Origin of the sequence: Microbacterium phyllosphaerae (assembly GCF_017876435.1) — a bacterium.
Classification (GTDB): Bacteria; Actinomycetota; Actinomycetes; order Actinomycetales; family Microbacteriaceae; genus Microbacterium; species Microbacterium phyllosphaerae.
This window is the reverse complement of the sequence record NZ_JAGIOA010000001.1, coordinates 3630516-3728650: the sequence shown is the minus strand read 5'-3', so window position 1 is coordinate 3728650 and position 98135 is coordinate 3630516. Positions and strand designations below refer to the sequence as shown.

96 protein-coding genes (1 of these 96 only partly in view) are annotated in these 98135 nt (G+C 69.0%); 57 read left to right on the top strand and 39 right to left on the bottom strand.

Annotated elements, in window-relative coordinates:
• Window positions 1-177 precede the first annotated feature (177 nt).
• Window positions 178-954 (bottom strand): IclR family transcriptional regulator, encoded by a 777-nt coding sequence (locus JOF42_RS17770; protein ID WP_307803643.1) that lies wholly within the window; start codon window positions 952-954, stop codon window positions 178-180.
• Window positions 955-1006: 52 nt separating this feature from the next.
• On the opposite strand from JOF42_RS17770, the gene hutH reads away from it, so the two are divergent.
• Genes hutH through JOF42_RS17750 form a run of 4 tightly spaced genes read left to right on the top strand, consistent with a single transcriptional unit; the run spans window position 1007 to window position 6323 of the window.
• Window positions 1007-2548 carry a histidine ammonia-lyase gene (gene hutH / locus JOF42_RS17765; RefSeq protein WP_210099017.1) on the top strand — a complete coding sequence of 514 codons (1542 nt, stop codon included), beginning with the start codon at window positions 1007-1009 and terminating at the stop codon, window positions 2546-2548.
• Window positions 2541-4220, top strand: coding sequence for a urocanate hydratase (hutU, locus tag JOF42_RS17760; protein ID WP_210099016.1), 1680 nt, complete (start codon window positions 2541-2543; stop codon window positions 4218-4220). The genes hutH and hutU overlap by 8 nt, the downstream gene beginning before the upstream one ends.
• Entirely contained in the window at window positions 4217-5437 is a 1221-nt protein-coding gene (gene hutI, locus JOF42_RS17755; RefSeq protein WP_307803642.1) for an imidazolonepropionase, read from the top strand. Before hutU ends, hutI begins: the two co-directional genes overlap by 4 nt.
• Window positions 5418-6323, top strand: coding sequence for an arginase family protein (locus JOF42_RS17750; protein WP_210099015.1), 906 nt, complete (start codon window positions 5418-5420; stop codon window positions 6321-6323). Before hutI ends, JOF42_RS17750 begins: the two co-directional genes overlap by 20 nt.
• A 9-nt stretch (window positions 6324-6332) precedes the next feature.
• On the opposite strand, the gene JOF42_RS17745 is transcribed toward JOF42_RS17750, so the two are convergent.
• Both JOF42_RS17745 and JOF42_RS17740 read right to left on the bottom strand, forming a co-directional pair.
• Window positions 6333-6758: an HAAS signaling domain-containing protein gene (locus JOF42_RS17745; RefSeq protein WP_210099014.1), complete on the bottom strand. Its 426-nt coding sequence runs from the start codon at window positions 6756-6758 to the stop codon at window positions 6333-6335.
• The gene (locus JOF42_RS17740) at window positions 6755-7099 is read right to left on the bottom strand and encodes a PadR family transcriptional regulator (RefSeq protein ID WP_210099013.1); all 345 of its coding nucleotides are present in this window, start codon (window positions 7097-7099) and stop codon (window positions 6755-6757) included. The genes JOF42_RS17745 and JOF42_RS17740 overlap by 4 nt, the downstream gene beginning before the upstream one ends.
• Before the next feature lie 95 nt (window positions 7100-7194).
• Here JOF42_RS17740 and JOF42_RS17735 point away from each other — a divergent pair, with 95 nt between their 5' ends.
• A complete protein-coding gene (locus JOF42_RS17735) occupies window positions 7195-7584 on the top strand; it encodes a hypothetical protein (RefSeq protein ID WP_210099012.1) in 390 nt (129 codons plus the stop codon).
• 21 nt (window positions 7585-7605) lie between these two features.
• Here the strand turns inward: JOF42_RS17735 and JOF42_RS17730 are convergent, their stop codons facing one another.
• Both JOF42_RS17730 and JOF42_RS17725 read right to left on the bottom strand, forming a co-directional pair.
• On the bottom strand, window positions 7606-8130 hold the full coding sequence (locus JOF42_RS17730; RefSeq protein ID WP_307803641.1) for a DEAD/DEAH box helicase family protein: 525 nt from the start codon (window positions 8128-8130) through the stop codon (window positions 7606-7608).
• Between the two features lie 15 nt (window positions 8131-8145).
• On the bottom strand, window positions 8146-9423 hold the full coding sequence (locus tag JOF42_RS17725) for a DUF445 domain-containing protein (RefSeq protein ID WP_210099010.1): 1278 nt from the start codon (window positions 9421-9423) through the stop codon (window positions 8146-8148).
• A 127-nt stretch (window positions 9424-9550) separates the two neighbouring features.
• Here JOF42_RS17725 and JOF42_RS17720 point away from each other — a divergent pair, with 127 nt between their 5' ends.
• From JOF42_RS17720 to JOF42_RS17710, 3 genes are read left to right on the top strand one after another with little or no spacing between them, the layout of a single operon-like run.
• The gene (locus JOF42_RS17720) at window positions 9551-9826 is read left to right on the top strand and encodes a type II toxin-antitoxin system prevent-host-death family antitoxin (RefSeq protein ID WP_052492856.1); all 276 of its coding nucleotides are present in this window, start codon (window positions 9551-9553) and stop codon (window positions 9824-9826) included.
• Window positions 9827-9829: 3 nt separating this feature from the next.
• On the top strand, window positions 9830-10240 hold the full coding sequence (locus JOF42_RS17715) for a type II toxin-antitoxin system VapC family toxin (RefSeq protein WP_210099009.1): 411 nt from the start codon (window positions 9830-9832) through the stop codon (window positions 10238-10240).
• 29 nt (window positions 10241-10269) lie between these two features.
• On the top strand, window positions 10270-10542 hold the full coding sequence (locus JOF42_RS17710; protein ID WP_056517673.1) for a metal-sensitive transcriptional regulator: 273 nt from the start codon (window positions 10270-10272) through the stop codon (window positions 10540-10542).
• A gap of 27 nt (window positions 10543-10569) precedes the next feature.
• Here the strand turns inward: JOF42_RS17710 and JOF42_RS17705 are convergent, their stop codons facing one another.
• Complete coding sequence (locus JOF42_RS17705; protein WP_210099008.1) at window positions 10570-12117, bottom strand: amino acid permease; 1548 nt, start codon at window positions 12115-12117, stop codon at window positions 10570-10572.
• Window positions 12118-12273: 156 nt separating this feature from the next.
• Here JOF42_RS17705 and JOF42_RS17700 point away from each other — a divergent pair, with 156 nt between their 5' ends.
• Genes JOF42_RS17700 through JOF42_RS17680 form a run of 5 tightly spaced genes read left to right on the top strand, consistent with a single transcriptional unit; the run spans window position 12274 to window position 17294 of the window.
• Window positions 12274-13629, top strand: a complete 1356-nt coding sequence (locus JOF42_RS17700; RefSeq protein ID WP_210099007.1) for a glutamine synthetase family protein — start codon at window positions 12274-12276, stop codon at window positions 13627-13629.
• Window positions 13610-14362: a gamma-glutamyl-gamma-aminobutyrate hydrolase family protein gene (locus JOF42_RS17695; RefSeq protein WP_210099006.1), complete on the top strand. Its 753-nt coding sequence runs from the start codon at window positions 13610-13612 to the stop codon at window positions 14360-14362. The genes JOF42_RS17700 and JOF42_RS17695 overlap by 20 nt, the downstream gene beginning before the upstream one ends.
• On the top strand, window positions 14359-15720 hold the full coding sequence (locus JOF42_RS17690; protein ID WP_210099005.1) for an aldehyde dehydrogenase family protein: 1362 nt from the start codon (window positions 14359-14361) through the stop codon (window positions 15718-15720). The genes JOF42_RS17695 and JOF42_RS17690 overlap by 4 nt, the downstream gene beginning before the upstream one ends.
• A gap of 31 nt (window positions 15721-15751) precedes the next feature.
• The gene (locus tag JOF42_RS17685; protein WP_050722693.1) at window positions 15752-16531 is read left to right on the top strand and encodes a 3-oxoacyl-ACP reductase; all 780 of its coding nucleotides are present in this window, start codon (window positions 15752-15754) and stop codon (window positions 16529-16531) included.
• Between the two features lie 34 nt (window positions 16532-16565).
• Entirely contained in the window at window positions 16566-17294 is a 729-nt protein-coding gene (locus JOF42_RS17680) for a FadR/GntR family transcriptional regulator (protein WP_210099004.1), read from the top strand.
• A gap of 21 nt (window positions 17295-17315) precedes the next feature.
• On the opposite strand, the gene JOF42_RS17675 is transcribed toward JOF42_RS17680, so the two are convergent.
• Together JOF42_RS17675 and JOF42_RS17670 are read right to left on the bottom strand one after the other, a co-directional pair.
• A complete protein-coding gene (locus tag JOF42_RS17675; RefSeq protein ID WP_210099003.1) occupies window positions 17316-18704 on the bottom strand; it encodes an aspartate aminotransferase family protein in 1389 nt (462 codons plus the stop codon).
• A 34-nt stretch (window positions 18705-18738) separates the two neighbouring features.
• On the bottom strand, window positions 18739-20223 hold the full coding sequence (locus JOF42_RS17670) for a CoA-acylating methylmalonate-semialdehyde dehydrogenase (RefSeq protein ID WP_210099002.1): 1485 nt from the start codon (window positions 20221-20223) through the stop codon (window positions 18739-18741).
• Between the two features lie 97 nt (window positions 20224-20320).
• On the opposite strand from JOF42_RS17670, the gene JOF42_RS17665 reads away from it, so the two are divergent.
• Window positions 20321-21859, top strand: a complete 1539-nt coding sequence (locus JOF42_RS17665; protein WP_210099001.1) for a PucR family transcriptional regulator — start codon at window positions 20321-20323, stop codon at window positions 21857-21859.
• An 18-nt stretch (window positions 21860-21877) separates the two neighbouring features.
• Here JOF42_RS17665 and JOF42_RS17660 read toward each other — a convergent pair whose 3' ends face one another.
• The 6 genes from JOF42_RS17660 to JOF42_RS17635 form a co-directional block, all read right to left on the bottom strand.
• Complete coding sequence (locus JOF42_RS17660) at window positions 21878-23272, bottom strand: aspartate aminotransferase family protein (RefSeq protein WP_210099000.1); 1395 nt, start codon at window positions 23270-23272, stop codon at window positions 21878-21880.
• Window positions 23269-23736 carry an Lrp/AsnC family transcriptional regulator gene (locus JOF42_RS17655; protein ID WP_210098999.1) on the bottom strand — a complete coding sequence of 156 codons (468 nt, stop codon included), beginning with the start codon at window positions 23734-23736 and terminating at the stop codon, window positions 23269-23271. Before JOF42_RS17655 ends, JOF42_RS17660 begins: the two co-directional genes overlap by 4 nt.
• A gap of 88 nt (window positions 23737-23824) precedes the next feature.
• The gene (locus JOF42_RS17650; protein WP_210098998.1) at window positions 23825-24985 is read right to left on the bottom strand and encodes an acyl-CoA dehydrogenase family protein; all 1161 of its coding nucleotides are present in this window, start codon (window positions 24983-24985) and stop codon (window positions 23825-23827) included.
• Complete coding sequence (locus JOF42_RS17645) at window positions 24982-25740, bottom strand: alpha/beta fold hydrolase (RefSeq protein WP_210098997.1); 759 nt, start codon at window positions 25738-25740, stop codon at window positions 24982-24984. The genes JOF42_RS17650 and JOF42_RS17645 overlap by 4 nt, the downstream gene beginning before the upstream one ends.
• 54 nt (window positions 25741-25794) lie before the next feature.
• Complete coding sequence (locus JOF42_RS17640; RefSeq protein ID WP_210098996.1) at window positions 25795-26709, bottom strand: sugar kinase; 915 nt, start codon at window positions 26707-26709, stop codon at window positions 25795-25797.
• Window positions 26706-27914, bottom strand: a complete 1209-nt coding sequence (locus JOF42_RS17635) for an MFS transporter (protein ID WP_210098995.1) — start codon at window positions 27912-27914, stop codon at window positions 26706-26708. Before JOF42_RS17635 ends, JOF42_RS17640 begins: the two co-directional genes overlap by 4 nt.
• Window positions 27915-28303: 389 nt before the next feature.
• On the opposite strand from JOF42_RS17635, the gene nrdH reads away from it, so the two are divergent.
• From nrdH to nrdF, 4 genes are read left to right on the top strand one after another with little or no spacing between them, the layout of a single operon-like run.
• Window positions 28304-28537, top strand: a complete 234-nt coding sequence (nrdH, locus tag JOF42_RS17630) for a glutaredoxin-like protein NrdH (RefSeq protein ID WP_210098994.1) — start codon at window positions 28304-28306, stop codon at window positions 28535-28537.
• A 6-nt stretch (window positions 28538-28543) separates the two neighbouring features.
• Window positions 28544-29005 (top strand): class Ib ribonucleoside-diphosphate reductase assembly flavoprotein NrdI, encoded by a 462-nt coding sequence (gene nrdI / locus JOF42_RS17625; protein ID WP_210098993.1) that lies wholly within the window; start codon window positions 28544-28546, stop codon window positions 29003-29005.
• 20 nt (window positions 29006-29025) lie between these two features.
• Window positions 29026-31146 (top strand): class 1b ribonucleoside-diphosphate reductase subunit alpha, encoded by a 2121-nt coding sequence (nrdE, locus tag JOF42_RS17620; protein ID WP_056517749.1) that lies wholly within the window; start codon window positions 29026-29028, stop codon window positions 31144-31146.
• A gap of 31 nt (window positions 31147-31177) precedes the next feature.
• Window positions 31178-32158, top strand: coding sequence for a class 1b ribonucleoside-diphosphate reductase subunit beta (gene nrdF, locus JOF42_RS17615; RefSeq protein ID WP_045253201.1), 981 nt, complete (start codon window positions 31178-31180; stop codon window positions 32156-32158).
• 75 nt (window positions 32159-32233) lie between these two features.
• On the opposite strand, the gene JOF42_RS17610 is transcribed toward nrdF, so the two are convergent.
• Window positions 32234-33160, bottom strand: a complete 927-nt coding sequence (locus JOF42_RS17610; protein ID WP_210098992.1) for a LysR family transcriptional regulator — start codon at window positions 33158-33160, stop codon at window positions 32234-32236.
• Window positions 33161-33273: 113 nt separating this feature from the next.
• Here JOF42_RS17610 and JOF42_RS17605 point away from each other — a divergent pair, with 113 nt between their 5' ends.
• The 7 genes from JOF42_RS17605 to JOF42_RS17575 are packed head-to-tail and all read left to right on the top strand — an operon-like array spanning window position 33274 to window position 39119.
• The gene (locus JOF42_RS17605) at window positions 33274-33990 is read left to right on the top strand and encodes an SDR family NAD(P)-dependent oxidoreductase (protein ID WP_210098991.1); all 717 of its coding nucleotides are present in this window, start codon (window positions 33274-33276) and stop codon (window positions 33988-33990) included.
• A complete protein-coding gene (locus JOF42_RS17600) occupies window positions 33987-34715 on the top strand; it encodes an SDR family NAD(P)-dependent oxidoreductase (RefSeq protein ID WP_210098990.1) in 729 nt (242 codons plus the stop codon). The genes JOF42_RS17605 and JOF42_RS17600 overlap by 4 nt, the downstream gene beginning before the upstream one ends.
• A gap of 55 nt (window positions 34716-34770) precedes the next feature.
• Window positions 34771-35643 (top strand): substrate-binding periplasmic protein, encoded by an 873-nt coding sequence (locus JOF42_RS17595; protein WP_210098989.1) that lies wholly within the window; start codon window positions 34771-34773, stop codon window positions 35641-35643.
• Between the two features lie 51 nt (window positions 35644-35694).
• The gene (locus tag JOF42_RS17590) at window positions 35695-36480 is read left to right on the top strand and encodes an amino acid ABC transporter ATP-binding protein (protein ID WP_210098988.1); all 786 of its coding nucleotides are present in this window, start codon (window positions 35695-35697) and stop codon (window positions 36478-36480) included.
• Between the two features lies 1 nt (window position 36481).
• Window positions 36482-37123: an amino acid ABC transporter permease gene (locus JOF42_RS17585; protein WP_210098987.1), complete on the top strand. Its 642-nt coding sequence runs from the start codon at window positions 36482-36484 to the stop codon at window positions 37121-37123.
• Window positions 37123-37767, top strand: coding sequence for an amino acid ABC transporter permease (locus JOF42_RS17580; protein WP_210098986.1), 645 nt, complete (start codon window positions 37123-37125; stop codon window positions 37765-37767). Before JOF42_RS17585 ends, JOF42_RS17580 begins: the two co-directional genes overlap by 1 nt.
• Before the next feature lie 50 nt (window positions 37768-37817).
• Entirely contained in the window at window positions 37818-39119 is a 1302-nt protein-coding gene (locus JOF42_RS17575; protein ID WP_210098985.1) for a flavin-containing monooxygenase, read from the top strand.
• Between the two features lie 89 nt (window positions 39120-39208).
• Here JOF42_RS17575 and JOF42_RS17570 read toward each other — a convergent pair whose 3' ends face one another.
• From JOF42_RS17570 to JOF42_RS17560, 3 genes are all read right to left on the bottom strand, one after another.
• Complete coding sequence (locus JOF42_RS17570) at window positions 39209-39637, bottom strand: hypothetical protein (protein ID WP_210098984.1); 429 nt, start codon at window positions 39635-39637, stop codon at window positions 39209-39211.
• 131 nt (window positions 39638-39768) lie between these two features.
• Complete coding sequence (locus tag JOF42_RS17565) at window positions 39769-41115, bottom strand: MFS transporter (protein WP_210099267.1); 1347 nt, start codon at window positions 41113-41115, stop codon at window positions 39769-39771.
• A gap of 5 nt (window positions 41116-41120) precedes the next feature.
• A complete protein-coding gene (locus tag JOF42_RS17560) occupies window positions 41121-41561 on the bottom strand; it encodes a MarR family winged helix-turn-helix transcriptional regulator (protein ID WP_210098983.1) in 441 nt (146 codons plus the stop codon).
• Between the two features lie 82 nt (window positions 41562-41643).
• On the opposite strand from JOF42_RS17560, the gene JOF42_RS17555 reads away from it, so the two are divergent.
• The 8 genes from JOF42_RS17555 (at window position 41644) to JOF42_RS17520 (ending at window position 48385) form a co-directional block, all read left to right on the top strand.
• Window positions 41644-42381, top strand: a complete 738-nt coding sequence (locus JOF42_RS17555; protein ID WP_210098982.1) for a copper homeostasis protein CutC — start codon at window positions 41644-41646, stop codon at window positions 42379-42381.
• A gap of 80 nt (window positions 42382-42461) precedes the next feature.
• The gene (locus tag JOF42_RS17550; protein WP_210098981.1) at window positions 42462-43316 is read left to right on the top strand and encodes an alpha/beta fold hydrolase; all 855 of its coding nucleotides are present in this window, start codon (window positions 42462-42464) and stop codon (window positions 43314-43316) included.
• 131 nt (window positions 43317-43447) lie between these two features.
• Window positions 43448-44188, top strand: a complete 741-nt coding sequence (locus tag JOF42_RS18255; protein ID WP_259163029.1) for a DUF1684 domain-containing protein — start codon at window positions 43448-43450, stop codon at window positions 44186-44188.
• Window positions 44189-44237: 49 nt separating this feature from the next.
• Window positions 44238-45287, top strand: a complete 1050-nt coding sequence (gene lplAB, locus JOF42_RS17540) for a lipoate-protein ligase LplAB (protein WP_210098980.1) — start codon at window positions 44238-44240, stop codon at window positions 45285-45287.
• On the top strand, window positions 45284-46270 hold the full coding sequence (locus tag JOF42_RS17535) for a DNA-methyltransferase (protein ID WP_210098979.1): 987 nt from the start codon (window positions 45284-45286) through the stop codon (window positions 46268-46270). The genes lplAB and JOF42_RS17535 overlap by 4 nt, the downstream gene beginning before the upstream one ends.
• Window positions 46271-46326: 56 nt before the next feature.
• Window positions 46327-46572 (top strand): CopG family transcriptional regulator, encoded by a 246-nt coding sequence (locus JOF42_RS17530; protein ID WP_210098978.1) that lies wholly within the window; start codon window positions 46327-46329, stop codon window positions 46570-46572.
• Complete coding sequence (locus JOF42_RS17525) at window positions 46569-46913, top strand: type II toxin-antitoxin system PemK/MazF family toxin (RefSeq protein WP_307803640.1); 345 nt, start codon at window positions 46569-46571, stop codon at window positions 46911-46913. Before JOF42_RS17530 ends, JOF42_RS17525 begins: the two co-directional genes overlap by 4 nt.
• 5 nt (window positions 46914-46918) lie before the next feature.
• The gene (locus tag JOF42_RS17520) at window positions 46919-48385 is read left to right on the top strand and encodes a carboxylesterase/lipase family protein (RefSeq protein WP_210098977.1); all 1467 of its coding nucleotides are present in this window, start codon (window positions 46919-46921) and stop codon (window positions 48383-48385) included.
• 161 nt (window positions 48386-48546) lie between these two features.
• Here JOF42_RS17520 and JOF42_RS17515 read toward each other — a convergent pair whose 3' ends face one another.
• On the bottom strand, window positions 48547-49128 hold the full coding sequence (locus JOF42_RS17515) for a hypothetical protein (protein WP_210098976.1): 582 nt from the start codon (window positions 49126-49128) through the stop codon (window positions 48547-48549).
• Window positions 49129-49297: 169 nt separating this feature from the next.
• Between JOF42_RS17515 and JOF42_RS17510 the strand changes: the two genes are divergently transcribed.
• From JOF42_RS17510 to JOF42_RS17500, 3 genes are all read left to right on the top strand, one after another.
• A complete protein-coding gene (locus JOF42_RS17510; RefSeq protein ID WP_210098975.1) occupies window positions 49298-49963 on the top strand; it encodes a hypothetical protein in 666 nt (221 codons plus the stop codon).
• A gap of 110 nt (window positions 49964-50073) precedes the next feature.
• Window positions 50074-50856 (top strand): CPBP family intramembrane glutamic endopeptidase, encoded by a 783-nt coding sequence (locus JOF42_RS17505; RefSeq protein WP_245340844.1) that lies wholly within the window; start codon window positions 50074-50076, stop codon window positions 50854-50856.
• A gap of 20 nt (window positions 50857-50876) precedes the next feature.
• A complete protein-coding gene (locus JOF42_RS17500) occupies window positions 50877-51107 on the top strand; it encodes a histidine ammonia-lyase (protein WP_210098974.1) in 231 nt (76 codons plus the stop codon).
• Between the two features lie 83 nt (window positions 51108-51190).
• On the opposite strand, the gene JOF42_RS17495 is transcribed toward JOF42_RS17500, so the two are convergent.
• From JOF42_RS17495 to JOF42_RS17485, 3 genes are read right to left on the bottom strand one after another with little or no spacing between them, the layout of a single operon-like run.
• The gene (locus JOF42_RS17495) at window positions 51191-51538 is read right to left on the bottom strand and encodes a cupin domain-containing protein (RefSeq protein ID WP_210098973.1); all 348 of its coding nucleotides are present in this window, start codon (window positions 51536-51538) and stop codon (window positions 51191-51193) included.
• Window positions 51535-52941 carry an NAD(P)/FAD-dependent oxidoreductase gene (locus JOF42_RS17490; RefSeq protein WP_210098972.1) on the bottom strand — a complete coding sequence of 469 codons (1407 nt, stop codon included), beginning with the start codon at window positions 52939-52941 and terminating at the stop codon, window positions 51535-51537. Before JOF42_RS17490 ends, JOF42_RS17495 begins: the two co-directional genes overlap by 4 nt.
• A 27-nt stretch (window positions 52942-52968) precedes the next feature.
• Entirely contained in the window at window positions 52969-53436 is a 468-nt protein-coding gene (locus JOF42_RS17485; protein ID WP_056415446.1) for an Lrp/AsnC family transcriptional regulator, read from the bottom strand.
• A gap of 100 nt (window positions 53437-53536) precedes the next feature.
• Here JOF42_RS17485 and JOF42_RS17480 point away from each other — a divergent pair, with 100 nt between their 5' ends.
• Window positions 53537-54970 (top strand): gamma-aminobutyraldehyde dehydrogenase, encoded by a 1434-nt coding sequence (locus JOF42_RS17480; RefSeq protein WP_210098971.1) that lies wholly within the window; start codon window positions 53537-53539, stop codon window positions 54968-54970.
• Window positions 54971-54983: 13 nt separating this feature from the next.
• On the opposite strand, the gene JOF42_RS17475 is transcribed toward JOF42_RS17480, so the two are convergent.
• The gene (locus JOF42_RS17475; protein ID WP_210098970.1) at window positions 54984-55511 is read right to left on the bottom strand and encodes a GNAT family N-acetyltransferase; all 528 of its coding nucleotides are present in this window, start codon (window positions 55509-55511) and stop codon (window positions 54984-54986) included.
• A gap of 115 nt (window positions 55512-55626) precedes the next feature.
• On the opposite strand from JOF42_RS17475, the gene JOF42_RS17470 reads away from it, so the two are divergent.
• The 3 genes from JOF42_RS17470 to JOF42_RS17460 are packed head-to-tail and all read left to right on the top strand — an operon-like array spanning window position 55627 to window position 59014.
• A complete protein-coding gene (locus JOF42_RS17470) occupies window positions 55627-56769 on the top strand; it encodes an ROK family transcriptional regulator (protein WP_210098969.1) in 1143 nt (380 codons plus the stop codon).
• Window positions 56766-57674 carry a polysaccharide deacetylase family protein gene (locus tag JOF42_RS17465; protein ID WP_210098968.1) on the top strand — a complete coding sequence of 303 codons (909 nt, stop codon included), beginning with the start codon at window positions 56766-56768 and terminating at the stop codon, window positions 57672-57674. Before JOF42_RS17470 ends, JOF42_RS17465 begins: the two co-directional genes overlap by 4 nt.
• On the top strand, window positions 57671-59014 hold the full coding sequence (locus JOF42_RS17460) for an MFS transporter (RefSeq protein WP_210098967.1): 1344 nt from the start codon (window positions 57671-57673) through the stop codon (window positions 59012-59014). The genes JOF42_RS17465 and JOF42_RS17460 overlap by 4 nt, the downstream gene beginning before the upstream one ends.
• On the opposite strand, the gene galE is transcribed toward JOF42_RS17460, so the two are convergent.
• The 3 genes from galE to galT form a co-directional block, all read right to left on the bottom strand.
• Window positions 58999-59976 carry a UDP-glucose 4-epimerase GalE gene (gene galE / locus JOF42_RS17455; RefSeq protein WP_210098966.1) on the bottom strand — a complete coding sequence of 326 codons (978 nt, stop codon included), beginning with the start codon at window positions 59974-59976 and terminating at the stop codon, window positions 58999-59001. The genes JOF42_RS17460 and galE overlap by 16 nt on opposite strands.
• A gap of 168 nt (window positions 59977-60144) precedes the next feature.
• A complete protein-coding gene (galK, locus tag JOF42_RS17450) occupies window positions 60145-61341 on the bottom strand; it encodes a galactokinase (RefSeq protein ID WP_210098965.1) in 1197 nt (398 codons plus the stop codon).
• A complete protein-coding gene (gene galT, locus JOF42_RS17445) occupies window positions 61338-62549 on the bottom strand; it encodes a galactose-1-phosphate uridylyltransferase (protein WP_307803639.1) in 1212 nt (403 codons plus the stop codon). The genes galK and galT overlap by 4 nt, the downstream gene beginning before the upstream one ends.
• A 140-nt stretch (window positions 62550-62689) precedes the next feature.
• Between galT and JOF42_RS17440 the strand changes: the two genes are divergently transcribed.
• Window positions 62690-63640 carry a LacI family DNA-binding transcriptional regulator gene (locus JOF42_RS17440; protein ID WP_210099263.1) on the top strand — a complete coding sequence of 317 codons (951 nt, stop codon included), beginning with the start codon at window positions 62690-62692 and terminating at the stop codon, window positions 63638-63640.
• 243 nt (window positions 63641-63883) lie between these two features.
• Here JOF42_RS17440 and JOF42_RS17435 read toward each other — a convergent pair whose 3' ends face one another.
• Window positions 63884-64972, bottom strand: coding sequence for a substrate-binding domain-containing protein (locus JOF42_RS17435; protein WP_210098963.1), 1089 nt, complete (start codon window positions 64970-64972; stop codon window positions 63884-63886).
• The gene (locus JOF42_RS18250) at window positions 64969-66771 is read right to left on the bottom strand and encodes a heparinase II/III domain-containing protein (RefSeq protein WP_210099273.1); all 1803 of its coding nucleotides are present in this window, start codon (window positions 66769-66771) and stop codon (window positions 64969-64971) included. The genes JOF42_RS17435 and JOF42_RS18250 overlap by 4 nt, the downstream gene beginning before the upstream one ends.
• A 145-nt stretch (window positions 66772-66916) precedes the next feature.
• Here JOF42_RS18250 and JOF42_RS17425 point away from each other — a divergent pair, with 145 nt between their 5' ends.
• From JOF42_RS17425 to JOF42_RS17365, 13 genes are all read left to right on the top strand, one after another.
• Window positions 66917-68866, top strand: a complete 1950-nt coding sequence (locus JOF42_RS17425) for a DUF2264 domain-containing protein (protein ID WP_307803638.1) — start codon at window positions 66917-66919, stop codon at window positions 68864-68866.
• 67 nt (window positions 68867-68933) lie between these two features.
• Window positions 68934-70211, top strand: a complete 1278-nt coding sequence (locus JOF42_RS17420; RefSeq protein WP_210098962.1) for an extracellular solute-binding protein — start codon at window positions 68934-68936, stop codon at window positions 70209-70211.
• Window positions 70212-70278: 67 nt separating this feature from the next.
• Window positions 70279-71217, top strand: coding sequence for a carbohydrate ABC transporter permease (locus JOF42_RS17415; protein ID WP_210098961.1), 939 nt, complete (start codon window positions 70279-70281; stop codon window positions 71215-71217).
• Window positions 71217-72119: a carbohydrate ABC transporter permease gene (locus tag JOF42_RS17410; RefSeq protein WP_245340843.1), complete on the top strand. Its 903-nt coding sequence runs from the start codon at window positions 71217-71219 to the stop codon at window positions 72117-72119. Before JOF42_RS17415 ends, JOF42_RS17410 begins: the two co-directional genes overlap by 1 nt.
• Before the next feature lie 3 nt (window positions 72120-72122).
• Window positions 72123-72809 (top strand): DUF624 domain-containing protein, encoded by a 687-nt coding sequence (locus tag JOF42_RS17405; RefSeq protein WP_210098959.1) that lies wholly within the window; start codon window positions 72123-72125, stop codon window positions 72807-72809.
• Window positions 72806-73780: a hydroxyacid dehydrogenase gene (locus JOF42_RS17400; RefSeq protein ID WP_307803637.1), complete on the top strand. Its 975-nt coding sequence runs from the start codon at window positions 72806-72808 to the stop codon at window positions 73778-73780. The genes JOF42_RS17405 and JOF42_RS17400 overlap by 4 nt, the downstream gene beginning before the upstream one ends.
• Complete coding sequence (locus JOF42_RS17395; RefSeq protein ID WP_210098958.1) at window positions 73777-75474, top strand: acyltransferase; 1698 nt, start codon at window positions 73777-73779, stop codon at window positions 75472-75474. Before JOF42_RS17400 ends, JOF42_RS17395 begins: the two co-directional genes overlap by 4 nt.
• Window positions 75475-75814: 340 nt before the next feature.
• Window positions 75815-76978, top strand: coding sequence for a Gfo/Idh/MocA family protein (locus tag JOF42_RS17390; RefSeq protein ID WP_210098957.1), 1164 nt, complete (start codon window positions 75815-75817; stop codon window positions 76976-76978).
• 2 nt (window positions 76979-76980) lie between these two features.
• A complete protein-coding gene (locus JOF42_RS17385) occupies window positions 76981-78153 on the top strand; it encodes a dihydrodipicolinate synthase family protein (protein ID WP_210098956.1) in 1173 nt (390 codons plus the stop codon).
• A complete protein-coding gene (locus JOF42_RS17380; RefSeq protein ID WP_210098955.1) occupies window positions 78150-79013 on the top strand; it encodes a sugar phosphate isomerase/epimerase family protein in 864 nt (287 codons plus the stop codon). The genes JOF42_RS17385 and JOF42_RS17380 overlap by 4 nt, the downstream gene beginning before the upstream one ends.
• A 131-nt stretch (window positions 79014-79144) precedes the next feature.
• Window positions 79145-79903, top strand: a complete 759-nt coding sequence (locus tag JOF42_RS17375; protein WP_210098954.1) for a sugar phosphate isomerase/epimerase family protein — start codon at window positions 79145-79147, stop codon at window positions 79901-79903.
• 84 nt (window positions 79904-79987) lie between these two features.
• Window positions 79988-81052: a LacI family DNA-binding transcriptional regulator gene (locus JOF42_RS17370; protein ID WP_210098953.1), complete on the top strand. Its 1065-nt coding sequence runs from the start codon at window positions 79988-79990 to the stop codon at window positions 81050-81052.
• Entirely contained in the window at window positions 81049-82149 is a 1101-nt protein-coding gene (locus JOF42_RS17365; RefSeq protein ID WP_210098952.1) for a glycerate kinase, read from the top strand. The genes JOF42_RS17370 and JOF42_RS17365 overlap by 4 nt, the downstream gene beginning before the upstream one ends.
• 718 nt (window positions 82150-82867) lie before the next feature.
• Here the strand turns inward: JOF42_RS17365 and pgm are convergent.
• A complete protein-coding gene (pgm, locus tag JOF42_RS17360; RefSeq protein ID WP_210098951.1) occupies window positions 82868-84511 on the bottom strand; it encodes a phosphoglucomutase (alpha-D-glucose-1,6-bisphosphate-dependent) in 1644 nt (547 codons plus the stop codon).
• A gap of 62 nt (window positions 84512-84573) precedes the next feature.
• Between pgm and pheA the strand changes: the two genes are divergently transcribed.
• Window positions 84574-85524 carry a prephenate dehydratase gene (gene pheA, locus JOF42_RS17355; protein WP_210098950.1) on the top strand — a complete coding sequence of 317 codons (951 nt, stop codon included), beginning with the start codon at window positions 84574-84576 and terminating at the stop codon, window positions 85522-85524.
• A 91-nt stretch (window positions 85525-85615) separates the two neighbouring features.
• Here the strand turns inward: pheA and JOF42_RS17350 are convergent, their stop codons facing one another.
• The 10 genes from JOF42_RS17350 to JOF42_RS17305 form a co-directional block, all read right to left on the bottom strand.
• On the bottom strand, window positions 85616-87706 hold the full coding sequence (locus JOF42_RS17350) for a molybdopterin oxidoreductase family protein (protein ID WP_210098949.1): 2091 nt from the start codon (window positions 87704-87706) through the stop codon (window positions 85616-85618).
• The gene (locus JOF42_RS17345; RefSeq protein WP_210098948.1) at window positions 87703-89244 is read right to left on the bottom strand and encodes an FAD-dependent oxidoreductase; all 1542 of its coding nucleotides are present in this window, start codon (window positions 89242-89244) and stop codon (window positions 87703-87705) included. Before JOF42_RS17345 ends, JOF42_RS17350 begins: the two co-directional genes overlap by 4 nt.
• A 2-nt stretch (window positions 89245-89246) precedes the next feature.
• A complete protein-coding gene (locus JOF42_RS17340) occupies window positions 89247-90638 on the bottom strand; it encodes an MFS transporter (RefSeq protein WP_210098947.1) in 1392 nt (463 codons plus the stop codon).
• Between the two features lie 125 nt (window positions 90639-90763).
• Window positions 90764-91048, bottom strand: coding sequence for a DUF6457 domain-containing protein (locus JOF42_RS17335; RefSeq protein WP_210098946.1), 285 nt, complete (start codon window positions 91046-91048; stop codon window positions 90764-90766).
• Complete coding sequence (gene mobA / locus JOF42_RS17330; RefSeq protein WP_210098945.1) at window positions 91045-91692, bottom strand: molybdenum cofactor guanylyltransferase; 648 nt, start codon at window positions 91690-91692, stop codon at window positions 91045-91047. Before mobA ends, JOF42_RS17335 begins: the two co-directional genes overlap by 4 nt.
• Entirely contained in the window at window positions 91689-92954 is a 1266-nt protein-coding gene (locus tag JOF42_RS17325; protein ID WP_245340842.1) for a molybdopterin molybdotransferase MoeA, read from the bottom strand. Before JOF42_RS17325 ends, mobA begins: the two co-directional genes overlap by 4 nt.
• Window positions 92955-93020: 66 nt before the next feature.
• Window positions 93021-93230, bottom strand: coding sequence for a methyltransferase (locus JOF42_RS17320; protein ID WP_210098944.1), 210 nt, complete (start codon window positions 93228-93230; stop codon window positions 93021-93023).
• Between the two features lie 546 nt (window positions 93231-93776).
• Window positions 93777-94697: a hypothetical protein gene (locus JOF42_RS17315; protein WP_210098943.1), complete on the bottom strand. Its 921-nt coding sequence runs from the start codon at window positions 94695-94697 to the stop codon at window positions 93777-93779.
• 338 nt (window positions 94698-95035) lie between these two features.
• Complete coding sequence (locus JOF42_RS17310; protein WP_210098942.1) at window positions 95036-96070, bottom strand: LLM class flavin-dependent oxidoreductase; 1035 nt, start codon at window positions 96068-96070, stop codon at window positions 95036-95038.
• A 73-nt stretch (window positions 96071-96143) separates the two neighbouring features.
• Entirely contained in the window at window positions 96144-96629 is a 486-nt protein-coding gene (locus JOF42_RS17305) for a MarR family winged helix-turn-helix transcriptional regulator (RefSeq protein WP_210098941.1), read from the bottom strand.
• A gap of 78 nt (window positions 96630-96707) precedes the next feature.
• Here JOF42_RS17305 and JOF42_RS17300 point away from each other — a divergent pair, with 78 nt between their 5' ends.
• On the top strand, window positions 96708-97886 hold the full coding sequence (locus tag JOF42_RS17300) for an FAD-dependent oxidoreductase (RefSeq protein ID WP_210098940.1): 1179 nt from the start codon (window positions 96708-96710) through the stop codon (window positions 97884-97886).
• Between the two features lie 55 nt (window positions 97887-97941).
• Window positions 97942-98135 carry the beginning of a cation:proton antiporter gene (locus JOF42_RS17295; RefSeq protein ID WP_210098939.1) on the top strand. It continues 1537 nt past the right edge of the window, so the window shows 194 of its 1731 coding nt (coding positions 1-194); the start codon lies at window positions 97942-97944; its stop codon lies beyond the right edge, outside the window.

Below are 98135 nucleotides of genomic sequence, written 5' to 3'. Positions count from 1 at the left end.
CGGACTTCTTTTAAACAGAAAAGCCACCCAATGTTGGGTGGCTTTTCTGCGTTAACGTGCATTCGTACACGTCGACGACAGTAGCGATGACGTCGCACGTTCGTGATCGAATCGAGTACCCGGGCGCCGCGCACCCGGGCACGATCACGTTTCAGCGCGTGAGCTCATCGCCGGGTTTCAGCGCTTGAGCCGGGACTCGAGCACCGCGGCCGTCTCGATGACAGCATCAGCGAGCGTGCGCTCGTCGAGTTCGCCACCCGCCCAGGTCACCGCGACGGCGGCGACCGGCCACCCCGCGTGATCGCGAACGACCGCGCCGACACTGCGCAGGCCGTCTGCGACCTCGCTGTCTTCCGTCGCATAGCCGCGCCCTCTCACCGTGCGCAGCAGCTCACGCAGGTCACTCGGCTTTCGCGGACCGAGGCCGGTGCGGTCGGGGAACGCGGAGGCGCTCGGATACAGTGCACGCACCTGTTCACGAGGGAGCGCTGCGAGCATCGCTCGTCCGGATGCCGTGAGGTGGGCGGGGAGGCGCACTCCGACGTCCGTGACGAGGGCCTGTCTGCGTGGGGCGCGCTCCTCGACGATGTACAACACGTCACCACCGCTCATCACGGCGAGGTGCGTGCTCTCGCCGAGGCGGTCCGAGAGCGCAGCGACGAGGGGACGCCCGATCCGTGCGAGCGGTTGCTGTCGCGCGTATCCGCCGGCGAGCTCGAAGGCCGACGTACCCAGCCCCCAGCGCCGATCCTCCTTCATGTGCAGCACGAAACCGTGCGCCGCGAGGGTGGTGAGTAGGTGGTACACGGTCGACCGGGGCAGTTCGAGCTCGCGAGCGATCGCCGAGGCGGCGACGGGCGCGGGGCGTCCGGCCAGATAGCTCAGGATCCGCAGGGTGTTCTGGGCAGCGGGTACCTGGGCGCCGGTCTCCGCATTGTCTGGGATCACAGACACAGGATCCCACGTTCGTCTGTCGCGCGCGACCTGTCGGGTGTGGAATCGAGACATGAGCGAAAAGCCCTCCGTCCTCGTCGGCGATGCACCCCTGAGCCACGCCGATGTCGTCGCGGTCGCCCGACACGGTGCCCCGGTGACCATCAGCCCCGCAGCGCTGGTGCGGGTCGCCGAGACCCGGCAGGTCATCGACGGACTCGCGGCCGACCCCCACCCGCACTACGGGGTGTCCACCGGCTTCGGCGCACTCGCCACGACCTTCATCGCGCCGGATCGCCGCCTGCAGCTGCAGGCGAGCCTCATCCGTTCCCACGCCGCCGGCACCGGCGCCGAGGTCGAGCGCGAGGTCGTCCGCGGTCTGCAGCTGCTTCGGCTGCAGACGCTCACGTCGGGTCGTACAGGCGTGCGGCCCGTCGTGGTCGAGACGTATGCGGGTCTGCTCAATGCGGGGATCACCCCGGTCGTGCGCGAGTACGGCTCGCTCGGATGCTCCGGCGACCTGGCCCCGCTCGCCCACATCGCGCTCGCGACGATGGGAGAGGGCGACGTCCGCAACGCCGAGGGCGCGCTCGTCCCGGCATCCGATGCTCTGGCCGCCGCCGGCATCGAGCCGCTCACCCTCGTCGAGAAGGAGGGGCTCGCCCTCATCAACGGCACCGACGGGATGCTCGGGATGCTGGTGCTGGCGCTGCACGATCTCGAGGCGCTGCTGCTCACCGCCGACATGGCCGCGGCGATGTCGGTCGAGTCGCAGCTGGGCACGGATGCCGTGTTCGCCGCCGACCTCATGGCGCTCCGCCCCCAGGCGGGTCAGGCCACGTCCGCGGCGAACCTGCGGTCCTTCCTCGGAGATTCTCCGATCGTGCACAGCCACAAGGGGCCCGAGGACGGCCGCGTGCAGGACGCGTATTCGCTGCGCTGCTCGCCGCAGGTGCACGGAACCGCGCGCGACACCATGGGGTACGCGTCGATGATCGCCGACCGGGAACTCGCGAGTGTCATCGACAACCCCGTGATCACCGTCGACGGTCGCATCGAATCGAACGGCAACTTCCATGGAGCGCCGGTCGCGGCAGTGCTGGACTTCCTCGCGATCTCGGTCGCCGATGTGGCCTCGATCTCGGAGCGTCGTACCGATCGTGCCCTCGACCCCGCGCGCAGCCACGGCCTGCCGCCCTTCCTCGCTGACGAGGTGGGCGTCGATTCGGGCCTGATGATCGCGCAGTACGCCGCCGCCGGCATCGTGTCGGAGCTCAAGCGCCTCGCCGTTCCGGCATCCGTCGACTCGATCCCGTCGTCGGCGATGCAGGAGGACCACGTCTCGATGGGATGGGCGGCCGCTCGCAAGCTGCGCCGCGCGATCGACGGCCTGGGCCGCGTGTTGGCGATCGAGATCCTCACCGGTGCGCGCGCCCTCGACCTGCGAGCGCCGCTGCAGGCGGGACCCGCGACCGGCGCGGTCCGCGATCTCGTCCGCACCGTCGCGGCGGGGCCCGGACCCGACCGCTTCCTCTCACCCGACATGGAGGCCGTGACTGCGCTCGTGCAGTCCGGCGCCGTCGCCCGCATCGCAAAGGAGCACGCGAATGACTGACACCACGACGCCCAACACCGCCACGGCGGGGCCGCGCACCGTTCGGGCCGCCCGCGGCAACCAGCGCACCGCCAAGAGCTGGGGCGCAGAAGCGGCCAAGCGGATGCTCATGAACAATCTCGATCCCGAGGTCGCCGAGCACCCCGAAGACCTCGTCGTGTACGGCGGCACCGGAAAGGCGGCGCGCAGCTGGGAGGCGTACGACGCGATCGTCCGCACTCTCGACGAGCTCGAGCCGGACGAGACGCTGCTCGTGCAGTCGGGCAAGCCGGTCGGCGTCTTCCGCACGCACGAGTGGGCACCCCGTGTGCTGATCGCCAATTCGAACCTCGTCGGCGACTGGGCGACCTGGCCCGAGTTCCGCAAGCTCGAAGAGCTCGGCCTGATCATGTACGGCCAGATGACCGCCGGATCGTGGATCTACATCGGAACCCAGGGCATCCTGCAGGGCACCTACGAGACGTTCTCGGCCGTCGCCCGTTCGCTGGGCCGGGAGTCGCTCAAGGGGACGCTGACCCTCACCGGCGGTGCGGGCGGCATGGGCGGCGCGCAGCCGCTCGCCGTCACCCTCAACGACGGCGTCGTGCTGATCGTCGATGTCGACGAGTCGCGCCTCGCTCGCCGGGTCGAACACGGATATCTCGACGAGTACACGACCGACCTCGACGCGGCCGTCGCCCGGGTCGTCGCCGCGAAACAGGCCGGCGAAGCGCTCTCGGTCGGCGTGGTCGGCAATGCGGCCGAGGTCTTCCCCGAGCTGCTGCGCCGTGGTGTGCCGATCGACATCGTCACGGATCAGACCAGCGCCCACGACCCGCTCGCCTATCTGCCGGTGGGAATCTCGGTCGCCGACTGGAAGGCCGAGGCCGAACGGGATGCCGAGGCCTTCACCCACCGCTCGCGCGAGTCGATGGCGCAGCACGTCGCGGCGATGGTCGCATTCCAGGATGCGGGGGCAGCGGTGTTCGACTACGGCAACTCGATCCGCGCCGAGGCTCAGCTCGGTGGCTTCGACCGCGCCTTCGAGTTCCCGGGCTTCGTGCCGGCATACATCCGTCCGCAGTTCGAAGAGGGCCGCGGACCCTTCCGTTGGGCGGCGCTCTCGGGCGACCCCGAGGACATCTACAAGACCGATCGCGCGATCGCCGAGCTCTTCCCCGACGACAAGGCGCTGCACCGCTGGCTCGAGAAGGCCGGAGAGAAGGTGCACTTCGAGGGACTGCCCGCGCGCATCTGCTGGCTCGGCTACAAGGAGCGCCACCTGGCGGGGCTCAAGTTCAACGAGATGGTGGCGTCGGGTGAGCTGTCGGCACCGATCGTGATCGGTCGAGACCACCTCGACTCGGGCTCGGTCGCCTCGCCGTACCGCGAGACAGAGTCCATGAAGGACGGCTCGGATGCGATCGCCGACTGGCCTCTGCTGAACGCACTGCTCAACACGGCATCCGGCGCGTCGTGGGTGTCGTTGCACCACGGCGGCGGTGTCGGCATCGGACGCTCGATCCACGCCGGCCAGGTCAGCGTCGCGGACGGTTCTGCGCTCGCCGCCGAGAAGCTCGAACGCGTGCTGACCAACGATCCCGGCACCGGAGTCATGCGACACGTCGACGCCGGCTACGAGCACGCGCGCGACATCGCCCGCGAGCGCGGCCTGAAGGTGCCGATGCTGTGACCACCATGCTGATCACGAACATCGGCGAGCTCACGACCAACGTCGGCTCACCGGACGGAGACCGCTTCGGCACGCTGCACGATGCGGCCGTGCTGGTCGACGGCGGACGGATCGCCTGGGTCGGCTCGGCGGATGCCGCACCCGGGGCCGACGAGATCGTCCACGCCGGCGGGCGGGCGGTCATCCCCGGGTTCGTCGACAGCCACAGCCACCTCGTCTTCGGCGGAGATCGTGCGGCCGAGTTCGAGGCGCGGATGGCGGGGCAGAAGTACGCCGCGGGTGGCATCCGCTCGACCGTCGCCGCGACGCGAGCGGCGAGCGACGACGAGCTGCGCGCGCGCCTGCGCGGTTTCCTCGACGAGATGCTCGCGCAGGGCACCACGACGGTCGAGATCAAGAGCGGATACGGGCTGAGCGTGGCGGATGAAGAGCGCCTCGTGCGCCTCGCCGCCGAGGTCACGCCGGAGGTCACGTTCCTCGGGGCGCACGTCGTGCCGGCCGAGTACGCCGACCGAGCCGACGACTACGTCGATCTGGTGACGGGCCCGATGCTCGACGCCTGTGCTCCGCATTCGAAATGGGTCGACGTGTTCTGCGAGACCGGTGCGTTCTCGGTCGAGCAGTCGCGGAGGGTGCTCGAGGCCGGCGTCGCGAAGGGCCTCACACCCCGACTGCACGCGAGCCAGCTCGGCCCGGGCGATGGGGTGCGCCTCGCCGTCGAGCTCGGTGCGGCCTCGATCGATCACGGCACCTATCTGACCGACGACGACATCGCAGCGATCGCCGCCTCCGACACCGTGCTGACCCTGCTGCCCGGCGTCGAGTTCTCGACCCGGCAGCCGTATCCCGACGCGCGCCGACTGATCGATGCGGGCGTCACCGTGGCCCTCGCCTGCGACACGAACCCTGGTTCGAGCTTCACGTCGTCCATGCCGTTCTGCATCGCGATCGCAGTACGCGACATGGGTATGACCCCCGCCGAGGCCGTGTGGGCGGCGACCGCCGGGGGAGCGCGGGCGTTGCGCCGCGACGACGTCGGCGTGATCACGGTGGGAGCACGCGCGGACCTCGTGCTGCTGACCGCGCCCACGCGCATCCATCTCGCGTATCGACCCGGAGTGCCGCTGGTCGATCAGGTGTGGAAGGACGGGGTCGCGGTCTTCGCGGCAGCGTCGAAGGCACGAGGAGCGGAGAACCATGGCCCTGTCGCACGATGACCTCTGGCCGCGCGCCGGATCCTGGCCCTCGTTCGCTGCGGAGGATGACGCGGATGCCGTGCTGCTCGGCGTTCCGACCTGGCGCACCTCGCTCTCGCCGACCGGCGCGCATGCGACCCCCGCGGCGATCCGGGAGGCGTTGACCCGGTACAGCGCCACGCTCATGGGTCCGCCTGTCGTCGATCTCGGCGAGGCGCTGCGCGTTCTCGACGCCGGGGATGTGGCCGAGCCCGACGGCGAGGCCGGCATCGCGGCGAGCGTCGCGCGCGTGCATGAGCTCGCCGCATCCGCTCGTCTCGTGATCGCCCTCGGGGGCGACAACGCGCTGACCTACCCGGTCGCGCGGGGAGCCGGGGCCACCGGACTGATCACGATCGATGCGCACTTCGACCTGCGCGACGGGATCTCGAACGGGTCGCCCGTGCGGCGACTGATCGAGGACGCACCCGAGAAGGAACGCATCGATCCGACGAAGATCGTGCAGATCGGCATCGCGGACTTCGCGAACTCCGCCGCCTACGCGGCGCGCGCCGCCGAGTGGGGCATTCGCGTGATCACCCTCGACGAGGTCCGGCGCCGCGGGATCGACGAGGTCGTCGCGGAGGCAACGCGCATCGCCGGCGCCGGTGCGGCCGCCCGCATCCATCTCGATGTCGACGTCGACGCCGCCGATCGGGCCGCAGCGCCCGGGTGCCCGGCGAGTGTGCCCGGCGGATTCGCCGCGTGGGAGCTGCGTGCTCTCGTCCGCTCGATCGTCGCGGATCCTCGCGTGGTGAGCGCCGATATCGCCGAGGTCGACGCGACGGCCGACACCGACGACATGCGCACGGTCAGGCTCGCGGCCCTCTGCGTGCTCGAGATGCTCGCGGCTCTCGTCGCGCGCTGACAGCGGCCGCTATCGACGCAGCGTCCACGACGCCTGGCGTCGTCGCGACTCCATCACCATGAAGGTCAGGAGACCGGCCAGGCCCAGGAGGCAGAGGGTCCCCAGCGTGAGTCGGATGCTCGGCGCCCACCCCCACAGCTGCATCGACGGATCCATGAGCCCGAAGACTCCGCTCAGCAGCAGGAGTCCGGCGCCGGCGCCGAGCAGACCGGCGAGAGCCACGAGTCCCCACAGCATCCGTCGCGTCCATGAGCGCGGGGCGAACTGGTCTGCGTAGTGTTCAGGCGAACCGAACGTCTCGAGCGGATCCTCCCCGGATTCTGCGAGGTGGCTCCTCACCTCCCGCACGATGAGATCGACCTGGTCACTCGGGACGTCGCGTAGTTCGAGCTCGTCCGCGAGAGCCGTGCCGTAGTCGTCCCGTGTGCCGCTCATCGTGACTCCTTCTTGTCGCCGAGGACTGTCATGGTGCGGGCGGTGAAATCCGCCCAGGCGGCCCGGTGCTCGTCGAGCGTTCGCCTGCCCGATTCCGTGATCGAGTAGTACTTGCGCCCCGGCCCTCCGGCCCCGTCCTGCCAGGTCGAGGCGAGAGAACCGTCGTGCTCGAGGCGGGCGAGCAGCGGGTAGAGCGTGCTCCCCTTGATGGTGCCGAATCCGGCCGCCGCGAGGCGCTGGGCGATCAGGTAGCCGTAGGCGTCCTCGTCGCCCACGAGAGCGAGCACGGCGCCGGGGAGCGCGGCCCGAGCCCACTCGCTGGGCCACTGCGTCGAATCCATGACTAGATCATGCCACGGACTAGTCCAGATCTCTACCTAGCTCGCGTGTCGAGGCGGCCGTGAGAGTCACCGGCCGGCGACTTTACGATGGAGCCATGGACACGCTGGACACCCTCGCTCTCGTCGGCGAGGTGCTGTCGTGGGTGGGCCTGGGGATCGGGCTGCCGCTGCTCCTGCTGGCCATGCTGATTCGTGCGGTCGAAGGACCGTGGCGGAGCATCGAGATCGCGATCGTCGAGCGGGACGGCTCCGTGTTCGCCCGCTGGTTCGCCGGAGGCGACTTCCACGAGAGGCCGTTGCGGCGCGACGAGTTCGCGACCCCGGAGGAGGGCTGGGCTGCAGGGGTCGTCAGTGCGAACGATCCTGCTCGTGCTCGTGTGGGGGATCCGCCACATCTGCGCCGGGTCGTGATGACTCTGGGGATCGTGTTCGCGGGTGTCGGCGTAATCGGCCTCATCGGATCACTGCTGCCGCTTTTCCTGTGACCTCACGGTCAGATCCGACGATCAGCAGAGGCCGGCAGCCTTCTCCAGCTGGGTGAGTCTCTCGCCGGGGCTCCCCGTGAGCGTCACGATCGACGGCGCATCACCGGCGCGTTCCAGGTCGTCGAGCACATCCAGAAGAGCGCGCCCCATCGCCTCTCGGAGCTCCGGATCCTCGTCGTCGGGAACGGCGATCGCGTGCCGTGGGTCGAGCGGCACGACGGCGATCAGATCGACATCGGCCATCGATGACTCGACCAGCTCCTGCGCTCGAGAGAGCAGCGTGTCGTCTCCACGGCCCAGCGCGTCGAGCGCGGTGAGATAGGCGAGGAAGTCGATCGACCCGCGTTCCGAGATGACGGAGCTCTCGCCCGCCGACTCTCGCAGTCGGGAGACCGTGACGCGGAGCTGCGCCACGAAGCTGGCCGCGCCAGCCGGCGCCTCCGACTCGATGTCATCGAACGGGTCGCCGAGGACCGCGTATTCGGGGTGAGCTGCGTGGAAGTCGGAGATCAGCGTGCTCTTGCCACTCGCGTGAGTGCCCGACACGACGATCCGCACGCGTCAGACCCCGGGGATCAGCAGGTGGGCGATCGTGAAGATCGCGAGACCGGCGAGGGCGCCGACGAACGTGCCGTTGAGGCGGATGTACTGCAGGTCGCGACCGACCATGAGCTCGATCTTCTCGGTCGTCTCGACCGGGTCCCAGCGCTCGACGGTGTCGGTGATGATCGACGCGATGTCGTGGCGGTAGCGGTCGACGAGGAACACCGCGGCATCCGACACCCAGGTGTCGACGCGGTGCTGCAGCGCGGCATCCGTCGTCAGCCTGTCGCCGACCTCCTGCAGAGCCTGAGCCGCACGCACGCGCAGCCCGCTCTCGGGGTCGGCGAGGGCGGTGAGGAGTCCGTTCTTGGCCGTGTTCCACGCCTCGGCCGCGAGGGCGCCCACGCGGGGGCTGTCGAACAGCGAGGCCTTGGCGTTCTCGAGCTTGGCCCTCGTCGCGGGGTCGTTCTGCAGACTGTCTGCCAGGCGGGCGAGATAGCCGTCGACGGCGATGCGGGCCGGATGCTGCGGATCGGCCTGCACGGCGCGCACGAACTTGACCGCCTCGTTGTACGCGGTGTCGTCGACGAAGCGGTGCGCGAGCTTCGGCACCCACCCGGGGAGCCGCCGTGAGATGAGCCCCGAGAACGAGGCTGCATTCGCGTCGAGCCAGCGGGCGATGCTGTCGGCGGCGAGGTCGACCGCTCCGTGGTGAGCATCCGCTTCGACGATCTTCTCGAGCCAGGCCCCGGCCGGCGGACCCCACTCGGGAGAGACGAGGTGCTCGCGGGCGAGATCGGTGATGAGGTCGCGCACGTCGTCGTCGCTGAGGGCGTTGAGCACCGCCGTCGCGATCGTCGCTCCCTCGGCGCCCACCCGCTCGGCGTGGGCCGGCTCGCGCAACCACTCGCCCGCGCGCTTCGCGATCGCGGTGCTCGCGAGCTTGGTGCGCACGACGCTCGCCTCGAGGAAGTTCGTCTCGACGAACTCGCCCAGCGTGCGCCCGATCTCATCCTTGCGGTTCGGGATGATCGCGGTGTGCGGGATGGGCAGCCCCAGCGGTCTGCGGAAGAGCGCCGTCACGGCGAACCAGTCGGCGAGGGCGCCCACCATCCCGCCCTCGGCGGCCGCGCGCACATAGCCGAGCCACGGCTGCCGCTCCTGGAACGCGAACGCGACGACGAACACGATCGCCATGAAGATGAGAGCCCCGAGGGCCACCGCCTTCATGCGGCGAAGGGCGCGAAGTCGTACCTGGTCTGCGGGCGACAGGAGCGCCATCGGGGTTCGCGGCATGACGTCATCCTTTCACGGGGAGTTCTCGCCGAGGTCGGCGTGCCGCATCGAGTTCTGTCGTCCGTCGAGAGATCTGGGCTGTGTAGTACCATCACTACATTCCGAATCGAGGTACATCGTGTTCACCATGACCGCTCGAGAGTTCAACCAGTCCGTCGCGCGCGCTCAGCGCGTCGCCGACGACCAGCCCGTGATGATCACGAAGCGCGGCGAGCCCGCGTACGTGCTCTTGAGCATCGACGAGTACGAACGGCTCGCCCCGGCCCGACCCGGGTCGATTCTCGAGTTCCTTGCGATGCCGGAGGAGGACCTCGTGGACGACGACGGCGAGTTCGATCGCATCATCGACGAGATCGTCGCCGATCGGAAGACGGACTTCGGTCGTCCTCCGATCGAGTTCTGACCGATGTATCTGATCGACACGAACACGTTCTCCGACGCGAGGCGCGGAACCGGAGCCGGCATCGCCGCTCGCACCTGGATGGAGAGCGGGGTGCCCGAGGCTCTTCACATGAGCGTCATCACCGACTACGAGCTGGAACTCGGTGTCCTCGGACTCCAGCGCCGCGATCCGCGTCAGGCGAGAGCACTCCGACGCTGGCTGGACACGCTTCGACTCGGGCTCGGCTCCCGCATCCTCCCCGTCTCTCCGCAGATCGCGCGGACGTGCGCCGCTCTCAACGTGCCGGATCGTCGTCCGTGGGCTGACGCGCTGATCGCGGCCACAGCGTTGCATCACGGCCTGACTCTCGTGACGCGCAACACGAAGGACTTCGAGATCCCCGGCCTGTCGGTGCTGAACCCGTTCGAGGACTGACAGCGGCAGAGGCCGAGTACCCTCGAAGCGTGATCGAAGACATCAAGAAGCGCGCCCTGCATCGCACCAGCATCCTCGAGGGTCAGATGCGCGGTGTCGCGCGGATGATCGAGAACGAGGAGTACTGCATGGACATCATCACGCAGTCCCGCGCGATCCAGCGCTCGCTGGAGTCGTTGAACCGTCTGCTGCTCGAGAACCATCTGCGCACGCACGTGACGCACATGTTCGACGAGGGAGGGGAGGAGCGCGACAAGGCTGTCGCCGAGCTTCTCAAGGCGTTCGACTTCGACCGCAAGTAGGGTCTGGCCGGTCGCGCTCCTCTCGCGTCACCGCTTCGGGTCGAAGACCTCGCCCTCCATGGCGTCGTAGCCCTCGGCCTGCGGGTCGCCATGCGAACCGCCCGACAGCGCGTACTCCTCCTCGGGGGAGAGCACGAGACGGTGCCGGAAGAAGAGGCCGAAGCCGAGCAGGATGATCGCGTAGACGATCGCGATCGCGATGATGGCCGGACCGAACGTCGGGTTCAGCAAGAAGCCCACGAAGATCAGAGCGGCGATCACGAGCGCGATGACGGCACCGGGGATGCCCCATGGGCTGACGTACGGGCGGTCGACGTTCGGGAACTTCTTGCGCAGGATGATGAACGATACGAGCTGCAGGCCGTAGGCGACGACTGCGCCCCAGACCGCGATGTTCAGCACGATCGCGCCGGCGACCGTACCCGCGCCCTCGGAGTCGACCGCGGTGAGCACATCGAGCACGATCAGGGCGATGAAGCCGATGGCGGCACCCACGGTGAGGGCGACCCACGGCGTCTGGCGCTTGCCGGTGAGGGAGAGGAACCGCGGGTAGTACCCGGCGCGGGAGAGCGAGTACATGTTGCGTCCGTAGGCGAACATGATGCCCTGGAGCGACGCGAGCAGGCCGATGAGCGCGAACAGCGCGAGCACGGCGGCGAGCTGGTCGCCGACGATCGCGCGGAAGCCGTCGAGCAGGGGCTCGCCCGCCGTTCTGGTGGCTTCGGCGCCGATGACACCGGTGTTCAGGAAGAGCACCAGGAGGCCGGTGACGATGAGCGTGCCGCGGGCCCAGAAGCCCGCCTTCGGGATGTCGCGGGTCGGATTGTGCGACTCTTCGGCGGCGAGCGGAAGCTCTTCGATGCCGAGGAAGAACCACATCGCGAACGGCAGGGCGAACAGGATCGGCAGGACGCCATGGGGAAGGAACGCGGTCTGGCCCTCGTCGGGGACCATGTTCCACAGGGCATCCCACGAGAACGCGCCCGAGAAGATCGCCATGGCCGAGAACACCAGGATGATGCCGATCGAGATGACCGAGACGACGATCGCGAAGCGGAACGAGATCGCCGCCCCCGCGGAGTTCAGGGCGATGAAGACGACGTAGAGGATGAGATACCAGACCCATCCGGGCAGCTCGAGGCCCAGCAGCTCACTCGTGATGCCGTTGGCATACGACGCCGAGAAGTAGACGATCACCGCCGTGGTGGCGACGTACTCGATGGTCTCGGCCGCCCCGGTGACGAGGCCGCCCCAGGGGCCCATGGCCGAGCGGGCGAACGAATAGGCGCCTCCGGTGTGCGGCATCGCGGCCGCCATCTCTCCGATCGCGAAGATCATGCCGTAATACATGGCGACGAGGATCGCGAAGGCGATGAGCATCCCACCGAAGCCCGCGAAGTCGATGCCGAAGTTCCAGCCCGAGAAGTCGCCCGAGATCACCGCGGCGACCGCGAGGCCCCACAGCCCCCAGACTCCGGCGGATCTCTTCAGGGTGCGTTTCTCGAAATACTCACTCCCGGCGCGTGTATAGGTCGCTCCGGCGACCTTGCGGGATTCATTGCTCTGCTGGGACATCCGCTCTCCGTTCGCATGCGTGCAGGCGCCGGGTGCACCTTGCGGATGATTGTGACAGTCAATGGTGGTTTCGTCTACCTTTAAACGCGAAGGTGATCTACTCTGAGGGCGAAGCCGGTCGGCCGATCGCTTCACCGCACGAGAACGGAGCGTCAGATGTCGGGCAACCTGAGCGTCGAACAGCTGGATGCCGGCATCGCCGCCGGCGAGATCGACACGGTGATCGTGGCCTTCGCGGATGCGCAGGGGCGACTGGTCGGCAAACGCGTGTCGGCGCGGCTGTTCCAGGAGGACATCCTGGCTCACGGGGCCGAGGCCTGCGACTACCTGCTCTCGGTCGACGTCGACATGAACACGGTCGACGGTTACGCGATGTCGGGGTGGGACCGCGGCTACGGCGACATGGTGCTGAAGCCCGACGTCGAGACCATGCGCAACATTCCGTGGCTCGACGGCACGGCATTGGTCATGGCCGACCTCGTCTGGCAGAACGGCGAACCGGTGGGCCCCTCGCCCCGAGCGATCCTCGACCGGCAGCGCGACCGTCTCGCCGAGCGGGGCTGGACCGCGTACTCGGGCACGGAGCTCGAGTTCATCGTCTTCGACAACACCTACCGCGACGCCTGGGCGCGCAAGTACGAAGGCCTGACGCCTGCGACCGACTACAACGTCGACTACAACCTGCTCGCCTCGACGCGCATGGAGCCGCTGCTGCGCGACATCCGCAACAGCATGGACGGCGCGGGGCTCTACTGCGAGGGCGTGAAGGGCGAGTGCAACTTCGGTCAGCAGGAGATCGCCTTCCGCTATGCGGAGGTGCGCGAGACCGCCGACCAGCACGCGATCTATAAGAACGGGGCGAAGGAGATCGCCGAGCAGCACGGGCAGGCGCTCACCTTCATGGCCAAGTTCAACGAGCGCGAGGGCAACAGCTGCCACATCCACCTGTCGCTCCGCGACGAGTCGGGTGCTCCGGTCATGGCGGGAGACGGCGAGCACGGCTTCAGCCCCGTGATGGAGCACTGGATCGCCGGCATCCTCGCCACACTGCGGGAGTTCACCCTGCTGTTCGCGCCGAACATCAACTCGTACAAGCGCTTCGCCAAGGGCAGCTTCGCCCCGACCGGAGTCGCGTGGGGCATCGACAACCGCACATGCGCGCTGCGCGTGGTCGGGTCGGGCTCGGGGCTGAGGGTCGAGAACCGCGTGCCCGGCGGAGACGTGAACCCGTACCTCGGCATCTCGGCGATCATCGCGGGCGGCCTGTACGGCATCGAGAACGAGCTGCCGTTGCCCGAGCGCTTCACCGGCAACGCCTACGAGGACGCGGTCGACCATCTGCCGACGACCCTGCGCGAGGCGGCGAAGCTCTTCAGCGAGTCGACCGTCGCGCGGGCCGCGTTCGGCGACGACGTGGTCGAGCACTACCTGAACCAGGCCCGCATCGAGGTGGAAGCCTACGACGCGGCCGTCACCGACTGGGAGCGCATCCGTGGCTTCGAGCGCCTCTGACCCCGCGCCGCTGATCGGCGTCACGACCTATCTCGAGCGCGCACAGCAGGGGGTGTGGGACGTCAGGGCGGCGTTCCTGCCCGAGCAGTACCTCACGAGTGTGACCTCCTCCGGCGGCATCGCGCTTCTGCTTCCGCCCCAGGATCCGGATGCCGCGGACGCGGCGATCTCCGGCATGCACGGTCTCGTGCTCTCCGGCGGCGCCGACGTCGCGCCCGAGCTGTACGGTGAGGACCGGCATCCGCTCACCGACCCCGCCCGCGTCGACCGGGATGCGTGGGAGCTCGCCCTGTTCCAGGCGGCGGAGCGCCGCGGCATCCCGGTGCTCGCGATCTGCCGTGGTCTGCAGCTCGTGAACGTCGCACGCGGCGGCACCCTGCAGCAGCATCTGCCCGAATCGCTCGGCACGGAGAAGTACCGCATCGGCGGGGGAGTCTTCGCCGAGAACGACGTCGAGGTGTCGACCGACACCCCACTCGCCGAGATCATCGGCGAGACCGGGATGCGCGTGCACAGCTATCACCACCAGGGTGTCGACCGTCTCGGCGACGGACTCGTGGCCGCGGCGCACTCCGCCGACGGTCTCGTGCAGGCCTTCGTCGACACGTCGGCCGGTCACATCGTCGGCGTCCAATGGCACCCGGAGGAGAACGCCGAGGATCGGCGGCTCTTCGCAGATCTCGTCTCACAGGCCCGTGCGTTCGCCGCACGGCGGAAGGAGGACGCCCGATGAGCGCGTTCACAGTCATCAACCCGTCGACCGGTGCGGCGATCCGCGAGATCGCGCGCGCCGACATCGGAGAGACGGATGTCGCGATCGCCCGCGCCGTTGCGGCGCAGCGCCGGTGGGCGGCGCTCGCCCCGGTCGCTCGGGCCGATGCGCTGCGTGCGTTCGCGCGCACGGTCGAGGCCGCGGCGGAAGAGCTCGCGCAGCTCGAGGTGCTGAACTCGGGGCATCCGATCGGCTCCGCCCGATGGGAGGCCGGTCATGTCGCCCAGGTGCTCAACTACTACTCGGCCGATCCTGAGCGCCTGTCGGGTCGGCAGATCCCCGTGGCGGGCGGACTCGACGTCACCTTCCACGACCCGTACGGTGTGGTCGGGGTCATCGTGCCGTGGAACTTCCCCATGACGATCGCCGCGTGGGCGTTCGCGCCGGCGCTCGCCGCCGGCAACGCGGTGGTGTTGAAGCCGGCTGAGCTCACGCCTCTCACGGCGATCCGGCTCGGTGAGCTCGCCCTCGAAGCGGGCCTCCCCGAGGGGCTCTTCGAGGTCGTCACCGGGTCGGGTTCGGTCGTCGGGCAGCGGCTCGTCGAGCATCCGGATGTCCGCAAGGTCGTGTTCACCGGGTCGACCGAGGTCGGCATCGAGGTCGCTGCCGGATGCGCCAGGGCGCTCAAGCCCGTCACGCTGGAGCTCGGCGGCAAGAGCGCCAACATCGTCTTCGCCGATGCCGACCTCGAAAAGGCGGTCGCTGCGGTTCCGGGGTCGGTGTTCGACAACGCCGGTCAGGACTGCTGTGCGCGCAGTCGGCTGCTCGTGCAGCGCTCGGTCTACGACCGCTTCCTCGAACTGCTCGAGCCCGCTGTCGCCGCCTGGCGGGTGGGCGACCCGTCGAGCGCCGACACCGACATGGGGCCGCTCATCTCGGCCGCGCACCGCGACACCGTCTCGGGGTTCCTCGACGACGCGAACATCGCGTTCCGGGGCAGCGCTCCCGAGGGCGACGGCTTCTGGTTCGCCCCCGCCGTGGTGCTGGCCGATCCGTCCGACCGGATCGCGCAGCAGGAGGTGTTCGGGCCGGTCGTCGCGGTGATGCCGTTCGACGACGAGGCCGATGCGATCCGCCTCGCGAACGACACCGCCTATGGTCTCGCCGGCTCGATCTGGACCGAGAGTCTCGGCCGTGCCGTGCGCGTGTCGCGCGGAGTCCAGAGCGGGGTGCTGTCGGTGAACTCGCACTCGTCGGTGCGGTACGCGACGCCGTTCGGCGGAATGAAGGCGTCGGGTCTCGGGCGCGAGCTCGGACCGGATGCCGCTGAGCACTTCACCGAGACCAAGAACGTCTTCTTCGCGACCGACGAATCCTGACCCGCACACCACCCTGCAACGGAGAACACACATGACCATCGATCTGACCCAGCGCCTCAAGGACCGCGTCGCCATCATCACCGGTGGGGCCAGCGGCATCGGCTTCGCCACCGCCCAGCGCTTCGCCGCAGAAGGCGCGTTCGTCGTCATCGCCGACGTCGACCCCGCCACGGGCGAGAAGGCAGCCGCCGAGGTCGGCGGTGCGTTCCGCCCCGTCGACGTCGCCGATGAGACGAAGGTCAACGCGCTCTTCGACGGCGTCGCCGCGGAGTTCGGCCGCATCGACATCGCCTTCAACAACGCGGGCATCTCGCCCGCCGACGACGACTCGATCGAGACCACCGAGCTGCCCGCCTGGGATCGCGTGCAGGACGTCAACCTCAAGAGCGTCTACCTCTGCAGCCGTGCCGCACTTCGCCACATGGTGCCGGCCGGTCGGGGCTCGATCATCAACACCGCATCGTTCGTCGCGCTGCTGGGGTCGGCGACTTCGCAGATCAGCTACACCGCGTCGAAGGGCGGCGTGCTCGCGATGTCGCGTGAGCTCGGCGTGCAGTTCGCCAGGCAGGGAGTGCGCGTGAACGCCCTGTGCCCTGGTCCGGTCAACACCCCGCTGCTGCAGGAGCTGTTCGCCAAGGATCCGGAGCGCGCACAGCGTCGCCTCGTGCACGTGCCGATGGGACGCTTCGCAGAGCCGTCCGAGCTCGCCGCCGCCGTGGCCTTCCTCGCGTCCGACGACTCGTCGTTCATCACCGCCAGTGCCTTCGTCGTCGACGGTGGCATCACCAACGCCTACGTCACCCCGCTGTGAAGCGGGATCATGTCGCTGTGACAGGCTGAGAAGCATGAGCGAGCACCCTTCCGACGGCGATCTCGTCGGGGTGCGCCGAGCGGTCTATCGGCCGCTGCGCCGCGGCAACGCCCTCGAGGATGCGGTCGCCCGCCTCGTGCAGGCCATCCGCCTCGGCGTCGTCGCTCCCGGAGAGTCGCTGCCGCCGGAGCGTGAGCTTGCGGCATCGTTCGGCGTCAGCCGCGACACCGTGCGCGAGGCGATCCGCGAGCTCGCAGACACCGGATACCTCGTGCCGAAGCGCGGGCGGTACGGCGGCACGTTCGTCGCCGATCCGCTGCCGCAGCCCTCGGATGCCGGCCCCGTGACCGCGGCCGAGGTCGATGACGTGCTGGGGCTCCGTCGCGTGCTCGAGACCGGTGCGGCGCGTGCCGCAGCGAGTCGCTCGCTGGATTCCGCGACCCGCGCCGACCTGTGGGCCCGGCACGAGGCAGCACTGCCGGCCGGACCCGACGAGTATCGCCGGCTCGACACGCTGCTGCACCTCGCGATCGCCGAGGCCGCCGGAATCCCGTCGCTCGTCGCGCTCGTGGCCGAGAACCGGGCCGACGTCAACGCCTGGCTCGACACCTTTCCGCTGATGCCGAGGAACATCCAGCACTCTGGGGAGCAGCACGAGAGCATCGTCACGGCGATCCTGGCCGGGCGCCCCGACGTCGCCGAGGCCGCGATGCGCGATCACCTCGCGGGGTCCGAAGCGCTGCTGCGCGGATTCCTGATCTGAAACCGCGCAGCAGCGGGAGGGTCAGCTCGTGGCTGCCTCGTCTGCCACGGCGAGAGCCTCGTCGAGCACGGCGAGACCGCGCACCAGGTCGTCCTCGCTGATCACGAGCGGCGGCGCCACGTGCATGCGGTTGAAGTGCGTGAACGGCCAGACGCCGGCCTTCTTCGCTGCGGCGGCGAAAGCGGCGACCGGCGCGGCATCCGCTCCGCTCGCGTTGAACGGCACGAGCGGCTCGCGCGTCTGCGGGTCGCGCACGAGCTCGACGGCCCAGAACAGTCCACGGCCGCGCACCTCTCCGACGCTCGGGTGGGTGTCGACCCAGCGGCGCAGCGTCGGCTCGACGATGCGCTCGCCGAGATCGCGCACGCGCTCGAGGATGCCGTCGCGGCGGAACACCTCGAACGTCGCGACGCCTGCGGCGCACGCGAGCGGGTGGCCCGAGTACGTCAGTCCACCGGCGAACGGCGTGGTGTCGAAGGCCTTCGCGATGCGCTCGGAGATCACGACGCCGCCGAGCGGCACGTAGCCCGAGTTCACGCCCTTGGCGAAGGTGATCAGGTCGGGACGCCCGCCGTAGGCGTCGATGCCGAACCACTCGCCGAGCCGGCCGAACCCGACCATGACCTCGTCGGCGATGTAGACGATGCCGTAGCGGTCGCACAGCTCGCGCACACCCTGCAGGTATCCGGGCGGCGGCACGAGTACGCCGTTCGTGCCGACCACGGTCTCGATGATGATCGCGGCGATCGTCGCCGGCCCCTCGAGCTGGATCGTCTGCTCGAGGTGGGCGAGCGCGCGCTCGGACTCCTGCTCGGGGGTCTCGGCGTGGAACGGGGAGCGGTAGAGGTACGGCCCGAAGAAGCGCACGGCTCCCGAGTCCGGAGTGCCGTTCGCCCACCGACGAGGGTCACCCGTCAGCGAGATCGCGGTCGACGTGGAGCCGTGATAGCTGCGGTACATCGAGAGCACCTTGTGGCGACCGGTCGACTGACGCGCCATGCGCACCGCGTACTCGTTGGCCTCGGCGCCGCCGTTCGTGAAGAAGACCTTCTCGAAGCCCTCGGGCGCGACCTCGACGATGAGTCGGGCGAGCTCGCCTCGCACGTCGTTGGCCATCGCGGGCTGGATGGTCGAGAGGCGTCCGGCCTGCTGCTGGATCGCGGCGACCAGATCGGGATGCTGGTGCCCGAGGTTCAGGTTCACCAGCTGGCTCGAGAAGTCGAGGTAGGCGTTGCCGTCGTAGTCCCAGAACGTCGAGCCCTCACCCGCGGCGACCGGCAGCGGATCGATCAGGCCCTGCGCGCTCCACGAGTGGAACACGTGGCCGCGGTCATCCGCTCGTACCTGCGCCTCGGCCTCGGGGGCAGGCAGCGGGTGGGATGCACCGTGGCGGTCGGTGTATTTCGTCATGTCTCGTGTCTCCGTTCTCTGTCTGCTCGGGAGCTCAGTGGTTGCTCGGGAAGCCCAGGTCGATCTGCGAGGGCGTGTGGTCGGGCCAGCGAGTGGTGACCACCTTCGACCGAGTGTAGAAGTGCACCGACTCGGGGCCGTAGATGTGCGAGTCGCCGAACAGCGAGTCCTTCCAGCCGCCGAACGAGTAGGCGCCGATCGGCACGGGGATCGGCACGTTGACGCCGACCATGCCGACCTCGATGTCGAACTCGTACTGGCGGGCGGTGCCGCCGTCACGTGTGAAGATCGCGGTGCCGTTGCCGTAGGCGTTCGCGTTGACGAGCTCGACGGCCTCGGCGTAGGTCTCGACGCGCACGACCGAGAGGACCGGGCCGAAGATCTCGTCGTCGTACACCTTCATGCCGGGGGCGACGCGGTCGATCAGGCTGACTCCGATGAAGAATCCGTCCGAGTCGAACTCCTTCGTCGTGCCGTCGACCACCACGGTCGCACCCTCGGCGTCGGCTCCCGTCACGTACGAGGCGACGCGGTCGCGGTGCTCGCGCGTGATGAGCGGGCCCATCTCGCTCGCTGCGTCCGTGCCGGCGCCGATCGTGAGGCCCTCGATGCGCGAGGCGATCGCGGCGACGAGGTCGTCGGCGATGTCGCCGACCGCGACGAGCACCGACACGGCCATGCAGCGCTCGCCGGCCGAGCCGTACGCGGCGGAGACGGCGGCGTCGGCTGCAGCGTCGATGTCGGCATCCGGCATCACGACCATGTGGTTCTTCGCGCCGCCGAGAGCCTGGACACGCTTGCCCGCGGTCGCCGCGCGCTGGTAGATCGACCGGGCGATGGGCGTCGAGCCGACGAAGCTGATCGCGTTCACGCGCGGCGATTCGAGCAGAGCGTCGACGGCCTCCTTGTCGCCGTGCACGACGTTGAGCACGCCGTCGGGGAGCCCCGCCTCCTGGAAGAGCTTGGCGAGCCAGATCGAGGCCGACGGGTCCTTCTCGCTCGGCTTGAGCACCACGGTGTTGCCGCAGGCGATCGCCGAGGCGACCATCCACAGCGGCACCATGACGGGGAAGTTGAAGGGCGTGATCGCGGCGACGACACCGACGGGCTGCTTGACCGAGTGCACGTCGACCCCGCGCGAGACCTGCTCGCTGCGCTCGCCCTTGAGCAGGTGCACGAGACCGGCGGCGAACTCGACGTTCTCGATGCCGCGCGAGACCTCGCCCGCGGCATCCGAGAGCACCTTTCCGTGCTCCGAGGTGACGATCGCCGCGAGCTCGGGCGTGCGCTCCTTGAGCAGCTGGCGCAGACGGAAGAACACGTCGGCCCGCTTGATGAGGCTCGTCTCGCGCCAGGCGGGCAGAGCGGATGCCGCGGCGGCGATCGCCTCGTCGACCTCGGCGGTGGAAGCGAAGGCGACCTGCTTCGAGACCTGACCGGTGGCCGGGTCGAAGACCTGACCCGTGCGTGCCGCGTCGGCGGTCTCTGCTCCATTGATGAGGTGACGGACGATGTCCACGGGGCTCCTTCGGGGTACGAATCCGTATCGAACACTCTGACCGAGGCGCGATACGCTGACTTCCTCCCATGATCACAGAGCACGAGGAGCCTGAACGGTGTCAGAACGTAGCGACATCGCCGATGATCGGACAGATCGTCCGGCGAGTGCGGTCTTCCTGACGGTCGCCGACGTCCTCGCAGAGGCCGCGGTGCAGCAGGGCGAGCCCGACGTGATCGTCGGCGGAGCCGCACTCGGCGCCGCCGTGCGCTGGGCGCACGTGTCCGACAGCGTCGGAGTCGCACGTCTACTCGACGGCGGCGAGCTGCTGCTGACCACCGGGGCGGGGTGGCCGGTCGATGAGGCCGAGCTGCGGGACTTCGCGTCGAGCCTGCATCGGGCGGGCATCGCCGGCATCGTGTTCGAGCTGAAGACCGCCCGTCAGAGCGTTCCGCAGCCGGTCGTCGACGTCTGCGCCACGGTGGGTCTGGCCCTCATCGCGCTCACGCACGAGGTCAAGTTCGTCGCGGTGACCGAGGCGGTGCATCATGCGTTGATCGCCGCACAGACGCAGGCGCTGCGCGAACGGCAGCACCTGCACGAGCTCTTCACCGCGTTGAGTCTGCAGGGGGCTCCCGCCGACGTCGTGGTCTCCGAGACCGCCAGAGCGCTCGGATCCCCGGTCGTGCTCGAGAATCTCGCAGGCGAGGTGATCGCGACCGAGGGACTCGGAATGGCGGTCGCCGAGGTGCTCGGGAACCGCAGCGCGGCCGAGAGGGTGGCCGTACAGGCGCGCGGGGTGCGCTGGGGCACGCTCCTCGCTCTGCCGGGCGCCGCGCACCCCGCCGGTCGGGTCACGGTTCTCGAACAGGGCGCGACAGCCCTGGCCTTCGGATGCATCGCCGACGGCGGCGACGCCGAATGGTCGCTGCTCGCCCAGCGTGGGGTGATCGACGACCTGCTCGGCGCGCGCTTCGCCAAGGCTGAGGACATCGATGCACGGCTGCGCGCCGGCGGCTTCGCGCTCCGAGGCCGCCACTGCCACGGGATCGTGGCACGCGGCAACGGCTCGATCAGCGAGCTCGCCTATCGTGCGCGGCAGGCGGGATTCGCGGTGATGGCCGCGCGTGTCGACGGCGATGACGTCGCACTGCTCTCGGTGCCCGCGTCCACCGGGCTGTCCGACGAGGTGCTGCTGCGCATCGCCGGTCCCGACCGCGCAGTGTTCGTGGGGCCGGTCGCCGACGACGTGCTCGGTCTGCTCGGCTCTCTGCGAGCGGCGCGCGACCTCGCCGACAGCGATCGTGCCGAGGCGGGGGCCCGGGTACGCCGCGTCGACGACCGCCCGCTCGAACGGCTCGTCGCGACCCTGCGCGACGACCACCGACTGCATGAGCACAGCGAGCGGATGCTGTCGCCGCTGATCCGACACGATCGTGAGCGCCGCGGCGACCTGCTCGACGTGCTCGCAGCCCTCGTCGCCCACCCGGGCAATCGCTCGGCGGCAGCGGCGGCGAGCCACCTGTCTCGGTCGGTGTTCTATCAGCGGCTCACGCTGATCGGCGATCTGCTCGGAGCCGACCTCGACGACGGCGAGACGATCGCGGCGCTCCACCTCGCACTTCTCGCGAGGCGGCGCACCGCGACATCCGGCTGATCCCGAACTGACTGAGGGCTAGAGCACCGACTGCGCGTCCGAGAGCACGCCGCGCAGGATCTGTCCGATCTCGCGGAACTCGGCAGGGCCGATCGTGAGCGGCGGCGCGAGCTGGATCACGGGGTCGCCGCGGTCGTCGGCGCGGCAGTAGAGCCCGGCCTCGAACAGGGCGGGCGACAGGAAGCCGCGCAGCAGTCGCTCGGACTCGTCGTCGTCGAACGTCTCCCTCGTGGCCTTGTCCTTCACCAGCTCGATGCCGAAGAAGTAGCCGTCACCGCGCACGTCTCCGACGATCGGGAGGTCGAGCAGCGTCTCGAGTTCGGCACGGAACAGCGGCGAGTTCTCGCGCACGTGCTCGTTGAGTCCCTCCTCGTCGAAGATCGCGAGGTTCTCGAGTGCGACCGCGGCGGAGACCGGGTGCCCGCCGAACGTGTAACCGTGCGGGAACGACACGTCGCCCTTCGAGAAGGGCTCGTAGATCCGGTCGCTGATGACCGTGGCGCCGATCGGCGAGTAGCCGCTGGTCATGCCCTTGGCGCACGTGATCATGTCGGGCACATAGCCGAGACCGGTGCAGGCGAAGGTGTGGCCGAGTCGACCGAACGCGCAGATGACCTCGTCGGAGACGAGCAGCACATCGTGGCGGTCGCAGATCTCGCGCACCCGGGCGAAGTAGCCGGGAGGCGGCGGGAAGCATCCACCAGAGTTCTGCACCGGTTCGAGGAAGACGGCGGCCACCGTGTCTGCGCCCTCGAACAGGATCATCTCCTCGATGCGGTCGGCGGCCCAACGCCCGAAGGCCTCGAGGTCGTCGCTCGGACCGCCCATCTCGGCCGCGCGGTAGAAGTTGGTGTTCGGCACTCGGAAGCCGCCGGGAGTGACCGGCTCGAACATCGACTTCATCGCAGGGATGCCGGTGATCGCGAGGGCTCCCTGCGGGGTGCCGTGGTAGGCGACCGAGCGCGAGATGACCTTGTGCTTGGTGGGCTTGCCCTGCAGCTTCCAGTAGTGCTTCGCGAGCTTGAACGCGGTCTCGACGGCCTCGCCGCCGCCGGTGGAGAAGAACACGCGGTTGAGGTCGCCGGGGGCCTCGTCGGCGAGCCGGTCGGCGAGTTCGATCGCTGCGGGGTGCGCGTATGACCAGAGCGGGAAGAAGGAGAGCTCGGATGCCTGCTTGGCGGCGGCCTCGGCGAGACGACGGCGACCGTGCCCGGCGTTCACGACGAAGAGCCCGGCGAGGCCGTCGAAGTACTCCTTGCCCTTCGAGTCCCAGATGCGGTGCCCGTCGCCCTTGACGATGATCGGGACGCCGCTCTTCTCCATCGTGGACTGTCGCGTGAAGTGCATCCACAGATGGTCCTTGGCCATCGCCTGGAGTTCGGCCTCGGACGGTGTCGTGCGTTGCGTGCTCATCTGGTCCCCCAGTTGTAGAGCTGCTTCTGCAGCTTGGCGTAGATGAAGGTCTCGGTCGACAGCACCCCGTCGATCGGGCGGATGTGGTCGTTGATCATGGCGAGCAGGTCTTCGTCGTCCTCGCAGACGACCTCGGCGAGGATGTCGAAGGATCCGACCGTGATCACGACGTAGTCGATCGCGGGGATCTCGGCGATGGCCTCGGCGACGATCCGGGTGTCCCCGGAGACCCGGATGCCGATCATCGCCTGCCGGGGAAAGCCCAGCTGCATCGGGTCGGTGACCGCGACGATCTGCATGACACCGGACTCGGTGAGGCGCTGCACACGCTGCCGCACGGCGGCCTCGCTCAGGCCCACCTCGCGGCCGATGTCGGAGTACGAGCGGCGCCCATCCTCCTGGAGCAGCTCGATGATCGTCTTCGCGACATCATCCAGTGGGGGGTGCTTCTTCGAGGACGCCATGATGCGATCCTCGCACCGGAGCGGGCTCTCTTCAACCGATTCCGCAGAATTTCTCGTTCTCTGACGGGGAAACCGCAGAATACCGGGGTTAGGACTCCAGCGGTCCCAGCCACGCGCTCGCCGCGGTGGCGTGCGCCGACTCCGGGTCGGACGGGTGGAAGGCCCCCGCCAGCACATCGCGGTACAAGCGCGAGAGCTCGTTCGACGAGAAGTACGAGCCGCCGCCCGCGACGAGCATGGCCTGATCGACGACGTGCTTCGACATGGTGATGGCGCGGTGTTTGACTCCCGAGAGCAGGGTGAACCAGCGGGCGCCGTTGTCGACCTTCTCGTCGACGTCGCGGGCGAGTGCGGCGATCTGTGGCGGCAGGGCGTCGTACGCGAGGCCCATATCGGCGATCCGCCAGCGGATGTCGGGGTCCTGGCTGTAGGCGGCGCCCGTCTTCTTCGAGCGGCGCTTCTGGGCGGTCTCGACCGCGAGGTCGAGCGCGCGTCGCGCAATGCCGGTGTACACCGAGGCGAGCAGGATCTCGAAGACCGAGAAGATGCCGAACACGATGGGGTCGGGGTTCGGGCCCGGATCGATGCGGCGCACCACGTGGGCGGCATCGGCGACTGCCCCGTTCAGGCGGGTCGTCCTGCTCTGCGTCCCGCGCATGCCGAGGGTGTCCCAGTCGTCACCCGTGACGACCGCATCGGTGCGCTCGACGAAGGCGAACACGAGCTTGGGGGCGTCGGGGCTCGTGGTGTCGAGTCCGTGCAGGCCGAGCCGCGTCCAGACGGGCGCGAGCGAGGTGAAGATCTTGGTGCCGGTGAAGGAGTAGCCGCCGTCGGCGGTCGGCACGGCATCCGTGTCGCTGCCGAACAGCACGAGGTCGTTGCCGCCCTCGCTGATGCCGAACGCGAAGACCTCGCCGGCGACCGCGCCGTCCTGCACGAAGTCGAGGCCGGGGACGCCGCGGTCGGAGAAGACCTTGGCGACGCCCGTCCAGACGAGGTGCATGTTGATGGCGAGGGCCGTCGCCGGCGCCGCCGTGGCGAGGCGCTGCTGCAGGATCGCCGCCTCGGCGAGACCCAGGCCCGCGCCCCCGCGTTCGGTCGGCACGAGGATCGAGAGGTAGCCCGCGTCGCGGAGCTCATCGAGGTCCTGCTGCGGGAACGTGTTGTCGCGGTCGTGGATCGGCGCCCGTTCGCGGATGCGCTCGAGCAGATCGTCGGGGAGGAACGCGGTCGGATCGAACGTGCTCATGCGAGTGCCTCTTCCAGCTGTCGGATGGTCTCCTCGGGCTTGTCGCGGTGCAGCGAGTGCCCCGATCCCGCGACCACCGACATCGTGATGAGCGGGTTCGAGGCGAGCAAACCAGCCGCGACATCGCCGGTGAAGATGCTGTAGACCGCGGGATCCGAGGCGATCACGTGCGTGGGTACGGTCAGACGCGCGGCATCCGCCGTGACATCCCAGGGAGTGTTCTGCCTGCTCGTCTGCTCGACGGCCCAGGCGCTCGTGCGGTGCACCGCGTCGACCTTGAGCTCCCAGTCCTGCGGATGCCAGTGCGGATGCTCCTGCTGCACCAGCTCGACCCGGTTGTCGGCGAACGCGCGCTCCTGGCTCTTGCGCACGATCGTGGCGTCGCGGCCGCCGACGAGGATCGCGGGGTCGAGGAGCACGAGTCGGCGGGTCCACTCGGGGTCGGATGCCGCGGCCACCGTGGCCGAGGCGCCACCGAGCGAGTGGCCGACGACGGCATCCCACGGTCCGCCGCCGTCGGGGAGCGTTGCGACGAGGTCTGCGCCGTAGGCGGCGACCGAGTAGTCGAGGGCTCGAGGGGCGTCTCCGTGGCCGCGCAGATCGATCGCGGTCGCGTGCCGGCCCGCGTCTGCCAGAGCGGTGCCGAGGCGCCACATGAGTGCACCGGACGAGCCGAGTCCGTGCACGAGGAGGACGCGGCGGTCAGACGTCGGGTCTCCCCAGGAGATGCGAGGCAACGAGAGCGGTGCGGGCATGCAGCAAGCCTACGACCGGGATACGCAGGGCAGCTCGGTCGCGGTCACGTGAGGTCAGATCAGCGGAGGCAGGTCGCCGTGCGTCGTGAGCACACGGGCGGCGGCGGCATGCCCGGCGGAGAGGCGGTCGGCGAGGTCGGCGCCGTCGAGGGTCGCGGCGAGGAACCCTGCGGCGAACGCGTCGCCGGCGCCGACCGGCTCGACGACGTCGACGCGCGGAGCGGGCACGAACACCGGCTCGGCGTCACCGCGGAACGCCGTCGCACCGATGTCGCCGTCCTTGACGATCAGCAGACCGCAGTGGGGGAGGTGGGCGCGGATCGCGGCGGGCGTCACGGTGCCCCAGATGCGCTCGGCCTCATCGCGTCCGACGAACGCGATGTCGGCGGCATCCGCGAGGCGGGCCAGCGTCTCTGCGGCATCCTGCATGGTCCACAGCGCGCGACGATCGTTCACGTCGAAGGAGACGAGGGCACCTGCTGCGCGGGCATCGACGGAGAGCTGGTCGACCATCGCGCGGCACGACGGGGAGAGCGCGGGGGTGATGCCGGTGGTGTGCACGATCCGGACGCCGGCGAGCTGTGCGGCGTCGAGGAACCCCGGAGCCATCAGGGAGGCCGCGGAGCCGCGGCGATAGTAGTAGACGGAGGAGGATTCGACGCCGGGATCCTTGAACATGACGCCGGTCGGAGCATCCGCATCGGTCGTGACCCACAGCTCGACGCCTCGACGAGCGAGCTCGGTGGAGATCCGCTCGCCGATCGGGTCGTCGCCGAGACGAGAGGCCCACGCCGCCGTATGCCCGGCTGCGACAAGGCCCACTGCGACGTTGCCCTCGGCGCCCGCGAGCCCGAGAGCTGCCGTCTCGGTCTCGGCGAGCGGTGCGCCGAGTGCCGTGACGAGACCCATGGACTCGCCCACGCAGACGACCTCGGGGGTGGTGGATGCGGGGGAGGGGACAGAGCTCATGAAGGGGTGACCGCCAGGGGTTCGGTGTCGGGGTGGGGACTCGCGTCTCGGTGACGCAGATCGGGGAAGGAGCGGACGAACACGATCGAGACGACGAGTCCGGCCGCCGCGAACAGGGTCGCTGCGAGGTAGGCGCCGCGCGGATCCGTCGCGTCGACGAGGAACCCGGCCACGGCGGATCCGGCGGCAGCCCCGATGAGCTGGCCGGTGCCCGCCCAGCCGAACGCCTCGGCGGTCTCGCTGAACTTGACGCTGGCGGTCGTGATGGCGAACAGCACGGCGAGCGCCGGGGCGATGCCGATGCCGGCGACGATCAGGGTGCCGCCGAGCCAGAACTCGTTGAGAGAGAACATCGTGAGGGCGAGGCCGATCGTGACGATCGTGAGGCGACGGGCCATCGCCCAGGGGCCGATCGGGATGTGCCCGAACGAGAGCCCTCCGGCGAGGCTGCCGACGGCGAACACCGCGAGCACGACGCCGGCTGCGAGGCTGCCGTGCTCGAACGTCGCGACCACTCCGACCTCGACGGCCGAGCAGGCGCCGATGAGCAGGAAGCCGATGATCGTGGCGAGGAGCACCGGAGGCTTGAGAACGACCTTGCCGAGAGCGCTGCGGCTTCGTGGGATGCGCACGCGTCCGACCTCGGGGGAGAGGATGAACCACGCCCCTCCGCCGACGAGGACGACCGCGACGAGGAGCAGTCCCTCCGCGGTGCCCACCTGTGTGGAGACGAGCGTGATCACGACGGGCGCCAGCACCCAGATGATCTCCTGCAGCGAGGCGTCGAGTGAGAACAGGGGGGTGAGCTGCTTGGCGTTGACGAGCTTGGGATAGATGGTGCGCACCGCGGCCTGCACCGGCGGGGTCGAGAGCCCGGCGATCATGCCGAGGACCATGTATCCGGGCACGTTCAGGGGAAGGAACGCGAGTCCGAGCACGGCGATCACACACACGCTGAGCGTGAGGGTCAGCACACGGCGCATGCCCCACGCGCCCATCCAGCGGCTCGTGATGGGGCCGGCGACCGCCTGTCCGACGCTCGTCGCGGCGAGCACGAGCCCGGCGGATCCATACGAGCCGGTCTGCTGCTCCACGTGCAGGAGGATCGCGAGCGAACTCATCCCGTTGGGGAATCGCGCGGTCAGCTGCGCCGCGATCATGCGCGCCACTCCGGGCGTGCGAAGTAGGTCCCGATATCCCGCCACGGGTCAACGCTACCGGGAGCCGGCGACACCGGTCGAAGGGGTGTCTCGGCGACACGCCGCGACACGCCGGAGGTGCGTTTCCACAGAAAATCCGATGTCCGAGGCCGCCCGTATCGTGCCGCCTGTGGATGGATCTCTCACAGGTGCTTCCCAGCCGCGATTTCTCGCGGTTCGGAGGCCTCTCTCAGGGGGTCCGGCCTGTGGAAGAAACGGTGGAGAACCTGTGTTGTAACAGTGGAGAGCGGTGGAAAACTACACGACTGTAACTACTACCCCTAGTGGTCACCCTGAATGTCCGTACCTATATGTAGTATTGAGATCCCGGCGAGGGTCTGCCGGAAAATGCTTGAGAAGAAGAAGCAATCAGAGATTTGAGGGGAAGCGAAAGAATGTCGATCACGGTCTACACCAAGCCGTCCTGCGTCCAGTGCAACGCGACGTACCGCGCGCTCGACGCCAAGGGCATCGAGTACGACATCCTCGACCTGTCGGAGGACCCGACGGCCCTGGAGCAGGTCAAGGCGCTCGGCTACATGCAGGCACCCGTCGTCGTCACCGACGAGGGTCACTGGTCGGGCTTCCGCCCCGACAAGATCGACGAGCTCGCCTCGCGTCTGGCGTGACACCCCATGAGCGCCGTCGCGACCGCTGCGCCGCTCCTGGTCTACTTCTCGAGCACCTCGGGTAACACCGCGCGCTTCGTGGAGAAGCTCGGGCTTCCGGCCCGACGCATTCCCCTTCTCCGTCAGCAGGAAGATCTCGTCATCGACGAGCCCTTCGTGCTGATCACTCCCACCTACGGCGGGGGTGAGGGGCGCGGCGTCGAACGAGGTGCGGTGCCCAAGCAGGTGATCCGGTTCCTCAACGACGAGCGCAACCGGCGACACATCCGCGGAGTGATCTCCGCGGGCAACACCAACTTCGGCGAGTCCTTCTGTCTCGCCGGTGACATCATCAGCCGCAAGTGCAACGTGCCTCACTTGTATCGGCTCGAGATCTTCGGCACACAAGACGATGTTGATCGCGTGAGCGACGGATTGGAGCGACGGTGGGTACCGCAGTTGACGAGCAGGCAGGGACTGACTCAGTGACCGACACGGTGGCGTTCAAGATGAACCCGACCTATGAGGGCCTGGACTACCACGCCCTCAACGCGATGCTGAACCTGTACGACGCGAACGGCAAGATCCAGTTCGACGCCGACAAGCGGGCGGCACGCGAGTACTTCCTGCAGCACGTCAACCAGAACACGGTGTTCTTCCACTCGCTCAAGGAGCGCCTCGACTACCTCGTCGAGAAGGAGTACTACGAGCCGGCCGTGATCGAGCAGTACTCGCTCGAGTTCATCCAGCAGCTCAACGACCTCGCGTACGGCAAGAAGTTCCGCTTCGAGACCTTCCTCGGCGCCTTCAAGTACTACACGAGCTACACGCTGAAGACCTTCGACGGCAAGCGCTACCTCGAGCGCTTCGAAGACCGCGTCGTGATGACGGCCCTCGGCCTCGCAGGCGGAGACGAGAAGCTCGCGGTCGCCCTGGTCGAGGAGATCATCTCCGGACGCTTCCAGCCCGCCACCCCGACCTTCCTCAACTCGGGCAAGGCCCAGCGCGGCGAGCTCGTCAGCTGCTTCCTGCTGCGCATCGAAGACAACATGGAGTCGATCGCCCGCGGCATCAACTCCGCCCTCCAGCTCTCCAAGCGCGGCGGCGGCGTGGCGCTGCTGCTCTCGAACATCCGTGAGGCCGGCGCGCCGATCAAGCAGATCGAGAACCAGTCCTCGGGCATCATCCCCGTGATGAAGCTCCTCGAAGACAGCTTCAGCTACGCCAACCAGCTCGGTGCCCGTCAGGGCGCAGGAGCGGTGTACCTCAACGCGCACCACCCCGACATCATGCGCTTCCTCGACACCAAGCGTGAGAACGCCGACGAGAAGATCCGCATCAAGACGCTGTCGCTCGGTGTCGTCGTTCCGGACATCACGTTCGAGCTCGCCAAGAACGGCGAGGACATGTACCTCTTCTCGCCGTACGACGTCGAGAAGGTCTACGGCGTTCCCTTCGGTGACATCTCGGTCACCGAGAAGTACCGCGAGATGGTCGACAACCCGCGCATCAAGAAGACCAAGATCAACGCGCGCGAGTTCTTCCAGACCATCGCCGAGATCCAGTTCGAGTCGGGCTACCCGTACATCATGTTCGAAGACACGGTGAACAAGGCCAACCCGATCAAGGGCCGCATCAACATGTCCAACCTCTGCAGCGAGATCCTGCAGGTGAACACGCCGACCACCTACAACGACGACCTGTCGTACGACCAGATCGGCAAGGACATCTCCTGCAACCTCGGCTCGATGAACATCGCGCTGTCGATGGATGCCGATGACCTGGGTCAGACGGTCGAGACCGCGATCCGTGCGCTGAGCGCGGTCAGCGACCAGAGCCACATCCGCTCGGTCCGCTCGATCGAAGACGGCAACGACCGCTCGCACGCCATCGGCCTCGGCCAGATGAACCTGCACGGCTTCCTCGCTCGCGAGCACGTGCACTACGGCTCCGAAGAGGGCATCGACTTCACGAACATCTACTTCTACACGGTGCTGTTCCACGCGCTGCGCGCCTCGAACAACATCGCGATCGAGCGCAAGCAGGCCTTCGACGGCTTCGAGGACTCGACGTACGCGTCGGGGGAGTTCTTCGACAAGTACATCGAGCGCGCCTGGGAGCCCGAGACCGAGAAGGTCAAGGAGCTCTTCGCCGGCAAGCACATCCCGACGCAGGCCGACTGGGTGGCGCTGAAGTCGTCGATCCAGGAGCACGGCATCTACAACCAGAACCTGCAGGCGGTGCCGCCGACCGGCTCGATCTCGTACATCAACAACTCGACGTCGTCGATCCACCCGATCGCGTCGAAGATCGAGATCCGCAAGGAAGGCAAGCTCGGCCGCGTCTACTACCCGGCGCCGTTCATGACGAACGACAACCTGGAGTACTACCAGGACGCCTACGAGATCGGCTACGAGAAGGTCATCGACACGTACGCCGCCGCCACGCAGCACGTCGACCAGGGCCTGTCGCTGACGCTGTTCTTCAAGGACACCGCCACGACGCGTGACATCAACAAGGCTCAGATCTACGCATGGCGCAAGGGCATCAAGACGATCTACTACATCCGTCTGCGCCAGATGGCACTGGAGGGCACCGACATGACCGAGTGCGTCTCCTGCATGCTCTGAGCCCGTCACTGAACACGAGAAACGACGAATCATGACTCCCCACCCCCCGATCAAGCTGGTCGACAGCGTTCAGGCGATCAACTGGAACCGCATCATCGACGACAAGGACCTCGAGGTCTGGAACCGTCTGGTGAACAACTTCTGGCTGCCCGAGAAGGTGCCGCTGTCGAACGACATCCAGTCGTGGAACACGCTGACGCCCGACGAGCAGCTGCTCACCATGCGGGTCTTCACGGGTCTGACGCTGCTCGACACGATCCAGGGCACCGTCGGCGCGGTCTCGCTGATCCCGGATGCGATCACCCCGCACGAAGAGGCGGTGTACACGAACATCGCGTTCATGGAGTCGGTGCACGCGAAGAGCTACTCCTCGATCTTCTCGACGCTCGCGTCGACGAAGGAGATCGACGAGGCGTTCCGCTGGTCGACCGAGAATCCGAACCTTCAGAAGAAGGCTCAGATCATCATGGATTACTACCAGGGCGACGACCCGCTCAAGCGCAAGATCGCCTCGACGCTGCTCGAGTCGTTCCTGTTCTACTCGGGCTTCTACCTGCCGATCTACTGGTCGTCGAAGGCGAAGCTCACGAACACCGCCGACCTGATCCGCCTCATCATCCGTGACGAGGCCGTGCATGGGTACTACATCGGATACAAGTTCCAGAAGGGTCTCGAGAACGAGACCGAAGAGCGTCGCCAGGAGCTGAAGGACTACACCTTCAACCTGCTGTTCGAGCTCTACGACAACGAGGTGCAGTACACCCAGGACCTCTACGACGGTGTCGGCCTGACCGAAGACGTCAAGAAGTTCCTGCACTACAACGCCAACAAGGCGCTGATGAACCTCGGCTACGAAGCGATGTTCCCCTCGACCGTGACGAACGTGAACCCGGCGATCCTGTCGGCGCTCTCGCCGAACGCCGACGAGAACCACGACTTCTTCTCGGGCTCGGGCTCCTCCTACGTCATCGGCAAGGCCGAGGCCACGGAAGACGACGACTGGGACTTCTGAGTCACACGCTGAACGACACGAAGGGGGCGGATGCTGCGGCATCCGCCCCCTTCGTCGCGCAGGGCGCCTGCGCGGCTAGGAGAACGGCGCGTCGGTCGCGATCGTCTGGAGGATGCGGTGCGCCAGGCGCATGAACTGCGCCGTCGCGGGGGAGATCGCTCCGTTCCGCCGTGTGACGAAGGCGTAGTGCTCCACGATCGGCGGGTCGAGCGGTGCCCAGGTCAGCCCTCGCGACTCCATCAGGTTTTTGCCCACGTGGTACGACACGAGGGTGTCACCGACGCCTTCGGCGGCGAGCTCGAGCGAATGGGTGTGGAACTCGACTTCCACGATCGGACGGATCACCACGCCGTCGCGCTGGGCGATCTCGGTCAGAGACACCCGCAGAGGATCGTCGTGCGACCAGCGAGCCTCCGACAGAATGAGTGGTCGGTCACCCAGCGATGCGATGTCCACAGGATTTCTCGTGTGATCCGGGTTCCTCGAGACGTACACGACCTGATCACGGAAGACCGATGGCGTCACTTCGAGTTCTCGATCATCGATCGGGAGCTGTACGAGCCCCGCTTCGAGCTCGCCGTTGCGCACGCGATCCGCGACCTCGGACGAGTTGAGCCCGACGACCTCGATCCGCACGCCCGGATACTGACGGTGGAACTCGCGGATGAGTTCCGTCAGCAGGTAGAGGTGTGCGCTGTTGAAGGTGCCGAACGACACGGTGCCTTCTTCTATGGACCGCACGCGACGGCTCCACTCCGCGAACTCGCGCATGTCCGCGAGCACTCGCTCAGCTCGGGGGAGAAGCTGTTTGCCCGCGTCGGTGAGCAGCAATCGACGTGACGTGCGCGTGAAGAGCGCCACCTCGAGAGTTCTCTCGAGCACGCTGATCTGCTCGGACAGGCTGGGCTGCGCGATGTGATTCTCCGCGGCGGCGCCCGCGAAGGTTCCCACTCGCGCGGCAGACACGAAGTACTCGAGCTGGCGGATGGTGGGGAGGGCCATGGTGATCCTTTCTCAAGGCTGAGCCTATGTCTACCATCCCGTACCAAGCATTGCCCTGTTCCACCGCTCCTGGTGCACTGATTCCTAACACCACTCACGGAGGTCAGCGAGATATGCAGGGCACAACAGGAACCGTCGTCGTCACCGGCGCCGCATCAGGAATGGGGCTGGCCACGGCGTCCCTCTTCCTTCGGAACGGATGGACGGTCGTGGGTATCGACATCGTCGCCGGAACAGTCGATGCACCGCATGACGGTCGCTTCCTGCCGGTCGTGGCAGATGTACGGTCGCGCGAGGACATCGTGCGAGCGATCGACGAGGTGCTGTCTCCCGGCGACCTGATCGATGCCGTCGCCAACATCGCCGGCGTGTACCCGCCGACGACCATCGACTCGTACGACGAGGCGATCTATCGCCGCATCTTCGACGTGAACGTCTTCGGTGTCGTCAACGTCATCGCCGCTGTACGTCCCCGTATGGCGGCCGGCGCCGCAGTGGTCAACTTCGCCTCGGTCGATGCATTCGTGGTCTCACCCGGGCAGCTGTTCTACGGTGCGTCGAAGGCCGCCGTGGTGATGCTCACCAAGTCGCTCGCTCTCGAACTCGCGTCCGAAGGCATCCGCGTCAACGGCATCGCGCCGGGCTGGGTGGCGACGCCGGGCAATGCGGCGACCGGACGGATGGAAGCGGCAGCTGCCGGCATCCCACTCGGACGTGTGGCGCAACCCGACGAGATCGCCGAATGGGTGTGGCTTCTCTCCTCCAAAGCCCACGTCGCCTTCATGACCGGTGAGACGATCGTGCTCTCGGGTGGGGACGTCATCCGGTGAACGCCAAGAACACCGTCATCATCACGGGAGCCGCGCGTGGACAGGGGGCGGCGCACGCGTCGTATCTCGCGCGCCACGGCACACGCGTGATCCTGACGGATGTTCTCGATGAGCCGGGCGAGCAGATGGCGGCCGTACTGCGCGCTTCCGGAGCCGATGCGGAGTATCGGCACCTCGATGTGTCCGACGAGGCGGCCTGGGCACATCTGGGCGAGAGCCTGGCAGCGGATCGCGTCCGCGTCCGAGCGCTGGTCAACAACGCCGGGATCCTCCGTCACGCAGAGATCCGAGACACCGCACTCGACGAGTGGAAACTCCACGAGCGGATCAACGTGCACGGGACATTCCTCGGCATCCGCACCATCGGTCCCCTCATCAGTGACGCGGGCGGCGGCGCGATCCTCAACATCTCCTCCACCGCCGCTCTCGTCGGATCGGCGGGATACGGAGCATATGCCGCGTCGAAAGCGGCCGTGGTGGCGCTCTCGAGAGTCGCGGCCGTCGAGCTGGCGCCCCTGGTCCGTGTGAACGTCATCTGCCCCGGTGGTGTCGCGACCACGATGAACGACCACGAGCCATCGGGCGGCAGCAGCACCTCTGCGCCGCTGGGGAGGCGCGCCCGACCTGACGAGATCTCCCCCCTCGTCGACTACCTGATCTCACCCGCATCATCATTCGTCACTGGCTCCGTCTTCACCATCGACGGCGGCCTGACCGCTGTGTGACCGCTCACCCCGCGTCCGCTCAGCGCACCATCCCGTACAGACAGAGAGAAGCATCATGAACACCCGATCCACACTCCACCGTCCGCTCGCCATGCTGGCCGGTATCGGCGTCGCCGTCGCTGCTCTGGCCGGCTGCGCCTCCACCTCGACCGGCTCGAGCGTCGCCGACGACTGCACGCCCGCACACGAAGGGCTGACGACCTACACCGAGGGGACCCTGACCGTGGGCGTTCCCGAGAACCTTCCCTACACCCAGACGAAGGGCACCGATGCCGCCGGCCTCGAGATCGACGTGATCAAGAAGATCGCCGCCGCCGAATGCCTCGATCTCGCGTTCGTGCCGATCACATATGCCAACGGCATCCCGATGATCAGCGAGCAGAAGAAGACCGATCTCATCACTGGCGGTTGGTATGTGACCGAGGCGCGCGCCGAACAGGTCGGATTCACCGCCCCCACCTTCTACGACTCCATGGGGATCATCTCGAAAGAGGGCGTCACCACTGTCGAAGCCCTCGAGGAGATCGGCGCCGTCGGCAGTGTCGCGGGCTTCTCGTGGGAGGCGGATATGAGCGCGGTCCTCGGCAGCGAGCTCAAGACCTACCCCGGGACCGTCGAGACGAAGCAGGATCTCGTGAGCGGTCGCATCCAAGCAGCCCTCGACGGGTATGCCGTCGCCACTGTCGCCTACGCGGACACCGACTTCATCGTGGAGCCCGCTGAGGTCGACGACCGTATCGCCATCACGACGTCGAAGCCGATCATCGCGTTCCCGATCGCCAAGGAGAACACCGACCTCGCGGACGCGATCAGCGAGCACATCGACGGGTTCCGCGAAGACGGCACGCTCGAGAAGATCCTCGCCGACTATGACCTGCCCGCGAGTCTTCTCGTTCCGACTGACGTCGCCGCCACCTCGATCCGCTGACACCTGGTTGGACGCCGGCCACGGTCGGCGTCCAACCCAAGGAGGACTCACATGAACCCCGGACTCATCACCCAGAGCAACGAACTGGCTCACGCCGGTGTCGAGATCTCACACCTGTCCAAGAGCTTCGGCGACAACCTCGTGCTCGACGACATCTCGATGTCCGTGAAGCCCGGAAGCGTCACCGCTCTCATCGGTCCTTCCGGATCAGGCAAGAGCACCCTGCTGCGGTGCGTCAATCTGCTCGAGACCCCGGACGCGGGCAGCGTCACAGTCGGTACGCAGACCATAGACGCCGGAACGACCATCAAAGACCGTGACCTTCTCGCCCTGCGCCGCCAGGTCGGGATGGTGTTCCAGTCGTTCAATCTCTTTCCTCACTACACGGTGCTGCGCAACATCGCCTTCCCGCAGGAGAAGATCCTGGGTCGCAGTCGGGCGGAAGCCGAAGAGCGAGCGATGACCCTGCTCGAGCGCGTCGGCCTCAAGGAGAAGGCGCTGCAGCATCCAGGGCGCTGCTCGGGAGGTCAGCAGCAGCGCATCGCCATCGTCCGCGCGCTCGCGTTGAACCCCCGCGTCATGCTCTTCGACGAGCCGACCAGCGCGCTCGATCCCGAGGTGGGCATCGAGGTTCTGGCAGTCATGCGTGAACTCGCCGACGCGGGCATGACCATGATCGTCGTGACGCACGAGATGCAGTTCGCCCGCGATGTCGGCGACCATCTCGTGGTGATGGCGGAGGGGCACATCATCGAGCAGGGCAATCCCGCCGAGATCATGGCCTCCCCTCGGGAGGAGCGCACCCGGCGGTTCCTCAGCGCCGTCCTGGAGCGCTGACATGAGCGACGTCATCCTCGCTGTGCTCCTCGGGCTGCCGATGACCCTGCTCGTCACGGTCCTCGCGTTCGCGATCGGCGCGGTTCTCGGGTTCCCGATCATGCTGGGCCTGCGGGCTCGATGGAGGCCGCTGAGACTGCTCATCCGGTTCATCGTCGATCTCATACGAGGCATCCCACCCATCGTGTGGCTCTTCCTCATCTACTTCGGGGTGCAGATCGGCGCGGTTCGTTTCGATTCCCTGTCGGCCGCCGTGCTCGGCCTCGGAATCATCGCGAGCGCATACCTCGCCGAGATCTATCGCGGCGGCTTCGCGACATTGCCGCGGGGGCAGTCCGAGGCGGCCGCCGCTCTCGGGCTGGACTCGCGAACGACCTTCGGGCGGATCCTCGCGCCGCAGGCGCTGCGGACATCACTGCCCTCGATCACGACCTACCTGCTGTCCCTGCTCAAGGACTCCTCGATCGCCTCGACGATCGGGGTTGCAGACATGGTGTTCGCGGCGAACATGTTCGCCCGGCAGAACCCCGCCTCCGCCGGCATTCTGCCGTTCTTCGTCGCGGCGGCCGTCTACCTCATCGTCAGCGTTCCCGTCGCGATCCTCGCGCGGCGAATCGACAGCCGGCTACGGAAGGCACAGTGATGGACATCGTCGACTACCTCCCCACCCTCGGTGAAGGGCTGGTCGTCAGCCTGCAGCTGACCGCGCTCTCGGTCGTATTCGGTTACGCGCTCGGACTCGTCTTCGCCCTCGGGGTCACCTCGGTGCGACCGTGGTTGCGTTGGCCGGCTCTCGTCGTGGTCGAGATCGGCCGCGGCATCCCTGCCCTGGTCGTGCTCTACATCGTCTACTTCGGGCTGCCCGCACTGGGCGTGCTGTTCGAGAACTTCGTCGCGGCCGTGCTCGGGCTCACCTTCACCGCCGCGGCATACTCGTCGGAGGTCTTCCGCGCGGGCATCCAATCCGTCCCCCGCGGCCAAGTCGAGGCGTCGTCCGCGCTGGGTCTGCCGCGTCTCACATCGTTCGTGCGGATCGTGCTCCCTCAGGGCATGCGCTCTGCGATACCGGCGCTGATGGGACTCGCCATCATGTCGTTCCAGGCGACCTCGCTCGCCTACTCCATCTCGGTCAACGAGCTCATGAGCCGCGCGTATCAGATGAGCAACATCACGTTCGAATACCTCACGGTGTACCTCATCACGGGGCTGATCTACGCGGCGATCGCGGTGCCCGCGACATGGCTGTCGGTCTTCGTCGAGCATCGCCTCGATCGCGGAGCCGTATGACACGTCCTCGCCACCCTCACGCCACCCACTCCCACGAAGGAAGAACAGTTATGACTCGCTACTGCGTCATCGGAGCCGGTGCTGCCGGAATCTCCGCACTTCAGCAACTGCGGCAGGCCGGCTACGACGTCGACTGCTTCGAGAAGACCGACCGAGTCGGAGGCCACTGGCACACCGACTACGACGCCCTGCACCTCATCACGTCTCGGGACATGACTCACTTCGAGGACTTCCCCATGCCGGCCGACTATCCGCACTTCCCCCGTCGCGACCAGGTGCGCGAGTACCTCGAGTCGTATGCCCGCCATCACGGCCACTACGAGATCATCCGCTTCAACACCGCGGTGATCTCCGTCGTCCCTGTCGCCGCTGACGGTCCGGTCGGGTCGGCGGGATGGACCGTCACCCTCGACACCGGCGAGAGCATCGACTACGACGGTGTGCTCGTCGCCAACGGTCACCTCTGGGATCAGAAGGTCCCGGCCATCGCCTCTGACTTCACCGGCGCGCAGGTGCACTCCGGCTCGTATCGAAACACCGATGACATCGAAGGCCGCCGTGTGCTGGTCGTCGGAGCGGGGAACTCGGGCTGCGATCTGGCCGTGGATGCCGCGCAGCATCGGTACGACGTCGACATGGTCATCCGTGAGGGAACGTACTTCCAGCCGAAGTCCTACTTCGGTGTTCCGCGCCAGGAGGTCGAGTGGATGGCCGAGTTCGCCCCCGACGAGCAGGACCTCATCTCACGCCTGCTCGCGCGCATCGTCATCGGCGAGGCCAAGGACTATCCGGGGCTGCCCGTACCCAGGCATCGGACCCTCGCCGAGGGAAGCACGGTCGTCAACACGCTGCTTCTGTATTGGCTCCAGCACGGACGTGTGAAGATCAGGCCGGGGATCGATCGAATCGCGGGGAAGACAGTGTTCTTCTCGGACGGCACGTCGGGCGAGTACGACACCATCCTGTGGGCCACCGGATTCCACTCGAGCCTTCCGTTCCTCGCCGATGACCTCGTCGAGCGACGGTACGGTGCGCCCCTGCGTTACGCGGGCGGCGTCGTGGCGAAGGGGCTCGAGAAGCTCTACTACATCGGGATGGCGGCACCCCGGGGCCCGCAGATCCCCGTCTACGGCGTCCAGGCGAAGCTCGCGATTCGACTGATCACTCTGCATGAAGCGGATCCCGCTGGCTTCGCGGGCGTCGCCGACTATCTCGGCGGGTTGCAGGATGCAGAACACCGTATCGACATCGTGCGAGCGATCTGGAACGAGCAACTCGAGGACACCGCTCGACTGCTGGATGCATTCGTTGCGGCGCGAACCGCCCCGGCGCGCGAATCGGCGAACGTGTGATGGGCTGACGCCCGATGGTCGGGTCTGAGGGCGAGGAGTGTTTCCTCGCCCTCAGGGTCTCACCTGTGTGGAGAGTGGGGGCCCGCCGGTCAGGCGGGAGCGTCGTTCGGGTCGAGTGAGCGCAGCGCGTCTTCCTCGACCTCGTTGTCGGCCGTCAGCTGATCCTCGGTGTTCTTGTCGCCGCCGAGTGCCGCATCGCGGTCGGGGCTCGCGTCACCCTGGATGGCGCCGCGCGGCGATTCGCCGTGCGAGCTGTCGCCCTGGATCGCGCCGCCCTGGGCTGCGCCCTGAGCGTTGCCGTCTTCGGCCTCGCCCTGGATCGCGCCTCGGGCCGCATCGCCGTGCGAGCTGTCGCCCTGGATGGCGCCACCCTGGGCTGCGCCCTGAGCGTTTCCGTGCAGTTCATCGCGCTCGGTCGATGTCTGTCCGTCCGGGGCGGTGTTGTGCTCCGGGTTCTGCTCGGTCGAACCCTCGGCGGGCTCTTCGGCGTGCGGGGTGCGTCCTGTGTTCTGGTCCATGGTGCGAAGCTACGTCCGCCCCGGCCGTGCGTGGAGGGCATTGACAAACCGCATCCACGCGCTCGGATCGCCGATCCACGCGGTCACGCGATCGACGCGGTCAGAACGCGATCGACGCGCTCAGGCCGCGGTCAGTCCTTCTTTGGCGTGCGGATCGGGGTCGTCACGGCTGCCTCGTCGCTGAACTCCACCGGGTCGGCCTTCTTCTCGATGATGTCGGCCTCGTCGATGATGCTCACCGGCCGTGTCTCATCGAGCGTCATCAGGAAGCGGCTGTTCTCGGACCGATGCAGACGGCCCGAGGTGAACACCCAGATGGCGCCGATCGCGCAGGCGACGAATCCGGCGGTGCCGCCGAGCATGATCGCGCTGCGGGGTCCGAAGGTATCGGCCACCCACCCGGCGATGGGGGCTCCGACCGGTGTCGACCCCATGATGACCGCCATGTACAGCGCGAGCACGCGACCGCGCAGAGCCGGGGTCGTCGTCATCTGCACGTACCCGTTCGCCGTCGTCAGCAGTGTGACGATCATGAAGCCGGTGAACGTGAGCGTGACGGCATAGGAGATGTACGTGGGCATTGCCGCCGACACGAACGCGGCGATGCCGAAGCCGCCGGCCGCGAGGATGACGACCCGCACCCTGGCGCGGTCGCGGCGGGCGGCCAGCAGCGCGCCGGCGAGCGAGCCGATCGCGAGCACCGAGCTCAGCACGCCGTATCCGTCGGCGCCGGCGCCGAACTCGAGCGCCATGGTCGAGGCGAAGATCGGGAAGTTCATGCCGAACGCGCCGATCAGGAAGACGGTCACGAAGACCACGCGCAGATCGCTGCGTCCCCACACATAGCGGAAGCCCTCGGCAAGCCCGCCGGGGCGGCGGTTCTTGAGACGCGGCGCCAACTGCCCGGTGCGCAGCAGGAGCAGCGCGACCAGCATCGCGAGGAAGGTCACGGCGTTCGCGATGAACACCCATCCGGAGCCGATCGCGACGATCAGCAGACCGCCGACCGCGGGGCCGATCATGCGCGCGAGGTTGAAGGATGCCGAGTTGAGGGCGACCGCGTTCGAGGTGTCGCCCGACGAGACCATGTCGGAGACGAACGCCTGCCTGGCCGGTGCGTCGAACGCATTGACGACGCCGAAGGCCGCGGCGAAGCAGAACATCATCGGCAGCGTCATCACACCGTTGAGCAGCAGCACACCCACGGTGATCGCGAGCAGCAGCAGCGCCGACTGTGTGGCCATCAGGATGCGCCGGCGCTCGAACCGGTCGGCGACCCAGCCTGTCAGACTCACGAGCACGAGCGGCGGGCCGAACTGCAGCGCCATGGTGACGCCCATCGCGGCGGCGTCGTTATCGGTGAGCTCGGTGAGCACCACCCAGTCCTGGGCGGTGGCCTGCATCCACCCACCGATGTTCGAGACGAGGGCTCCGGCGAACCAGATGCGGTAGTTGATGTTCGAGAACGAACGGAACATCGCGCTCATCGATCGACCACCTTTCGCATCAGGGCGCTGGCTTCTCTCAGAGTCGCGAGCTCTTCCTCGGTGAAGTCGAGTTCGCCGAGCATCTCGGCCAGCAGCTCGTCGCGGCGCGCGATGGTCTGCGCCACGATCTCGGTGCCCGCGTCGGTGATGTCGACCTGCACACGTCGCCGGTCTTCGGCATCCGGAGTGCGGAGAACGTAGCCCTGCTCTTCGAGCCCGTTGATCATGCTCGTCATCGACGGGGCGGTGACCCGTTCGCGCTCGGCAAGGGCGGTGATCGTGCGGCGCCCGTGCATGCGCAGGGTGGCGAGCACCGCGAGCTGCGCATCGCTCATCGCGTCGACGGCTCGGGCGCATCGCAGGCGCCGTGCGAGTCGGAACGTCGCCATGCGCAGGTCTGTCGCGGTGAGGTGGAGGGCTTCATCAGACGCAGACATTACTTAGACAGTCTAAGTAATTTGCGCAGGAATCGGAAGCCGGATGCCGAGGTGCCCGCCGACCACAGGCCAGAATGGACGGATGACCCGCGCCCTCGCCATCGAAATCGCCGTCCAGGACCCGACCGGAGTACGCATCGCCGGGACGGTCGGTGCCGCGCGCGTCGAACTCGCTCAGGCTCTCGCTCTCGGCGGCCTCACTCCGTCGCCGGCGACTCTGGATCTGTCGATCGACGCGGCACGGGCCGTGGGGGTGGAGGTGCACGTGCTCGTCCGGCCCCGGGCCGGCGGCTTCGTCTACTCCGCCGATGAGATCGCCGTCGCGGAGGCCGATGTCCGTCGCGCGATCGAGGCGGGTGCCCACGGCGTCGTGATCGGCGCCCTCGATGATGAAGGGCAGCTCGACATCCCCGCCATGCGTCGGCTCCGCGATGCCGCGGGCGGAGCATCCGTCACCCTCCACCGTGCGATCGACGTGACCGCTGACCCTGTCGCCACCCTCGTCGCCGCACGCTCGCTCGGCCTCCGCCGCGTGCTCACCTCCGGTGGCGCGTCCACCGCGATCGAGGGGGTCGAGACCCTCCGCGCGCTGGTCGCAGAAGCCGCGGGAGAGATCGAGATCATGGCAGGCAGTGGAGTGGATGCCTCCAGCGCCGCCGCGCTCGCCGCCACCGGCGTGGACGCCCTGCACTTCTCTGCCAAGCGCCCGGTGCGCGAAGACGGCGGGGTGCGCATGGGCTCGGCATCCGATGGCGTGGGCGGCTACGAGGTCACCGACCTCGAGATCGCCCAGGGAGTCATCGCCGCGCTCGGCGCCTGACCTTCGCGGCTGGCGCGGGACCGGCCGCGCCGCGGGCGCTCGGCCTGACGCTCGCCGCGCACTCTCAGTACAGTGGGGGCGTGACGGATACGCGTGAGTTCACGGATGCTGACGGCATCGCCATCGTCTACGACGTCCACGAGGCGGAGGGTGATGCGCGGGGAGTCGTGCAGCTGCTGCACGGTGTCGGCGAGCATGCCGGTCGCTACGGGGCGCTGATCGCCGCGCTCACCGGGGCCGGGTTCCACGTCTACGCCGACGACCACCGCGGCCACGGTCGCACCGGCATCCGCCAGCACGGTGGCCCGGCGAAGCTGGGTCGACTCGGCAAGGGCGGTCTGATGGCCGCCAAGGATGCGGTCTGGCAGCTCACCGGAATCATCAAGGACGAGCATCCCGATCTTCCGCTCGTGCTGCTGGGGCACTCGTGGGGCTCTTTCCTCGCGCAGATGCTCGTGAACGACCACCCCGAGGCCTGGGACGCCGTGATCCTCTCGGGCTCGGCGCTGCGGATGCCCGGATCGCTGAACGCCGCGCCGCTGAACGCCCGCTGGGCGGGGCCCGAGGCGACGGGTCTCGAGTGGCTCAGCCGCGACCCCGCCGTGTGGAAGGCGTTCGACGAGGACCCGCTCACCACTGACGTGCCGCTGCTCAAACTCTTCGGACCGATCGAGGCCGCCAAGCTCTACGGTCGTCCCCGCAAGGACCTCGGCCGCGACATCCCGATGCTGCTGCTCGTCGGCCGCGACGACTCCGTCGGCGGACCCCGCAGCGTGCACAAGCTCGCCGACGAGTACCGCACGCGCTCGGGCCTCACCGACATCACGACGCTCGTCTATCCGGACGCCCGCCACGAGATCTTCGCCGAGCTGCAGCAGGACGAGGTTCGCGCCGACGTGCTGTCGTGGCTCGACACGCACATCCCCGCTCGCTGAGCCGCGTACGACCCGCCCGCGCGTCCGCGTGTTACGTCCCGTGAACGGGTGTTACAGCGGGTGAATCCGCGTGACGCCGACCCAACATATCGGTCTCTCCTCCGCATAGATTCGCGGCGAGAGGGAGGTGCGTGGTGGGTTTCGAAGACGACTGGCGGGCGTGGCATGAGTCGCGCGAGCGGTACGCCGGCGCCGAGTACGGCCCTGCGGCACTCGAGTCGACGAACTGGCTCATCACCGAACCGGCTGCCGTCGAGGGGGTTCCGGGGCTGTGGGCGCTCACGGGAGACGGAGGGATCCGCGGCAGCGATCTCGGTACGTCGGGGTCGGTCGTCACCCTCCGCGGCAGCGAATCGCTGCGGCTCGGGCGTCGGGAGCTGCGCGTGTTCGACCGGCGCGGCAGCGTCGCGCTGCGGGTGTTCAACCCGAGGCGGCCCGAACGCGAACGGTTCAGTGCCATCGACGCGTATCCGCCTCGGGAGGGCTGGCGGATCGCGGCGGTGTTCGAGCCCACGCCGGGGGAGACGATCACCGTCACCTCGATCGACGGACGCTCGCACGACTCCGACCTCGCAGGGCGGCTGCGCTTCACGCTGGACGGGGTCGCCGTGACGCTGTCGGCCACTCGCACGCCGCAGGGTAGTCTGACCGCGGTCTTCGCCGACGGCACCAACGGCACCGAGACCTACCGGTTCCGGTTCCTGCCGATCGAGGAGCCGGCCGCAGACGGATCCGCGGTGATCGACTTCAACCGGGCCTACCTGCCCCCGTGCGCGTTCTCGGATCAGTACGTGTGCCCCCAGCCGCCGGCAGGCAACCGGTTCTCGGCCCCGATCCGGGCGGGAGAGCGAGCGGTCGTCCTCGGTCGCTGAATCGTCGGCGCACCGAGCCTGCGCGACGCGCTCGCCTTAAGCTGTAACCGTGCACGGTGAATACAAGGTCCCTGGAGGAAAGCTCGTCGTCGTCGACCTCGAGGTCGAGGACGACAGGATCGTCCGTTTCCGGCTCGCCGGCGATTTCTTCCTCGAACCCGACACGGCACTCGACGACATCAACGCGGCGGTCTCCGGGCTGCCGGTCGAGACGGATGCCACGGCCATCGCCGCCGCCGTCCGCGGCGCTCTTCCCGACGGCGCGCAGCTGCTGGGCTTCACGCCCGAGGCGGTCGGCACCGCGGTGCGCCGCGCTCTCGTGACCGCCCCCGGGTGGAACGATTTCGACTGGGAGATCGTGCACGAGAAGGCCGTCTCTCCTCGCATGAACCTCGCGCTCGACGAGGTGCTCACCTCGCGCGTGGGCGAAGGGCGACGCCGCCCGACCCTCCGCATCTGGGAGTGGGACCAGTCAGCCGTGGTCATCGGCTCGTTCCAGTCGTACCGCAACGAGGTCGACCCCGAGGGAGCCGCACGCCACGGCTTCGACGTCGTCCGCCGCATCTCGGGCGGTGGCGCGATGCTCATGGCCGCGGGCCAGATCATCACGTACTCGCTCTACGTCCCGGCATCCCTCGTGCAGGGCATGACGTTCGCCGACTCGTATGCCTTCCTCGACGACTGGGTGCTGCAGGCGCTGCGGTCGCTCGGGATCGACGCGATCTACCAGCCGCTCAACGACATCGCCAGCTCGTCGGGCAAGATCGGCGGAGCCGCCCAGAAGCGCCTTGCCAACGGGGGAGTGCTGCACCACGCGACCCTCTCGTACGACATCGACGGTCAGATGATGACCGAGGTGCTGCGCATCGGCCGCGAGAAGCTCAGCGACAAGGGCACGACATCGGCCGCGAAGCGCGTCGATCCACTGCGCAGCCAGACCGGTCTCGCGCGGGCCGAGATCATCGAGCGCTTCAAAGACACGTTCCGCTTGCTGACCTCCGCGGAAGACGGGGCGATCACCGCCGATGAGTATGCCGATGCCGAGGCGCTGGTGGAGTCGAAGTTCGCCACCGACGCGTGGCTGCAGCGGGTTCCGTGACCGACCCCGCTTCTGCGCCTGAGGCAGCACGGGAGGATCCGGCCCCCGTCGATCCTGTCGTCGTCCGAGGCGATGTCTCGATTCTCCAGGGCGACAACCTCGCCGCAGCGGCGACTCTGCCGTCGGCATCCTTCACCCTCGTGTACCTCGACCCACCCTTCAATACCGGCCGCGCACAGGAGCGGCAGGTCGTCACCGCCCGTCGCACGTTCACGACTCCGGACGAGCCGGATGCGGATGCGGATGCCGTGGCCGCCCCGGTCGTGCTGAGCCCTGAACCGGCGATGCCGCCCTCCGAAGTCCGGCACGGGTTCCATGGCCACGCGTACGAGCGAGTGCGTGGGATGCTGCGCGCGTACGACGACCGCTTCGACGACTACGGGGCCTTCCTGATGCCTCGGCTCGAAGAGGCGTGGCGGCTGCTCGCCGATGACGGCACGCTGTACCTGCACCTCGACTACCGCGAGGCGCACTACGCCAAGGTGATGCTCGATGCGGTGTTCGGTCGCGATTGCTTCCTCAACGAGCTCATCTGGGCCTATGACTACGGAGCGAAGTCGCGCCGTCGCTGGCCGACCAAGCACGACACGATCCTCGTGTACGTCAAGAATCCGCGCGACTACGTGTTCAACGCCGACGACATCGACCGCGAGCCGTACATGGCCCCGGGGTTGGTGACCGCCGAGAAGGCCGCCCGCGGCAAGCTGCCCACCGACGTGTGGTGGCACACGATCGTCCCGACGACCGGACGCGAGAAGACCGGCTACCCGACGCAGAAGCCCGAGGGCATCCTCCGGCGCATCGTGCGCGCATCCAGCCGCCCCGGCGACCGCGTGCTCGACCTCTTCGCCGGCAGCGGCACGACCGGCGCCGTCGCCTCGGCACTCGGTCGCGACGCGGTGCTCGTCGACGACAACCCCGAGGCGGTTCGCGTGATGACCGAGCGGATGCCGCACGCCGAGGTCACGCGGGTCGGCGAGTAGTCCACAGCCCCCTGTCGGACCTGTCGAAGGCTGGTATTACCAGTTATACTCTCCCCATGAAGACTGCGATCTCAGTGCCGGACGGCGACTTCGCGCGCTTCGAGCGGCTCGCTGCGCGACACGGAATGAACCGGTCGGAGTTCTTCCAGCTCGCCGGGCGCCGTCTCGCCGATGAGCTGGAAGGCTCGTCCGATCTGACCCGGATCGGGAATCAGATCCTGGCCCAGGCGGGCAGCGACGCAGAGGATGAACTGTTCGTTCGTGCGAACGAGCAGCGGCTGCGCGAAGACTCCGACTGGTGATCCGCCGCGGCGACATCGTCTGGGTCGATTTCGGGGTTCCGCGCGGCTCGGAGCCGGCGAAAGTGCGACCATCCGTCGTTGTGCAAGAGGACTGGCTGCTCGATACGCACATCAACAACGTCCTCGTCGTGCCCCTGACGTCGAACACCGCTCTCGAGGGATTTCCCGGCAACGTTCTGGTGCCGGCCGCCGCGTCAGGACTCGATCGTGACTCGGTGGCGAATGTCAGTCAGATCGGTCCGGTCACGCGCGAGTTCGTCGACGACTATCCGGCCGGCCACCTCGCGCCCTATCTGATGGCGCAGATCGCCACCGGCATCCGTCTCGTTCTGGGAGTCTGATCATCATGACCGAGTACGTCGAAGTGCAGACCGCCGCGGGGCGGGTCCGAGGGCGCTGGCGCCCGACCACGGGAGGGCGAGGTGCCGCGCGATCGGCGGGCTTCCTCGGCATCCCGTTCGCCGAGCCGCCGATCGGCGAGCTGCGGTTCCAGGCGCCGGTGCCCAGGGCGCCGTGGGAGGGCGTGCTCGACACGCTCGAGTTCGCCGCGACCGCGCAGCGCGGCGACCCCGGTGTGACGCTGATCCCCGAGCCGAGCGTCGAAGGCGACTCGACCCTGAACGTGAACGTGTTCACGCCCGACCCCGGGGCTTCGGGACTGCCCGTGCTCGTCTGGATCCACGGCGGCGGGTATTTCGCAGGCTCGCCCGCGAGCCCCTGGTACGACGGCCGCAACTTCAACCGTGACGGCGTTGTCACCGTCTCGCTCTCGTATCGTCTCGGGTTCGACGGTTTCGGCTGGATCGAGGATGCGCCGTCGAACCGCGGCGTGCGCGACTGGCTGCTCGCCCTCGAATGGGTGCAGCAGAACATCGCAGCATTCGGCGGAGACCCGAGCCGTGTGACGATCGCGGGACAGTCCGCGGGCGGCGGGGCGGTGCTCACCCTGCTCGGCATGGAGAAGGCGCAGCACCTGTTCCACGCGGTCTACGCGATCTCGGGGGCGTTGGGCGATGTGTCGGCGACTCGCGCCGAGGCGTTCGGGCGTGCGCTCGCCGCCTCGGGCGGGGTGGCTCCGACCGTGGCCGGACTGTCGACGCTGTCGGAGGAGCGCCTGCTCGCGCTGCAGAAGAAGGCGACCCAGCTCGGGCCCTCGTCGCTGACGACCGTGATCGAGGAGGGGCTGCCGCTGGGCCCGGCCATCGACGGCGACCTGCTTCCGCGGCCGACTCGAGAGTCGTTGCGCGCCGGCGTCGGTGCCGACAAGCCACTGGTGATCGGCGCGACCGACGACGAATTCACGATGGCGTTCGCGGGAAAAGCGGCGAAGGCACTGCGGTGGGTGCCGCAGTCCGTGCTGCTGAACCGGTTCGGTGTGCCCAAGAGCATCCGTGCCGAGTATCTCGCCGCGAATGCCGACGTCGTGCGTCTCGGCAAGGCGCGTCTCGCGGGCCGGGTGCTGACCGATCGGATGTTCCGCACCACCGTGCCGGGCATCGCGGCCGACCGTGGCGATGCCCCCACCTGGCTCTACCGCTTCTCCTGGCCCTCGGGACGCTTCGGTTTCGCGGAGCACTGCCTCGACGTGCCGTTCTTCTTCGACTGCCTCGACGGCCCGTCGATGGAAGCTCTCGCGGGGCCGAACCCGCCCCAAGAACTCGCTGACGACGTGCACGGCGCCGCTGTCGCGTTCATCACCACCGGCGATCCGGGGTGGGGCAGGCACGACGGGGATGTCGGTGTCGTGCGTGTCTACGACCGGCCCACCCGTGACGTCGCCGACGCGTATGCGTCGGTGCGGGCGCTGCTCTGAGTCGAGCGGCAGGTCGGCGGCGCGCCACGTGTCGGAGCAGCCGCTGGTGCCCTGCCGAAAACGCTGATGCAGCAGTTTCGGTGAATCGGGTTTCGGCAGGGATTTCGGGGGATCGTTTGGCCGTCATGTGGAGGAGGTATCAGCGATGCTGAAGCTCACCGCTAGTCACTATCGGGAGCAAGGGTTACGTCCCAACCACCGAGTAAGCCAGGCAGCGAATTCGTCCAGCGCAGCATGTCTTGTCGGGGGAGACACGTCGCATGTACGACGGCAGGCTTTCCCTCGCATAGGTCATATCCCCACTGGAACCCCGCAATCGGCGTAATCACTCGCGGTTCGTGGACCGAGAATCGGACAAGGTACGAATCTGCGCGCCATTGCAGGTCTGGAGCGTTGGGATTCGCCGGTGCATCAAAGAGCGTCGGCAAAAAACCGAATGAGCTGAAAGGAATTTGCTGATTCAGGCTCGGCATGTTGTCCAGGAACGCTGTCGAGCGCGACCCGTCTGCGGGGATCATCTCCACGAACTGAACCCAGGCGAACACCGCGTTGTAGCCCGGCCCGGTGTACTCAACGCTCGCCGTCATTATCGGGTATCCGACGAGTCGTTCGTGCGGCACGTTTGTTAGAAGGGTGCCCAGACCCGTCTGTGAGATGTTCTCGCTCGTCGCGGTGTCGACCGTGACGACGCCTTCAAATCCCCTCGACTCGAACAGAATCCGCAACGCGTGTCCCGTGCTCATCCTCTGAGACTAGAGTGCGTGCATCTTACGAGAGGCGTACTTCGTAGTTGTGGTCTCTCCGAGAGCGATCGTCTTCAGAGAAGGTTCGTGGACGGGAACTCGGGTCGCCGTCGATCGCGTTGCTTCCGAGGCGGGCATCGCACGGGCCCGGGCACGAGAGGATGGGGTGGTGCCGATCTCCTCCGACCGCTCGGATTGCTTCCTCCTGCCGGCTATCGACGCCGCGGCGATCCGGACGCGCCCGGACCAGCTGCACCTCGTGCCGCCGGACAGCGACGCTGACGCGTCGGCGATCATCGAGAGCCACCGGCGAGCGCGCGTCGCCCGTGGGCGGAGGGATGCGGTCGGGTGTCTTGTTCCGATCGCCGGCGGTCTCCTGCTCGCGGCCGTGGCCGGCGTGGTGATCGCGTCGCTCCGACTGCCGTTTCGAGACGCGGCCATCGCCGTCGGGCTGCTGTTCGTCCTGGGTGCCGTGGTGACGGCGGTCGTCGCCTCGCGCGCACGACCGACCACCCCCATCCCGAAGCCCTTGCCGTCGGTGCTGATCCATCCCCTCGTGGTGGCTGGGGCCCCGGCGGACCTGACCGCCCGGGACATCGAGCTCGCGTCGCGGGTGCTCGACGAGCGGGACCGTGCCGAGGCCGACCTCCTCAAGGCCCGTCCCGACGCGCAGCTCACCGACGAGGAACGATACGTCTCCCCCGGAGACCGATCGACCTGGTACTTCCGCCCGGAGGACCTGCCTGGCCTCGAGCGCACAGCGGACGCCGCTGAGAGGCAGGCGCGTGCTGTCGCCGACCGACTCGGTATCGTCCTCGATGCGGACCGTACGTAGCTGATGGTGGCGAACGCGAAGATGGTGGCCGATCCGGCGTCACCATCTCCGCCCTCACCACCGATATGTTGGGTGATCGGACCCCCCCCGCCGACGGAAGGCACAAACTCATGCGCGTCACCCCTCGGGTCTGGATCGGCCTCGCGATCTACGTCGGCTACGTCGCGGTCATCTTCGTCGTGTCGAAACTGAGCGGGGTGGCGTACACCGAGATCGGCACCTCCGCCGAGTTCACCTGGCGAGGAGCGGTGCTCGACCTCGCGGTCGGGGCGGTGCTGCTCGCCATCACCACGTGGCTTCTGGGGTGGTGGAAGCCGGCGCTGTTCGAGCGCAAGCGGTCGCACCACAAGTGGCCGCTCTTCGTGCCCGCGATCATGCTCGTCGTCGCAGTGGCGAACCTGTTCAACACCGACTGGTCGAAGTTCGACGCGTCATTCCTGCTGTCGCTGCTCGCCCTCGGGCTCGCCGTCGGATTCTGCGAAGAGCTGATGTCGCGGGGGCTCTTGCTGACGGCCCTGCGCTCGCGTCTCTCCGAAGTCTGGGTATGGCTGCTCACCTCCGCCCTCTTCGGCGGAATGCACATCATCAACGCTGCACTCGGAGCCCCCGTCGTGCCGACCCTCGGACAGGTCGTGATCGCCGCGATGTCGGGTACGTGCTTCTACATCGTGCGTCGGGTGACAGGGTCGCTCATCTGGGCCATGGCGCTGCACGGTCTCTGGGATGTCTCGGTGTTCGCGGTCGGCTTCGCCCCGCTCGGCACCGCGTGGGCTGCGTTCCTGACCCCGGTGATCGGCATCCTCGCGGTCGCCGTCGTCTACTGGGTGATCAAGGGTGCGGATGAGAAGCCGGTCGCCGCAGCGACGGCGCCAGCGACAGCGCCCGTGCGCTGAGGGCGCGAGAGGAGAGCGCGATGGGCGTCATATTCCCGGCGGGGTCGATCTCGGTCATGACTGCAGACGGCGACATCGTCATCCTGCGGATCTGCGATCTGTGCGGAGCGGCCGTCGTCGAAGCCGACGGCACCGATCTGGCATTTCACAAGCGCTGGCACCGCATGACCGGTTCGGGCAATTGGATCGACCCCGAGACCCGCCGTGCCCACGGTCCCGCGAGCCCGTTCACTCCGGACGGATCGGTCTGACGCAGGGCCTCGGCTGTGGTCTCCTCTCAAGCCCAGAGGATCGCCTCAACGATCCCGGGTGCGCGTGACGGCGTCGCCGCGAGTCAGGCGATGTAGACCTTGCGGAGCGTCTCGGTGACCGTCCACACGGTGCGCTGGCCCGCGGCCAGGCGTACGACCGACCCGCGGTCGACCTCGACCGCGGGCAGTGCCGGTTCGACGAACTCGATTCGGGCGTGACCTGCGAGCACGACGAACACCTCGTCGACCTCGGTGTCGGATGCCGTGCCCGGCGTCATCTCCCAGACGCCGACCTCGACTTCGCCGATGGTTGCCAACGTATGCACCGCCGTCGTCGGGCGACCGATGACCACCTCATCCGCAGGCAGCGGTTCGTGCACGAGCGGCAGCGCCGCAGCATCCACTCCGGTTCCCGCAGCGAGCTCGCTCACGAGTCGAATCCCATGCCGACCGCGTCGAGTGTCTTGAGGAACAGGTTGCGCTTGCCCTCGTTGTGATCGGCCTGGTTCATCGCCGCGCGCACGAGGTTGACGCCGATCGAGGCTGCCGGCTCGGGCGGGAACGGGATCGGCTTCTCGCGCACCATCGCGAGCTCTGTGCGCTCGGTCGACTCACCCAAGAGCTTGTCGAGCATGACGTCGGCGGCGAAGCGGGCGGCGCCGACGCCGAGTCCGGTGAACCCTGTCGCGTACGACACGCGACCCTTGCGGGCGGTGCCGAAGAACGCGCAGAAGCGGCTCGACGAGTCGATGGCTCCGGCCCACCGGTGCGTGAAGCGCAGGCCCTCGAGCTGCGGGAACGTCGTGAAGAAGTGCGAGGACAGCTTGTGGTGGCTCTCGGCGCGGTCCTCGTACTCGGGGCGCACCTTGCCGCCGAAGTGGTAGACCGCGTCGTATCCGCCGAAGAGGATGCGGTTGTCTGCGGTGAGCCGGTAGTAGTGGAACTGGTTGGCGCTGTCGGCGAGGCCCTGTCGGTTCGACCACCCGATCGAGGCGAGCTGCTCGTCGGTCAGCGGCTCGGTCATCAGCACGTAGTCGTACACCGGAACCGTCATCAGGCGATTGCGCTTGAGGAGTGAGGGGAAGACGTTGGTGGCCAGCGCCACGGCATCCGCGGTCACTCGTCCTCCGCCGCGGGTGACGAGCGTGATCGGGCCCGATCCGTCGCCGACGACCTCGCGCACGAGCGACTGCTCGTAGATCTCGACGCCCAGTTCTGCGGCGACGCGGGCCAGCTCGAGACCGAGCTTGGCGGGGTGCACCATCGCGCATCCGTCGCGTTCCCACGCCCCCGCGAGGAACGTGTCGGAGTGCACCTCGGCCTGCACGGCCTCGCGGTCGAGGAATCCCTCCTCCTCACGCAGCCACTCGACCTGGTGCGGTTCGACGGCCACGGCCAGCTGTCCCGTGCGCTCGAAATCGACGTCCATGCCGTAGCGCTTCACGGTCTGCTCGATGCCGTCGAGGTTCTCGTGACCGAGCTCTTCGAGGCGGTCGATCTCGTCAGGCCAGCGGGTGAGACCGTTCTCGTGTCCGTGCGTGAGGCTGGCCTCGCAGAAACCGCCGTTGCGCCCCGATGCGGCCCACGCGATACGCGACGCCTCGAGCAGCACCACACGGCGCTCGGGGTCGCGCTCCTTCGCACGGACGGCGGTCCAGAGGCCCGCGTATCCGCCGCCGACGATCGCGAGGTCGGCCGTGATGCTGCCGGAGAGGGCGGGGTGCGAGACCCGCTCGACGTCATCGAGCCAGAACACGCTGAAGGCCGTGTCGCGCAGCGAGGCGTCGATCACTGCATCCGCGGGGCGGTGACGTTCGAAGACCGTGGTTCCCATGATCAGTCCCGTTCTCGGAGCCGCGCCTCAGCGCGTGCCCCAGTTGTAGAGGTCTTTGTAGAGACCCGCATACAGCAGGCTCTCGGTGTGGGCGACGCCCGGGATGGTGCGGATGCGGGTGGCGATGAGGTCGAGCAGGTCGGCGTCGCTCTCGCACACGGCCTCGACGAGGATGTCGAAGGTGCCGAGCGTGACGACGACATAGGCCAGCTCGGTGATCTTCGTCAGCTCCTCGGCGATGAGCCGCGGGTCGCCGGTGACGCGGATGCCGATCATCGACATGCGGTGGAACCCCAGCTGCATCGGGTCGGTCACGGCGACGATCTGGATGATGCCGGCCTCGGTCATCCTCTGCACGCGCTGGCGTGCGGCGGCCTCGCTGAGCCCCACCTCGCGACCGATCTCGGCATAGGGCCGGCGGCCGTCCTCCTGCAGGAGTTCGACGATCCGCTTCGAGATGTCATCGAGAACGGGCTGCTTCGGCGTGGCGCTCATGTGTCGATATTGACAGGATGCACCCATCATGGCAACTGATTCCATCGTCTGATTCAAAAGACTCTTCTGTATTCGCACTCCGATCGCTAGCATGGCGGGCATGGCCACAGAACTCCTCAAGAACTTCATCGGCGGGCAGTACGTTCCCGTGAGCGGACAGGGGCGGATGCCGCTGATCGACCCCGTGACCGAGGAGACCTACGGCGAGCTGCCCGTCTCGGACGCCTCCGACGTCGATGCGGCCTATGCCGCCGCATCCGCCGCGTTCCCGATCTGGCGCGACACGACACCGGCCGATCGGCAGCTGGCGCTGTTCCGCATCGCCGATGAGATGCAGGCCCGGGCCGAGGAGTTCGCCGACCTGGAGTCGAAGGACACCGGAAAGCCCCGCGCCACCCTCGTCGACGACGAGATCCTGCAGTCGATCGACCAGCTGCGGTTCTTCGCCGGGGCGGCGCGCAGCCTCGAAGGCCGCGCCGCGGGGGAGTACCTCGCCGGACACACGTCATTCGTGCGCCGAGAGCCGATCGGCGTCATCGGCCAGGTCACGCCGTGGAACTATCCGCTGAACATGGCCGTGTGGAAGATCGCTCCCGCGCTCGCCGCGGGCAACACCGTGGTGCTGAAGCCGGCTGAATCGACGCCGCTCACGACGCTGCTGCTCGCCGAGATCGTCGCGGTCCACACGCCCACAGGCACGCTCAATGTCGTGCTCGGCGACCGTGACACCGGTGTCGCTCTCGTCGAGCATCCGACTCCGCAGATGGTCGCGATCACCGGGTCCGTCCGTGCGGGCATGGCCGTCGCCCGCTCGGCGGCGAACGACGTCAAGCGCGTGCACCTCGAACTCGGCGGCAAGGCGCCGGCGATCGTCTTCCCCGACGCGAACCTCGACAAGGCGGCATCCGGAATCATCACCGGTGCCTTCTTCAACGCGGGGCAGGACTGCACCGCCGCCACGCGCGTCCTCGTGCACTCGTCTGTGCACGACGAGTTCGTCGCGGCCCTGGTCGAGAAGGCGAAGACGGATGCGCGCACCGGCGCACCGCACGAGGAGGGCGTGCTCTACGGCCCCTTGAGCAGTGCGGCTCAGCTCGCCCAGGTGCAGGGGTTCGTTGACCGGCTGCCGGCGCACGCCACGATCGAGACCGGCGGTCGGCGACAGGGAGACACGGGCTACTTCTTCGAGGCGACCATCGTGTCGGGCCTGCACCAGGACGACGAGGCCGTGCAGGGCGAGATCTTCGGCCCGGTGCTCACCGTGCAGTCGTTCGACACCGACGCGCAGGCACTCGAGATGGCGAACGACGTGCCGTACGCGCTGGCATCGTCGGTCTGGACGACCGACCACGCCCGCGCGATGCGCTTCTCACGCGACCTCGACTTCGGATGCGTGTGGATCAACACGCACATCCCGTTCGTGTCGGACATGCCCCACGGCGGGTTCAAGCACTCCGGCTACGGCAAGGACCTCTCGCAGTACGGCTTCGACGACTACACGCGCATCAAGCACGTGATGTCGGCTCTCGACTGAGAGCGCGGCCGGGTCAGGAGCCGGCCAGATGCTTGACCCTGCGGTGTTCCCGCAGGCTCATTCCCGGCCGCTCCTCGACCTTGCTCGCGCCGTCGGCCACCCACCCCTGGCGAGCGTAGAACGCGTCGGCGCGTTCATTGCCGTCGAGCACCCACAGGTACGCACGCGTGTGGCCGGCGTCCAGGATCCGTTGCTCGGCGGCGTCGAGCAACGCGCGTCCGACGCCCGTCGACCACTCGGCGGGGTCGGCGTAGATCCCGTAGACCTCGCCGTCGCCCGCTCCCTCCTCCTCGCGCCCTGAGCCGAAGGATGTCCACCCGACGATCTCGCCGTCGCGTTCGGCGACAAGAATGCCGATGATGGTCGGCAGCGGGTCCGAGAGGTTGCGTCGCCACCCCTCGGCGCGGTCGGGGATCGAGAGCCCGTCGAGGACCTCCTGGTCGATGAGCCCGCGGTACGCCGCCTGCCAGGAGCGGACGTGCACGCCGGCGATCTGATCGGCGTCGTCGATCACTCCGTCACGGATCAGCAGTGTCGTCATCCGACCACTCTAGAAGCGGTGTTCTGGAAGCGCCGTCGAACCTGACGGACTGACCCCTCGACCAGTGAGACACGATGTGTCATGCTGAGCGCACGTCGAATCCGGGGGGATCATCATGGCAAGACCACTGGCGGGCCCGCAGACCCTCTTACGCACCCTCAACGGACGTGCGATCCTCGAGACGCTCGCTCGCCGAGGGCCACTCACGCGAAACGCGCTCGCGACCGAGACCGGGCTCTCGCGCACCGCGGTGACGCAGGTGCTGCGGATGCTCGAGAGCGCCGCGGCGGTCGCGCCGGCAGGCGTCGACCGCGAGACCCGAGGACCCGCCGCGGGCCGTGTGGCGCTGCATCCGCAGCTCGGCCTCGCCGCCGCCGTGCACGTCGACGGCCATGCCGCCCACGTCGTGCTCGTCGACCCGACCGGTGCCGTCCGAGCCGAGCATCACGCGCCGTTCCCCGTGCGGGGCGATCGGGTGGAGCACATCGTCGAGCTCGTCACCGCCTGCAGACGAGTGGTCGCCGGGCCGCTGGAGCTCGCGGTCGTCGGCATCCCCGGCATCGTCTCGGCCGACGGCGGCATCCGCGACGATCAGGGGCCAGACGGGGGTGCGTTCAAGAACGCGCTCTCGGAGCGTCTCGGCTGCCCCGTACGCGTCGAGAACGACGTCAATCTGGCGGCGCTCGCAGAACTGACAGCGGGCACCGGCGCCGACCTCGCCAGCTTCGCCCTGTTGCTGCTCGACGACGGGCTCGGCGCGGGCATCGTGATCGACGGTGTGCTGCACCGCGGCTTCTCGGGAGTCGCCGGCGAGGTCATGTACCTGCCGCAGACGCCGGTGCCGATCGGAGCCCCCGTGCTCGGCGACGAGGTCGTGCGCGATCTCGCCCTCGCCAACGGGCGCAACCCCGACGAGACGGTCGACCAGCATCTCGATGCCGCGCACGCCGGCGACCCTGCCGCGATCGCGATGGCTGCCGAGATGGGGCGCCGACTGACTCTGATCGCCGGCAGCATCGCCCTCGTGCTGGATCCTGAGGCGTTCATCCTCAGCGGATCCGCTGCGCACCCCGCGATGATCGACGCCGTCGCCGACTACTACGCCGAGAACCTCGCTCCGAGACTGCCTCTGACGTTCGCGGTCTCGTCGTTCGGACCGGAGGCGCCGCTGGTCGGGGCGGTGGGTGAGGCGGCATCCGCTCTTCGCGCGACCGTGTTCTCGCGTCTCGTTCCCGATGCAGACAGGAAGCGCAGATGAGCTCGGATCTCGCAGATCGACTCGGGCTCGCCCCCGGCGCCCGAGCCGTGATCATCAACGCCGACGACTTCGGTATGTGCCACGCGGCGAACACCGCGATCGTCCAGCTGCTGGATGCAGGGCACATCGATTCCACGACGGTGATGGTGCCGTGCGCCTGGGCCCCCGAGGCGCTCGCGTTCGCCGCGTCGCGACCGGATCTCGACGTGGGAGTGCACCTCGTGCTCACGAGCGAGTGGACCGACTACCGGTGGCGCCCGCTCACCGGAACAGGCACGACCCTGGTCGATGCGGCCGGATACTTCCCGGCCGGTGCGCTCGAGATCGAGCAGCACGCGTCGACCGATGACGTCGCGGCCGAGATCGCAGCCCAGTTGCAGGCGGCACTGGATGCCGGTGTCGATGTGACCCACCTCGACAACCACATGGGGTCGGTCTACGGGCTGCTCACCGGACGCGACTTCCTGCGGCCCGTGTTCGAGCTGGCCGCGCGCCACGGGCTGCCGTTCCGGCTGCCTCGGAGCATGGAGGGCACGGAAGACGATGCCGCGCTGCAGGCGAAGCTCGCCGAGGCTGCGGCCGGGGCCGACGCGTTCGGCGTCGAGATCATCGACCGCCTCTGGAGCCATCCCTTCGACGCCGCACCCGACGAGTCGTACGAGCAGGTACGAGACGGGTTCATCGCGCTGCTGCGGGCGGTGCCTTCGGGAGTGACGGAGATCTACCTGCATCCGATGGTCGACGACGACGAGCTGCGTGCCGCCGTCGACTACGGCGCCGTGAAGCGGGGGCACGAGCTGCGTCTGCTGTCGGATCCGGCGGTGCTGCAGGCGATCGCCGACGAGGGACTGATCAGGCTGGGGTGGCGCGACCTGCGCGACCTGCAGCGGAGAGAGAGCGCATGACCTCGCTGACGACGCGTCTTCGAGACCGACGGTTGAATGCCGCGCCCACGAGGGCGCAGGCGATCGCGTTCGGAGCATCCGGATTCCCGACGCAGCTCATGACGCAGACGTTCTCGGCGTTCGTCGTCTACTTCTACGTCACCCACCTCGGCGTCGAACCCACATGGGTGGCCGCAGCGATGATCGCGCACGGGGTGCTGAACGCCGTGCTCAACCCGGTCGTCGGCGCGCTGTCCGACCGCATCCGCACGCCCTGGGGCCGCCGCATCCCCTGGATCGGTCTCGGGATCGTGCCGCTCGTGGTCGCGTTCGCGCTGGTGTGGATGCCGCCGGAGCTGCCGGCCGCCGGGTTGATCGTCTGGTTCCTGATCGTCGTCGCGGTGTACGACATCGCGTTCGTGGTCGTCGTGCTCAACATCTCGGCGCTGTTCCCCGAGATCTTCCGCACCACCGACGAGCGCGCCAGGGGCAATGTGCCCCGGCAGATCTTCGCGATCCTCGGCATCGTGCTCGGCACGGCGGGCGCCCCCGCGCTGTACGGGCGGATCGGCTGGCCGGGCATGGCGGTCGTGCTCGCGACCGTCTGCCTGGTGCTGCTCGTGTGGTCGTTCGTCGGCGGCATGATCGAGCGTCGAGTGCCGGAGGCGGCGTCCGAGGCGATGCGCTGGCGCGATCAGCTGACCTACACGTTCGCGAATCGCGCGTTCGTCCCCTACGTGCTCGGGTCGCTGTTCATCCAGACGGCGATCGCGGTGGTGCTCGCGGCGATCCCGTTCTACGTGCGGTACTCGCTCGGTGCGGCCGAGGGCGAGGGCAGTCTGCTGCTCGGTGCCATCTTCGTCACGGCGATCCCGTCGATCGTCCTCTGGAGCGCGGTCGTGCGGCGCACCTCACCGCGCACGGCTCTCCTGTGGAGCGTCGCGGTCTTCGGCATCGCGATGCTCGGATACCTGCTGCCGTCGACCGTGATGGCGGCGGCCCTCGTCGGGGTCGCGGTGGGAGTGGGCGTCGGCGGTCTGCTGCAGCTGCTCGAGGTCGTGCTCGCCCAGATCATCGACGAGGATGCGGTGCGCACAGGGCATCGCCGGGAGGGCGCCTACTTCGGCGTGAACGGCTTCGTGGTGCGCGGGTCGGTCGTGCTGCAGGCGATCGTCGCGGCGGTGGTGCTCACGGCATCCGGCTTCGACGCATCGCTCGGCGACGCCCAACCCGAGGCGGTCGACGGCGGCATCCGCGTGATGGTCGCGGTGGTGCCGCTCGTGTTCGCCGCCCTCGCCTGGCTCTGCTTCTGGCTCTACCCGATCCGCACCCGAGACCTCGGAGATCAGGAAGCGGCCTGACGAGCCTCCCAGCCCGTGCGCACCATCTCGTCGACCGTGTACCGCATCTTCCAGTCGAGGTCGCGGGCGGCGAGCTCACCGGTGGCGACGATGCGGTCGGGGTCGCCGGCGCGGCGGGGGCCGATCTCGGGAGTGAAGTCGATGCCGGTGACGCGGGCCACGGCATCCATGATCTGCTTCACGCTGAGCCCGTCGCCGGAGCCGAGGTTGTACGCGGGCTCGATCGACTCGCCGGCCAGCAGACGCTGGGCGGCTGCGACGTGCGCCGCGGCGATGTCGCCCACATGCACGTAGTCGCGCACATTGGTGCCGTCTTCGGTGTCGTAGTCGTCGCCGAAGATCTTGGGGGTCTTGCCGGCGATGAGCGCCTCGAACACGATGGGGAAGAGGTTGTGCGGGCTGACGTCGTAGACCGTCGGGTCGGCCGAGCCGACGACATTGAAGTACCGCAGCGACGTGTGGCGCAGCGGCGTCTCGGACTCCGCGGTCGCGATGGCCTGGTCGCGCAGCAGCCACTCGCCGATGAGCTTGGATTCCCCGTACGGGCTCGCCGGCCTCTTGGCGGTGTCTTCGACGACGAGCGCCACATCCGGCGTGCCGAACACGGCGGCAGACGACGAGAAGACGATGTTGCCGACTCCCGCGGCCTCCATGGCCTCGAGGATCACGCGGGTGCCCTCGACGTTCTGCGCGTACGTGTGCAGCGGGCGCTGCACCGAGACGCCGGCGTACTTGAAACCGGCGACGTGGATGACTCCGTCGGCGTCGTGATCACGGAGCGTCTTCTCGACGAGCGCGCGGTCGAGGATCGAACCCTGCACGAACGGCACGCCCTCGGGCGCGAACGACGCCACCCCGCTGGAGAGGTCGTCGAGGATGACGGGCGTCAGCCCCGCATCCGCGAGTGCGCGTACGACGTGCGAGCCGATGTATCCGGCGCCGCCGGTCACGATCCAGGACATGGTGCTCCTCAGGTGGTGGAGAGTTCAGTATTTCAGGGCGGAACCCGACCTGTGGCGTCCCGATCTGCGGACGCGGTCCCGATCTGCGGGTGAATCGGCCGGATTCGGCCGCAGATCGGGGCGGGCTCCGCAGATCGGGACGGGTGTCACAGAAGGATCGGGACGGTGTCAGGCGTCGCGGTGCGCGCCGGCCGACGGAGTGACGGTGAAGATCACGGGAGCGGTGAAGGCGGATGCCGCGAACGCCGCGTTCACGGCATCCGTCACCTGCTGCACGGCATCCTGCTCGATGAGCGCGATCGCCGCACCGCCGAACCCGCCGCCGGTCATCCGTGCGCCGATCGCCCCGGCCGCGAGGGCCGCCTCGACCGCCGTGTCGAGCTCGGGCACCGAGATCTCGAAGTCGTCGCGCATGGAGGCGTGCGAGGCGACGAGCAGATCGCCGATCGCGCGGGCACCCTCCTCGCGCAGCACGCGCACGGTGTCGAGCACGCGCTGGTTCTCGGTGACCACGTGGCGGACGCGGCGGAAGGTCACGTCGTCCATGAGCTCTGCGGCGCGGGGGAGGTCGTCGACCGAGACATCGCGGAGGCTCGGCACGCCCATGATCGCCGCGCCACGCTCGCACGCGGCCCGGCGCTCGCCGTAGCCGCCCGTGGAGTGCGCGTGCTTGACGCGGGTGTCCATCACAAGGATCGCGAGGCCGGCCTCGGCGATGCCGACCGGCACCAGGTTCGCGTCGAGGGAGCGGCAGTCGAGGAAGATCGCGGCGTCGGGCTCGCCGAGCATCGAGGCCATCTGGTCCATGATGCCGGTCGGGGCGCCGACGGCCTCGTTCTCGGCGCGGCGACCGACGCGGGCGAGGGCCGTGCGGTCGAGTCCCGCGTCCCACAGGTCGTTGAGGGCGGATGCCGTGGCGCCCTCGATCGCGGCGGACGACGAGAGGCCCGCGCCCACGGGGACGTCGGAGGCGATCGCGATGTCGAGCCCCGAGCCGGTGATCACGCTGTCGGCAGCGCCCTCGGCCTGACGCAGCGCCCAGGCGACGCCGAGCGGGTACGCCGCCCACTCGGGAACCGCCGGCGCGGAACCGGTCGGCGTCGGGAACAGCTGCGCGAGCTCGTCGATCGCGACCTCGACCGGTTCGTCGGCGAAGGTCGAGGCGACACGGATGCGGCGATCGTCGCGCGTGCCGACGGCGGCGACCGTGCGATGGGGGATCGCGAACGGTAGCACGAAGCCGTCGTTGTAGTCGGTGTGCTCTCCGATGAGGTTCACCCGGCCAGGGGCGGACCAGACTCCTGCGGGGGCCTGGCCGGTGAGCTCGGCGAAGAGCGCGGTCGCGGCGTCGTCGGTGGCGGTCATGCGGATACCTCTTCTGATGAGTCTGCGGCGTGGGCGGCGTCTGCCTGTGCGATGGCCTCGCGGATGCGGGCGGCGCCCTGTTCGGGGGTGATCTCGGCGGCCCACGCCCACATCGCCGCTTCGGAACCGGCGAGGAACTTGAGCTTGTCGGCCGCGCGCCGCGGGCTCGTCAGCTGCAGGTGCAGCCGCACGCTGTCACGACCGACGTTGACCGGGGCCTGGTGCCAGGCGGCGATGTACGGGGTCGGGGTGTCGTAGAGCGCGTCGACGCCGCGGAGCAGGCGCAGGTAGAGGGGAGCGAGCTCGTCGCGCTCGGCATCCGTCGTCTCGGCGAAGTCCGGAACGTGGCGGTGCGGCATCAGATGCACCTCGAGGGGCCAGCGGGCGGCGAAGGGCACGAAGGCGGTCCAGTGCTCGCCGCGGAACACGACGCGCTCGGACGCCTGCTCGGACTCGAGGATGTGCTGGAACAGATCGGGCGCGGTGCGTTCGATCGAGTCGAGCACCCGGGTCGTGCGCGGCGTCACGTAGGGGTAGGCGTAGATCTGGCCGTGCGGGTGGGGGAGCGTCACGCCGATCGCCTCGCCGCGGTTCTCGAACGGGAAGATCTGCTCGATGCCGGGGAGCTTCGAGAGCGCGGCGGTGCGGTCGGCCCAGGCCTCGATCACGGTGCGGGCGCGCGTGACCGACTGCGTGCCGAATGAGCCGGTGTGCTCGGGGCTGAAGCAGACGACCTCGCAGCGTCCGACCGAGGTGCGGGTGCGGCCGAGGCCGAGGGCGCCGAGGTCGTCGAGGCCGCGGGGAGGGTTGCTCGCCCCGGGGGCGGTGCCGGTGGCCTCGGCCAGGGCGGGCCCGAAAGCGGGGGAGCGGTTCTCGAACACGGCGACGTCGTAGCGCGACGGCACCTCCGACGGGTTGGTCGGCGACTGCGGCGCGAGCGGGTCGGCGTCGGCGCTCGGCATCATGACGCGGTTCTGGCGGTTCGCGGCGACCGTGATCCAGTCTCCCGTGAGCACGTCGAGGCGCATCGTCGCGGTCTCGCCGCGCGGGTCGAGGGTGCGGGAATCGACAGAACGCTCTTCGCCGAGCGTCGTGTCGGGGTCGTCGAAGTAGATCAGCTCGCGGCCGTCGGCGAGCGTGGTCGCTCGCTTGATGATTCCGGCGGAAAGGGTCTCGGTTCGCAACTCAGGGGATTCGTGCGTGTTCACGTAAACATGGTACGCACAGGTCCGTGGTAACGTCAACATTCCGAGTGTGAACGGCTGAAGGAGCGCCCGCCATGGAAGACGACCTCCTGCGCGATGCCGGCAGGCCGCGCCGCCGCCGCCCCTCGTCGGGCCGCGTGTCGATGGCGATGGTCGCCTCGCGCGCCGGCGTCTCGGGGCAGACCGTCTCTCGCGTCGTGAACGAGAGCCCCCGGGTCGATCCCGCCACCCGCGAGCGGGTCGAGCAGGCCATGGCCGAGCTCGGATACCGCCCGCACCGTGCCGCCCGAGCCCTGCGTACCGGCCGCTCTCAGACCATCGGACTCGTCGTCACCACGCTCGCGACGGTCGGCAACTCGCGGATGCTGCAGGCCACCGCCGAAGCGGCGGCTGAGCGCGGGTACGCCCTCACCCTCGTGACCGCGGGCGAGAGCGTCGCCGACGCGTTCGAGCGCCTCGCCGAGCAGGAGGTCGACGGCGCGATCGTGCTGAACGAGGCATCCGCCCTGGTTCCCGCGGCGCAGCGCCCGGCGGGACTGCGCCTGGTGGTCGTCGATGCACCGGCCACAGCCGACCTCGCCGTCGTGCACAGCGACCACGTCGGCGGTGCCGCTGCGGCGACCGCGCATCTGCTGAGCCTCGGGCACGACTCCGTGCACCATCTCGCGGGTCCGGCCGACTCGTTCGCCGCAGCCGAGCGCGAGCGCGGCTGGCGCGAGACCCTCGTCGCCGCGGGCATCGAACCTCCGGCGGTGGCGCGCGGTGACTGGTCGGCCGAGGCCGGGTTCGCCGCGGGCGATGCGCTTAGCGCAGCATCCGCCGTCTTCTGCGCCAACGACCAGATGGCGCTGGGGCTGCTGCGCGCGCTCGCCGAGGCCGGGCGCCGGATTCCTGAGGACGTCAGCGTGATCGGATTCGACGACGTGCCGGATGCCGCCAACTACCGCCCTCCGTTGACGACGATCCGTCAGGACTTCACCGCTCTCGCGCACCGCGCCGTCGACCTGCTCGTGGCTCAGATCGAGGGGACGGCGGGGGTCGAGGCATCCGCCGTCGTGCCGACCCTTCTCGTCGAGCGCGCCAGCGCGCGCTGACGTCAGGCGGGTGGAGCCGCCTCGTGCGCCGCCGTGCCCGCTGCGGGTCGATTCGACACCGGACTCGCGGTGCGGGGTCAATTCGACACCGGAAACGGCTGATTCGGATGCTCTTTTGACCCCGCCTGAGTCGCGGGATGCGGAATCGACCCCGCCTGAGTCGCGGGATGCGGAATTGACCCCGCCTGAGTCGCGGGATGCGCCTGGCGCGTGGAGGACCCAGCGCGCGAGCGCGCGCTGACGTCAGGCGGGTGGAGCCGACGACTCCCTGGCGTGCATCGTCGGGCTCAGTGACACCCGATGCACCGGACGCGTGGGGTCGGCGATGCGCTTGGCGAGAAGGTCGATCGCGGCGGCTCCGACGGCGGCACGCGGCGGACTGACCGCGCTGAGCGCCGGGGTGAACAGCTGTGCGACCTCGTCGTCGTAGGCGACGACCGAGAGGTCTTCGGGCACCGAGAGTCCGCGGTTCAGCGCGATGTCGATGAACGCCATCGCCTCGGGGTCGGAGTGGATGAGCACCCCCGTCACCCCGGCGTCGAGTGCCTTGTCGATCGCCGCGTTCACGGCGGTCGCGAAGCCCGGGCCGTTGCGGTCGGGGAAGAGGCTCTCGAAGTGGTCGGCCGGAGCCAATCCGAGCTCGTCGCAGGCCGTCGCCCATCCTGTGACGATCTTGCGGCCGGTCGGCGACTCCCGCGACAGGATGAGGCCGATGCGGCGGTGGCCGAGGGCGGCCAGGTGGCGCGCCGCGAGCACCGCACCCAGGGCATGGTCGGTCGTGACGTTCTCGACGGGCGCACGGTCGGGGAGCACCACGGCGTCGCGCTCGACGAACACCGCCGGGATGCCGGAGGCGTCGAGCCACTGCACCACGTCCTGCGCGTGGGTCACGTCGGGGTTGGGGGCGACGATGAGGCCGCGGATGTCGTCGGCGGCGATGAGGCGCTCGAGCACGGGGCGCTCGTCCTGCAGCTCGTACGAGGCGCCGCGTAGCACCAGACGAAGCCCGCGCTTGCGCGCCTCGGCCTCCATGCCCCGCACGACACCGGGCCAGTAGTAGGCGAGCGACGGCACCAGCACGCCGATCGCGCCACCGGTCTGGGCGGGCGCCGGCTCATCCGCGCGCGCAGCCTCGGCCGGCACCGCGCCACCGTGCACGCGCTCGAGACGGCCCTCCTCCTCGAGCTGCTGCAGGTCGCGGCGCAGCGTCACCGGCGCGACGCCGAGCTCTTCAGTCAGGCGTGAGACCCGCACGATCCCGTCGCGCTCGAGGGCGGCGATGATGTGCGCGTGACGCGCGGGCGCCAGCGGAGCGTGCTGCTGATCGGTCATCGGTCGTCCTCGCTGTCACCCGTCCCCGGGGTGGCGTCGTCTCTTTCTACCGTGATCCACGCGCGATCGTGCGCGCTCACGTCGAGTTCGATGCGGGTGAGTCGCTCGCCCCACACGTCGCTCAGCATCGGGTCGTCGAGCAGGCGCACCCTCTGGGCGGCTCGGATGCCGGCGGGCCAGCGGATCACGATGGGTGCTGCACCGTCGAGCGGCGTGACCCGCACGCCGTCATCGAGGGCTGAGACGGTGCCCGCGACGACGAGGTTCAGGGCGGTCGGCCCACCGGGCAGGGGCGCGGCCCACTCGTCCGAGACGCGGACGACGCGCGCCCCGCGGTCGAGCGCCGCCGTGCGTCGCCAGGTCGGTCCGGCGACGTCGTAGGCGCCGGCGAGGTCGAGAGTCAGCGACGACGCCGCATCCGTCACCGAGACCTCGACATCGGATGCGGCGAACTCCCGCCCCGGCGACTGATCGACGCCCGCGATCGTGGGGGTGTTGTGCCACGAGCTCCGCATGGTCCAGATCGAGTAGCGGTCGGGCCCGAACGTGGCCTTGGTGTACGTCGGGCGCCCGGCATCGACGATCACCGGAACTCCGTCGGACGTGACGATGAACGAACCGACGTCGTTGTGGTTGTGGTGCTCGGCGTTATGCCCGCCCTTGATCACGAGGCCGAGCCCCGCGGCGGTCCCCGCCTGTTCGCGGGCGAGCAGAACCTGCGTCGACGGCAGCCACACGTCGCGCGGAAGAGGAGAGTCGGCGGTGGCGGCGGCGAGCCACTCGGCATCCGTCAGTGCACGGATCAGGCGTCCGAGCCCGGCGAACTCCGACGGGGCGGCGTCGCGGTGCGAGGCGGCGTGGGCGGCGGCATCCGCATCGCCGATCCGCCGGGCCGCGCGGTGCAGGGCGTGCCAGGGCTGATCCGCCGGCGGGCGGGCCTGCCCGTCGGCGAGGTTGGCGTACCAGTCGCCGCCCAGGTGGCAACGGTGCGGAAACGCGACGGTCTCGCGCAGTCCGGCGAGGTCGGGTCGTGATCTGTCCGTCGCGTACTCGAGCAGGTCGAGCGCCTCGAGTGCGCGGCAGGCGCCGTTCCACCAGTACGAGTAGCCCTCGTCGATCGCGCCGTCTTCGGGCAGCGAGGCGAGGTAGCGGTCGAGTCCCTCGACGACCAGGTCGGTGATGCGTTCGGGGTCGGCGTGCAGCTGCACGGCGGCGGTGAGGACGGACGAGTGGATCCACGGATTCCAGTTGTGCACGTCGCCGTCGAGTCCGAGCCAGTGCCAGTCGCGGCGCTCGACGAAGGGGCGGAAGACACGCACCTGCGCTTCGTGCCGGATGCGGGAGCGGATGCCGGGTGCGCGGGCATCGAGCTGCGAGCCGAGCACGTGATCGATCCACGCGAGCTGGGCCACGACCTCTCCCGCGCCGAGGTCGAGGAAGGGATCCGTGACGGTCGCGAGCACGCTGCCGTGCCGGTCGAACGTGTCGTCGTGGGCCGGCCAGCACCACGAGCTCTGCTCGCACAGCAGCTGCACCCCGTCGATGACCTCGTCGATCCAGCGCCCGTCCAGTGTGACGGCCGCGGCGATCACCGCCCTGCTGAGTCGGTGCTGTCGCGCGAAGGCCTGGTCTTCCCAGGCGACCCGGTCGCCGTCGCGGTGCACGCGAGCGGCCTGACTGGCGAGGGGCTGCGGCCAGGGCGCGCCGAGATCCGCCTCGGCGCGGGCGCGCAGGTCAGTCGCATCGACGTGCGCCCAGGCGACGCGATCGTCGGCGGTCGGCGCGGGAAGCGTGTTCACGGACTCAGCATAGCTGATCGAAAATGATCGATCTAGATTTATTTGAGTCTTGTCTTGATCGAAATGCGATGATAATCTCCCAACGATCGCGAAGGGACGAACGTCCCCGCGATCCACCTCGAAGCAGCCTTCAAAGGAGAACCCTGTGACGTACGAGCGCACCGTCGCCCCGACGGCGATGAGCCCCCGCGAGGGCCATGCGTCTCCGGATGCCGAGTGGTCGCGCGACGATCTGCTCGCGTACGCCGACGGGCTGCTCGCCGCGGTCCGCCCGTGGGCCTCCGAGAACGGCGCTCGCATCACGCTTCCCGGCGCATCCGGCGGCTACGGCATCGACGTCGACGGCCTCGAGGGCTTCGTGCGGACCTTTCTGCTCGCCGGCTTCCGCATCGCGGGTGCGCGCGGCGAAGGGGTCGACGACCTCATCGACTTCTACTCCCGCGGCATCGTGGCCGGGGTCGATCCGTCGAGCCCCGACCGGTGGGTGCGACTCGACGAGCATGCCCAGGCCAAGGTCGAGGCGGCGTCGATCGCCCTGATCCTCGACATGACCCGCCCCTGGATCTGGGATCGCCTCGACGAGACCACTCAGCACCGCATGATCGACTACCTCGCCCCCGTGGTGGGCGACGACAGCTACCCGAAGAACAACTGGCTGTGGTTCCGTGTCGTGGTGCAGACGTTCCTGCGCTCGGTGGGCGGCCCCTGGTCGCAGGCCGACATCGCGCAGGACCTCGCGCAGCACGACTCGTTCGTGCGCGAGGGCGGCTGGATCTCCGACGGCGACGACCGCGCGTACGACCACTACGTCGGCTGGGCGCTACACCTCTACCCGGTGCTGTGGTCGCGGATGCAGGGCGCCGGCGAGCTCGCGGGCGGCCGCACCGAGGGCGATCTCGCCCGGCTCGACACCTTCCTGCAGGACGCGATCGCGCTCGTCGGCGCCGACGGCTCGCCGCTGATCCAGGGCCGCAGCCTCGTCTACCGCTTCGCCGCGGCAGCGCCCTACTGGGCGGGCGCCATCGCCCAGGTCCCGTCTGTCCCGCTCGGGCAGCTGCGCCGCGCGGCATCCGACATCGTCCGCCACTTCGCCGAGAACGGCGCCCCCAACGATCAGGGGCTCCTCGACCTCGGGTGGCACGGTGAGTGGCGTCGGCTCGCACAGAACTACTCCGGCACCGGCTCCCCGTACTGGGCCTCGAAGGGGCTGCTCGGCGTCGCTCTCCCCGCAGATCATCCGGTGTGGTCTGCGCCGGCCGAGCCTCTGCCCATCGAGACGGTCGACGTACTCCGTGCCGTCCAGGCGCCGGCGTGGATCATCTCCGCCACGGCCGACGACGGCATCGTGCGAGTGATCAACCACGGGGCCGACCACGCGCGCCCCGGCGACCTCGTCGGCGATTCGCCGCTCTACGCCCGCCTCGGCTACTCGACCGCCGCGAGCCCGCTGCTCAACGGCGATGCCTGGGCCGAGCCCCTCGAGCAGTCGGTCGCGCTGCTGCATGCCGACGGCCGGGCGACGCACCGTGCCGGTATGCGCGTGCAGGGCATCCGTCGCGACGGGGATGCCGCGATCGCCGGATCCGAGGCGACCGCGCACTGGATCGCACCGGACGCGACCCAGACCCGACATGGCTCCGGCATCACCGGCGAGGTCGAGGTCGCGGGCACCGTCACCACCTGGTCGATCGTGCGCGGAGCGTGGGAGGTGCGGCTCGTGCGCATCGATCGGATCGAGGCGGATGCAGCCCCCACCGCCCTGCGCATCGGCGGGTGGGCGCTCGCCGCGGATGCCGTCGACGACACCCTCTCGGCGACAGCCGCCTCCGCGAGCGCCCGAGGCCGCCACAGCACCATCGCCGCCGTCACGCCCGGGGGAGTGCCGTCGATCGAGGCGCGGCGAGATGCCAGCCCGCTCGGTGCGGCGGCATCCGTCCCCGTCATCACCTACCCGGTCTTGACGGGGGAGTGGATCGCGACCGCGGTGCACCTGTCCGACCGTGCCGCGGCATCCGCTCCCTCCGCCCGCATCGACGGCGACGACGTCGCCGTCGTCTGGCCCGATTCCACCACCACCGAACACCGGCTCGCCTGAGCCGTCGTCCCGACCCGTCATCCCGCCCCGTCTGGGGCACCCGCCATTGCAAAGGAGCAGTATCCCCATGAACCGCAAGATCCTCGCCGCCGGCAGCATCGCCGCCGTCGCGGCCCTCGCCCTCGCAGGCTGCTCCGGCAGCAGCGACGCCGGCGAGACCGACCCCGACGCCCCCGTCACGCTCACCCTCTCGGGCTGGAGCATCGACACCACCCCCGAGTTCCAGACGCTCGCCGACGCCTTCACCAAGGATCACCCGAACGTGAAGATCGAGCTCAAGGAGTACGACGCCGCCGAGTACAACACGCTCGTCACCGCCGACCTCGCCGCAGGGTCGGGCCCCGACATCATCACGCAGAAGGAGGTCAAGTACGTCACGACCTTCCAGGAGGGCGGCCAGCTGCTGGATGTCTCGGACGTGGCGCTGCCCGACGGCATCAGCGGAGCCGACTCCTACGAGGTCGACGGCGCCGCGTACGCGGTTCCCTACCGTCAGGACTCGTGGGTGCTCTTCTACAACAAGGCGCTCTTCGAGGCGGCGGGCGTCGACCAGCCCGACGGCTCGTGGACGTGGGACGACTACGCGGACGCCGCCGCGGCCCTCACCACCGACGCGTCCAAGGGCACGTACCTTCACCGCTGGCAGTCGACCGTGCAGGGCTTCGCGAACGCGCAGACCGGCACGAGCGTGCTCGACGGCGACTTCGACAACATGAAGGACTACTACGACAGCACGCTCGCTCTGCAGGATGCCGGCGACCAGGTCGACTTCAACACCTCGACCGCCAACCAGCTCACCTACCAGGGCGAGTTCGGCACCCAGAAGGCCGCGATGATGCTGATGGGCACCTGGTACACCGCGACGCTCATCGCGCAGCAGGCGTCGGGTGAGGCGAACGACTTCGAGTGGGGCATCGCGCCCGCGCCTCAGCTCGACGAGAAGACCACCGGCACCGACAACACCCCGGTGACCTTCGGCGACCCGACGGGCTTCGGCATCAACGCGAACATCGACTCCGCCAAGGTCGACGCCGCCAAGCAGTTCCTCGAGTTCGCCGCGTCCGAGGAGGGCGCGCAGGCGCTCGCCGCGATCGGCATCTCGCCCGCGCTCACGAACGACGCCGTGGTCGACACGTACTTCGCGGTCGACGGGGCACCCGCCGACGACCTGTCGACGTTCGCCTGGTCGACGCACGATGTCCTGCCCGAGAACCCCACCTCGAGCAAGACGGCGACGATCCAGGGCATCCTGGCCGATCTGCACACCGCCGTCATGTCGGGCTCCGCGTCCGTCGACGACGCCATCAAGACGGCCGAGGACCGCGTCAAGAACGAGGTCGGCTGATCCACTCGGGGGCCGGCCGCCGGTCGGCCCCCGACACCGACCTCGCGCAGCATCCAGGAGACGAGACATGACCACCACCGAGGCCCCGCGCCGTGACGCGGCCCCGCCGCAGACGAAGCTGCCCCGCCGCCGCTCGGCGCTGCGTCGCCGCAATGCCCTGATCGGCTGGAGCTTCATCCTGCCGAACTTCATCGGATTCGGGTTCCTGACCCTGCTTCCGGTGCTGATCCTCTTCTACATGGCGTTCACGAACTGGAACGTCTTCGGCAAGGCCGACTGGGTGGGGTTCGCGAACTTCCAGCGCCTGATGGGCGACGGCAGCTTCCACATCGCGTTCTGGAACACCATCTACTACTCGGTGATGCACATCCCGCTGACGATCGTCGTCTCGCTCGGGCTCGCCCTGCTGCTCAACAACAAGCTCCGCGGCGTCGCGTTCTTCCGCACTGCCGCGTTCTTCCCGTACATCACCTCGATCGTCGCGATCGCCGTGGTGTGGAACCTGCTCTTCAGCCCCGACTACGGCCCCATCAACGAGGTGCTCCGGGCGATCGGCATCTCGGAGCCGCCCGGGTGGCTCACCTCGTCCGAGTGGGCGATGCCCGCCGTCGTGATCGTCAGCACCTGGCGCGATATGGGCTACTACATGATCCTGTTCCTGGCGGGCCTGCAGACCGTGCCGCGTGAGCTGCACGAAGCCGCGCGCGTCGACGGCGCGAACGTGTGGCAGCGCTTCACGAACGTCACGATCCCGTCGCTGCGGCCCACCATGTTCTTCGTCACGGTGATGCTCACCATCAACTCCTTCAAGATCTTCGACCTCATCCTCGTGATGACCGACGGGGGGCCGGGGCAGTCGACCCTGGTGCTGTCGCAGTTCATCTACAAGAAGGGCTTCGAGGAGTCGCAGTTCGGCTACGCATCCGCCGCCGCGGTCGCGCTGTTCTTCCTCTGCATCCTCGTCACCATCGGCCAGTTCCTCTGGAACAAGAAGCGGAGCGCATGATGACCGAGACACAGGTCCTCGTCACCGGGGGAACGCTGCGCAAGCTCAACGCCCCCGTCCCCGCCGGCCGCGTGCGCACCAGGCTCACGGTCGGTCGCACGCTCGGCTACATCGCCCTGATCATCGCGGCGGTCGGCCTGCTCGCACCGTTCTTCTGGATGGTCATGAGCTCGCTGAAGAACGCCAACGAGGTGTTCTCGGTGCCCGTCGTCTGGGTGCCCGAGACGTTCGTGTGGCAGAACTACGTCGACATCTGGACGAAGTCGAACATGCTCGTCTGGATCCGTAACACCCTGTTCCTGGCCGTCAGCGTGACGTTCCTGCAGGTGCTCACCGGATCCTTCGCCGCCTACGGCTTCGCGCGCATGAAGTTCGCCGGCCGCGACATCCTGTTCCTCGTCTACATCGGCACGATCGCCGTGCCGTGGCAGTCGTACATGATCCCGCAGTTCATCCTGCTGTCGAATCTGAAGGTGTCGAACACGCTGTGGTCGATCATCCTGCTCCAGGCGTTCGGCGCGTTCGGGGTGTTCCTCATGAAGCAGTACTACGAGACCATCCCCGAGGAGCTCAGCGAGGCCGCGCGTCTCGACGGGCTCAGCGAGTACGCCATCTGGCGCCGCATCATGCTGCCGCTGTCGGTGCCCGCCATCGCGAGCCTCACCCTGCTCACCTTCGTGAACACGTGGAACGACTACCTGGGACCGCTCATCTACCTGCGCAACCCCGACCTGTGGACGATCCAGCTCGGTCTCAAGAGCTTCGTCTCGAATCTCTTCGACACGAACTACGCGCTGCTGTTCGCCGGACTCACGATCTCGGTCGTGCCCATCGCGATCATCTTCCTGCTCGGGCAGAAGTATTTCGTCGAGGGCATCGCCACCAGCGGACTGAAGGGCTGACCGATGAAGCGCATCTCGCACGACGCCTGGGCCACGATCCTCGGCGTCGTCTACCTCGGCCTGATGGTCAACTTCCTCGTGCTCGTCACGGCATCGCCTCTCGTGGTGCTGCTGATGACGACCGACCCCGCCCTGTCGTGGCCCCTGCTGGCGCTCGCGGCTCCGCTCGCCGCACCCGCGCTGAGCGGCGCGTTCACGGCGTTCCGCGAGTTCGGGCGGGGCGAGCCCCAGGTCGTGCGCTCGTTCCTCCGCGGGTGGAAGGCCACGGCGCGCAAGGGCATGCTGATCGGGGCGTTCGCCTCGGCATCCGTCGTGGTCCTCCTCGTCGACGTGCGGGCGGTCAGCGCCTCACCGGCATCCGTCATGATCGTGCCGGTCCTCGCGCTGCTCGTCGTGATCGCCGGGGCGACCGCCCTCGTGGCTCTCGTCGCTCTGGCCGAAGAACCGGGTGCGCGGATGCGCGACATCGTCAAGGCCGCGCTGTACCTGTGCGTGCGGCGCTGGTACCTCACGGCACTGTCGCTCGTCGTGCTCGGAGTCCAGATCGGACTCTTCACCACCATGCCCGCGATCGCGATCGGCCTCACGTGCGCTCCTGCTCTGTACGTGGCGTGGGCGAACAGCCGGTACACGCTGCGCCCCGTGCTCGAGATCGAGCCCGTTCTCGAGGCCGCGGAGGTGCGCGCGTGACGGTGCGCACGGCGATGAGCCCCGAGGTGTTCGACCTGCTCTTCGATGACGCCCGACTCAGCCGCCTGCGCGCCTTGTCTCCCTCGACGCGACTGGCGATCGACGACGGCGATCTCTCCGACACCGAGATCCTCGTCACGTCGTGGGGTGCCCCGCGTCTCGACGCCGAGCTCCTCGATCGGATGCCGCGTCTGCGCGCCGTGGTGCACGCGGCGGGCAGCGTGCAGCAGCTGGTCTCCGACGAGCTGTGGGAACGGGGCATCACCGTGACCTCTGCCGCCGACGCCAACGCCGTGCCGGTCGCCGAGTACACGTTCGCGACGATCATCCTCGCCTTCAAGCGTGCCTTCGTGCACATGCGCTCGCCCTCGACGGTGCTCGAGTGGCGCGACCTGGTCGGGTCGACGCGGTACGGCAGCGTCGGCCGCACCGTCGGCATCGTCGGGTTCTCACGGATCGGACGCAGGGTGGTGCGGATGCTGGGCCAGCTCGACGGCATCCGGATCCTCGTCGCCGATCCGTTCGTGTCGCCGCAGGCCGTGGCCGACGCCGGCGCGGAGCTGCTGCCACTCGACGAGATGCTCGACCAGGTCGACGTGCTGTCGCTGCACGCACCCGCGCTGCCCGAGACGAGGCACATGATCGGTGCGGCCGAGCTCGCGGCGCTCCATGACGGTGCCACCGTCATCAACACGGCGCGCGGATGGATCCTCGACCACGACGCGCTGCTGGCCGAGTGCGCCGCGGGACGACTGGATGCCGTGCTCGACGTGACCGAACCAGACCCGCTGCCGACCGACTCACCGCTGCGCACTCTGCCGAACGTCGCCCTCACCCCGCATATCGCCGGATCCATGGGCAACGAGGCCAGGCGTCTCGCCGATTCGGCCCTCGATGACGTCGAGGCGCTGCTGCGCGGCGGTGTGCCGTCGCAGGTGATCACCCGACTCGACATGGAGCTGAGCGCATGAGCACGCCCGTCGCCCCGCACGAGTTCTCGCCCTGGGACTTCTGGCGAGAGGCCGATGCGGCACAGCGGGATGCGCAACTCGAGCGTCAGCGGGTTCTGATCGACGGGCACCCAGAGCGCTCCCTGGGCGACCACTGCTTCGTCTCGGAACTCGCGTCGGTCGACCATGACGCACTCCGGCTCGGCGACCGCACCTACATCGCCGCCGGTGCGTATCTGACCGGCGAACTCGCGGCGGGCGCCGACTGCAGCATCAACCCGTACACGGTCATCCGGGGGCGGGTGACGCTCGGCGATGCCGTCCGCATCGGCGCGCACACCTCGATTCTCGGCTTCAACCACTCGATGGAGCCGGGCACGCCCGTGTTCCGGCAGCCGCTGACGACCAGGGGCATCGTGATCGGCGACGACGTGTGGACCGGCTCGCACGCCGTGATCCTCGACGGCGTCACGGTCGGTTCGCACTCGGTGATCGCCGCCGGGGCCGTGGTCACCAAGGACGTGCCGGCGGGCGCCATCGTCGCGGGCAACCCCGCGCGCTTCCTGCGCTGGCGGGTCGAACCCGAGGATGCCGAGCCCCTGTCGTCGGTAGCGCCCGCATCGGACTCCTCGAGCCTGGGCGAACGGGTGGTCCGGTTCGGGGAGCGGGTGCGCGCCGACGCATCCTCGATTCTCGTGCGCTCGTGGCGCGATGAGACGCGTTCGTTCGTCGACCGCCCGGGTGCCGCGCCGACCGTCCGCGCGCAGGCGGATGCGATCGAGATCGCCGACCTACTGACGCGATCGGCCCCACCGCAGATCCCGGCCGACGAGCAGATCCGCCGATTGCACGCCTGGCAGGACCTGTCGACCGGTGTCGTGGCCCCGCTCGGTCCCGACGGGCACCAGCGGTCGGGTCTGGACTTCTCCGACGAAGACGTGGCCTATCACGTGCTGAGCACGGGGTACGGCCTCGACCTGCTCGGCTCGGAGTTCCCCGCGGAGCTCACCTGGGTGACCGAGGCGACGCCCGAGGTCGTGGTGGAGTTCTGCCGGGGACTGCCCTGGGCGACGGACGCCTGGAAGGCCGGTCACCACGTCGACGGCTTCGGCACGGCGCTGCTGTGGACGAAGAAGGCCGGCGTCGCGGTGCCCGACGGGGTGGAGGAGGCGCTGTTCGGCTGGCTTCTGCTGAACGCCGACCCCCGCACCGGCATGTGGGGGGCGCCCACCGTCGACCGCGGGCTGCTGCCCGTCGTGAACGGCTTCTACCGGGCGTCACGCGGAACGTTCGCGCAGTTCGGCGTACCGCTGCCGCATCCTGAACGGGTGGTCGACACGGTGCTCGCGCATGCGCGTGACACGCGCTGGTTCGCGCCGGGCATGCGCAACGCGTGCAACGTGCTCGATGTGGCGCATCCGCTGTGGCTGACCCGGGGCAGCGGCCACCGCACGGACGACGTGCGAAGCCTCGCCGAGCGACTGCTCTCGGATGCCCTGCAGACGTGGGTGCCGGGCCAGGGCTTCGGTTTCCGCGAGCCGTCCGCGACGACCCGGGGGCTCGCCGAGACGGAGCCGGGGCTCCAGGGCACCGAGATGTGGCTCGCCATCGTCTGGTACCTGGCCGACATCCTCGGTGTCTCAGACGAGCTGGGATATCGACCGAGAGGCGTGCATCGGCCCGAACCAGCCGCATCGTTCGGGGCCATCGTGTGAACGCGTGACCCGCGCGCGTCCGGGGTCGAAAGTGCATCCCGCACGCGGTGCGGGGTCGAAAGAGCATCCCGCACGCGGTCCGGGGTCGAAAGTGCATCCCGCGCGCGGTGCGGGGTCGAAAAGACACCGGAACAGGCCGATTCGGATGCCTATTTGGCCCCGCACGCAACAAATCCCGGCGATACTCGCCGAACGGTGCTTGAGGAGAGCGTTTTCCACCACCGCTTGCGGAGGAGCCGCGGGCATGGCATGCTGTCGGAAAGCGCTTACCCACACAGAGTCACCCACACGAGTTTCCCCGCAGAAGGTGCGGGATCTGAGAGAAGAGAACGGACCAGCAATGTCACAGGCGACAACCCGCGAGATCGGGATCATCATGAACGGCGTCTCGGGGCGCATGGGCTACCGTCAGCACCTCGTGCGCTCGATCCTCGCGATCCGCGACGCGGGCGGCATCGAGCTGCCCGACGGCTCGCGCATCACGGTGAAGCCGCTGCTCGTCGGCCGCAACGAGGCGAAGCTCGCCGAGCTGGCCGCGAAGCACGGCATCGAGGACTACACGACCGACCTCGACGCGGCCCTCGCCGACCCGAAGTGGGAGATCTACGCCGACTTCCTCGTGACCAAGGCCCGCGCGTCGGCCCTCCGCAGGGCGATCGCGGCCGGCAAGGCGATCTACACCGAGAAGCCCACGGCCGAGTCGCTCGACGAGGCCCTCGAACTCGCGCGTCTCGCCGACGCGGCCGGCGTCAAGACCGGCGTCGTGCACGACAAGCTCTACCTTCCCGGCCTGCAGAAGCTCAAGCGCCTGATCGACTCGGGCTTCTTCGGCCGCATCCTCTCGGTGCGCGGCGAGTTCGGATACTGGGTCTTCGAAGGCGACTGGCAGCCCGCGCAGCGCCCGAGCTGGAACTACCGCACCGAAGACGGCGGCGGCATCATCGTCGACATGTTCCCGCACTGGAACTACGTGCTCGAGAACCTGTTCGGCGAGGTCAAGAGCGTCTACGCGCAGGCCGCCGTGCATATCGCCGACCGCTGGGACGAGAACGGCGAGCACTACACGGCCACCGCCGAAGACGCCGCGTACGGCATCTTCGAGATCGAGGGCGGCATCGTCGCCGAGATCAACTCCAGCTGGACGGTGCGCGTGAACCGCGACGAGCTCGTCGAGTTCCAGGTCGACGGCACTCACGGATCCGCGGTCGTCGGACTCTTCGGCGCCAAGATCCAGCCGCGCAACGCGACGCCGAAGCCCGTGTGGAACCCCGACCTCGAAGACAGCCACGACTACGACACCGACTGGCAGCAGGTGCCCACGAACGACGTCTTCATCAACGGCTTCCGTCAGCAGTGGGAGGAGTACCTGGTCTCGTTCGTCGAGGGCACGAAGTACCCCTTCGACCTGCTCTCCGGCGCACGTGGAGTGCAGTTCGCCGAGGCGGGTCTGACCTCCAGCGCCGAAGGCCGCAAGGTCTCGCTCGAGCCCCTGACCTTGGGCTGAGCATGACCACGCTCCGACTTCTCGATGCCGCGGGAGCGGTGACGGATGCCGAGCTGCGCGACGGTGGCGGGTACTCCCGCCCGTCCTCGCCGCTGCAGAGCCGCGTCGCCTACGCCGCTGCGCACGTCGTGCCGAAGCTGCACGCCGACAACACCCCCGGCCAGCCCGCCGACATCGACTGGGACTCGACGCTCGCGTTCCGCCGCAACGTCTACTCGTGGGGCCTCGGCGTCGCCGACGCCATGGACACCGCGCAGCGCAACATGGGTCTCGATGCCGCGGCGACGCGTGAGCTCATCGCCCGAAGCTCCGAGGTCGCTCGTGAAGAGGGCGGCTCTGTCGTGGTCGGCGTCAACACCGACCACGTCGCCGAGACGCACGTCTCGCTCGACCAGGTCATCGACGCCTACAAGGAGCAGCTGCACTTCACCGAGGAGCAGGGGGCGGGCCCCGTGCTCATGGCCTCGCGCCACCTGGCCCGCGTCGCGGAGAGCGCGGACGACTACCGTCGTGTCTACCGCGAGGTGCTGTCGTCGGCCACGGTCCCGGTCGTGCTGCACTGGCTCGGAACGGCTTTCGATCCCGAGCTCGCCGGCTACTTCGGCGCGGATGACTGGCAGACGGCATCCGCGGTGCTGCTCGACATCATCGGAGAGCAGCCCGACAAGGTCGCGGGCGTGAAGATGAGCCTGCTGAACGCCGAGTCCGAGATCTCGGTGCGCGAGCAGCTCCCACAGGGCGTGCGGATGTTCACGGGCGACGACTTCAACTACGTCGGCCTCATCGGCGGCGACACCGTGGGGCAGGGCGACGGGCATTCCGACGCACTGCTCGGCGCGTTCGCGGCGATCACCCCGGTGGCGTCCGCGGCGATCCAGGCACTGGATGCCGGAGACCCCGCCCGCTACCTCGAGATCCTCGGCCCGACCGAGGAGCTGAGCCGCCAGGTCTTCGCGGCACCGACGTTCTACTACAAGACGGGCGTCGCGTTCCTCGCCTGGCTCAACGGGCACCAGCCCGCGTTCCAGATGGTCGGCGGGCTGCACTCGGCGCGGAGCCTTCCGCACCTCAGCCGCATCGTCGAGCTGGCGAACGCCTCACTCGCACTCGAGAAGCCCGAACTCGCGCGCGAGCGCTGGCACGGGATGCTGCGCCTGAACGGGGTGGAGGCATGACCGTCGATCCTCGCCTGTCGATCAACCAGGCCACGATCAAGCACGCCGACCTCGAGACCGCGCTGCGGGTGACGGCGGATGCCGGCATCCAGGCGATCGGCCTGTGGCGCGAGCCCGTGAACGAGGTCGGACTCGACGTCGCGGCGCGGATGCTCGCCGACTCGGGTCTGCGGTTCACGACGCACTGCCGTGGTGGTTTCTTCACCCTCCCCGAGGGGCCGGAGCGTGTCGCCGCACTCGACGACAACCGCCGCGCGATCGAGGAGACCGCGACGCTCGCCGCCGCGGGTGCCGACGGATCGACGGCCGTGCTCGTGCTGGTCGCCGGGGGTCTGCCCGCAGGCTCGCGCGACCTGATCGGTGCGCGTGAGCGCGTGCGCGACGCGATCGGTGTGCTCGCGACCGACGCGAAGGCGGCGGGCGTGACGCTGGCGATCGAGCCGCTGCATCCGATGTACGCCTCCGACCGCGCGGTCGTCTCGACGCTGGGCCAGGCGCTCGACATCGCGGCCGATTTCGACGCCGACGTGGTCGGCGCCGCCGTCGACACCTTCCACATCTGGTGGGACCCGCAGGTGCTCGAGCAGATCGCGCGCGCCGGGCGAGAGGGCCGTATCGCGACCTACCAGGTGTGCGACTGGAAGACCCCGCTCGCCGCCGACGTTCTGCTGTCACGCCACTACACGGGCGACGGCGTGATCGACTTCGGCTCGCTCACGCGCGCCGTGATCGAGACGGGCTACGACCGCGACATCGAGGTCGAGATCTTCAACGCCGACATCTGGGCGGATGCTCCCGAGAACGTCGTGCGTCGCACGGCCGAGACCTTCGGCGCCGCGGTCTCGCCGCACCTGCGCTGACGAGACGTGCCGGAGGAGTCCCGCGGTGGCGCGAGCGTGCCACCGCGGGACTCGGCGTGCCGCCCGTAGGCGGAGACCGGCCGCAGGGCAACCCCCGAGACCCCGACGTCACCCCTTGAGAGGATGACACCATGACGAAGATCCGACCGGGACTCTGCTCGGTGACCTTCCGGGCGCTCGACGCCGAGGAGGTCATCGGGTTGGCGGCAGAAGCAGGCCTCGAGGTGATCGAGTGGGGCGCCGATGTGCACGTGCCCGCCGGCGACATCGAGCGGGCGGCGCAGGTGGCCACCGAGACCGCGGATGCCGGGCTGGCGTCGTGCTCATACGGGTCGTACTTCCGCGCAGGGCCAGACGAGACGCTCACGCCGATCCTCGACAGCGCCGAAGCCCTGGGCGTCGACCGTGTGCGCATCTGGGCCGGGCACCTCGGGTCGTCGGACGCGACCGACGTCGACTGGTCGAACACCGTCTCGCGTCTGCGCGATGCAACCGCCGAGGCGGAGGACCGGGGCATCGGCCTCGCCCTCGAGTTCCACTCCGGCACGCTCGCCGACACGGCGCCCACCACACTGCGACTGCTCGCCGACGTGAACAGCCCGGCGCTCAGCACCTACTGGCAGCCGACGGTCGCCGCCACCGTCGACACCGTCCTCGGCGAGTACCGCGAGATCTCCGCGCAGACGACCGCCGCGCACGTCTTCTCCTGGTGGCCCGCGCAGGAGCGACTTCCGCTGCGGGCGCGGGATGCGCTGTGGACGCGCTTCTTCGCCGAGGCTCTGGCAGCGCCTCGGCCGCCGAGGGATGCACTGCTCGAGTTCGTTCCCGGCGACGACCCGGCGTTGCTGAACGGCGAGGCCGCCGCACTGCGCTCGTACCTGTCGATCTGACGGCCCGATGCTCGCTCTGACGCGCCGTCGCACGATGCCCCTCCGTTCCCTTCTCTCGCGGCCGCGCCGCAGTATGCTCGGGGCATGAGCCAGCCGGAAAGCCCTTCCCGCGTGCGTCAGTCGCGCCACGCGCGAGGCGCCGCCCCGACCCTGCACGACGTCGCCCGTGAGGCCGGTGTCTCGCTCGCAACGGCATCCCGCGTCCTCAACGGCTCCGAGCGCAAGGTCGCCGAGTCCTTCCGCGAGAGGGTCGAGCAGGCAGCGGCCGAGCTCGGCTACACGGCCAACGTGTCGGCGCAGGCGACGGCCCGCGGCACCTCTCCCGTGATCGCCCTGCTCGTCGCCGACATCGCCGACCCGTACTTCGGACTCATCGCCGCCGGCGTCGCCCGCGGAGCAGACGAGCAGGGTCTCGTCGTCACGATCGCGATCACCGAACGCGACCCCGCCCGCGAGGCGCGCATCGTCCGAGCCCTGCGGGGCCAGCGTCCGCAGGGGCTCATCCTCGCGGCATCCCGCACGAAGGAGCCCACCGACTCCGACTCCGACACCGCCCGTGAACTGGCCGAGTACGCGCGCTTCGGCGGCCGCGTCGTGACGTTCGGTGCGGGCAGCGCCGAGAACCGTCACGTCGAGATCGACAACCGCGCCGGGGCCGAAGAACTCGGTCGGCGCATGGCGGCGCTCGGATATCGCGCGGCCATCGCGATCGCGGCGGCCGAGGGCGTGCTGACCTCCGACGAACGTCTCGCCGGATTCCGTGCGGGCTTCGAATCCGGCGGCGGCGCGATCGACCGCGTGCTCCGTGGCGACTTCCGCCGCGAGTCGGGTGTGCAGGCGATGACCGCAGCGCTCGCCGAGGGCGTCGTTCCGGGCACCCTCGTGTTCGGCATGAGCGACGTCGTCGCGATCGGTGCCATGTCGGCCATCCGTGACGCCGGACGCGAGATCGGCGCCGACATCGCGGTGTGCGGCTTCGACGACGTCCCGTCGAGCAGCGATGTGACCCCGGCGCTCACGACGGTGCGCGTGCCGCTGAGCGAGGTCGGCTACCAGGCCTTCCGTGCGACGGTCGACGCCGACTGGGAGCAGGCGGCGCTGCCGCTCGAGGTCACCGTGCGCGCGAGCACCCCGGGCATCCCGCGATGACTCGCGTCGTCCTCGCACCCGACAGCTTCAAAGGCACGATCACCGCGGCGGATGCGGCGGTATCGCTCGCCGAGGGGTGGGCATCGGTCGACCCGACCGCCACGTTCGTGCGCCGGCCCATGGCTGACGGCGGAGAGGGCACCGTCGCGGCGTTCGAGGCCGCGGTGCCGGGCGCTCGCCGTGTTCCGGTGGTCGTCGACGGCCCTGCGGGCTCCCGCATCGACACGAGCTGGCTGCTGCTGCCGCCGACGACGGATGCTCCCGGCGGAACCGCGGTCGTCGACCTGGCCTCGACCTCGGGCATCGAGCTGCTCGACGAGCTGCGGCCCTGGGATGCCGACACCACCGGGTTCGGCCAGGCGATCGCCGCGGCGCTCGATCACGGAGTCTCTCGTCTCGTGGTCGGCATCGGATCGAGCGCGTCGACCGACGGCGGCACCGGGATGCTCGCCGCACTCGGGGCACGCTTCCTCGACGCGGCCGGGGCGCCTGTCGCGCGCGGGGCTCGCGGCCTGGCCGACATCGCGTCCGTCGATCTGACCGGACTCCGCACGGCGCCGGACGTGCGGGTGCTCACCGACGTGACGAATCCGCTCGTCGGGCCACGCGGTGCCGCGGCCGTGTTCGGCCCGCAGAAGGGCCTCGCCGACGACGGCATCACTCAGGTGGATGCTGCGCTGGCGCACCTCGCCCAGCTGCTCGCGCTCGATCCCGCTCTCGCAGGCACCGGGGCCGCGGGAGGCACGGGCGGAGCGCTCGTGGTCTGGGGTGCGACGCTCGCGCCGGGTGCTGGCGAGGTCGCAGAGCTCATCGGACTCGCGGACGCGATCGCCGATGCGGACGTCGTCATCACGGGCGAGGGCTCGTACGACGGTCAGTCGGGCGACGGCAAGGTGCCCTCGTTCATCGCGGGCCTCGCGTCTGCGGCGGGGGCGACCGCACTGCTGGCGGCAGGGCGCATCACGGACGATTCCGACACGGCCCTGTTCGCGGCATCCGCCTCGCTCACCGAGATCGCGGGGTCATCGGATGCCGCACTCGCCGAGCCCGCTCGTTGGCTGCGCGACGCCGGGGCGCTGCTCGCCCGATCGGTCTGACCGAGCGGGCGTCGGCGGCGTCCGGCGTCCCGCGTCGGGCATCCTGCGTCCGCTCCTACGTCCGCGTCTGGCGTCCGGCGTCCGCGCGGTGGGCGGGGCCAGTTCCGCATCGGGGATGCTGTGCGGGGTCAGTTCCGCACCCGGGGATGCTGTGCGGGGTCAGTTCCGCATCAGGGATGCTGTGCGGGGCCAGTTCCGCATCGGGATCGGCCGTATCGGGTGCGCTTTTGACCCCGCGTGCGTTTTTGGCGCCGCAGGGTGGTGTGTGGGTGCTTTCGACCTGGCTCGCTCACGCCCGCCGGGTGGGCGGGGTCAGTTCCGCATCGGGGATGCTGGGCGGGGCCAGTTCCGCACCGGGGATGCTGGGCGGGGTCGCTTTCGCACCGGGATCGGCCGTATCGGGTGCGCTTTTGACCCCGCGTGCGTTTTTGGTGCCGCAGGGCGGTGTGTGGGTGCTTTCTACCCGGCTCGCTCACGCCCGCGGGGTGGCGGGGTCACTTTCGCACCGGGGATGCTGTGCGGGGTCACTTTCGCATCGGGATCGGCCGTATCGGATGCGCTTTTGACTCCGGGTGCGCTTTTGACCCCGCATGCGCTTGGGACCCCGCACCAGCGGACGCGAGCGCGCTCGACCCGGAGAAGCTACCGGCCCCGTACGCACTTCTGCCCCCGCACGAAAGACGTGCGGGGGCAGAAGACAGCGGAGAGGGATGCCGGCTCAGCCGCCCAGGGCCGCCGACACCACGGCTCGAGCCTCGGCCTGCACCTCGGCGAGATGCTCGGGGCCGCGCAGGCTCTCGGCGTACAGCTTGTAGACGTCTTCGGTTCCCGACGGGCGTGCAGCGAACCAGGCGTGCTCGGTCTGCACCTTGAGGCCGCCGATCGCGGCACCGTTTCCGGGAGCGTGCGACAGCTTGGCCGTGATGGTCTCGCCGGCGAGGGTCGTCGCCGAGACGGCATCCGGAGCCAACTTGCCGAGCGTCGCCTTCTGCGCGGGCGTGGCCGGGGCGTCGACGCGCTGGTAGGCCGAGGCGCCGAACGCCTCTTCCAGCTCGGCGTACCGCTCCGACGGGCTCTTGCCGGTCACCGCGATGATCTCGGCGGCGAGCAGGCACAGCAGGATGCCGTCCTTGTCGGTCGACCAGACGGTGCCGTCCTTGCGCAGGAACGATGCTCCGGCCGACTCCTCGCCGCCGAACGCCACGGATCCGTCGAGCAGCCCGGGTACGAACCACTTGAAGCCGACCGGAACCTCGAGCAGGCGGCGTCCGAGCGACTCGGCGACGCGGTCGATGATCATCGACGAGACGAGGGTCTTGCCGATCGCGGCGTCGCGCGGCCACTCGGCGCGGTGCGAGAACAGGTAGTCGATCGCGACGGCGAGGTAGTGGTTCGGGTTCATCAGCCCGGCGTCAGGGGTGACGATGCCGTGGCGGTCGGCATCCGCGTCGTTGCCGGTGAGGACGTCGTAGTCGCCCTTCTTCGCGACCAGCGAGGCCATCGCCGAGGGGGACGACGGATCCATGCGGATCTTCTCGTCCCAGTCGAGCGTCATGAAGCGCCAGGTCGGGTCGACCTCGGGGTTCACGACGGTGAGGTCGAGGTCGTGCACCTCTTTGATGAGGGCCCAGTACTCGACCGATGCGCCGCCCAGGGGATCGGCGCCGATGCGCACGCCCGCGTTGCGGATCGCGTCGATGTCGATGATGGTCGCGAGGTCGCGCACGTAGGCGTCGCGGAAGTCGTAGCCGGGCACGGCATCCCAGTCGACGTCGGCGAAGCGCTCGCGCTTCACGTCGACGAGTCCACCGGCGATCAGCTCGTTGGCGCGGTCGGCGATCCAGCCGGTCGCATCCGTGTCGGCCGGTCCGCCGTGCGGCGGGTTGTACTTGAAGCCGCCGTCTCGGGGCGGGTTGTGCGACGGGGTGACGACGATGCCGTCGGCGCGGCCGGGAGCATCCGGTGCGAGGTCGCGGTTGAAGGTGAGGATCGCATGGCTGAGCGCGGGCGTCGGCACCCACGAGTCGCGGGAGTCGACCCGCACGTCGACGCCGTTCGCGACCAGCACCTCGATGGCGCTGCGCTCGGCCGGCAGCGACAGAGCGTGGGTGTCGCGACCGAGGAACAACGGGCCGGTGATGCCCTGGCCGGCGCGGTAGTCGACGATAGCCTGCGTGGTCGCCAGGATGTGGTTCTCGTTGAAGCTGTTCGAGAGCGAGGAGCCGCGATGCCCGCTGGTCCCGAAGGCGACGCGCTCTGCGGCGACCTCCGGATTCGGGACGCGGTCGTAATAGGCGGCGATCAGTTCGTCGACATCGATCAGATCGGATTCTTCGGCTGGTAGACCGGCACGGCTCGTCATGCAGACAGTCTGCCCCCATCTCGGCATCCGCGCATCTTCTTGCGCGCCACAGGTGCCCTAAGGTGAAACGCGTGACTGAACGCCGCACCTACAGCTATCTCGGCCCCGCCGGAACGTTCACCGAAGCGGCGCTCGACCAGGTCGCCGAAGCGCGCGGGCAGGACCGGCGTGCGGTGCACAACGTCGGCGAGGCGCTCGCCGACGTGCTCGACGGACGCAGTGACGCGGCGATGATCGCGATCGAGAACTCGATCGAGGGCGGCGTCTCGACCACGCAGGATGCTCTGGCCACGCTGCCTGGCCTCCGGATCGTCGGCGAATACCTGGTGCCGGTCAACTTCGTGCTCGTGGCTCCCCGCGGCACCACGCTGGACGACGTGCAGGTCATCGCGGCTCACCCCGTCGCCTACGGGCAATGCCATGGCTGGCTCGGTGCGAACCTGCCGATGCACTCGCACGTGCCCGCGGCGAGCAACGTCGCATCGGCGGTCGGCATGCTCGACGGCAGCCTCCCCGTGCAGGCGGCGATCGCCGCCCCGGGCGTCGTGAAGCACCTCGATGTCGACGTGCTCGCCGAGGGCATCGGCGACAATGCCCAGGCCGTCACCCGCTTCGTGCTCGTCACCCGCACCACCACGGCGCCGGCACCGACCGGCGCCGACAAGACCTCGCTGATCGTCGAGCTGCCCAACGATCACCCGGGTTCGCTGCTCGAGATGCTCGAGCAGTTCTCGACCCGCGGCATCAACCTGTCGCTGATCCAGTCGCGCCCGATCGGCGACGAGCTGGGCCGCTACCGGTTCGTGATCGACGCCGACGGGCACATCGAGCACGAGCGCATGGCGGACGCCCTGCTCGGCATCCGTCGTTTCAGCCCTCGTGTGGTCTTCCTCGGCTCGTACCCGCGGGCCGACCGGCAGATCGTGCAGTACCCCGATCGCTATGACGACGACGTGTTCGTCGAGGCGCGCGACTGGCTGCGGGGCATCCTCTCGGGCGAACCCGAAGCCTGACGCGGCTCCCGAGGCCTGACGCGGCTCCCGGGGCCTGACGCGGCCCCGAGGCCTGACGCGGCTCGAGGCCTGACGCGGCTCGTGCGGCCGCTCAGACCGCGCTGACCTGCACCAGCGCCCGCTTGAACTCCGGCATCGCAGAATGCGGATCGACCCGGTCGCTGGTGAGCAGATTCGCGCTCTCGGCATCCGCGTAGTGGAACGGCAGGAACACGGTGTCGGGTCTGATGTCGTGGGTCAGCTCCGCGCGCGCCCGCACTTCGCCGCGGACGTTGGAGAGGCGGATGCCGTCGCCCTCGGCGATCCCGTGGCGGCGCGCGGTCGCGGGGTGCAACTGCGCCACGAGCGAGGGCCGCTTCTCGGTCAGCTCGGGGATGCGGCGCGTCTGGGCGCCGCTCTGATACTGCTCGAGCAGGCGCCCGGTGATCAGGGTGAGCCCGTCGCCGGTGGCCGGCTCGGGCGTCCGTGCTCGCACGGCCACGAGTGTGGCGCGGCCGTCGGCGTGGGCGAAGCGGTCGGCGAACAGCCGCGGAGTGCCGAGGCTGCCCAGAGGGAAGGGCCAGTGCGCCTCGATGCCGAGGTCGAGCAGTGCGTGGCTGAGGCCCGAGTAGTCGGCGCGGCCACCGGCCGAGGCCCGGGCGAGCTCATCGAACACCTCTGAGGGCTCGAGGCTCCAGACGCCCGGCGCGTCGAGGCGGCGGGCGAGCTCGGCCATGATCCACAGTTCGCTGCGGGTACCGGCGGGGGCGTCGACCGCTCGGCGGCGGCGCAGCACCCGGCCCTCGAGGTTGGTCATGGTGCCCTCCTCCTCGGCCCACTGCAGCACGGGGAGCACGATGTCGGCGGCCCTCGCCGTCTCGGAGAGCAAGAAGTCCGACACGACGAGCAGCTCGAGACGGCCGAGCGCCTCGCGCACCGTCTGCACGTTCGGCGCCGAGACGAACACGTTCGAGCCGTGCACGAGCAGGGCACGGACGCCGCCGGGCAGGCCGGCGCTCTGCAGCAGCTCGACGGCCGGTACCCCCGGCCCCGGCAGGTCGTCGGGGTCGACGCCCCACACGGCCGCGACGGAGGCTCGGGCGGCCGGGTCGGTGATCGACTGGTAGCCGGGCAGCTGGTCGGCCTTCTGCCCGTGCTCGCGACCGCCCTGTCCGTTGCCCTGACCCGTGAGCGTGCCGTAGCCGCAGCCGGGGGTGCCCGGGAGCCCGAGCAGCAGGGCCAGGTTGATGGCGGCCGTCGCGGTGTCGGTGCCGTCGACGTGCTGCTCGACGCCGCGGCCGGTGAGGATGTAGGTCGAGTCGGAGCGGGCCAGCGTGCGAGCCAGTTCGCGGATGCTGCGCGCCGGAACCCCCGTGACGGTCTCGGCGCGCTCGGGCCACCACGCAGACACCGACTGGCGCAGCGCCTCGATGCCCGAGGTGCGCTGGCGCACGTAGCCGTCGTCGTACAGCTCCTCGGCGATGACGACGTGCGTCAGCGCCAGCAGCAGCGCGAGGTCGCTGCCGGGCACCGGTTGCACGTGGATGCCCGCGCCGTCGGCGCACAGCCGCGCGGTCGAGCTGCGCCGAGGGTCGACGACGATGAGGCCGCCCCGCGCCCTGGCCCCCTGCAGATGAGACACGAACGGCGGCATGGTGTCACCGACGTTCGAGCCGAGCAGCAGCACCGTCTCGGCCGTGTCGAGGTCGGTCAACGGGAACGGCAGGCCGCGGTCGATCCCGAACGAGCGGTTCGCGGCAGCCGCGGCCGACGACATGCAGAAGCGTCCGTTGTAGTCGATGCGCGAGGTGCGCAGCGCGATGCGGGCGAACTTGCCGAGCTGATACGCCTTCTCGTTCGTGAGGCCGCCCCCGCCGAAGACACCGATCGCGTCGGGTCCGTCCTCGGCGGCGATCGTGCGCACATGCGCGGCGATCAGGTCGAGCGCGGCATCCCACTCGGCCGGATGCAGCTCGCCGTCGTCTCCGCGCACGAGGGGAGTGGTGAGGCGACCGGTGTCGGCGAGCAGTTCGGCGGAGGTCCACCCCTTCTTGCACAGGCCCCCGCGGTTGGTGGGGAAGTCACGCCCGGCCACGGTCACCGGAAGCATCGGCCGGTCGGCGGTGGCCGGAGTCGTGGCGGTGGTCGCGGTCAAGGTCATCGCGCACTGGAGTGCGCAGTAGGGGCAGTGGGTGTCGGTCATGCGACGGCTCCCGCGTGGGCGTGCAGGAGTTCGGTGATGCGAGCCCGGCATCCCCCGCATCCGGTGCCGGCGCGGGTGCAGTCGCCGACCTCGGCGACCGACGAGCATCCGTCGTCGATCGCATCCTCGATCTGTCCGACCGTGACCGCGTTGCAGATGCACAGGGTCGCGTCGCGGCCGGCGGGGGCCACCGCATCGGCGTCCGGGTCGTCGAGCCGCAGGAGCAGCGACCGGTCGGCCGGCAGCTCGCCGCCCCGCAGATACAGCACACTCAGTTCGGCAGCGGCCCGCGGCATCCCGACCGCCACGAAGCCGGTGAGGATGCCGTCGCGCGTCGCCATCTTCACGTAGGTGCCGTGCTCGGGGTCGGCCCAGACCGCGATGCCGGGGGAGATCTCGCCGACGGGAACCGGGGCGAACGGGTCGGCCGAGACGTCTCCGGCGGAGGCGATGTCGACCAGCTCCCCCTTGAGCACGACGACTCCCGGGTGCTCGTCGACGAACCCGTTGTCGACGGCGTCGTCGTCGAGCTCGGCCGCGATCGAGGCCGCCAGCCAGCTCGCCTGGCGCCATCCCGGTCCGACGAGCCCGGCCGGGCCACCCGGCACCTGGCGCTCGTGCAGATACTCGGCGGGATCGGCGATGTGCGCGCAGTCGCCGATCGCGAAGATGCGCGGATCCGACCACGAGCGCAGCGAGCTGTCGACGAGCACTCCGTTGCCGATCCGCAGTCCGGCGGCCTCGGCGAGTTCGGTGCGCGCCCGCACGCCGCACGAGAGCACGAGCAGGTCCCCCTCGATGCGCTTGCCGTCAGACGAGGCGAGGGCCCGGAACCGGCGGACGCCGTCATCGCCCTCGACGCCGATCACCCCTTCGGCGCGAGTGTGCGGCACCAGGGTGACACCCGCCGAGGCCAGTGCGGTCGACAGGATCGACGCCGAGCCGCGATCGAGCTGGCGGGGCATCGGCATCGGTCCGAAGTGGGCGACCGAGGGGATCGCCCCGGCGTCGGCGAGCAGCATGGCGAGCTCGATGCCCAGAACACCGGCGCCCAGCACCACGACACGGCCGCCGCGCTCGACCACCGACCGCACCTGCTCGGCGTCGGCCATGTCGCGCAGCACGCAGACCCCCGCGGTGAGGCGGGTGTCGAGGCCGGTGCTGTCGGGGCCGAGCGTCTCGAGCCCGTCGAGGGAGGGGATGATCGAGCGCGCGCCGGTGGCGAGCACCAGCCGGTCGTACGCCACCGTCGATCCGTCGGCGAGCTCGACGCGCTGAGTCTCGCGGTCGATGCGCGCGACCCGCGCACCCAGGCGCAGATCGACTCCCGGGAGCGCGGATGCCGTCGCGAGGGTGAGCTCGGATGCCGTCGCCTCGCCGACCGCGAGCTCGGCGATCAGCACCCGGTTGTACGGGTCCGCCGTCTCAGCACCCAGCACGGTCACCGTCGCCCGTCCGTCGCTCACCAGAGGCAGGAGCTCCTCGGCGAACCGGATGCCGACGGGCCCTGCCCCGATCACGACGATGCGCTCGGGCATGGTCAGATCCGGTGCCCGGCGAGCGAGGCCCGCGGCACGAGGTAGACGAAGACCGTGATGAGCAGCAGCACCACGTACGCGGCGACGAATCCGCCGAACGCCGGTGCGTACGAACCCGTGCCGCTCTTCGCAGCGGCCAGCACCTGGGGGATCACGAATCCGCCGTAGGCGCCGATCGCCGAGATCAGGCCGAGGGCCGCTGCCCCCTTGCGTTGAGTGCTGACCGCGAGTGCGTCACCCGCGGTCGCGGCACCCCGGGCGGCGAAGACATTGGGGATCATCCGGTAGGTCGCGCCGTTTCCGATTCCCGCCGCGACGAACAGCAGCAGGAAGCATCCGAGGAACAGCGCGAAGCTGTTCGCCTGCAGGGTGATGAGCAGCGAGAGGGCGCCGACGATCATGAGCGAGAACGCGGCGATCGTCATCCGAGCACCGCCGAAGCGGTCGGCGAGCTTGCCTCCGTACGGGCGGGCCAGCGAGCCGACCAGTGCGCCGAGGAACGCGAGCGAGAGCGAGGCGCTGCCGATCTGGAACGTCGAGAACTCGGGGAACGTGTCGGCGATCAGCTTCGGGAAGACGCTCGAGAAGCCGATGAACGACCCGAAGGTGCCGATGTAGAGCAGTGACAGCACCCACAGGTGCGGTTCGCGCAGTGCAGCTGCGGCCCCGGCGAAGTCGGCCTTGGCGGACGACAGGTTGTCCATGTGACGCCACGCGCCCCAGACGGCGACCAGGATCAGCGGCACCCACATCCAGCCCGCGAGCGAGAGGTTGAAGGTGAAGGCGGCGGTGACCGAGACGACGATCGGCACCGCGAGCTGGGCGACCGAGGTGCCCAGGTTGCCGCCCGCGGCGTTGAGCCCGAGCGCCCACCCCTTCTCCTTCTGCGGGAAGAAGTAGGTGATGTTCGCCATGGAGCTCGCGAAGTTGCCGCCACCGAATCCGGCCAGCGCCGCCACCGCGAGCAGCACGCCGAACGGGGTCTCGGGGTCCTGCACGACGATGCCGAGCAGGATCGCCGGGATCAGCAGGAGCAGCGCCGAGACGATGGTCCAGTTGCGTCCGCCGAATCGGGCGACGAGGAACGTGTAGGGGAACCGCAGGGTCGCACCGACGAGGCTCGGCAGCGAGATCAACCAGAACGACTCGGTGGTGCTGAGCGTGAAGCCGGCTGCGGGAAGCAGCACGACCACGATGCTCCACAGCTGCCAGATGATGAAGCCGAGGAACTCGGCGAAGATCGACCAGCCGAGGTTGCGTCGCGCGATCGCCTTGCCTTCGGATGCCCAGAAGGTCGCATCCTCAGGATTCCACCCGTCGATCCACCGTCCGGGTCGCCGCGTGAGGGTCACGGCATGGGTGTCGACGCTGCTTCTTCCGGTGATCTGGGACATCGCGGCTCCTGCGTTCGAGAGGTGAGTTCTCTGAACGTAGGGGGCGGATGTTGCAGGCCCGCACGAGTGCGATTACCGGGCGATTACTTCTGGATCACATCGGACACACGGCCGATGAGAGAACTTCAGGAATCCCGGTCGTCGGTGCGCCAGGTCGCGGCGAGCTCGGTGATCGTCGCGACCGCGGCCGCGGTGTCTTCGCGGCTGCCGCCTGAGCGACCTGCAGCGAGGCCCGCCAGATACGCGCTCAGCGGGGCCGCAGGGCGTGCGACGCCGTGCGCGACGTCGCGGGCGAGGTTCAGCAGCAGGGCGACGTCGACCGACTCGCGGTCGATGTCGAGGGACTCACAGACGGCGGCGGTCCACTCATCCAGGGCCTCGACCGGAAGGTGCTGCGGCTTGTCTGTCATGTCGTCTCCTCGGGAGCATCGTCGCGCGGGGCTCGCTGCGCCATCGTCGTTCTGGCTCTTTCCAGATCGTCCCACGTGTCGACGTCGGTCGCCAGGTCGCCGGCCGGCACGACGCCGATCGCGAGTCCGCCGAGCAGTGCGCGTGCCGAGGCATCCCGACCCGCGTCGGGGAGTCTCGTGAGCGCTGTGCGCAGGGCATCGACCCGGTAGCGGCCGGTCAGCCACTGCATCCGTCCCGAGGCGTCCGCCAGGCAGAGGCCGTCCTGGTTCTCGGAGAGCGGCGGATGCTGTCGCAACAGCGCCACGGCCGCCACGGCGTTCGGCAGATCGGCGGCGAGGACGTAGACCTCGGCGCTGTCGACCAGCGCGAGCCCGGCGGCGATGCCCGCCACGGGGCCACCGAACGCCGGGGTCTCCTGCGTCCAGACCACATGGCCGCCGACGGGCATCCGCGGGCCGACCACGACCACCGGTTCGCAGTCCGCGAGTGCCACCACGGCGTGCTCGAGCAGCGGGCGTCCGTCGACCTCGAGCAACGGCTTGGCCGCGCCGCCGAGACGGGAGGCGCGACCGCCCGCGAGGACGATCGCCGCTGGCTGTGCGTCTGCGGGCTGCACGGGTGGGGTCTCCGATGTCGTACTCATGCGAGCAGCATCACGTCGACGAGGTCGCCCGCGGCGACCGCCGCCACATCCTCGGGTACGACCGCGTAGGCATCCGCTCGCGCCAGTCCTGCGGCGAGGTGCGAACCCGACGATCCGTCGGCGGCCGCGGGACGCACCGACCAGGCGGCAGGATCCGAGCGGTCGAGCGTCACGGGCACGTACTGCCGTCGCCCTGCCGGGCTGCGCCATCCGGTCGTGGTCGGCATCCTGAGTGTCGGACGCCGGTGCTCGGAGCGCCCCTGCAGCGCGAGGAGCGCAGGCCTCACGAACGCCTCGAAAGACACGGCGACGCTCGACGGGTTGCCGGGCAGGCCGAAGATCAGGGTGTCGTCGATGCGGCCGAACGCCTGCGGCCGGCCCGGCTGCATCGCCACGGCGACGAACGCGATGCGATCACGGAGCACGTTCTTGACCACCTCGTGCGCGCCGGCGCTCACGCCGCCGGAGGTGACCACGACATCGGCGCGGGCGTCGCGGATCGCACGGTCGAGCAGAGCCCCGAATGCGGCATCCTCATCCGTCACCGTGTCGACCGAGACGACCTCGGCCCCGGCTTCGGCGCACAGCGAGGCGAGCAGCACCGAGTTCGACTCGGGGATCTGCCCGGGCACGAACTCGCCACCGGCCGGTGCGAGCTCGCTGCCCGTCGAGATCACGGCGACGCGGGGGCGTCGTCGGACCAGGATGCTGTCGACCCCGACCACCGCGAACGCTGTCATCTGCAGCGGCCCGACGACGGCGCCGACCGGCGCGACCTCGGCGCCCGCTCGGAGCTCCTCACCGCGGCGACGGATGTGGGCGCCCTCCCGCGCAGGCGCCGTGGTGATCACCGCGGGTGCATCGACGCTCTGCAACCCGTCTCGCGTGTGCTCGAACGGCACCACGGCGGTGGCCGTGCGCGGAACCGGAGCGCCCGTCATGATCCTGACGGCGTCGCCGGCGCCGAGCTCGGGCTGTGCGGTCGACCCGGCAGGCAGGTCGGCGATCACCCGCAGCTCGACCGGATGCTCGGCGGTCGCCGACGAGACATCCGCGTAGCGCACGGCGTACCCGTCCATGGCCGAGTTGTCGAACAGCGGCACGTCCACACGGGCGAGCACCGGTGCCGCGAGTGTGCGCCCGGCGGCATCCTCGACCCGGACGGTCTCACCGGGGATCGGGGCCGCAGCCGCGAGGATCGTGTCGAGATGCGCCTCGACCGTCAGCATCGCGGGAGTCACAGCAAGAGGGGCGATTCGCATGCAGTCAGCGTACGACGGTCGCGGACGTGGTCCGCGACCGTTGCGCCCCTGCTCTCCCCGTCTGTGTCAGTGCTCGCGGAACATCGGCCAGGCGCTACCGGGCGACATGTGCGAGTGCAGTGCGCCCTTCGCCGACGCGAGATTCGGGTACGTGCCCGTCGCCGCATCGGAACCCGCCATGACGACGGTGTACCCCTCATCATCGTGTCGGATGCTGCCGACGACACCGTTCGTCCCATACGCCACCCAGAGGGCCAGGGTCTTGGTCGTGCTCATCATCGAACCCCTTCCGTTGGTCGTGACGCTACGCCCAGGCGCACCGGAATACCAGCCCTTGATGCGGGCGCTGCGCTGCGCCGGTGCGGTGCGGTGCGGTGCGGTGCGGTGCGGTCGCTTTCGTACCGCGCCGCCCTGCGGGGTAACTTTCGCACCGCAACAGCCTGCGGGGTCACTTTCGCACCTCGGAGCCGCGTTTCGGCTGCAGTAGTGACCCCGCCTGGCGGAGCGGTGCAGAAGTGGCCCCGCTTGGACGCCTGACGCTTGATACTTGACGCTTGATACTTGACGCTTGACGCTTGGCCGGGATCAGCCGTCCTCGAGCACCCACGACCGCACCGCGCGCCTATTGGGGCCGGTTTCGCATCTCAAACCTCCGCGGGGCCACTTTCGCATCGCAGTGCCGCGTTTCAGCTGCGGAAGTGACCCCGCTCGGATGCTGAGTGCGGAACTGGCCCCGTTTGGAGGCTCGCTGATGGACCGGGCTGGGCGGCCGGGAAGGGGCACCAGGAGGAACAGCAGCAGGAGGGACAGCAGGCGGGGAAGTCAGCGGCGGGATGCTCTCGCGCGGCGGATGCGGTCGAGCAGCGCTCGCGGGTCGGCGAGGTCGAGTTGGGTCACGCGGATGACGATCCATCCGTGGTCCTCGAGCTCGCGCTGTCGCTGGATGTCGCGGCGCCACTGATCGCGGCTAGTACGGTGGCCGTCGCCCTCGTACTCGATCGCGATCCTGAGGCCGGGATAGGCCATGTCGCTTCTCGCGATGAGGACGCCGTTCTCGTGGATCTCATACTGCACGACGGGTTCGGGAAGCCCATCGGCGACGATGAGCAGCCTCGTCTCGGTTTCCTTCGGCGATTCCGCTCCTTCCCGCGCCCGAGACAGCCCATCGCGGACTCGTCTGGAGCCGGGGAAGCGGCTCCAGTCCCGCAGTCGCTGCTCGATGTCGGTCACGGTGAACAGCGGACGGCCAGCGCGGAGCCCGGGATAGTTGTCTGCCGTGGTGAGCAGTGCGTCGAGGGCGATCACCACCTGATCGTCGGTCAGCGCTGCGGCGCACATGAACAGAGCCGCGATCGGATCGATGATCGGGATCTCGCCGATTCGCCAGGGATGCGCGCGTCCCTCCGCGAGGCGTCTGCCGGTGACTCCGCGGCGGCGGACGCGCGCCGAACCCGTCGCCACGACCACCACGATCGGGTCGCCGACGCTCCATTTGCCGGGGTGCGGATTCCCCCATACCCGCATCGCCGTCTCTCCGCCGATCAGCTGACCATTGTGCAGTCGAGGCGCAAGCGCGGCGACTCGCTCGAGCGGTGTCTCGGCAGTCGTGACCGAGCGCACCCCGCGGAAGGGGCGGTCGAGATCGCGTGCAGAGACGCGGCCCCGACCTATGCCCGCGGCCGCGGCCTGCCGCACGGAGAAATGTCGGCCGAGTTCGTCGGGCAGGAGAATCCGATGGCGCATCCGATCAAGATGGCTGATCGGATCCGCCACCCGTTGCCGAAAGTGGCGGATCTCCCGAGAGATGTGGACAAGTCGCGCCTGTGGACAGCATCCACGGTGCAGGATGTCGCCGTGAGCGCGGCCACTTCCGCATCCGGCACCGCGACCGAGGCCAGTTCTGCATCCCGAAGCCCTTTTCAGGATGCGGAACTGGCCCCGACGGGGGGAGGGGCGCGGAACTGGCCCTGACTGGATGCGGGATGCGGCGGCGCGGTGCGGGATGCGGCGGCGCGGTGCGGGATGCGGCGGGGCGACGCGCGGCGCGGCGGGGCGCGAGGCGCCGCAACCCCGCCGCGGGACTAGAGCGCGGCGGCGACGAGCTCGAGCGTCTGCGCGCGGCCGGCGGCGGAGTCGCGCGGCTCGGACTCGTACGCACCCGCGACGGGCGAGAGCATGACCTCGTCGACTCCCCACTTCGACGCGAAAGCGCGCACTTCTGCGGCGACGGATTCGCCCGTGCCGACGAACCACCGCGAGCGGGCGGCCTCGACGACCTGGTCGGTCGCGGCATCCGGCTCTGCGGCCAGTGCCTCCTCGACCGTCTCGAGTGCGGTGAGCGGCTTGTTCAGGCGCAGGCGCGACATCATGCGCAGCTGCGGGAGGGCGCGGGCCTCGGCCTCCTCCTGAGTGGGGGATGCCACGACGTTGACCGTGAGGAACGTGCGCGGCTCGGGGTGCTCTTCGCTCGGCTGGTATCCGGTGCGGTACAGGTCGAGGGCTCGCTCGAGACCCTGCCCCGAGAAGTGGTTCGCGAACACGTACGGCAGGCCGTGCGATGCGGCGAGCTGGGCGGAGTAGTCGCTCGACCCGAGCAGCCACACCTCGGGGTTGCCGGTGGCGGACGGTGTCGCATGCACGGTGTACTCGCCACCCGAGGTGAAGCGCACGGTCGCGCCCTCGCCCGAGAGGAGAGCGGCGATGTCCTGCACGTTGCGCGGGAACTGCTCGACGTCGCTCGTCGTACCCGATCCGCGCAGCAGCTGCGTGATCACGGGGTCGCTGCCGGGAGCGCGACCGAGGCCGAGGTCGATGCGGCCGGGCGCGATGGCCTCGAGGGCGGCGAACTGCTCGGCGACGATCAGCGGAGCGTGGTTGGGCAGCATGACGCCGCCTGAGCCCAGACGGATCTGCGTCGTGCGCATCGCGGCCGCGGCGATCAGCACCGGAGGAGTGGTGGATGCCACAGCGGGCATGTTGTGGTGCTCGGCGAACCAATAGCGGCGATACCCGAGCCGGTCGGCGGTGGCCGCGAGGGACAGGGAGGCGGAGATCGCCTCGGCGCTGGTCTGCCCGGTGCGAACCGGGACGAGGTCGAGAACGGAGAGAGCAGTCACGCCGACCCCAACGCAGGAGCGCTGTGGCGCATTCCCGACGGAAGGAGGGAGCGACCGGATGCTGCGCGATGCGTCAGGGCCGTGCGGCGCCGTGCAGCGCCTCGGTCTCCTCCTGGTTGAGGCGGGCCGCGCGAACGAGGAACTCGTTGGCGAAGTCGATCTGCTCGTCGGTGAGCGTGTCGAGATACTCGTTCCAGCGCTCGGCGACCCGGCCGTACACGTGCCCGACCCGCCCCATCACGGCCTCGGGGACCGCCGAGACGATCACGCGTCGGCGGTCGTTCTCGTCACGTGTCCGAGTCACGAAACCTGCGCGTTCGAGGCGGTCGATCATCGCGGTCACGGCGCCCCCGGCGGTCAGGCCCGTGCGCGCAGCGAGCTCTCCGGGGGTGGCAGGGCCTTCGCTCAGCAGCAGTCCGACCGCCTGCAGGTCACTGCCGTTCAGGCCCCCCGAGCGCGCCACGGCCTCTTGGAAGAGCACCGCTCTGGCCATGAACTCGCGCATCACCTCGCCCTGGCGCGCGATCGCGGCAGTACGGGTTGACGGCTTCTCAGGCATCCATTAGTCTCTCTAAATCAGAGAGACTCTATTTACGAGACTCTCTCTTCTGTTCTCAGACTATCGAAGGGATGCCCCATGCCCAAGGCGCTCATCATCGGCGGTGGGGTCGCCGGCCCCGCGACCGCCCTGTTCCTGCAGCGCGCCGGGTGGGAGGTCGAGATCTTCGAGGCGCACAGTGCGCCCGACCCGTTCGGCGGGCTCTTCCTCAACGTCGCCACCAACGGTCTGGCCGTCCTCGACCAGCTTGGGCTGCGTGAGCGCCTCGTCTCCGACGGCCACCTGTGCCCGCGCATGGTCATGGTGAGCGGGCGGGGGCGCCCCCTGGGCGTCGTGCCGAACGGCCCCGCCGCAGACCCCGCCCGCGGCAGCGTGGTCGTGCGCCGATCCTGGTTGCATGAAGTGCTGCACGATGCCGTCGTCGCGGCCGGCATCTGCCACCGCTTCGGAGCCCGACTGCTGCGCATCGAGGAGCGCTCCGACCGGGTCGTCGCGCACTTCGCCGACGGGTCCACGGCCAGCGGCGACGTGCTCGTCGGCGCCGACGGGGTCGGATCCGTCGTGCGCACGGCGATCGATCCGGATGCGCCGGCGCCGGCGTCGAGCGGGCTGATCAGCGTCGGAGGGTTCTCGCGCGTGCCGGGTCTCGAGCCCACTCCGGGGGAGCAGTACATGGTGTTCGGGGCGAAGTCGTTCTTCGGGTACCTGGTGCGCGACGACGGAACGGTGTACTGGTTCGCCAACGTCACCGACCGGAACGCCAGCCGTGACGACATCCGCGCGGTCTCCGACGACGAGTGGCTGCGTCGGCTGCGCACACTGCACGCCGACGACCCCCACCCGGTGCCGCAGATCCTCGAGCACGTCGAGGGGGAGATCGGCGCCTATCCGCTCGCCGACCTCACGCACGTGCCGCACTGGCACCGCGGACGGCTCGTGGCAGTCGGCGACGCGGTGCACGCGACGTCTCCCAGCGCCGGTCAGGGGGCGTCGCTCGCGCTCGAAGACGCCATCTCACTCGCCAGACATCTGCGTGACGACGTCGACCATGAGCAGGCGTTCGCCGGCTACGAACACGACCGAAGGCCTCGCGCCGAAGAGGTCGTCGCCTACGCGCGGGCGGTCAACCGCAACAAGCGGGTGACGAAGTCGAAGCTGGGGATCGCGATGCGGGATGCGATGCTGCCGCTGTTCCTGCGCAGCGCGGCATCCGACACCCGCAACGACCACCTCTACAACCACGTGATCCGCTGGTGAACGGGCGGGGGCGGATGCCCGCATCCGCCCCCGCCCGCTTCGATAGCCTTTCCCCATGGATGCCGAGATCTTCTACGTGCTCGTCGGTGCTGTGGTCGTGGCGGCGATCGCGCGATGGCGCGGCTGGCCGGCGCCGCTGCTCGTGACGGTCGTCGCGCTCGCGGCATCCTTCCTGCCCTTCGTGCCCGACGTCGAGATCGACGGGCATCTGCTCCTCAACCTCGTGCTGCCGCCGCTGCTGTACTCGGC

Bases quoted from the DNA above. Each gene is read 5' to 3' on its own strand.
- hutH (WP_210099017.1), top strand. From the start codon at position 1,007: ATGAGCGAAAAGCCCTCCGTCCTCGTCGGCGATGCACCCCTGAGCCAC.
- hutU (WP_210099016.1), top strand. From the start codon at position 2,541: ATGACTGACACCACGACGCCCAACACCGCCACGGCGGGGCCGCGCACC.
- JOF42_RS17750 (WP_210099015.1), top strand. From the start codon at position 5,418: ATGGCCCTGTCGCACGATGACCTCTGGCCGCGCGCCGGATCCTGGCCC.
- JOF42_RS17745 (WP_210099014.1), bottom strand. From the start codon at position 6,758: ATGAGCGGCACACGGGACGACTACGGCACGGCTCTCGCGGACGAGCTC.
- JOF42_RS17740 (WP_210099013.1), bottom strand. From the start codon at position 7,099: ATGGATTCGACGCAGTGGCCCAGCGAGTGGGCTCGGGCCGCGCTCCCC.
- JOF42_RS17735 (WP_210099012.1), top strand. From the start codon at position 7,195: ATGGACACGCTGGACACCCTCGCTCTCGTCGGCGAGGTGCTGTCGTGG.
- JOF42_RS17725 (WP_210099010.1), bottom strand. From the start codon at position 9,423: ATGCCGCGAACCCCGATGGCGCTCCTGTCGCCCGCAGACCAGGTACGA.
- JOF42_RS17720 (WP_052492856.1), top strand. From the start codon at position 9,551: ATGACCGCTCGAGAGTTCAACCAGTCCGTCGCGCGCGCTCAGCGCGTC.
- JOF42_RS17715 (WP_210099009.1), top strand. From the start codon at position 9,830: ATGTATCTGATCGACACGAACACGTTCTCCGACGCGAGGCGCGGAACC.
- JOF42_RS17705 (WP_210099008.1), bottom strand. From the start codon at position 12,117: ATGTCCCAGCAGAGCAATGAATCCCGCAAGGTCGCCGGAGCGACCTAT.
- JOF42_RS17700 (WP_210099007.1), top strand. From the start codon at position 12,274: ATGTCGGGCAACCTGAGCGTCGAACAGCTGGATGCCGGCATCGCCGCC.
- JOF42_RS17690 (WP_210099005.1), top strand. From the start codon at position 14,359: ATGAGCGCGTTCACAGTCATCAACCCGTCGACCGGTGCGGCGATCCGC.
- JOF42_RS17685 (WP_050722693.1), top strand. From the start codon at position 15,752: ATGACCATCGATCTGACCCAGCGCCTCAAGGACCGCGTCGCCATCATC.
- JOF42_RS17680 (WP_210099004.1), top strand. From the start codon at position 16,566: ATGAGCGAGCACCCTTCCGACGGCGATCTCGTCGGGGTGCGCCGAGCG.
- JOF42_RS17675 (WP_210099003.1), bottom strand. From the start codon at position 18,704: ATGACGAAATACACCGACCGCCACGGTGCATCCCACCCGCTGCCTGCC.
- JOF42_RS17660 (WP_210099000.1), bottom strand. From the start codon at position 23,272: ATGAGCACGCAACGCACGACACCGTCCGAGGCCGAACTCCAGGCGATG.
- JOF42_RS17655 (WP_210098999.1), bottom strand. From the start codon at position 23,736: ATGGCGTCCTCGAAGAAGCACCCCCCACTGGATGATGTCGCGAAGACG.
- JOF42_RS17650 (WP_210098998.1), bottom strand. From the start codon at position 24,985: ATGAGCACGTTCGATCCGACCGCGTTCCTCCCCGACGATCTGCTCGAG.
- JOF42_RS17645 (WP_210098997.1), bottom strand. From the start codon at position 25,740: ATGCCCGCACCGCTCTCGTTGCCTCGCATCTCCTGGGGAGACCCGACG.
- JOF42_RS17640 (WP_210098996.1), bottom strand. From the start codon at position 26,709: ATGAGCTCTGTCCCCTCCCCCGCATCCACCACCCCCGAGGTCGTCTGC.
- nrdH (WP_210098994.1), top strand. From the start codon at position 28,304: ATGTCGATCACGGTCTACACCAAGCCGTCCTGCGTCCAGTGCAACGCG.
- nrdI (WP_210098993.1), top strand. From the start codon at position 28,544: ATGAGCGCCGTCGCGACCGCTGCGCCGCTCCTGGTCTACTTCTCGAGC.
- nrdE (WP_056517749.1), top strand. From the start codon at position 29,026: ATGAACCCGACCTATGAGGGCCTGGACTACCACGCCCTCAACGCGATG.
- nrdF (WP_045253201.1), top strand. From the start codon at position 31,178: ATGACTCCCCACCCCCCGATCAAGCTGGTCGACAGCGTTCAGGCGATC.
- JOF42_RS17610 (WP_210098992.1), bottom strand. From the start codon at position 33,160: ATGGCCCTCCCCACCATCCGCCAGCTCGAGTACTTCGTGTCTGCCGCG.
- JOF42_RS17605 (WP_210098991.1), top strand. From the start codon at position 33,274: ATGCAGGGCACAACAGGAACCGTCGTCGTCACCGGCGCCGCATCAGGA.
- JOF42_RS17595 (WP_210098989.1), top strand. From the start codon at position 34,771: ATGAACACCCGATCCACACTCCACCGTCCGCTCGCCATGCTGGCCGGT.
- JOF42_RS17590 (WP_210098988.1), top strand. From the start codon at position 35,695: ATGAACCCCGGACTCATCACCCAGAGCAACGAACTGGCTCACGCCGGT.
- JOF42_RS17585 (WP_210098987.1), top strand. From the start codon at position 36,482: ATGAGCGACGTCATCCTCGCTGTGCTCCTCGGGCTGCCGATGACCCTG.
- JOF42_RS17580 (WP_210098986.1), top strand. From the start codon at position 37,123: ATGGACATCGTCGACTACCTCCCCACCCTCGGTGAAGGGCTGGTCGTC.
- JOF42_RS17575 (WP_210098985.1), top strand. From the start codon at position 37,818: ATGACTCGCTACTGCGTCATCGGAGCCGGTGCTGCCGGAATCTCCGCA.
- JOF42_RS17570 (WP_210098984.1), bottom strand. From the start codon at position 39,637: ATGGACCAGAACACAGGACGCACCCCGCACGCCGAAGAGCCCGCCGAG.
- JOF42_RS17565 (WP_210099267.1), bottom strand. From the start codon at position 41,115: ATGTTCCGTTCGTTCTCGAACATCAACTACCGCATCTGGTTCGCCGGA.
- JOF42_RS17560 (WP_210098983.1), bottom strand. From the start codon at position 41,561: ATGTCTGCGTCTGATGAAGCCCTCCACCTCACCGCGACAGACCTGCGC.
- JOF42_RS17555 (WP_210098982.1), top strand. From the start codon at position 41,644: ATGACCCGCGCCCTCGCCATCGAAATCGCCGTCCAGGACCCGACCGGA.
- JOF42_RS17530 (WP_210098978.1), top strand. From the start codon at position 46,327: ATGAAGACTGCGATCTCAGTGCCGGACGGCGACTTCGCGCGCTTCGAG.
- JOF42_RS17520 (WP_210098977.1), top strand. From the start codon at position 46,919: ATGACCGAGTACGTCGAAGTGCAGACCGCCGCGGGGCGGGTCCGAGGG.
- JOF42_RS17515 (WP_210098976.1), bottom strand. From the start codon at position 49,128: ATGAGCACGGGACACGCGTTGCGGATTCTGTTCGAGTCGAGGGGATTT.
- JOF42_RS17505 (WP_245340844.1), top strand. From the start codon at position 50,074: ATGCGCGTCACCCCTCGGGTCTGGATCGGCCTCGCGATCTACGTCGGC.
- JOF42_RS17500 (WP_210098974.1), top strand. From the start codon at position 50,877: ATGGGCGTCATATTCCCGGCGGGGTCGATCTCGGTCATGACTGCAGAC.
- JOF42_RS17490 (WP_210098972.1), bottom strand. From the start codon at position 52,941: ATGGGAACCACGGTCTTCGAACGTCACCGCCCCGCGGATGCAGTGATC.
- JOF42_RS17485 (WP_056415446.1), bottom strand. From the start codon at position 53,436: ATGAGCGCCACGCCGAAGCAGCCCGTTCTCGATGACATCTCGAAGCGG.
- JOF42_RS17480 (WP_210098971.1), top strand. From the start codon at position 53,537: ATGGCCACAGAACTCCTCAAGAACTTCATCGGCGGGCAGTACGTTCCC.
- JOF42_RS17475 (WP_210098970.1), bottom strand. From the start codon at position 55,511: ATGACGACACTGCTGATCCGTGACGGAGTGATCGACGACGCCGATCAG.
- JOF42_RS17470 (WP_210098969.1), top strand. From the start codon at position 55,627: ATGGCAAGACCACTGGCGGGCCCGCAGACCCTCTTACGCACCCTCAAC.
- JOF42_RS17465 (WP_210098968.1), top strand. From the start codon at position 56,766: ATGAGCTCGGATCTCGCAGATCGACTCGGGCTCGCCCCCGGCGCCCGA.
- JOF42_RS17460 (WP_210098967.1), top strand. From the start codon at position 57,671: ATGACCTCGCTGACGACGCGTCTTCGAGACCGACGGTTGAATGCCGCG.
- galE (WP_210098966.1), bottom strand. From the start codon at position 59,976: ATGTCCTGGATCGTGACCGGCGGCGCCGGATACATCGGCTCGCACGTC.
- galK (WP_210098965.1), bottom strand. From the start codon at position 61,341: ATGACCGCCACCGACGACGCCGCGACCGCGCTCTTCGCCGAGCTCACC.
- JOF42_RS17440 (WP_210099263.1), top strand. From the start codon at position 62,690: ATGGCGATGGTCGCCTCGCGCGCCGGCGTCTCGGGGCAGACCGTCTCT.
- JOF42_RS17435 (WP_210098963.1), bottom strand. From the start codon at position 64,972: ATGACCGATCAGCAGCACGCTCCGCTGGCGCCCGCGCGTCACGCGCAC.
- JOF42_RS17420 (WP_210098962.1), top strand. From the start codon at position 68,934: ATGAACCGCAAGATCCTCGCCGCCGGCAGCATCGCCGCCGTCGCGGCC.
- JOF42_RS17415 (WP_210098961.1), top strand. From the start codon at position 70,279: ATGACCACCACCGAGGCCCCGCGCCGTGACGCGGCCCCGCCGCAGACG.
- JOF42_RS17410 (WP_245340843.1), top strand. From the start codon at position 71,217: ATGACCGAGACACAGGTCCTCGTCACCGGGGGAACGCTGCGCAAGCTC.
- JOF42_RS17405 (WP_210098959.1), top strand. From the start codon at position 72,123: ATGAAGCGCATCTCGCACGACGCCTGGGCCACGATCCTCGGCGTCGTC.
- JOF42_RS17395 (WP_210098958.1), top strand. From the start codon at position 73,777: ATGAGCACGCCCGTCGCCCCGCACGAGTTCTCGCCCTGGGACTTCTGG.
- JOF42_RS17390 (WP_210098957.1), top strand. From the start codon at position 75,815: ATGTCACAGGCGACAACCCGCGAGATCGGGATCATCATGAACGGCGTC.
- JOF42_RS17385 (WP_210098956.1), top strand. From the start codon at position 76,981: ATGACCACGCTCCGACTTCTCGATGCCGCGGGAGCGGTGACGGATGCC.
- JOF42_RS17380 (WP_210098955.1), top strand. From the start codon at position 78,150: ATGACCGTCGATCCTCGCCTGTCGATCAACCAGGCCACGATCAAGCAC.
- JOF42_RS17375 (WP_210098954.1), top strand. From the start codon at position 79,145: ATGACGAAGATCCGACCGGGACTCTGCTCGGTGACCTTCCGGGCGCTC.
- JOF42_RS17370 (WP_210098953.1), top strand. From the start codon at position 79,988: ATGAGCCAGCCGGAAAGCCCTTCCCGCGTGCGTCAGTCGCGCCACGCG.
- JOF42_RS17365 (WP_210098952.1), top strand. From the start codon at position 81,049: ATGACTCGCGTCGTCCTCGCACCCGACAGCTTCAAAGGCACGATCACC.
- pgm (WP_210098951.1), bottom strand. From the start codon at position 84,511: ATGACGAGCCGTGCCGGTCTACCAGCCGAAGAATCCGATCTGATCGAT.
- JOF42_RS17350 (WP_210098949.1), bottom strand. From the start codon at position 87,706: ATGACCGACACCCACTGCCCCTACTGCGCACTCCAGTGCGCGATGACC.
- JOF42_RS17345 (WP_210098948.1), bottom strand. From the start codon at position 89,244: ATGCCCGAGCGCATCGTCGTGATCGGGGCAGGGCCCGTCGGCATCCGG.
- JOF42_RS17340 (WP_210098947.1), bottom strand. From the start codon at position 90,638: ATGTCCCAGATCACCGGAAGAAGCAGCGTCGACACCCATGCCGTGACC.
- JOF42_RS17335 (WP_210098946.1), bottom strand. From the start codon at position 91,048: ATGACAGACAAGCCGCAGCACCTTCCGGTCGAGGCCCTGGATGAGTGG.
- mobA (WP_210098945.1), bottom strand. From the start codon at position 91,692: ATGAGTACGACATCGGAGACCCCACCCGTGCAGCCCGCAGACGCACAG.
- JOF42_RS17325 (WP_245340842.1), bottom strand. From the start codon at position 92,954: ATGCGAATCGCCCCTCTTGCTGTGACTCCCGCGATGCTGACGGTCGAG.
- JOF42_RS17320 (WP_210098944.1), bottom strand. From the start codon at position 93,230: ATGAGCACGACCAAGACCCTGGCCCTCTGGGTGGCGTATGGGACGAAC.
- JOF42_RS17315 (WP_210098943.1), bottom strand. From the start codon at position 94,697: ATGCGCCATCGGATTCTCCTGCCCGACGAACTCGGCCGACATTTCTCC.
- JOF42_RS17305 (WP_210098941.1), bottom strand. From the start codon at position 96,629: ATGCCTGAGAAGCCGTCAACCCGTACTGCCGCGATCGCGCGCCAGGGC.
- JOF42_RS17300 (WP_210098940.1), top strand. From the start codon at position 96,708: ATGCCCAAGGCGCTCATCATCGGCGGTGGGGTCGCCGGCCCCGCGACC.